General features: G+C 44.5%; 90 protein-coding genes and 1 tRNA gene (1 of these 91 running past the window's edge). 53 read left to right on the forward strand and 38 right to left on the reverse strand.

Annotated elements, in window-relative coordinates:
• Positions 1–116: 116 nt before the first annotated feature.
• The gene (gene arcB, locus JV36_RS0116485; RefSeq protein ID WP_032097375.1) at positions 117–2471 is read right to left on the reverse strand and encodes an aerobic respiration two-component sensor histidine kinase ArcB; all 2355 of its coding nucleotides are present in this window, start codon (positions 2469–2471) and stop codon (positions 117–119) included.
• Positions 2472–2609: 138 nt separating this feature from the next.
• On the reverse strand, positions 2610–3632 hold the full coding sequence (locus tag JV36_RS0116490; protein ID WP_160173376.1) for an N-acetylmuramoyl-L-alanine amidase: 1023 nt from the start codon (positions 3630–3632) through the stop codon (positions 2610–2612).
• Positions 3633–4245: 613 nt separating this feature from the next.
• On the opposite strand from JV36_RS0116490, the gene gltB reads away from it, so the two are divergent.
• From gltB to JV36_RS0116555, 12 genes are all read left to right on the forward strand, one after another.
• A complete protein-coding gene (gene gltB, locus JV36_RS0116495) occupies positions 4246–8712 on the forward strand; it encodes a glutamate synthase large subunit (RefSeq protein WP_032097374.1) in 4467 nt (1488 codons plus the stop codon).
• A gap of 13 nt (positions 8713–8725) precedes the next feature.
• A complete protein-coding gene (locus tag JV36_RS0116500) occupies positions 8726–10141 on the forward strand; it encodes an FAD-dependent oxidoreductase (RefSeq protein ID WP_032097373.1) in 1416 nt (471 codons plus the stop codon).
• A 417-nt stretch (positions 10142–10558) separates the two neighbouring features.
• Positions 10559–11053 (forward strand): hypothetical protein, encoded by a 495-nt coding sequence (locus JV36_RS19310; protein ID WP_052010331.1) that lies wholly within the window; start codon positions 10559–10561, stop codon positions 11051–11053.
• 28 nt (positions 11054–11081) lie between these two features.
• Positions 11082–12479 carry an amidase gene (locus tag JV36_RS0116515; protein ID WP_152561604.1) on the forward strand — a complete coding sequence of 466 codons (1398 nt, stop codon included), beginning with the start codon at positions 11082–11084 and terminating at the stop codon, positions 12477–12479.
• 156 nt (positions 12480–12635) lie between these two features.
• Positions 12636–13223 carry a DUF2726 domain-containing protein gene (locus JV36_RS0116520; RefSeq protein WP_032097370.1) on the forward strand — a complete coding sequence of 196 codons (588 nt, stop codon included), beginning with the start codon at positions 12636–12638 and terminating at the stop codon, positions 13221–13223.
• Between the two features lie 227 nt (positions 13224–13450).
• On the forward strand, positions 13451–14149 hold the full coding sequence (locus JV36_RS0116525; protein ID WP_032097369.1) for a 5'-methylthioadenosine/adenosylhomocysteine nucleosidase: 699 nt from the start codon (positions 13451–13453) through the stop codon (positions 14147–14149).
• A gap of 37 nt (positions 14150–14186) precedes the next feature.
• Positions 14187–15128 carry a cobalamin biosynthesis protein CobD/CbiB gene (locus tag JV36_RS0116530; protein WP_032097368.1) on the forward strand — a complete coding sequence of 314 codons (942 nt, stop codon included), beginning with the start codon at positions 14187–14189 and terminating at the stop codon, positions 15126–15128.
• A 5-nt stretch (positions 15129–15133) separates the two neighbouring features.
• A complete protein-coding gene (locus JV36_RS0116535) occupies positions 15134–16171 on the forward strand; it encodes a cobalamin-binding protein (RefSeq protein ID WP_052010330.1) in 1038 nt (345 codons plus the stop codon).
• Between the two features lie 221 nt (positions 16172–16392).
• Positions 16393–16797: a rhodanese-like domain-containing protein gene (locus JV36_RS0116540; protein ID WP_032097367.1), complete on the forward strand. Its 405-nt coding sequence runs from the start codon at positions 16393–16395 to the stop codon at positions 16795–16797.
• Between the two features lie 348 nt (positions 16798–17145).
• The gene (locus tag JV36_RS0116545) at positions 17146–17529 is read left to right on the forward strand and encodes a DUF2721 domain-containing protein (RefSeq protein WP_032097366.1); all 384 of its coding nucleotides are present in this window, start codon (positions 17146–17148) and stop codon (positions 17527–17529) included.
• Positions 17529–18140 carry a GNAT family N-acetyltransferase gene (locus JV36_RS0116550; protein ID WP_052010329.1) on the forward strand — a complete coding sequence of 204 codons (612 nt, stop codon included), beginning with the start codon at positions 17529–17531 and terminating at the stop codon, positions 18138–18140. The genes JV36_RS0116545 and JV36_RS0116550 overlap by 1 nt, the downstream gene beginning before the upstream one ends.
• Positions 18141–18160: 20 nt before the next feature.
• Positions 18161–19501 (forward strand): FAD-dependent oxidoreductase, encoded by a 1341-nt coding sequence (locus JV36_RS0116555; RefSeq protein ID WP_032097365.1) that lies wholly within the window; start codon positions 18161–18163, stop codon positions 19499–19501.
• A gap of 226 nt (positions 19502–19727) precedes the next feature.
• Here JV36_RS0116555 and tyrS read toward each other — a convergent pair whose 3' ends face one another.
• On the reverse strand, positions 19728–20927 hold the full coding sequence (tyrS, locus tag JV36_RS0116560) for a tyrosine--tRNA ligase (protein ID WP_032097364.1): 1200 nt from the start codon (positions 20925–20927) through the stop codon (positions 19728–19730).
• Between the two features lie 357 nt (positions 20928–21284).
• Between tyrS and JV36_RS0116565 the strand changes: the two genes are divergently transcribed.
• From JV36_RS0116565 to JV36_RS0116575, 3 genes are all read left to right on the forward strand, one after another.
• On the forward strand, positions 21285–22637 hold the full coding sequence (locus JV36_RS0116565) for an OapA family protein (protein WP_052010348.1): 1353 nt from the start codon (positions 21285–21287) through the stop codon (positions 22635–22637).
• A gap of 45 nt (positions 22638–22682) precedes the next feature.
• Positions 22683–23993, forward strand: a complete 1311-nt coding sequence (locus tag JV36_RS0116570) for an anhydro-N-acetylmuramic acid kinase (protein ID WP_032097363.1) — start codon at positions 22683–22685, stop codon at positions 23991–23993.
• 180 nt (positions 23994–24173) lie between these two features.
• The gene (locus JV36_RS0116575; protein WP_032097362.1) at positions 24174–25295 is read left to right on the forward strand and encodes an alkene reductase; all 1122 of its coding nucleotides are present in this window, start codon (positions 24174–24176) and stop codon (positions 25293–25295) included.
• Positions 25296–25456: 161 nt separating this feature from the next.
• Here JV36_RS0116575 and JV36_RS0116580 read toward each other — a convergent pair whose 3' ends face one another.
• Together JV36_RS0116580 and JV36_RS0116585 are read right to left on the reverse strand one after the other, a co-directional pair.
• Positions 25457–25903 (reverse strand): SRPBCC family protein, encoded by a 447-nt coding sequence (locus JV36_RS0116580; protein WP_032097361.1) that lies wholly within the window; start codon positions 25901–25903, stop codon positions 25457–25459.
• A 301-nt stretch (positions 25904–26204) separates the two neighbouring features.
• Positions 26205–28007: a trans-sulfuration enzyme family protein gene (locus tag JV36_RS0116585; RefSeq protein ID WP_032097360.1), complete on the reverse strand. Its 1803-nt coding sequence runs from the start codon at positions 28005–28007 to the stop codon at positions 26205–26207.
• Between the two features lie 164 nt (positions 28008–28171).
• Here JV36_RS0116585 and JV36_RS0116590 point away from each other — a divergent pair, with 164 nt between their 5' ends.
• Positions 28172–29149: a D-2-hydroxyacid dehydrogenase gene (locus tag JV36_RS0116590; RefSeq protein ID WP_032097359.1), complete on the forward strand. Its 978-nt coding sequence runs from the start codon at positions 28172–28174 to the stop codon at positions 29147–29149.
• A gap of 154 nt (positions 29150–29303) precedes the next feature.
• On the opposite strand, the gene erpA is transcribed toward JV36_RS0116590, so the two are convergent.
• The 7 genes from erpA to JV36_RS0116625 all read right to left on the reverse strand — a co-directional run bounded on the left by erpA (position 29304) and on the right by JV36_RS0116625 (position 37900).
• Positions 29304–29648, reverse strand: a complete 345-nt coding sequence (gene erpA / locus JV36_RS0116595) for an iron-sulfur cluster insertion protein ErpA (RefSeq protein ID WP_032097358.1) — start codon at positions 29646–29648, stop codon at positions 29304–29306.
• Between the two features lie 90 nt (positions 29649–29738).
• Entirely contained in the window at positions 29739–31646 is a 1908-nt protein-coding gene (locus tag JV36_RS0116600; RefSeq protein ID WP_032097357.1) for a sensor histidine kinase, read from the reverse strand.
• A gap of 2 nt (positions 31647–31648) precedes the next feature.
• On the reverse strand, positions 31649–33898 hold the full coding sequence (locus tag JV36_RS0116605) for a GGDEF/EAL domain-containing response regulator (RefSeq protein ID WP_160173375.1): 2250 nt from the start codon (positions 33896–33898) through the stop codon (positions 31649–31651).
• Between the two features lie 385 nt (positions 33899–34283).
• The gene (minE, locus tag JV36_RS0116610; RefSeq protein WP_032097356.1) at positions 34284–34535 is read right to left on the reverse strand and encodes a cell division topological specificity factor MinE; all 252 of its coding nucleotides are present in this window, start codon (positions 34533–34535) and stop codon (positions 34284–34286) included.
• On the reverse strand, positions 34535–35344 hold the full coding sequence (gene minD / locus JV36_RS0116615; RefSeq protein ID WP_032097355.1) for a septum site-determining protein MinD: 810 nt from the start codon (positions 35342–35344) through the stop codon (positions 34535–34537). The genes minE and minD overlap by 1 nt, the downstream gene beginning before the upstream one ends.
• 31 nt (positions 35345–35375) lie before the next feature.
• Positions 35376–36146 (reverse strand): septum site-determining protein MinC, encoded by a 771-nt coding sequence (gene minC, locus JV36_RS0116620; RefSeq protein WP_032097354.1) that lies wholly within the window; start codon positions 36144–36146, stop codon positions 35376–35378.
• A 320-nt stretch (positions 36147–36466) separates the two neighbouring features.
• Positions 36467–37900, reverse strand: coding sequence for a class II fumarate hydratase (locus JV36_RS0116625; protein ID WP_032097353.1), 1434 nt, complete (start codon positions 37898–37900; stop codon positions 36467–36469).
• Between the two features lie 322 nt (positions 37901–38222).
• Between JV36_RS0116625 and azu the strand changes: the two genes are divergently transcribed.
• Positions 38223–38699 (forward strand): azurin, encoded by a 477-nt coding sequence (gene azu, locus JV36_RS0116630; RefSeq protein ID WP_032097352.1) that lies wholly within the window; start codon positions 38223–38225, stop codon positions 38697–38699.
• Between the two features lie 89 nt (positions 38700–38788).
• Here the strand turns inward: azu and JV36_RS0116635 are convergent, their stop codons facing one another.
• Positions 38789–39529 carry a DUF6776 family protein gene (locus JV36_RS0116635; protein ID WP_052010327.1) on the reverse strand — a complete coding sequence of 247 codons (741 nt, stop codon included), beginning with the start codon at positions 39527–39529 and terminating at the stop codon, positions 38789–38791.
• 119 nt (positions 39530–39648) lie between these two features.
• Here JV36_RS0116635 and JV36_RS0116640 point away from each other — a divergent pair, with 119 nt between their 5' ends.
• From JV36_RS0116640 to JV36_RS0116650, 3 genes are all read left to right on the forward strand, one after another.
• Positions 39649–41325 (forward strand): chloride channel protein, encoded by a 1677-nt coding sequence (locus tag JV36_RS0116640; protein WP_032097351.1) that lies wholly within the window; start codon positions 39649–39651, stop codon positions 41323–41325.
• Between the two features lies 1 nt (position 41326).
• Positions 41327–41755, forward strand: coding sequence for a CopD family protein (locus JV36_RS0116645; RefSeq protein ID WP_032097350.1), 429 nt, complete (start codon positions 41327–41329; stop codon positions 41753–41755).
• A gap of 264 nt (positions 41756–42019) precedes the next feature.
• Positions 42020–42211, forward strand: a complete 192-nt coding sequence (locus JV36_RS0116650; protein WP_032097349.1) for a hypothetical protein — start codon at positions 42020–42022, stop codon at positions 42209–42211.
• A gap of 22 nt (positions 42212–42233) precedes the next feature.
• On the opposite strand, the gene JV36_RS0116655 is transcribed toward JV36_RS0116650, so the two are convergent.
• A complete protein-coding gene (locus tag JV36_RS0116655) occupies positions 42234–42932 on the reverse strand; it encodes a UPF0149 family protein (protein WP_032097348.1) in 699 nt (232 codons plus the stop codon).
• 221 nt (positions 42933–43153) lie between these two features.
• Here JV36_RS0116655 and JV36_RS0116660 point away from each other — a divergent pair, with 221 nt between their 5' ends.
• Positions 43154–44350 (forward strand): Nramp family divalent metal transporter, encoded by a 1197-nt coding sequence (locus JV36_RS0116660; protein WP_032097347.1) that lies wholly within the window; start codon positions 43154–43156, stop codon positions 44348–44350.
• A gap of 258 nt (positions 44351–44608) precedes the next feature.
• Here the strand turns inward: JV36_RS0116660 and JV36_RS0116665 are convergent, their stop codons facing one another.
• The 3 genes from JV36_RS0116665 to typA all read right to left on the reverse strand — a co-directional run bounded on the left by JV36_RS0116665 (position 44609) and on the right by typA (position 48609).
• The gene (locus JV36_RS0116665) at positions 44609–45760 is read right to left on the reverse strand and encodes a MalY/PatB family protein (RefSeq protein ID WP_032097346.1); all 1152 of its coding nucleotides are present in this window, start codon (positions 45758–45760) and stop codon (positions 44609–44611) included.
• 352 nt (positions 45761–46112) lie between these two features.
• Positions 46113–46490 carry a response regulator gene (locus JV36_RS0116670; protein ID WP_032097345.1) on the reverse strand — a complete coding sequence of 126 codons (378 nt, stop codon included), beginning with the start codon at positions 46488–46490 and terminating at the stop codon, positions 46113–46115.
• 289 nt (positions 46491–46779) lie between these two features.
• Entirely contained in the window at positions 46780–48609 is a 1830-nt protein-coding gene (gene typA / locus JV36_RS0116675; protein WP_032097344.1) for a translational GTPase TypA, read from the reverse strand.
• 453 nt (positions 48610–49062) lie between these two features.
• Here typA and glnA point away from each other — a divergent pair, with 453 nt between their 5' ends.
• The 4 genes from glnA (at position 49063) to glnG (ending at position 53789) form a co-directional block, all read left to right on the forward strand.
• Positions 49063–50472, forward strand: coding sequence for a glutamate--ammonia ligase (gene glnA, locus JV36_RS0116680; protein ID WP_032097343.1), 1410 nt, complete (start codon positions 49063–49065; stop codon positions 50470–50472).
• A 116-nt stretch (positions 50473–50588) separates the two neighbouring features.
• Complete coding sequence (locus tag JV36_RS0116685; protein ID WP_032097342.1) at positions 50589–51179, forward strand: DUF4124 domain-containing protein; 591 nt, start codon at positions 50589–50591, stop codon at positions 51177–51179.
• Between the two features lie 125 nt (positions 51180–51304).
• A complete protein-coding gene (gene glnL, locus JV36_RS0116690; RefSeq protein ID WP_032097341.1) occupies positions 51305–52390 on the forward strand; it encodes a nitrogen regulation protein NR(II) in 1086 nt (361 codons plus the stop codon).
• Entirely contained in the window at positions 52380–53789 is a 1410-nt protein-coding gene (gene glnG, locus JV36_RS0116695; RefSeq protein WP_032097340.1) for a nitrogen regulation protein NR(I), read from the forward strand. Before glnL ends, glnG begins: the two co-directional genes overlap by 11 nt.
• A gap of 52 nt (positions 53790–53841) precedes the next feature.
• On the opposite strand, the gene JV36_RS0116700 is transcribed toward glnG, so the two are convergent.
• The gene (locus tag JV36_RS0116700; RefSeq protein WP_032097339.1) at positions 53842–54984 is read right to left on the reverse strand and encodes an HD domain-containing phosphohydrolase; all 1143 of its coding nucleotides are present in this window, start codon (positions 54982–54984) and stop codon (positions 53842–53844) included.
• A gap of 352 nt (positions 54985–55336) precedes the next feature.
• On the opposite strand from JV36_RS0116700, the gene JV36_RS0116705 reads away from it, so the two are divergent.
• From JV36_RS0116705 to JV36_RS0116725, 5 genes are all read left to right on the forward strand, one after another.
• Complete coding sequence (locus tag JV36_RS0116705) at positions 55337–56062, forward strand: 1-acylglycerol-3-phosphate O-acyltransferase (protein WP_032097338.1); 726 nt, start codon at positions 55337–55339, stop codon at positions 56060–56062.
• A 39-nt stretch (positions 56063–56101) separates the two neighbouring features.
• A complete protein-coding gene (rraB, locus tag JV36_RS0116710) occupies positions 56102–56512 on the forward strand; it encodes a ribonuclease E inhibitor RraB (RefSeq protein ID WP_032097337.1) in 411 nt (136 codons plus the stop codon).
• A gap of 156 nt (positions 56513–56668) precedes the next feature.
• Entirely contained in the window at positions 56669–57700 is a 1032-nt protein-coding gene (locus JV36_RS0116715; RefSeq protein WP_052010326.1) for a choice-of-anchor H family protein, read from the forward strand.
• Positions 57701–57802: 102 nt separating this feature from the next.
• Positions 57803–59086: an ABC transporter substrate-binding protein gene (locus tag JV36_RS0116720; protein ID WP_032097336.1), complete on the forward strand. Its 1284-nt coding sequence runs from the start codon at positions 57803–57805 to the stop codon at positions 59084–59086.
• Between the two features lie 31 nt (positions 59087–59117).
• Entirely contained in the window at positions 59118–61832 is a 2715-nt protein-coding gene (locus JV36_RS0116725) for an ATP-binding protein (protein ID WP_052010325.1), read from the forward strand.
• A 198-nt stretch (positions 61833–62030) separates the two neighbouring features.
• Here the strand turns inward: JV36_RS0116725 and JV36_RS0116730 are convergent, their stop codons facing one another.
• From JV36_RS0116730 to pepA, 3 genes are all read right to left on the reverse strand, one after another.
• Positions 62031–64805: a valine--tRNA ligase gene (locus JV36_RS0116730; protein ID WP_032097335.1), complete on the reverse strand. Its 2775-nt coding sequence runs from the start codon at positions 64803–64805 to the stop codon at positions 62031–62033.
• Between the two features lie 126 nt (positions 64806–64931).
• Positions 64932–65354: a DNA polymerase III subunit chi gene (locus tag JV36_RS0116735; protein WP_032097334.1), complete on the reverse strand. Its 423-nt coding sequence runs from the start codon at positions 65352–65354 to the stop codon at positions 64932–64934.
• A 6-nt stretch (positions 65355–65360) separates the two neighbouring features.
• Positions 65361–66866, reverse strand: a complete 1506-nt coding sequence (pepA, locus tag JV36_RS0116740) for a leucyl aminopeptidase (RefSeq protein ID WP_032097563.1) — start codon at positions 66864–66866, stop codon at positions 65361–65363.
• 260 nt (positions 66867–67126) lie between these two features.
• Between pepA and lptF the strand changes: the two genes are divergently transcribed.
• The gene (lptF, locus tag JV36_RS0116745; protein ID WP_032097333.1) at positions 67127–68227 is read left to right on the forward strand and encodes an LPS export ABC transporter permease LptF; all 1101 of its coding nucleotides are present in this window, start codon (positions 67127–67129) and stop codon (positions 68225–68227) included.
• Positions 68228–69289, forward strand: a complete 1062-nt coding sequence (gene lptG / locus JV36_RS0116750) for an LPS export ABC transporter permease LptG (RefSeq protein ID WP_032097332.1) — start codon at positions 68228–68230, stop codon at positions 69287–69289. It abuts the gene before it with no gap.
• A gap of 126 nt (positions 69290–69415) precedes the next feature.
• Here the strand turns inward: lptG and JV36_RS0116755 are convergent, their stop codons facing one another.
• Entirely contained in the window at positions 69416–69859 is a 444-nt protein-coding gene (locus JV36_RS0116755; protein WP_032097562.1) for an RDD family protein, read from the reverse strand.
• Positions 69860–70456: 597 nt separating this feature from the next.
• Here JV36_RS0116755 and JV36_RS0116760 point away from each other — a divergent pair.
• From JV36_RS0116760 to JV36_RS0116785, 6 genes are all read left to right on the forward strand, one after another.
• The gene (locus tag JV36_RS0116760; RefSeq protein WP_032097331.1) at positions 70457–70990 is read left to right on the forward strand and encodes an RNA polymerase sigma factor; all 534 of its coding nucleotides are present in this window, start codon (positions 70457–70459) and stop codon (positions 70988–70990) included.
• Complete coding sequence (locus JV36_RS0116765; RefSeq protein WP_032097330.1) at positions 70987–71688, forward strand: anti-sigma factor; 702 nt, start codon at positions 70987–70989, stop codon at positions 71686–71688. Before JV36_RS0116760 ends, JV36_RS0116765 begins: the two co-directional genes overlap by 4 nt.
• A 169-nt stretch (positions 71689–71857) precedes the next feature.
• Positions 71858–73450 (forward strand): DUF4331 domain-containing protein, encoded by a 1593-nt coding sequence (locus tag JV36_RS0116770; RefSeq protein ID WP_032097329.1) that lies wholly within the window; start codon positions 71858–71860, stop codon positions 73448–73450.
• A gap of 11 nt (positions 73451–73461) precedes the next feature.
• The gene (locus JV36_RS0116775) at positions 73462–73989 is read left to right on the forward strand and encodes an Ig-like domain-containing protein (RefSeq protein WP_081926660.1); all 528 of its coding nucleotides are present in this window, start codon (positions 73462–73464) and stop codon (positions 73987–73989) included.
• A 166-nt stretch (positions 73990–74155) separates the two neighbouring features.
• Entirely contained in the window at positions 74156–75307 is a 1152-nt protein-coding gene (locus JV36_RS0116780) for a hypothetical protein (protein ID WP_052010324.1), read from the forward strand.
• A gap of 82 nt (positions 75308–75389) precedes the next feature.
• Positions 75390–76523, forward strand: a complete 1134-nt coding sequence (locus JV36_RS0116785) for a HupE/UreJ family protein (protein ID WP_032097328.1) — start codon at positions 75390–75392, stop codon at positions 76521–76523.
• 84 nt (positions 76524–76607) lie between these two features.
• Here the strand turns inward: JV36_RS0116785 and JV36_RS0116790 are convergent, their stop codons facing one another.
• The 3 genes from JV36_RS0116790 to fucP all read right to left on the reverse strand — a co-directional run bounded on the left by JV36_RS0116790 (position 76608) and on the right by fucP (position 82078).
• Entirely contained in the window at positions 76608–79748 is a 3141-nt protein-coding gene (locus JV36_RS0116790; RefSeq protein WP_032097327.1) for a WD40/YVTN/BNR-like repeat-containing protein, read from the reverse strand.
• A 186-nt stretch (positions 79749–79934) separates the two neighbouring features.
• Entirely contained in the window at positions 79935–80783 is an 849-nt protein-coding gene (aroE, locus tag JV36_RS0116795; protein ID WP_032097326.1) for a shikimate dehydrogenase, read from the reverse strand.
• A 20-nt stretch (positions 80784–80803) separates the two neighbouring features.
• Positions 80804–82078 carry an L-fucose:H+ symporter permease gene (gene fucP / locus JV36_RS0116800; protein ID WP_032097325.1) on the reverse strand — a complete coding sequence of 425 codons (1275 nt, stop codon included), beginning with the start codon at positions 82076–82078 and terminating at the stop codon, positions 80804–80806.
• Positions 82079–82261: 183 nt separating this feature from the next.
• Here fucP and JV36_RS0116805 point away from each other — a divergent pair, with 183 nt between their 5' ends.
• The 4 genes from JV36_RS0116805 to JV36_RS0116820 all read left to right on the forward strand — a co-directional run bounded on the left by JV36_RS0116805 (position 82262) and on the right by JV36_RS0116820 (position 88732).
• On the forward strand, positions 82262–83473 hold the full coding sequence (locus JV36_RS0116805) for an ROK family transcriptional regulator (protein ID WP_235207874.1): 1212 nt from the start codon (positions 82262–82264) through the stop codon (positions 83471–83473).
• A gap of 256 nt (positions 83474–83729) precedes the next feature.
• Complete coding sequence (locus JV36_RS0116810) at positions 83730–86327, forward strand: TonB-dependent receptor (protein ID WP_032097324.1); 2598 nt, start codon at positions 83730–83732, stop codon at positions 86325–86327.
• 263 nt (positions 86328–86590) lie between these two features.
• Positions 86591–87568, forward strand: a complete 978-nt coding sequence (locus tag JV36_RS0116815) for a DUF1852 domain-containing protein (RefSeq protein WP_032097558.1) — start codon at positions 86591–86593, stop codon at positions 87566–87568.
• A 135-nt stretch (positions 87569–87703) separates the two neighbouring features.
• The gene (locus tag JV36_RS0116820; protein WP_032097323.1) at positions 87704–88732 is read left to right on the forward strand and encodes a methionine synthase; all 1029 of its coding nucleotides are present in this window, start codon (positions 87704–87706) and stop codon (positions 88730–88732) included.
• Positions 88733–88735: 3 nt separating this feature from the next.
• On the opposite strand, the gene JV36_RS0116825 is transcribed toward JV36_RS0116820, so the two are convergent.
• Complete coding sequence (locus JV36_RS0116825; RefSeq protein ID WP_052010323.1) at positions 88736–90811, reverse strand: GAF domain-containing hybrid sensor histidine kinase/response regulator; 2076 nt, start codon at positions 90809–90811, stop codon at positions 88736–88738.
• Between the two features lie 443 nt (positions 90812–91254).
• Between JV36_RS0116825 and JV36_RS0116830 the strand changes: the two genes are divergently transcribed.
• Positions 91255–91341 (forward strand) — tRNA-Leu (locus JV36_RS0116830).
• A gap of 294 nt (positions 91342–91635) precedes the next feature.
• Here the strand turns inward: JV36_RS0116830 and JV36_RS19315 are convergent.
• Positions 91636–92220, reverse strand: a complete 585-nt coding sequence (locus JV36_RS19315; RefSeq protein WP_052010322.1) for a TetR/AcrR family transcriptional regulator — start codon at positions 92218–92220, stop codon at positions 91636–91638.
• 114 nt (positions 92221–92334) lie between these two features.
• On the opposite strand from JV36_RS19315, the gene JV36_RS0116840 reads away from it, so the two are divergent.
• From JV36_RS0116840 to JV36_RS0116850, 3 genes are read left to right on the forward strand one after another with little or no spacing between them, the layout of a single operon-like run.
• Positions 92335–93489 carry an aromatic ring-hydroxylating oxygenase subunit alpha gene (locus JV36_RS0116840; protein ID WP_032097322.1) on the forward strand — a complete coding sequence of 385 codons (1155 nt, stop codon included), beginning with the start codon at positions 92335–92337 and terminating at the stop codon, positions 93487–93489.
• 32 nt (positions 93490–93521) lie between these two features.
• Positions 93522–94895 carry an FAD-dependent oxidoreductase gene (locus JV36_RS0116845; RefSeq protein ID WP_032097321.1) on the forward strand — a complete coding sequence of 458 codons (1374 nt, stop codon included), beginning with the start codon at positions 93522–93524 and terminating at the stop codon, positions 94893–94895.
• 24 nt (positions 94896–94919) lie between these two features.
• Complete coding sequence (locus JV36_RS0116850) at positions 94920–96575, forward strand: AMP-binding protein (protein ID WP_032097320.1); 1656 nt, start codon at positions 94920–94922, stop codon at positions 96573–96575.
• Between the two features lie 170 nt (positions 96576–96745).
• On the opposite strand, the gene JV36_RS0116855 is transcribed toward JV36_RS0116850, so the two are convergent.
• The gene (locus JV36_RS0116855; protein WP_032097319.1) at positions 96746–98995 is read right to left on the reverse strand and encodes a penicillin acylase family protein; all 2250 of its coding nucleotides are present in this window, start codon (positions 98993–98995) and stop codon (positions 96746–96748) included.
• A gap of 318 nt (positions 98996–99313) precedes the next feature.
• Between JV36_RS0116855 and JV36_RS0116865 the strand changes: the two genes are divergently transcribed.
• Positions 99314–99712, forward strand: coding sequence for a DUF3718 domain-containing protein (locus tag JV36_RS0116865; protein ID WP_032097317.1), 399 nt, complete (start codon positions 99314–99316; stop codon positions 99710–99712).
• A gap of 171 nt (positions 99713–99883) precedes the next feature.
• On the opposite strand, the gene JV36_RS0116870 is transcribed toward JV36_RS0116865, so the two are convergent.
• The 3 genes from JV36_RS0116870 to JV36_RS0116880 are packed head-to-tail and all read right to left on the reverse strand — an operon-like array spanning position 99884 to position 102003.
• On the reverse strand, positions 99884–100327 hold the full coding sequence (locus JV36_RS0116870; protein ID WP_032097316.1) for a TIGR01244 family sulfur transferase: 444 nt from the start codon (positions 100325–100327) through the stop codon (positions 99884–99886).
• A 10-nt stretch (positions 100328–100337) separates the two neighbouring features.
• A complete protein-coding gene (locus JV36_RS0116875; RefSeq protein WP_032097315.1) occupies positions 100338–101192 on the reverse strand; it encodes an MBL fold metallo-hydrolase in 855 nt (284 codons plus the stop codon).
• A 10-nt stretch (positions 101193–101202) separates the two neighbouring features.
• Positions 101203–102003 (reverse strand): sulfite exporter TauE/SafE family protein, encoded by an 801-nt coding sequence (locus JV36_RS0116880; RefSeq protein ID WP_032097314.1) that lies wholly within the window; start codon positions 102001–102003, stop codon positions 101203–101205.
• 133 nt (positions 102004–102136) lie between these two features.
• Here JV36_RS0116880 and JV36_RS0116885 point away from each other — a divergent pair, with 133 nt between their 5' ends.
• Both JV36_RS0116885 and JV36_RS0116890 read left to right on the forward strand, forming a co-directional pair.
• Entirely contained in the window at positions 102137–102589 is a 453-nt protein-coding gene (locus JV36_RS0116885) for an RrF2 family transcriptional regulator (RefSeq protein WP_032097313.1), read from the forward strand.
• Between the two features lie 130 nt (positions 102590–102719).
• Positions 102720–103154 carry a DUF3010 family protein gene (locus JV36_RS0116890; RefSeq protein ID WP_032097312.1) on the forward strand — a complete coding sequence of 145 codons (435 nt, stop codon included), beginning with the start codon at positions 102720–102722 and terminating at the stop codon, positions 103152–103154.
• 40 nt (positions 103155–103194) lie between these two features.
• On the opposite strand, the gene JV36_RS20000 is transcribed toward JV36_RS0116890, so the two are convergent.
• Positions 103195–103323 (reverse strand): hypothetical protein, encoded by a 129-nt coding sequence (locus JV36_RS20000; RefSeq protein ID WP_268746611.1) that lies wholly within the window; start codon positions 103321–103323, stop codon positions 103195–103197.
• A 170-nt stretch (positions 103324–103493) separates the two neighbouring features.
• On the opposite strand from JV36_RS20000, the gene JV36_RS0116895 reads away from it, so the two are divergent.
• Together JV36_RS0116895 and JV36_RS0116900 are read left to right on the forward strand one after the other, a co-directional pair.
• Positions 103494–104057 (forward strand): DUF1439 domain-containing protein, encoded by a 564-nt coding sequence (locus JV36_RS0116895; protein WP_032097311.1) that lies wholly within the window; start codon positions 103494–103496, stop codon positions 104055–104057.
• 80 nt (positions 104058–104137) lie between these two features.
• On the forward strand, positions 104138–105349 hold the full coding sequence (locus JV36_RS0116900; RefSeq protein WP_032097310.1) for a saccharopine dehydrogenase family protein: 1212 nt from the start codon (positions 104138–104140) through the stop codon (positions 105347–105349).
• Between the two features lie 68 nt (positions 105350–105417).
• Here JV36_RS0116900 and JV36_RS0116905 read toward each other — a convergent pair whose 3' ends face one another.
• The 3 genes from JV36_RS0116905 to JV36_RS19320 form a co-directional block, all read right to left on the reverse strand.
• The gene (locus JV36_RS0116905) at positions 105418–106572 is read right to left on the reverse strand and encodes an acyl-CoA dehydrogenase family protein (protein ID WP_032097309.1); all 1155 of its coding nucleotides are present in this window, start codon (positions 106570–106572) and stop codon (positions 105418–105420) included.
• A 171-nt stretch (positions 106573–106743) separates the two neighbouring features.
• A complete protein-coding gene (locus tag JV36_RS0116910) occupies positions 106744–107952 on the reverse strand; it encodes a M24 family metallopeptidase (RefSeq protein ID WP_032097308.1) in 1209 nt (402 codons plus the stop codon).
• Between the two features lie 143 nt (positions 107953–108095).
• A complete protein-coding gene (locus tag JV36_RS19320) occupies positions 108096–108629 on the reverse strand; it encodes a retroviral-like aspartic protease family protein (protein ID WP_052010321.1) in 534 nt (177 codons plus the stop codon).
• A gap of 302 nt (positions 108630–108931) precedes the next feature.
• On the opposite strand from JV36_RS19320, the gene JV36_RS0116920 reads away from it, so the two are divergent.
• Positions 108932–109297, forward strand: a complete 366-nt coding sequence (locus tag JV36_RS0116920) for a hypothetical protein (protein WP_052010320.1) — start codon at positions 108932–108934, stop codon at positions 109295–109297.
• A 32-nt stretch (positions 109298–109329) separates the two neighbouring features.
• Here the strand turns inward: JV36_RS0116920 and JV36_RS19325 are convergent, their stop codons facing one another.
• A complete protein-coding gene (locus tag JV36_RS19325) occupies positions 109330–111801 on the reverse strand; it encodes a winged helix-turn-helix domain-containing protein (RefSeq protein ID WP_052010319.1) in 2472 nt (823 codons plus the stop codon).
• A 239-nt stretch (positions 111802–112040) separates the two neighbouring features.
• Here JV36_RS19325 and JV36_RS0116930 point away from each other — a divergent pair, with 239 nt between their 5' ends.
• Complete coding sequence (locus tag JV36_RS0116930) at positions 112041–112502, forward strand: tetratricopeptide repeat protein (RefSeq protein ID WP_032097307.1); 462 nt, start codon at positions 112041–112043, stop codon at positions 112500–112502.
• Between the two features lie 157 nt (positions 112503–112659).
• On the opposite strand, the gene JV36_RS0116935 is transcribed toward JV36_RS0116930, so the two are convergent.
• A complete protein-coding gene (locus tag JV36_RS0116935; RefSeq protein ID WP_032097306.1) occupies positions 112660–113778 on the reverse strand; it encodes an adenosylhomocysteinase in 1119 nt (372 codons plus the stop codon).
• Positions 113779–113883: 105 nt separating this feature from the next.
• A protein-coding gene (locus JV36_RS0116940) for a diguanylate cyclase (RefSeq protein WP_235207876.1) crosses the window boundary here: on the reverse strand, positions 113884–115343 show its 3' portion. It continues 349 nt past the right edge of the window; only the last 1460 of its 1809 coding nucleotides appear in the window; the start codon falls outside the window, past its right edge; it ends in the stop codon at positions 113884–113886.

Raw genomic sequence — 115343 nt, forward strand, 5'->3', positions numbered from 1 at the left:
AGCCCCCTCTTTATTTCTAGTAGTTACTATTAGTCAGCTACTGTAATCGAACCACTCAGTTAAGCTCACTCAGCTGAGCCCACACAGCTGATATGCTACATAGTCATAGCAATGCACTAGTCGTCAAACTGCTGTTCGTTGAGCCAGCTATTCAGCCCTTTCATATCGTGCTGCACTGCCATTTGTAGCTCTTCAACCCAGTCATGAACGTTCTCCCACCATGTAGGGTGATCGCCCTGCTGAATTTGGTTAGCAATACGCTGCACTCTCGCTAAACCAACCGAGCCCGCAGCGCCTTTTATTTTATGGGCTTGAGAACACACCTCAGACTTTTCATCAGCAGTTAAGCTCAGCTGCAGTATTTCCATGTATTCAGGCATTTTCTCTTGGAAAACTTTCACACTCGCCCGAACCATGTCATCCCCTATGGTATCTACTAACATCTCCAACAAGTCCATATCTAAAATGTTACTTAATGTTTTGTTGGGCTGCACTCGCTCTACCTGCCCCTCTATTTCTAGCGGCGCTGGCGGCGCATGGAATAGGTCATTAAATACTTCAATAACTCGAGATTTTTTGATTGGCTTGGCAATAACATCGTCCATGCCGTTCTCTAAATATTCATCACGCTTTTTAATGACGTTAGCGGTTAATGCAACAATGGGGGTTTGCATCACTAAATCTTCTTCTATAAGTGTGCTGGCCACATCGAACCCCGTCATATCCGGTAGCTGAATATCGAGTAAAATCAGGTCGTATTGCGTCTCTCTGGCTTTATCTAATGCTTCTTGCCCTGTCATTGCAACGTCAACACGCTGACCAAGTTTTTCAAGCAGCGCCTTGGCCACCATCACATTGAGCTCTATATCTTCCACAAGAAGAATATTTAACCCCGTCACTTCAAGCTCAGCCACTTTCATTGGGCTGTTTGAAATTTGTACCGGCAAGATGATTTCAAAGCGAGTACCTTTGCCTACGCTACTGGTCACGTTAATTTCACCGCTCATCAAATCGACCATCTGCTTACAAATTGCCAAGCCAATGCCGGTACCTGTGGCCGACTGGTGATCGGGGTGATCAACTTGATAATACATCGCAAAAATTTTGTTTATTTCGCTTTCTGGAATCCCTACTCCAGTGTCTTCTACAATAAAGGTGACAAAAGCTTTGTCATTCTCTGGCTTGGTAGCCGATACCGACAAGCTCACGTGACCTTTTTGAGTAAACTTCACCGCGTTGAAAAGAATGTTCCAGAGTATCTGGCGCAATCGCGTGCCGTCTATTTCAACTAAGCGGGGCAATGGGTCTTTAATTGCGGTTTTAAACTCAAGCTGTTTATCACCAGCCAATAAGCGAATAATACTGCTAAGTTCTTCCGTAAAATCTTTTAACGATATGGTTTTTAAGCTGAGTTCTAGTTTGTCTCTGCCTAACTTGTCTAAGTCGATAATATCGTTAAATATATTGCCTAATGTGATAGCGCTGGCGTAAATCGTACTCACCCAGCTAAACTGCTCTTCGGAAAGCTCTGTATCGCGAAGCATGCGGCTTAAACCCACGATGCCGTTTAGCGGCGTGCGCAGCTCATGACTAATTGTAGCGATGAAGCGGGTTTTGTCTGTGTTGGCTTTTGCCGCCGCATTTTCCGCTTGTTTACGCTCGGTCATGTCTCGTCCAAACGATAACAAGCCAAGTCGATTACCTTCTTTGTCGAAGAACGGAACTCGCTTCATTTCGAAGTAGCGACGTCGGCCATCGGCAAACTTAAGCCACAACTCTTCGGTAATGCTGGCGTTTGTCTCAAGTACTTCGTTATCACTGGCCACAATTTGTTGTGCCAACTCTTCTTCGTACACATCTTCTGGAGTTAACCCGAGTAGCTCTAACTCAGTCTTCCCAGTCATGAGCTCGGCAATGCGATTACATCCTGCAAACTGCCCTTCTTCATTGCGATAATAGATAAGATCTGGAGAAGCATCGATGATAGAGCGTAATAAGGTAGACAGCCTGCGTGCCTGAGATTCTTGTTCAGACTTATTTTTAATTTCTTGCTCTAAGTCTTTAAACAGCCCTTCGCGTTCTTCTTGAGCAATCTTGCGCTGTTCAATTTCATGATTCAGCTGTCGAATATTGCTTTGCAGCTCACGATTTAAAAACACATCTTCTTCGCGCAGGCTCTCAAGCTGGCTCACCACCTCTTTTAGGTTTGTGCGAGAGTTTTCGAGTTGCTTAATCAGTTCACTAAAAAAGTACAACACCCAAGGTGCCGACAGCATTGTTAAAATTACTGCGCTGATAAAGTCGTCTGGCTGCACCTGGCTGCCTAGGCTTACGCGTATGACATACGAGCCACCAAGGGTAAATACCAGTGAGAATACAACGAATAATATGCTTAATTTTAGTGTGCCAAATCGCTGCACAAATTGGGCAAAGCGGATAGCCCATGAATCGTTTGGAGAGTCTGAATGCATGTACGTCTAGTCTATAACCATTTTGCCCTATCCTATCAGTCTTTCTGGTGTTCTGGAATCCACTAGTAGACGCACACAAAAACGCGCCTCACTTTACTGTTCGAAATTCAAACATATAAACTACGGCTTCGTATATTTTCATCGCTTTTGTTTAACAAAAGTAAGGTACTCATTACTTACCCAGCCTTCTGCGGTGTAAGCAACGCGAGACCATGTATCGTTACGCTCTACTACTTTTACTACCTGTCCAGACGTTAGTTGACTACTCGCCTTCGTAAATTCGGTACCAGGCCCAAACCTCACATTTAAACGTTTCACGCTGACAATGGCAGATGTGTAAGGAAAGTCTTGTGGCGCTGTTATGGACTTTCTCGATACAGATAGCTGTCTCTCATTGGTGTATTGCAGAGAAGGAGGTAGCTCTCTGGACAGTTCATCTACGGTGACATCAGAGGGTTGAGCGTTAAAAGATTGTTGAGTGAGATAGCGGCGAAGTTGACGAAGCGGAAATGCAGGCCCAGGGTCGAACTTTCTTCCGGGTGAAATTTCTTCGTGTCCAAGTACGTAATTAATGTGATAGGTGTTACACAACAACCTACACAGATCAAAAGTACGTTGCAGCTGCACCTCGCTATATCGGTGCCAAAACAAAGAAGGATGTGCGTTTGGGTTTTCTTGCACAACACTGGTATTGTTTGCGCCAAAGCGGCTTTTGAAATTGGAGTGCGAATTTTCAACGAACACGTCGTCAGGGTGGTAACGCTTTCCAAACCAGCTAACAAATTCACCGTTTTCATCTTTATCTAATGGACCGGCATTATCTAATTCTATGCCTATGGCGTAGTTATTAAGTTGTTCTCGGTCAGCAAAACTACTCTGCCCCGCATGCCAAGCAATGACGTTAAATGGGAGTAATTGTGTCACTTCTCCATTTCGTCCTATTACAAGGTGGGCTGATACCTTACTGTCTGGGTTTAGCATATAGTCAACTGACGACGACGCACTACTGCCGCCAGTAAAATGAATAACCAAGGTATCGGGCAAATTGCGAGGGAACTCGCCAGAGGTGTTTGGAGAGGTGACATGTTTAATTTCACTTGCATGTAACCGATTGCTTTCAATGCGAACTGCGTTTAAAGGTGCTGAGTATGTATTTGTCATTACCGTAACCATGTGGTTTATTCTTTGAGCGGCAACTACGAACTCTACCTACTATCTTGATTACCAACCAAAGCGCTGTTCATTTTTCACTCAACCTTTACCTAACATAACAGTTTACTAATATGAGTGGAATAGTTTATTTACAAGTAAATAAAAATACCCAAAACCACCTCTTGACTCAATAAAACAACCATTTCAATGAATATTTATTCAATAAAGATAAACAAATGAGAAGTATTATCATCTTTAGCATGTTTGTTTTCCCCTTGAATATTTTTATAACATTATTGTTACAAATCTAAAATTATCTTTTCAAGCCATTGAATATAAATTACTTTTTAAACATTATACTAATTCATTAGGGATGAGGCTTTTTTTGCGTTTGATTTTAGTTTTCAATGTGGGTATTTTGTACGGCCCGCATCGCATCAATGCATAAAAATGCGGAACGGCTGGAATCCTCTAATAATAATTAACGACAAGAAAGACGCATGCGCTGAGCTAAATGGCCCAAGCGCGAAAAGATGTCTAATTATGTTTCGATACGCAAACCTAGGCGCATCTGCACGCAACGCATACCTTGCCCAGTCAATAAGGTTGAAGGAGTTAATAGATGAGTTTATACAATCCCAACGATTCCCGGGATAATTGTGGGTTTGGCTTAATAGCCCACACTCACGGGGAAGCCAGTCACGAATTGGTATCTACTGCAATTCACGGTTTAGACCGAATGCAACATCGAGGCGGTATCGCCGCCGATGGAAAAACCGGTGATGGCTGTGGTTTATTACTACAAAAGCCAGACGCCTTCTTTCATTTAATTGCCGACGAAAATGGCTGGAAGCTAGGTAAAAAGTACGGCGTAGGGATGATTTTTTTGAATCAGGACCCCGTGCTTGCACAAGCTGCCCGTGAAGTACTCAATGAAGAGTTAGAAAAAGAAACGCTTTCAGTTGTTGGATGGCGAGAAGTGCCTGTTGATAAATCAGTACTTGGCGAGCTTGCCCTTACTGGTGTTCCTCAGATAGAACAGGTATTTGTCAACGCCCCGGCAGGTTGGAGAAAGCGCGACCTTGAACGACGTCTTTATATGATTAGACGCCGTGCTGAAAAACGCCTAGAAGACGACCCAGATTTTTATGTGGCGTGTCTATCAGGTTTGGTCACTATTTATAAAGGCTTGGTAATGCCGAAAGACTTACCAACCTTCTACCTCGACCTTGCTGACGAACGCATGAAAAGCGCTATTTGCGTATTCCACCAGCGTTTCTCAACGAATACATTACCTCGCTGGCCACTTGCGCAGCCGTTTCGCTTTCTTGCTCATAATGGTGAAATTAACACGATTAAAGGCAACCGCGACTGGGCAATGGCAAGAGCGGCAAAATTCTCAACACCGCTTATTCCAGACCTGAAAGATGCAGCACCTTTCGTCAATACCGAAGGTTCTGACTCTTCTTCACTAGATAACATGCTTGAGCTGTTCCTAGCAGGTGGTATGGACTTATTCCGTGCCATGCGTTTACTGGTGCCGCCAGCCTATCAAAACAATAAAACAATGGACGATGACCTTCGTGCATTCTACGAATTTAACTCCATGCACATGGAGCCGTGGGATGGACCTGCGGGTATCGTTTTAACCAACGGTCGCCACGTAGCATGTAACCTTGATAGAAACGGCTTGCGTCCAGCACGCTACGTCATTACCAAAAATGGTTTTATTACTCTAGCCTCTGAAGTAGGCATTTGGGATTACCAAGAAGCCGACGTCATTGAAAAAGGACGTGTGGGTCCAGGCGAAATGCTTGCTGTAGATACGTATACAGGCAAAATCTGGCGTTCTACCGAAATTGATGACGAGCTAAAAGCGAGACACCCTTATAAAGAGTGGCTACAAAAGCACATCCGTCGCCTAACGCCTATTGAAGAGCTAGATGCATCGCTTATCGGCAAACGAGTGTTTGACGACGATGCCATGGCGGTTTATCACAAGCTTCACGCATACAGCTATGAAGAAATTCAGCAAGTCGTGAAAGTATTGGCAAAAGACGGTCAAGAAGCCGTTGGCTCTATGGGTGATGATACGCCGATGGCGGTTATGTCATCTCGTCAGCGCACTATTTATGATTACTTCCGTCAGCAATTTGCACAGGTGACAAACCCACCCATCGATCCATTGCGTGAGAATCACGTGATGTCGTTGGCAACCTGTATTGGTCGAGAGCAGAATGTATTTAGCGAAACGTCCGGTTACGCTGACCGCGTATTGTTCGACTCGCCTATATTGATGTACACAGATCTTAAACAGCTTCGCGAGTTCAAACCAGAATACTATTATTCTGAGGTGATAGAACTTCAGTACCTACCGCAAGAGGGCTTGAAAAAAGCCGTCGAGCGAGTGTGCAACGAAGTTGAAATGCTGGTTAAAAACAAGCGCGCAGCGTTTGTTATCTTGTCAGATCGCAACATTAAGAAAAATCGCTTAGTTATTCCTGCGGCAATGGCAGTAGGCGCAGTTCAAAAACGCTTGGTTGAAAAGTCGCTGCGTTGCGATGCAAACGTTGTGGTAGAAACAGCAAGTGCGCGTGACCCACATCACTTTGCCGTGCTTATCGGTTTAGGTGCAACGGCGGTTTATCCGTTCCTGGCTTACGAAACGATTGAACAGCTGTGCGAAAAAGGCGAACTCGATATTTCGCCCATGCAGGCAACATTGAACTACCGCAAAGGTATCAATAAAGGCTTGTACAAAATAATGTCTAAAATGGGCATTAGCACAGTAGCCAGTTACCGTAGCTCTAAGCTGTTTGAAGCCATTGGTATTAACAATGAAGTCATGCAGCTTTGCTTCAAGGGTGTTACCTCACGTATTCAGGGTGCAGGCTTTGATGATTTTCATCAAGACCACATCAATTTAAACCGTATTGCGTGGCTAAAACGCAAACCTGTTTCTCACGGTGGTTTACTGAAATATGTACACGATGGCGAGTACCACGCGTACAACCCAGACGTGGTTAGCACACTGCAAAAAGCGGTGGTATCGGGTGAATACACCGACTATCAAGAATACGCTAAGCTGGTAAACGAACGTGCGCCATCGCACATTCGCGACCTGCTTGCGCTAAACCCAGAATGCGATCCTATTGATATCAGCGATGTAGAAGGGCCGGAAAATCTTTTCCCTCGCTTCGATACTGCGGCCATGTCAATTGGGGCGTTAAGCCCTGAAGCCCACGAAGCCCTTGCTATTGCGATGAACCGCTTAGGCGGTCAGTCTAACTCGGGTGAAGGTGGTGAACATCCATCTCGCTTCGGTACTGAAAAGAACTCAAAAATTAAACAAGTTGCTTCTGGTCGCTTTGGTGTAACGCCGCATTACTTAGTTAATGCTAACGTTATACAGATAAAAGTTGCCCAGGGCGCGAAGCCTGGTGAAGGTGGTCAGTTACCGGGTGATAAGGTTAACAAGTACATTGCGCAGCTGCGCTTCTCTGTACCGGGTGTAACGCTTATTTCTCCACCACCTCATCACGACATTTACTCTATTGAAGATTTAGCCCAGCTTATTTTCGATTTAAAGCAGGTAAACCCAACAGCGCTAATTTCTGTGAAGCTGGTTTCTGAACCGGGTGTAGGTACTATCGCAACCGGTGTGGCAAAGGCTTATGCAGATCTTATTACCATTTCTGGTTACGACGGTGGAACAGGTGCAAGCCCGTTAACCTCGGTGAAATACGCTGGTAGCCCATTTGAGCTTGGTCTTTCTGAAACACAGCAGGCACTTATTGAAAACGGTTTACGCCATAAAGTGCGCGTACAAACTGACGGCGGTTTAAAAACCGGTTTAGACGTAGTCAAAGCGGGTATTTTAGGTGCTGAGAGCTTTGGTTTTGGTACTGGCCCAATGGTAGCGTTAGGCTGTAAATACCTTCGAATTTGCCACCTAAACAATTGCGCCACCGGTGTTGCAACCCAAGATCAGAAACTTCGTGACGATCACTTTATTGGTCTTCCTGACATGGTAATGAACTACTTTAAGTTTATTGCTCAAGAAGTGCGCGAGATCATGGCGTCTATTGGTGTCAGCAAGTTCGACGATTTAGTAGGCCGTACGGAGCTTCTTAAAGTACTTGATGGTATTACTGCGAAGCAAAACCGTCTTGATTTGTCGCCGCTATTGGCACAGCCTGTGGCTGGTGAACACACCCGTCTATTCTGCTCGCAAACGACGAATGCGCCAATGGATAAGGGCGAGCTTAACGCTAAGATGCTTACCGATGCACAAAGCGCTGTAGTGAATAGCAAATCAATCACGCTGAAGTACCCCATTCGCAACACAGACCGTTCTGTGGGTGCCCTGCTTTCTGGTGAAATTGCTAAGCACCACGGTAATCAAGACTTTGAAGATACACCTATCAAAGTTGAGCTTACCGGCACTGCTGGTCAAAGCTTTGGCGTGTGGAATGCAGGTGGCTTACACATGCACTTAGAAGGCGACGCTAACGATTACGTAGGTAAAGGCATGACCGGCGGTAAGCTAGTTATCCACCCTACGAAAAACATCGAATTTGATGCACACGAAAGCGCAATAATGGGGAATACCTGTTTGTATGGCGCAACGGGCGGTAAGTTATTTGCTGCTGGCCGTGCGGGTGAGCGCTTTGGCGTTCGTAACTCTGGCGCAATAGCCGTTGTTGAAGGTATTGGTGACAACGGTTGTGAATACATGACCGGTGGTATTGTTGCTGTGCTTGGCCCTGTGGGCGTTAACTTTGGCGCAGGTATGACAGGTGGCTTCGCTTACATAATGGACGATGGCGATGACCTTGATAATCGCGTGAATGCTGATTTAGTAGATATTATGCCAATTGGTGACAAAGCCATTCTTATTGAGCATTTACGTGGTCTTATTAATCAGCATTATGAAGAAACAGGCAGCGAGCACTCTTTGTCACTGCTTACGGACTTCAATGCAACGCTAGCACGCTTCAAACTTATTAAGCCTAAAACAAGTGATGTGAAAAACTTGCTTGGTCACATCAGTCGTTCAAGCGCTGAACTGCGCATTCAGGCTCAATAGGAGGATTTACTTAATGGCAAAGAACGTATATCAATTTGTCGATGTTGAACGTATCGATCCGCCTAAAAAGCCGATCATGGTGCGTAAGGAAGAGTTTGCGGAAATTTATCAGCCGCTAAGCCAGTCGCAAACCGAAGGTCAGGCAGATCGCTGCCTGGACTGCGGTAATCCATATTGCGAATGGAAGTGCCCCGTGCACAACTACATTCCTCAATGGTTGGATTTGGCTAACGAAGGCAGAATTATTGAAGCTGCTGAACTTTCACATAAAACCAATAGCTTGCCTGAAGTGTGCGGGCGAGTGTGTCCACAGGACAGACTCTGTGAAGGTGCATGTACGCTAAACGACGATTTTGGCGCTGTTACCATTGGTAGTATTGAGAAATACATTACCGACAAAGCCTTTGAAATGGGCTGGCGCCCAGACATGTCCGATGTTGAGTGGACAGATAAGAAAGTGGCCATTGTTGGAGCCGGACCCGCTGGCCTAGCCTGTGCTGACATTCTTATCAGAAACGGCGTTAAGCCGGTGGTGTACGACAAGTACGAAGAAATTGGCGGGCTACTGACCTTCGGTATTCCGTCATTCAAACTTGAAAAAGACGTGATTAAACTGCGTCGCCAGATCTTTTCAGATATGGGTATTGAGTTTGTACTAAACACTGAAATTGGTAAAGACGTGGAGTTTGACGAGCTGCTCAACAAGTACGATGCCGTATTTTTAGGTATGGGTACGTACAAGTCTATGCAGGGTGGTTTTGACAATGAACACGTACATGGTGTTCACGAGGCACTGCCGTTTTTGATTGCCAACACCAACCGCGTTATGGGGTTAGAAAAAGACCCTGCTGACTTTATCGATATGAAAGACAAACGCGTTGTAGTGCTAGGTGGTGGTGATACCACTATGGACTGCCTGCGTACGTCTATTCGTCAAGGCGCTAAGAGCGTAACCTGTGCCTATCGTCGTGATGAAGAAAGTATGCCTGGTTCACGTCGCGAAGTGGTTAACGCCAAAGAAGAAGGCGTTGAGTTTAGGTTTAACCTTCAGCCACTGGATATTGCCGTAGATGATAACGGCAATGCGGTAGGCGTTAAGCTGGTTAAAACTGAGATGGGTCCGCCAGATTCAAACGGTCGTCGTCGCCCTATTGAAGTAGAAGGCTCAGAACACGTTCTTGAAGCAGACGTGGTTATTATTGCCTTTGGTTTCCAGCCAAGTCCTGCGCCATGGTTTGGCGAGTACGGCATTATGCTTGATGAAAAAGGCCGAGTGCGTGCTCCGCGTGCAGGTAAATTTGCTTATCAAACGTCTAACCCGAAAATATTCGCCGGTGGTGATATGGTTCGAGGTAGTGACTTGGTTGTTACTGCCATCGATGAAGGCCGTAAAGCTGCTGAGGGCATGATGGACTTTATGGGTGTGTAATACACTTAAGTCAATAAAAGGCCTAAATGCATTGTGCATTTAGGCCTTTTTTGTTTTTACTGCGTCAGATATTGTGCTGATTTTTGCTTTCTTTTACTTTCTTTTACTTATGCCTGTTGAACTACGCTGCAGTTAATAACCCTACCTGCATACTCCCCCTATACCTTTTTCCATTTTCCTATACCTGAATACATGCAGGTTAAGTTGAACTTCCTCGTTATTCTTCTTACTATCTTTATAACTTGTTTTTGTAGTAATCTTTTCATTGAGGCTTGCACCTGCTTCTTTTGCATAAATAAGCTGCACAAATGGGTGGTATACGTAAGCCGGCATATACAAGCCTAGAGGTTATTGTTTTGCGAGTGCAGAACAACGGGTAAGCTCCCCTTTTTTAAAATAACGAGAATATGTAATACCATGAAAAACGAAAGCTCAGCACGCCCTATTCTTGCGCACGTCTCATATGCCAAGCGCCGCTTCATCGAGCTTTTTTCAACTACACCTTTATCAGCCCAGCCATTGGTAAACAAGAGCACTCTCGTTCAATACCCAATTATTAGAAACGCCATCCTTTGCGCAGTAGCCTTGTTAGGCAGCGCATCTGTGCATGCTGAAACCCTGGGTAAACCAAACACAACGCCATGCCCTAGCGAGTTTCACTCAGTAGTACTATCCTCAGACGCAACCCAATGTCAGCAATTTGAGAGCGAAACTCCCGCAGCTATGGTGTATCACACCGCGCTTACGCCTTCTCAGGTAGTGAGCTTTTATAAAGAGCGCCTCCCCAAGTTTAAAACGCATCCAGCAATCAATCAGCGCACGTTGATTACATCTAAAGAGCGAAATACAAAAATTGTAGTATCACCCGATAATGCAGGTGCTCAGGTAGATATTTTGGTGGCGGCTAAGTAACAAGCCAAATCAAAGAGAGAATTGTAAATTGCCAGATTTCACTCTCCACGACATGGCCGACGCCACAGCAATTCTCGAGCAGATGCGCACTGGAAAGCTCTCCAGTAAGCAGCTAGTACAAGCCAGCTTAGACAGACTCCACCTGGTAAACCCACATTTAAATGCCGCAACCCAGGTGTTCAATGAGCAAGCATTAGCGGCGGCCGAAAATCCAATTGCCGGGCCTTTATCAGGCCTACCAATCACCTTGAAGGAAACTTATGCACTGGCTGAAGAGCAAGTTACTGTTGGTAGTGTTCGGATGCCGGCTATCCAGTGCAAAGAAGACGCTCCAGTAGTAGAGCTACTCAAATCAGCAGGCGCTATTGTTATCGCGCGGAGCAATATTCCCGAATTTGTGATGACCGCAGAAACAAGTAATTTGCGCTTTGGCCGCAGCAACCATCCAAAAGATCAAACGCGTGTGCCGGGTGGGTCAACAGGAGGCGAAGGAGCACTGGTAGCTAGTGGTGTATCGCCGATAGGATTTGGAACAGATATTTTGGGCTCTATACGAATTCCGGCTGCGTTTTGTGGCTTAGTGGGTTTTAGGCCTCATTCGGCTGCCGTTAATAAAAGCTCTGTGTACCCCGAGTCGGGTCCGTATTTTGAAACATTCAATGGAATAGGCCCAATTACTAGAAGCGTTCGAGATGCCCGCCTAGCGTATTCGGTAATAGCCCATGAACCACCAGCGTTACCCGCAACTATTAGTGGACTAAAGCTCATCGCTCCAAAGAATTACCCCTTCGAAGCAAAAGAGGAATGCATAGATTCGGCCTATCGAGCTGCATTAGAGGGGTTGCAAACGGCGGGAATGGTAAAGCACGAACCTGTGCTTGATGATATCAAAACACTATTTATGAACGTGCCTAAATTGGTAACCGGAGAAATGATCTCTGTATGGAAAGACTGGCTTTCTGTTGAAGGAAAACCATTTTCAATTATCAATGAAACACTGCGTCAAATGACTGGAAGACCCACAGTACAACCTGGCTTTTTTCTTTGGCTATCGCTTATCAATGGTCTATATCGCCCTCGTAAGCAAAGTACTTTGACCGGCATCATTGAAACCTATGAACATGCGCGAAAGAACTATCGAACGTTTTTAGGGCGTGATGCATTGCTATGCTTACCCACAATAGGCATGCTCGCGCCAAAGCACGGTGCTATGAACCGTGCAACCCTAATGAAACCTGGACTCAATAAACAGATCACAGCCCACACACTCGTTAACATGCTCGACCTTTCTGGCATTACGGTGCCGGCTCGTGGTTTTAGCGATCCAAAAACTGGCTTAGTTCCAGGCATAATGCTCGCATCAGCCCCTGGCAATGAGGGAGCGTTATTAGATGCCGCAGCAGCGCTAGAACAAACCCTGCTATAAAAAGTCAGAACACTCTTTATTTACACCCCGTAACTCTTCATTACCCAAACAGAAATTCTTGGCATCTGCTTTGCAATATCTTCCTTACCAAAGGTCTAGCTTGATTACGCGTCACCTTTTTGACGCTAATATTGATTGATATATGTGAGGATAAAGATGGAATTGGCAATTATTTTGATGATGTTACTTATTGTCGTTGCTCTAGGCGCCATAAAATTGTCTGATGGAGGAATGGCATTTCCATTTCGTCGTAAGCCACAGCTGTTTACCCAAGTGGAATACTCATTTTTAACGTTAATTGAACAAGCGGTAGGCCGTGAATTTAGAGTTATGTGCCGAGTTCGTTTGAACGACATGGTGGCCGTTCGTCAATCGACGAAAAAGAAAACGGCATCACAGGCACTCTCACGGGCATCAAGTCGTCAACTTGATTTTGTGCTTGTAGAAAAAGATACCATGAGCCCAGTGTTAGCCATCGATTTAGTACACAATCAGGGTAAAGAGGGCTATAAAACCCAAAAAGATTGGTTTGTTACTGGTGCTTTGGACGCTGCTGGAGTTCCTCATGTTCGCATTAAAGTGAAGTCGGGTTACAGTATTGAAGATATTCGAGAGTGCCTTGAAAACAAACTTGTGCCATATCGTCGTCTACAGCAAAAAATGGCGCAACAGCCTACGCTGAATCCAGAGCCTACAAAACGCCCAACAAGGCCTATTAGATCAAGCCGCCCTGCCGCTGCTTAATCATTTATACCAGTGGGCATAGATAATTCCCCCCTTCCCCCTGCCTTTGTTACAGCTCAAACTTACACAGAGTGACAGTAACAAAGGCATTTTTCTGTCAGTTTCACCACATTCCTTATACAATTAGCAATACAACAGCTTTTATAACTGCTTGCGTAACAGCTTATAATATTGCGGTTAAAGCAGTGCAACAGCACATTTTAAAACGTTAACTTGTCGGTACAATTATGAAACGAATTGGTATTTTAGGTGCAATGGATGAAGAAGTTGCGCTACTTAAAGCGTCACTCGACGACTTGAAAGAAACGAAGTGGAAACATTTAACGTTTTACGAAGGCACACTCAGCGGCATTGAAGTTATCTTAGTGAAGTGCGGCATAGGTAAAGTAGCGGCCGCGATCGCAACTACAGTGCTTATTGAGCAGTACGCTCCTGATGCGGTAGTGAACACTGGCTCGGCGGGTGGTTTTGATAAAAACCTAAACATTGGTGATGTGGTTATAGCCAGCCACGTTATTCATCACGATGCCAATCTTACCCACTTTGGCTACAAACTTGGCCAATGCGCCGGTATGCCAGAAGACTTTCGCTGTGATGAAGCTCTCATTGAAACGGCCAAAAATGCCACATCACACATTGCTGAAATACAATCTACCAGCGGCTTAATTTGCACCGGCGATGCATTTATTGGTAGCGATGAAGCCGTAGCAAAATTAAGAGAAGACTTTCCAGAAATGAAAGCGGTTGAGATGGAAGGGGCCGCAATCGGCCAGGTTTGCTACATGCTGAATACGCCATTTCTTGTTATTCGCTCTTTGTCAGATATTGCCGGGAAAACCTCGTCAGTAAGTTTTAAAGAGTATTTAGAGACCGCCGCAAAGCACTCTGCACAGCTGGTAATGGCAATGGTAAAAAACTTTGCATAACTAATTAATTAAGCGAAAATGAAGACGTACCACACCAATGAATTCACTGATTAGTGGCATTGATTTTCAACCACTACTGATACTTTGGTTGGCCATCGCTATCGACGCCTCTTGGCGATGGCCGCAGCGTACTCACCCACTAACACTTATGCGCTATTTGGTCACTCAGATGGGGCGTAAAGTGTTACCGTCCTCATCGTTTGCACCCAGCCAGCACTACATTTCAGGTACACTGGCAGCCATTGTATTACTTAGCCCTCTCGTTGCCTGCCTCGCCATTTTAGTTTCAATGGCGCAATACCCTGTCTTTTTTGATGCTGTCATTATGGTGGTGCTGCTTGATTACGGCTATCAGCGCCAGCAGTACAAAAAAGTGTTGGCGACTGTGGGCAGAAACAAAAAAACTCTAGCCCAAGAATTAGTGTCGAGCATCACAGCGCGTCAATGCGATACGCTAACTGATATAGGTATTGCGAAAGCGGCAATAGAGTCGCTATGGCTAAAGTTTCTTTATCTCTTCTGTGGCGTTATTTTCTACTATGTCGTCTTTGGGCCCATTGGCGCATTAGTGTATCGACTGCTGCTTTTAACCTCATGGCAGTGGCACTATCGAGACCCCAAAATGGCGCTATTTGCTAAACCCATAAAAAAAGTCGTGAGCGTATTAGTGCTTCCGCCCGCTTTACTAGGCGCGCTCATCACGTTAATAAGCAGCAGACCTATTCGCGGTTTAAAAGCAGTTAAACGCTGTTCTGCTAAGGATAAAACCTCGCTGCTATTGGCAATCCTTGGCGGTATACATAAAATCAAACTGGGCGGGCCTGCCATTTATGCCAATAGAAAAATACGCTATCCACGAGTAGGTGGAGAGCACGAGGTTAAATTTTCAAGCATGGTTTATGTTAAAAGAACAATCACCAGCGCCATGATTGGTGTAACTGCTATAGCCACACTGTTGCTCATTGCTATAGGCATGTAGATATAATGACTTCACTAAAGCACCGTATTCAACGCTCACCTCTTTTTTCTCGGCTTTTTTTTCGCATTGCTTCTCACCTCGTGTCTCGCTTTGCTTGTCGCCCTTCTGCTTTTTGTGGTTTGTTCCTAGCTAAAGGTTTAATAGGTAGTGCTATCTTTAGTTTCTTACTTGTAGCAAACGTAACTGTTGCCGCCAGCTTATTGCCACAAGAGCAAAATAGAGGCTCATCCAATAGCTTCAACACTGAATATCATCAAACAGAAAGCCCTGCACTACACGAGGGGCAACAGGCCCCTAAAAAAGATAGCTTGCGAATAGTTAGCCTGGCCCCACACCTCACCGAATGGGCGTACAGTTTGGGGTTAGGCCCTAACCTTGTGGCAGTAAGTGATTACAGCGATTACCCCGAGGCAGCGAAAGCGCTGCCTCGAGTTGCTGACTACCAAGGCGTAGATATGGCCGCCATTCTCGCTTTTAAGCCCGATTTGGTGTTGGCGTGGAAAGGGGGGAATAAGCCACAAGATATTCAAAAGTTGTCGTCTTTGGGGCTTAACGTGTTTGATAGCGCAATAACGCAAATAGACGATATCCCATCAGAACTCATTCGTTTAGGTACGCTAACGCATACTAGTTTGAAGGCGAAAACCCTGGCGGAAGCATTTAATGAGAAGATAGCGGCGTTAAAAAACGCTTATTCAAGGGAGACGCCCAAAAACGTGTTCTATTACTCATGGTCCACACCCTTGATGACAGTGGGCCCTAAAGCATGGCCAAACAAACTACTGAACGTATGCGGCGCGCAGACGGCATTTTATGACAGCCCCCTCGATTACCCTCAAGTATCCGTTTCAGAAGTGCTAATGCGTCAGGTTGATGTAATTATTGCGGCAAGTAACGAAAGCCAAGCGTCATTGTCATCATTCTGGGAACCTCATTCAGACTTTTTAGATGCGGAAATAGTTACTGTGAACCCCGACATAACCAGCCGATTCTCGCTGCGCCTTGCAGATGAACTAAAACGACTTTGCAGCGGTATTAATTAGGGCGCGTTGAACTTCACTGTACAACTTTGTCCACCTTCGGACAGCGCCTGTACGCTGTTTATACTGCGTTAAATGGTTTCGATTTAGCATGCTAGACCTTCAACCATTTACCTTGTCTAAAAAGCACACAGGCTACTGCAAAAATGCACAGTAAAGATAAACACGCCCTACACTTTTTGTAGTATATTGTTCATTGAATTATCGCAACGGGAAAGGTCATCATGCGATTTGTTGTGACAGGTTTCTTAATTGCTGTGGGCGTTGCATTGTTTTTATCTTTGCAATTTACCGCTAAAGCCACCACTTATCGAAATATTGAAGCGTCACCTTTTCTGCTAGAAAGAGTGGCCAGTAACGATTGGCTGCTAATCGATGTTCGCTCTCCTGAAGAATACGCCGACGGACACATTCCTGGTGCCATCAACATGCCCCATAAAAGCATTGATGAGTACATAAGCGAATTGCAGGAATATAAAGATAAGCCCATCATTCTCTACTGCCGCTCAGGTAGACGAGCAAAACTCGCAATGAAAGTACTGCAAGAACAAGACTTTACCGACGTTATGCATTTGGAAGGCGATATATTGGGCTGGAATGAAGCTGGATACGCTGTGGAAAAAATGTAACAGCTAGGCTGTTCGTGAGCGTCCTTTTCTCACTAGTTCCTCTTTCACTGATTCTCTTTTAACTGACTCTAATTTAACTGGCTCCCTTTTAACTGACGTCCTTTAGATTTAATTCCTTTGAACTGACTTCCTTAAGCCTAAACGCCCTTATTTTCAACCAGGCCGTTATTACCTAGCGGTATCTGAGCTGTGTCCAAGCTATTTACCTAGAGATGGTCTCCCCATGCCCTAGCTACCCCCTATCTAGTTCACAGTTAAACCACAACGTGAGCCGTGCGAAGCTGTACAACTGTGTGGTACACTTTTTTGCACTACACGTTTTCACACACGCAACCTCAAGAAAACCAAATGCAAATAGATATTGCTACTCCCGCTATGTTGTTTCCTGCTATTTCGTTACTGTTACTGGCGTATACGAATAGATTTCTCACCCTTGCGACTATCATTAGGAACTTTGCGAAAGAAGAACGCAACGACAATACGGTTGCGCAAATCACAAACCTGCGACAGCGCATTTCACTGATAAAGCGTATGCAAATAGCTGGCGTAGGCAGCTTCTTTTTATGCGTAGTTTCTATGCTTGCCATTTACCTGACGTATCAAAAAGTCGGTAATTGGATATTTGCAGCAAGCTTGGTGTCATTACTTTATTCACTTTGGATGTCTGTTCGAGAAATCTTGATTTCTGTTGAAGCACTTGACGTTCATTTAGACGGTATGAAGGGTGACTGATGCACAACACTGCCCCCAAAGACGCCGCACGCGAAGGAACAACTCGCCAAGACATACACTATGTACAGCTAGCCCCGCAGTATTTTGAGGGCGTAATTGCACTGGGAAATCACGTTCATGGCGATAACTACTTAACTCCCGAGCTTATGTCTGATTATTACACGCGTAGCTTTCACAATAACGTTAATGCTAGCTGGCTAGCATTGCACAATGACGTAGTCGTAGGATTCAGGCTTACGTTTGCGCATACGCAATGGACGCCGGATAAATGGTGTTCAACAAACCTTTGGACCGTCGACAAAGACAAAGTCTGTTATTTTAAATGCAATACGGTTGTTCCTGACAAACAAGGCTTGGGGATTGGCAGCAAACTGTTGGCCAAGTCGATTGAAAGCGCATCAATACAAGGCGCTCTTGCTGGACTCGCTCATATATGGCTAGCCAGTCCGGGAAATAGTGCGTTTAAATATTTCTCGAAAAATGGCGGTGTACTTATCAAAAAACATCCTAATAAATGGCAGTACGCGTCAATCTACGAAGGTTACGATTGCCCTGTTTGCGACGAGCACTGTTACTGTGAAGGTGCCGAAATGATGCTTTCGTTTTCTTAAAATAAGTCGCAAATCCAACTATGATCTACGACCCCCTCGTTTCTACTTCAGTATCGCCATTACACCCTCAGCCCAACAGCTATTGGCATGCTCATTATCAATGCAAAACACTACCGTCCTCCTCTGTTTACTCATTCACAGAAAAGCAAACCGACTACCTAGTTATTGGAGGAGGTTACACTGGTCTGTCTGCGGCGATAAGCTTATCTGAGGCAGGCAAAAGCGTAACGGTAATAGATGCTCACGGGTTGGGATTTGGCTGTTCGGGCCGAAACGCTGGGTTTGTCTTATCAGGTAGCGGACGCTTGTCCTTACCTGCAATACAGGATAAATGGGGGCCTGAAACCGCTACTGGAATGCAGCAAGAGTTTGATAGCGCCGTTACTTTGTTATTTGAGCGCATTGAGCGATACAACATGCAGGTGGATTTAGTTAAAGGCCCTTACTACAAACTAGCACACACCCAAAAACAGGCCGTACTTTTACATGCATCGGCATATGCTATGAATCGTCAATTTAACGGCAATGCAGAACTGCTTAGTCAAGATGACATTGCATCTCGCTTTTCTATACGTAGCGTGCATGGTGGAGTACAAACACCCGGTGCCTGTGTAAACCCGCTGAAGCTGGTTGATGAATATGCCCGTGTAGCCTTCACAAAAGGAGCGCAACTGCTCTATCAAACGCCAGCACTGCGTATTGAAGACAAGAAATCTTATTTTAATGTAGTTACTGAAAAAGGCCCTATTCGCGCAAAACACATACTGCTGGCGACTAATGCCTATACACCCAAGCAATTTCATTCAAGCATTGATACAAAGCACTTCCCTGTCCAATCCAGCATTTTGGTTACCGCCCCATTGAGCAAAGAGATGCAGCAAGAGACTGGCCTTAATCATGCAGCCAGCTTTATGGATACTCGTACCATGAAATACTATTATCGCGTACTTCCTGATGGCAGGCTTTTGTTCGGAGGACGGGGCGCTGTAACGGGAAAAAATGCGGATAATGAAAAAGAAAAGCAGCGTTTATTTAACGCAATGGCGGCCTCTTTCCCGCCATTACGTCACATTGACGTAGACTACTTTTGGAGTGGCTGGGTAAGCGTATCGATGGATAGCATGCCAAGAATTTTTACTACCGACGAGGGGCGTATTGGCTATGCCATGGGGTATTGCGGCTCTGGTGTGTCCTTTTCTGCATTTGCAGGAATGAGGTTAGCGCAGCGAATGCTGGGTAATAACAGCATAAATCTATCCCTTCCTCTTTATGATACGCCGTTGCCCGCATACCCATTACCTCAACTGCGCCGACTGGCCTTACAAGGACTTTATCAGTGGGCAAAAATATTTGAGCGATAGTGGTAGCGGTCGATAGCGATAGCAGTATTGGTATTGGTAGTGATAGAAAAAATGAAAGCGGTATCTGAGCACATAAAAAAAAGCCTGCCAACGCTATTTACTTAAAAAGCGTTGGCAGGCTTCTGATAATTCGCATCAGGGTTTACGCAACGATTGCACAGCGTTGCCGGTAAAGCGCTTATCTTTCGCCGTAAGCGCCTATAGCTTTACCGTAAAAACCTTCGAATTAAGAAAGAGTGATACGAGCAAATTTACGTTTACCCACTTGGTAAACTTTTTCGCCCTTTTCAACAAGCACAAGGCGCGTATCTTCTACTTTGTCGCCGTTAATTTTAACCGCGCCCTGCTTTATCATTCTCATTGCATCTGAGGTTGAGCCCACAAGCTTTGCTTCTTTTAGCAAGTTACCAATAGCTACGCCATCGGCAGGCAGGGCAATTTCTACCTCAGGCATATCATCTGGAATTGCGTTTTTTTGGAAACGCTGGATAAAGTCTTGATGGGCGCCTTCGGCTGCGGCTTCGTCATGGAAGCGAGCAATTATCTCTTTCGCAAGCAGAATTTTAATGTCGCGAGGGTTTTCACCATCAGCAACACGGGTTTTAAGGCTGGCAATCTCTTCTAACGGCCTGAAGCTAAGTAAGTCGTAGTAGCGCCACATTAAATCATCAGAGATTGACATCACTTTACCGAACATCTCGTTTGGTGCATCGGTAATACCAATATAGTTATTTAGCGACTTCGACATTTTTTGAACGCCATCAAGGCCTTCAAGCAGCGGCACCATTACAATAGACTGCTGGCTTAAGCCCTGCTCTTTTTGAAGCTCACGCCCCATAAGCAGGTTAAAACGTTGGTCGGTTCCGCCAAGCTCTACATCCGATTTCAGTGCAACAGAATCCCAGCCCTGAACCAGTGGGTAAAGAAACTCGTGAATTGCGATAGGCTGACCGCCGTTGTAACGCTTTTTAAAGTCGTCACGCTCTAGCATTCGGGCCACTGTCTGGCTGGCCGCTAACTTGATCATGCCCGCCGCACCGAGGTTATCCATCCACTCAGAGTTAAAACGTATTTCCGTTTTTTCTTTATCTAAAATTTTAAAAACCTGTTCTTGGTAGGTTTTTGCATTTTCCAAAACTTGCTCTTTGCTTAATGGCTTACGCGTGACGTTTTTACCTGTTGGGTCACCAATAAGACCGGTAAAGTCACCAATAAGAAAAACAACCTTATGACCTAGCTGCTGAAAAGTGCGAAGCTTATTGATCAAAACAGTGTGACCAAGGTGAAGATCAGGCGCAGTTGGATCAAACCCAGCTTTAATTGTTAGGGTTTTGCCAGATTTAAGTTTCTCTATTAAATCGTCTTCAGGGAGAATCTCATCAACGCCCCGTTTAATTTCAGCGAGAGCTGTTTGCCAATCATTCATTTGTTATTCACACTCTTTGATAACACTAATTCATTTTGTGCGGCATTTTACGCATACAACGGAACCATTAAAAGGTTTACTCGTCAAAATTGAGTTATAAGCAGTTGCCGTTTTATCAAGTAGGATTCCAACGTTGTGTTTATCTTCTTTTTATCTTGCTTTTAGGAAGCTTTTGAATAAACAACTTGGCCTACTTCACGGTGCTGAACACGCATAAAAAAAGCGGCTTATGCTTCATAAACAGCACGAAAAGTTGCTTTTTTAAGCAACCTATGTGACATAGTATTTGATGAATAGTACTATGTAAGCAGTATTTCTCTAGAAAGCAGTAGAAAGAGAAAAGAAATGAGAAAAGAAATGGCGAAAAAAATAGACACTTCTAAAGCTGTCAATTTGATTAAAAAGTTACCAAAGCAGCACAGAACAAGCCTCGTAATAGCCAGCATGTTCTTAGGTGCGCTTATCCTTCTACCATCAGAGCCCGTAGAAGCGAGTCGCCATCAAGAGGCGTTATCTCTTGATGCGGGTATACGCTACCCTGTTGCACTTCAACTTACTTCGTCTTCAGACGTTATCATTGGTGAAGAAGAATCACCTTGGCAGACGTATAAAGTAAGAAGTGGTGACACACTAGCAAAAATTTTTAAACGCGCAGGCTTTACTGCACGTGATGTCTATAACGTTACCAATGCGGGAGAGTTAGCGAAAACCTTAGTAACGTTACTCCCTGGCGACGAACTGTCGTTTAAAGCTGACCGCGAAGGTCGCTTTGGCGAGTTAAAATACGCCTTATCGGCAACCGAGACGTTGCTTGTACACCGCAATAAACCGCAAAGCGATACAAATGGGCACAGCAGCGTTTATTCAGACGCATTAGTCGCAGAGCTTGAAAAACGTAGCGTCGATATTCGCTACAATTTTGCTCAGGGCGAAATAACGTCTAGCTTTTGGAATGCCGCTCGCGAAGCGGGTATGAGTAGCAACCAAATTATGAACCTTGCGGGGATCTTTGGTTGGGATATCGACTTTGCGTTAGAAATACGCGCTGGAGATACCTTCAACGTGGTATTTGAAGAGCAGTACATCGACGGTGAGTTTGTTGGCTATGGCGATATCGTTGCCGCTGAGTTTACCAACCAAGGCGAGCAGTTTAGCGCTATTTTGCATGAAGATGGCAGATACTATACGCCTGAAGGGCGCAGTATGCGTAAGAGCTTTTTACGTGCACCTATTAACTTTCGATATGTTAGCTCTAACTTTTCCAAAGCCCGCTTTCATCCAGTACAAAAGCGATGGAAGGCTCACAGAGGCACCGACTATGTCGCAAAAGTGGGAACGCCAGTTATGGCAGCAGGCGATGGCAAAGTCGTTAAATCAGCATACGACAAATACAACGGCCACCACGTGTTTATTAAGCACGGTGAGAAGTACACCACAAAATACCTTCACTTTAGAAAGCGTGCGGTAAAAGTTGGCGATACCGTTAAACAGGGACAAACGGTGGGTTATTTAGGCAGCACTGGTCTTGCTTCGGGTCCACACGTTCACTATGAGTTTTTGGTAGATGGCGTGCACCGAAACCCAAGAACGGTTCAGTTACCGAAAGCCCTTCCCATTGCAAAAGAAGAAAAAGCGCGGTTTATGGAAATTGCGTCGGTCAGACAACAGCAACTGGATAATAACAAGCGCATTATGCTTGCTATGCGATAATAATATAATACCAGTCGGTATAAATGGTTATGTGAATATTTACTAATGGCTAAATACATTGGATTGATGTCAGGGACGAGTATGGACGGCGTGGACGCCGTCCTTTGTGATATTTCCGGTGGCATTTACAAAACACTTGCCGCTTATTCACTTCCCTACCCGGATGAATTGCTTAACGCCCTTAACGCACTGTGTGTAGAGACCGCCAATGAGCTTAATACATTAGCGGTGGCCGACAGATTAGTCGCCGAAGTATTTGCCGAGGCTGTGCATGCTCTTTTAGCGCAAGAAAACCTAGCTGCTAGTGATATCACAGCAATCGGATCCCATGGACAAACCATAAGACATCACCCAGACTGCAACGTGCTTTCTCTCAGCTTTAGCAAAAGCAATCTGCGCACGTTTACCTGCCAAATTGGCGATGCCAATACCCTTGCCGTACTCACCGGCATTGACGTGGTTGCCGACTTTAGGAAAAAAGACATTGCCCTTGGAGGTCAAGGTGCTCCCCTTGTACCGGCCTACCATAATGCGGTATTCGCACACCCCTCAAAATATCGGATACTGGTTAATATTGGCGGCATTGCCAACATTACTGTTGTTCCCCCTGCTTATCAGCAACGTCCACCTTTAGGCTTTGACACTGGGCCTGGCAATACGCTTATGGACAATTGGATCCGTCTACATTTAAACGAAGCGTTCGATAGCAACGGCAGCTGGGCAGCCCAAGGACGCGTGAATCAGTCGCTATTAAATCACATGTTAAGTGACACATACTTCTCCTCACCTTTTCCTAAAAGTACCGGCAGAGAGTATTTCAATATTGACTGGCTAAGTAACTATTTATCATCCTTTTTCTCTGAGAGAACGGGGCACATTGATGAAAGCAGTAAAGACAACGCTTTTCGCCCCGTCGATATTCAAGCCACGCTGTTGCAACTTACGGCTAAAACTATTACCAATGCAATACAGCAAGTGGTAAGCACTCAGCATCAAAACCATGCTGAAAGCGCTTTCGAACAAAACGATATTGAAGTAATTGTTTGTGGCGGCGGCACCTTCAATAGCGTATTAATGAATCAGTTAGCTTCCGACTTAGCTTGCAAGGCACCTGCTAACTCTTCTGCTAGCTTAGCTGATAACTTAGCTGCTAGTTCACTCCCTAACTCTTCTAGCCAACCATCAGGCTACACCGTACTCACTTCTGACCATGTGGGTATTCACCCTCAGCATGTTGAAGGGGCCGCATTTGCTTGGCTAGCGTTTGCTTACCTTCATGATATTACAGGCAATGTGCCGCAAGTTACCGGAGCAAGCAGAGCTGCCGTTCTTGGAGCGCTTTACAAAAAGAACTAGCGTGCTGATTTTGCATCAATACGAACATTTCACCGGTTTCCTCAGTTACAAAGCGTGCCTTTAAAGACTCAAAACATCTTTAATATATAATTTCGCACTAATATCGCCTATTGAATCAATCCAAGTTACATCCACTTATGTATTCACTACGACTAAAGTAGAAACCATAAAGGATACTTAATGACAGATTCAGCATTATTCCAACCCATAGAGTGGGCAGGAAAAACATTACAGAACAGAATGGTGCTTGCACCAATGACCCGCGGACGCGCTGGCAACGAAAGCATTCCGAATAAAATCATGGGCGATCAGTACGTACAGCGTGCCGATGCAGGCCTTATTATTTCTGAAGCCACATCAATTTCTCCAGAAGGTGTGGGCTGGGTTAATGCTCCCGGTATCTATAACGATGAAATGGTAGAAGGCTGGCGTTCAGTTATTGATCGCGTGCACCAAGCAGGTGGAAAAATTGTGTTGCAGCTATGGCATACAGGCCGCGCATCGCACAGCGACTTTCACAACGGCGAGCTACCTGTTTCAGCATCGGCTATCAAAATTGAAGGCGACGAAATTCACACGCCTAAAGGTAAGAAGCCTTACGAAGTACCCCGCGCTATGACCGCTGATGACATTCAGCGCACGGTAGAAGATTTTAAAAAAGCGGCAATAAATGCAAAAGCCGCTGGTTTTGACGGAATCGAAGTTCACGCTGCCAATGGTTACCTGCTTAATCAATTTTTAGATAGCCGCAGCAATCAGCGTGACGACAACTATGGCGGCAGTTTAGAAAACCGCTATCGTTTCCTTGCTGAGGTAATGGACGCAGTATTAAGCGTTTGGTCTGCAGAAGATGTTGGCGTGCGTTTATCACCCAACGGCGTGTTTAACGACATGGGTGCCGACGACTATAGAGAAACTTTCACATACGTTGCTGAAAAGCTCAACAAGCTTAAAATTGGCTATTTGCATGTAATGGACGGACTGGCTTTTGGTTTCCACGAACGTGGCGAGCCAATGACTCTTGCAGAGTTTAGAGCGCTGTTCGACGGCATTATTATTGGTAACTGCGGGTATACGAAAGAAGAAGCAGAAAAACGCATTAGCGATGGCGACGGTGACATGATTGCTTTTGGTAGGCCGTGGATAACCAATCCAGACCTTGTGACCCGCTTTAAGCACAACTACCCGCTAACCCCCTTTGATGACCCATCTACATGGTATGGCGGCGACGAAGAAGGCTACACCGACTATGAAACCTATCGCGAATCAAGCGGTAAAGACGCTATGTCGTCGTTAACGTAAAAGGCTTGGCTCAAGCAAAGCCTAAGTACGAATTACGAATTACAAAGCAATAAGCGCAGAATTAAGTAAGCGCTAGTAAAAATAAAAAACGCCTATCGTTTAACAACGATTAGGCGTTTTTTATTAGCGTGTAATTTGATGTAGCCCTGGGGCATGCAACTTTAGCTAAGCGCTTTTTGTTTACTCGCCAACACAGCCAATTTTTCTAAGCATGACATCCATGCATGTTCGTGTTGCTGGCACTCTTCTTTATTTACAAAGCCGCTTTGCTCTAATACAACATTAACGTGGCCTTCCTCAACTTCATTAAAATGAATGTTTACTGAAGTTATTACCGAGTCTTCTAAGTCATCTTCCCAAGCCCAAGAGAATACTAATTGCTCGTTAGCTAACAGGGTAACGTATTCCCCGGTTAGCGACATTTCAACTCCGTTAGGCTCCATCATTTTAATGCGATATCGCCCGCCCTCTTTAAAATCGTTCATCACTTGAGTGACCGAACAATTACCCGGAGCAAACCACTGTGAGAGGTACTCAACTTCATGAAACGATGCATAAATAAAAGGTAGCGACGCGTTGAATGTGACGTCTATGGTGAACTGATGCATAAGATGGCCTTTGTCATTTATTTTTAACCCCCTTAAACATCTGACGTAAGCGTTAGGGGTTCTGCTTTTCTCATACTGACGTTATCGACCAGCATCTTTAAATGCTTAAACCTTTAACCCACACATTCGCCTACCCCATTTCTACTCGTAGTACTGTCTCAATAAACTAGCGCCGCAATTTCTATCAAGCTGTTAACTCTGTGTTGGCGACACTTCGTTATTAACCTTATATTAGCGACGCTAGCCCAGCTCTGTATCTTTAGTATTACAAAATGCATATAACAAATGACACAGGGTAAGCTTACTCCCCCATAAGCGACTGCATACTGGGCTTACTGCCAAAATGCTGTGCGCAGACTCTTTCGCTTACCGCTAAATACAGCGCATCAATTGCCTCATTATCCATAAATTTATGACTAAACCCTGGTGTACTGGCATCAATGAAATGACGACAAGCCAGTATAAAATGTGCGATGAGCTGCTTTACGTTATCGGTACCCATCGCAATGCGCATAGTAGTAAGCTCGATTCCCGCTTTCGACTGCTCGTCTTTGCTTAACTCAGAATGCGAGGTTAACGCAGGGCACAGCACAATCGTGTTGTTCTGACCAATACTCACCTGATGACTAAAAGCAGGCTCTAAGGCATCGAAAAAGCGAGTAAATACGTCTCTCGCTAATCCAGCGGGCGCCATATCGATAGTAAATAGTGTGCACGGCCAGCCATGAGCGTGCTGTTTTTCCCTAAGCCCTGCATTTTCGTGCTCTGGCAGCCCATGGCAATTCACTCTAATGAGCGGATGAGAGCTTAAAAATGTCGTAAACACTTGTGTATTGATAACTTTCGTCATCATTCGCTGTTCTAACGTTTTCATGCCATTTAATACATCAAACGCTTTTTCAGAATCTAAGAAAGCGCCCTTGATGTAATAGACGTCCCAGAACATGGTTTGCGACCAATCTACACCATCTACACTGCTTCCCTTAGGCTGAAACATGCGGTGGCCTTCCCCTATCACCACACCCGCAGTTGTTGCGCCACTGCCACACAAATCCTTGGTATAGCTGTGAACAACATAATCTGGCCGTGCGGCTTTGTTTTTATGCTGCAGTGGCTGATGCAATACTGGCGTAGCGAGGGTTGAATCAAGCATGACCAGCGCACCTTCAGCATGAGCAAGCTCACTGATACCAGGCACATCAAGAACATAGCCATGGGGGTTACACGGAGACTCCATATAAACATGCATTGAAGCGCCATTATTTAAGCGCTCAGCGTGCTGGTGCTTGGTGTGTACCATAAAATCTGCAAAGCTCTCTTTGTCATACCCGTCGAACCAAGCAATTTGAATATCCATCCTATTTTCTCTGGCGAAGAAATCGTGAAGAAGCTGATAAACGCCCCCATACACATTTCTAGATACAATTAACACGTCGCCATGACTTAATACATTCGACAACATGGCATCGATTGCTGCCATTCCAGAATTGAAATTCCAAGCAAGATATTGTGATGCATAGGGCCCGGCCTCCATGTCCACAATGGCATTCGCTAGGGAAATATTGGTTGGGTTGAGTAAGCGAGAATATATTTGGTGTGTAAACTCTTTGCCTTGAAATGCATCGTCTACCCACTCTGTGCAGGCATAAACGTAAGTTGCAGTTCTCACCACCACCGGTGTCGCTGAAAATAGCGCGGTAACGTTATCAAACATTGGGTAATGACCTTGAGAGCCATTGCCGCTAGACAAACTTTGATAAGTCGCGCGAAACGGGTTTTGTAATGTATCTAGCACCTTGGCAATTTGAAAAGACAAAAACTTTTTAGCATTAAAATAGGCCACCCTGTCTTCTTTATCCAAAGTTTGCAGTGTGTTGGTAGTAATATTCCACAGCTCCATTACACTTGATTGTGCACCGTAAAGGTGATGAGCAGTTTGGGCTAGGGCCTTACCGTAATCGCTAGACGCATCGATGCCAAAATGAATTAGCTGTTCGCTAACTAAGTCCTCTGTGGTATTGGCCTCAGTGGTATTGCGTTTAGGTGAAAGTACTTTAGCGTGTTCAACCGAGATAGAATGATTGTGAGTATTATCCGACTGCATGATAGTTCCATTAAAATAGTGAAATTGGATTAGGGCTGTTGGCTAAGCTAAAAAGCAAGCCATTAACTAAAACTTAAAACTATATTTACAATTTGAGAACAAACAGGCGTGCGATAGATGAACATGCACTAGGAAAGAAAAGTTTACTTAAGAGTAAAATCTGAATGAATGAAAGCGCTCAAAAACCATTAAAAGTCGTCATTTTAAGCAACGAGGCAGAGCAGATTGCCGACGCTATTCGTGCAAAAGCGGCAGTATTACCAGATACTTTTCAGAACATTGATATAAGCATCGCCACTGAGAACACCGAAGATATCGACTGCGTTCACACCGAAGTGCTGCTTGCAGATCCCAATCTAGCGGCAATGGTTATTCCGCGCTGCCAGCATTTGAAATGGTGCCAATCTACCTGGGCTGGCAATGCTCCGCTTCTCAACCTTGAAAAAACTGACTATGAATTAACGGGGCTAAAAGGCGTATTTGGAGAATTAATGCGTGAGTATGTGTTTGCCTACTTACTAGAGTTTGCGCGAAACATACCCGCATTTGCCGCGAATCAAAACGCTGTGCCACCGGTGTGGCGCGCCGAGACGCGCTTTCCACTTAACGGGTTAACACTGGGTATTATTGGTTTAGGTAATATTGGTCGTGCGCTTATTCCTGTAGCGCATAGTTTTGGAATGAAAGTGATTGGCGTGTCGAGAAGCGCTAAGCCAGTGAAAGGTGCAGACGCCATGTATATGCCTTCGCAAATTACCCAATTTGCCGAGAATGTCGATCACGTTGTTAATCTTATGCCTGACACCTCGCACACCCAGCAGCTTCTCTCTAAAGGCTTCTTTGATCATTTAAAGCCCCATTCTATTTTGATAAACGCAGGGCGAGGAAGCGCTATAGACGATGACGCATTAATTAATGCGTTAGACGAAAGCCGGCTGGCTCACGCTGTTTTAGATGTTTTTGACCATGAACCATTGCCAGCTACTCACCCATTTTGGCATCACCCAAAAATAACGGTAACTGCGCACACCGCGGCAGAGTCTCAACCTGAAGATGTGGCACAGGTTTTTTTAGACAATGCCGAGCGCTACCTCAACCATCAACCGCTACGCTATAAACTCGACTTTACGAAGGGCTATTAGAGGTGCCAGCGGCTTTACAGTGAAGCTAAGTCTGAGATAAGAAGCGCTAGAGCGAGAAAAAGGGAAAAAATGAAAAGTGATGAGGAAATAAAATAGGCAGATATAAAATGAAAGAAACTATATCTGCCCGTTATTGGGTTTAAGATGGGCGACCTTATACGCTGAAGCTAGCACCGCAACCGCAAGTGGTTGTCGCATTGGGGTTTTGAACTAAAAATCGAGAGCCTTCCAAGCCATCAACATAATCGACAACACCGCCTACTAAATACTGTAAGCTCATTGGGTCAACAACCAATGTTACGCTGTCTTTCTCAATGGTCATATCGCCTTCATTGACTTTCTCATCGAAAGTGAAACCATACTGAAAACCTGAGCAACCGCCACCAGTAACGTAAACACGCAACTTAAGCTCTGTGTTCTCTTCTTCGGTAACCAGCGCTTTCACTTTATGTGCCGCCGCATCAGAAAACTCTATTGGCAACGCCGTTTCGACTGACATATTTACCCCTAACGTTAATTACTTTTCATGCATTTTACTATGCCTTAGTATCTAATACATCAGTATTTACGGCAAATAACGTGAGTTTAATCATGCTTTTTCGTCGTTCACCTCAAGTACAATTGGCATTGTAATAGTAAACGTGGTTTCCCCTTCTCGTGAATCCACGTCTATTTTTCCCTGCAACATGCCTGTTACCCATTGATATATTAAGTGTAAGCCAAGGCCAGTATTTCCCGATGCCCTAGCGGAGGTAACAAATGGGTCGAACATATTAGGCCTTATGTCTTCAGAAATACCTACACCATTGTCTTTGTGCATAATAATGACGTTATCACCTTCGCGATGAAACGCCAACACAATGGTATTGTTTTGTTGATTTTGAAATGCGTGCTCGATGCTATTTACGACAAGGTTTTGCAGTACCTGTGAGAGCACGCCGGAGTAGCTTGTCAGCATTATGTCAGAGTCAGCATCGAGCAAAACCTCTACTTTCTTTCCTTTCAATAAGGGCTTTATAGAAAGGCTGAGGTCAGTAATTAATTTTTCCAGTGAAAACTGCACAATGTCTTCACTTCCTCTGTCTACCGATACCCGCTTAAAGCGTTTAATCAAATCGGCACTGCGATTTAAATTAGAAAGGGCTAATTCACAGGCTTCTTTATTATGCTTTATTAGGCCGTGTAGATTTTCTAACGTCAGCTTATCTGGAATTAAACTTTCCAGCTCATCAACTCGTCGTTGAATACTGCTTACCATCATGAGCGCTCCGCCTATTGGCGTGTTCAATTCGTGAGCCATGCCAGACACCAACATCCCTAGCGATGCCATTTTTTCAGACTCTAGCAGTTCGTCTTGCAGTATCGTTTGCTCTTCCAGCGCTTTTGAAAGTGCCAGCTTCTCTTCTTCTAACCGATGAGCCAGTAATCCGAGCTGCATTTCCCGGAACTTATCTCTTAGCAAAAAGAAAATAGACACACTGGCTGATAGCACAGATAGAAAAATAGCGAGAGCAAGGGAGTTATAAAAGGCTTGCTCATAGAAATCGCGGTTTGTACGAGCAAAAAATATCAAAGACTCGTCTGAAAACTTATCTTTCGTGCCATGAGTTATTCTTCGGGCGCTATATATATCATCATTACTCCCTTTCACAAGGGAAACGGAGAGCTCGTTATCAAGGGCGTCCCAAAGCACCGGAGCGCTATCCATTGCAAGGCTCCCAGTTTCTAGCTCAACTCCCCACTCCATAGATTTATCGGTATGAAGCAGCCAGCTACCACTATCTTTTGAAATTAAAAGGTGGTGCTGAGTTGAGCTTAGCGCTCTAAGCTCTTTTAACATATCTGTTAGCTGAAAATTAACTACAAATAAACCTTCACCGCTGGGATGATCTTTAAAATTAATAATGCTTCTAACAGTAGGAACGTAAGGCACTTCAATTTTCCCACGCTCCACGTTCAGGTCGATATCGGATAAAGAAACAACGTTAGGGGGTGAGTTAAAGGCATCTTTTACAAAATATCGAGCGCTTTTATTTTGCAGTTGATTGCTAGGAACAATGCTTGCGACACCCTCTCTAAAGTTTATTCTCAACGTCTCATCGCCCGTCTTATCAATCCATCTAATTTGAGAAATTGAGGGAAGAGTAAGCCCTATTGTAGCAAGTGCGTTTGCTGCGCTTTCACTATTTGCACGATAAAAAGCACCTTCTTTGTCAACCGGGGCTTCTGTTTCATGAGGAGCTTCTCTTTCAAGAGCGTATTCAAAATAGGAGTTTATAAGTCTGGTGCTGTTTTCTATATCTCCCACACGAGCATTGAAAACTTGATTAGCTTGGCTAAGCAACACATTGTGAGCGGCATTAATCTCAACATATTCTCTATCTTGTATGTAAAGAAATACCGCCACCCCAATAGACATTGAAGCAAAAACAGTCAGCGCAATCGCTACCATTGCGCTAGGTTGCTTTAGAATAAGAGCAAGTGTTTTAAACTGCACGTCTATGCGGTCTTTTTACACAATGCTTCGAAATCTTCAATGGCCATAGGTTTGGCAAACAAGTAGCCTTGGGCAAACTCATAACCGCCCTCAATCAGCTTATCTTTTTGCTCTTCAGTTTCTACGCCTTCTGCAATAATGTTAAAGTTAAATCGCTTAGCTAAACGAAACACCATTTCACAAACGGCAAGGCCTGCCTCAGCACAATTTTCATCTGATAGCTTTGTGACAAAGCTTCTGTCCACCTTAAGTGTAGACACTGCTAAATCAGCAATATGCGCTAAAGAGGAATAGCCAGTACCAAAATCATCCACGCTCACCTTTATTCCCATGGACAATAGCTGTTTGAGTACGGGATTCACTTCTTCATAGTCTTCCATAGCCTGACTTTCTGTAATTTCGACTTCAAGTAAGGAAGGGTCTATTCCAGAGCTGCTTAACAAGCTAACGAGGTTCTCAATAAAATTCGTTGTAGTAATGTCGCTACAAGTTACGTTAAATGAGATGGGGATATTGATACCTTTGTTACAAAGCCGCTTTATAGCCTCTACTGTTTTTTTCATCACAATTGAGTCTATTTTATTCATTACACCCGATGCTTCCGCAATGGGAATGAAAAGCCCAGGCGGCACTACAGTGCCATCTGGCTTTGTCCATCTTAGCAAGGCCTCGGCGCCTACAATATCCCCCGACTGCATATTCACCTTAGGCTGCAATGCAATTTGAAAAGCGTCTTCCGTACGTAATGCGTGATATAAATCTTGCAACATAATATGTCGCTCGGCCACAGTATCGGTAAAACTCGGGGCAAACTGCACTACTGACTTTCCGCATTCTCTGCCATCAACCAGCGCCATTTCGACGATAGTGATCATATCGGAGGCCTCATAACGCATTAGGCTTTGTAGGTCGGCAATACACACTGTTGATATGATTGTGTGGCTAATTTCATCCACAACAACAGACTGTTCTGTGAATGCCTCTAATTCATCAACAGATGGAGTGTTAAGCCTTGAAAATAACACTGCAAGCTGGTTGTGCTCAATTCTACAAATTGCTTTCGCATGTTTGTAGTTTGCCTTAATACTCTGATACAGCGCTCTTATCATCAGCTCTGTATGGCCATAACCCAACATTACCGTTGCTTCCGAAAAGTTGGAAATATTGATAATAACCATATCCATATTGGCAAGCATGAAATCGTTCGCTTGTTTTAATTCTCTGATAAGCCAATTCCTATTCGGTATATTGAGCTCTGAGTCGTAATAAGCGAGCCTTGATAGCTTGTTTAACAGCGCTAAATTCGTAAAACCAGTTTTCACATTTTCACAAAATACCCTTAACAGGGCGATATGCTGTTCATCTAGCGGATTCGTCGACTCCACCAGCATTAAGTAGCTTCGTCTATCTAAATCCTTTGTTGTAAAGTAAAGCACTGACAGCTCGTGGCCAAAAACATGCCGCTTCTCATTTTGCGCTACCCTCACTAGCTCGATGGCTTTACTTGATGGAAGAGGGTGCTTATTGTGAGACAGAACGTCATTGAGTGTTGCTAGACCGTCGAAGAAATAAGACCCAGTTGCCGCCACTATTTCGGTACTTTCTATAGGGTGGTCATCAGATGATATTACACAGGCTAACCCGCCGTTATTTGGCACCCCTGCAATTTTGCCAATCTCCTGTAAAACCGTCTTTGAAAATTCTTCAACATCGAGTTTTGAGGTAATGACGCGTGATGCGTCAACAATCATCTGCAGGCCGCGCTTGGCTTTATTCAGTTCTGACAGCGAATGCCACGTGCGTATGTTACTAATTACTACTGAACGCAGCTTTTCTTCGGTAAGGTCGGTCTTAGTCCAGTAATCATCTATGTCATATTGCTTCATAAGAGACTGACGAGGAGCATTTACACCGGGCTGCCCTGTCACTAAAACTATTCTGACATTATCATCGCCGATAACATTTCGAATAGTGTCGACAACACGCAGGCCTGCGTCGTCACTTTCCATTACCACGTCTAATAAAATTACGCTTATATCGCCGACGGACGATAACACCGCAGCTGCTTCAACCGCAGAGTTAGCTTTTATTACCTCGATGCCTTTTCCATCAACTTCTAACCCGTCTAAGCTAAGCTCGATAGATTTCTGATAATTAATATCATCTTCAACGCTTAATACGGTCCACTTTTCCTGTGATGTGGTGAAAGCGCTACCTTCTACTTCCCCGTCGAAATTTATGATACTTTTCAATGACATCGCCTCTGCAATTCCTTTATTTTGCTTTTTCCTATATACAAAGTAGCTCAGCTTTGAATAAAAACCCACACTCAGAGCCACTTTCTAGCATTAAACTTTAGTATAATTACCTATTAGTAATCCTGATTACACCGCATTGAGTTTTGCTTCTACCATCTTTGGATCGCTTGATGGGTCTAGGATAAAGTAAAAGGATACGGTTCGTCGGCTTACTGTGAAACACAACGCGTGGACCGTTAGAGTGAAAAAGGTAATAACATTTAGGAAAGCAAAGAGCCTCAAAAGAGGCCCTATCAATTAGTATGGGGTCTGCAACGAGCAGTGAGCTTGTAAAAAGAGACTCTGTATAAAGAGGCTCTTTATACAGAGTCTCTTATGACTATTCTGGCAAAGTCACGTTTAGCTCTAACACACTGCAGTCATCGTTGTTATCTAGCTGAACAGACACTTGGTCGTCCGCTATTGCCACGTATTTGCGAATAACTTGGATAATCTCTTGCTGCATCATCGGCAAGTAATCTGGTTCAGTGCGCTTTCTACGCTCATGAGCCACAATAATCTGCAAGCGCTCTTTTGCCACCGCCGCTGTGCTTGGCTTTTGTTTCTTTTTTAGTAAATCGAAAATGCCCATTACTTACCTCCTAGTAGACGCTTGAAGAATCCTTTTTTCTCAGCATCAAGGAAACGGTGTTCAACGGTTTCGCCAAGCAGGCGTTTTACGGCGTCGGTATAGGCTTGCCCTGCATTGGCCTCTTCATCAAGAATAACAGGCTGGCCTTGGTTAGATGCTTTAAGCACAGACTCTGACTCTGGTATTACACCAAGTAGCGGAATAGCTAAGATTTCCTCTACATCTGCAACGCTAAGCATTTCTGCCGTTGCTACTCGAGCTGGGTTATAGCGAGTAAGCAGTAAATGTTCTTTTACTGCTTTGCCTTGCTCTGCGCGCATCGATTTGCTTTGTAAAATACCAAGAATACGGTCTGAGTCTCGTACTGACGACACCTCAGGGTTTGTCACTACAATGGCTTCATCGGCAAAATAGAGCGCCATCTGTGCACCTTGCTCAATACCTGCTGGTGAGTCGCAGATAATAAAATCGAAGCTTTCTTTCAGTTCGTCCAATACCGCTTGCACGCCTTCAATGGTAAGCGCGTCCTTATCTCTGGTTTGCGAGGCAGGCAGTATAAATAGATTGCTGGTGCGCTTATCTTTAATAAGAGCCTGTTTAAGCGACGCCTCTTTGTTGATAACGTTAACGAAGTCATATACAACGCGACGCTCACACCCCATGATAAGGTCGAGGTTTCTCAAGCCTACATCGAAGTCGATAACCACGGTTTTGTGACCTGCCAATGCCAAACCTGTGCTAATTGCTGCACTTGACGTGGTTTTACCCACACCGCCTTTGCCCGATGTTACTACTATAATCTTAGCCATTTACTGTTTTCCTTTGTACGCGCACAAACCGTTAAACCAACGCCTCTATGCGTAATGTATCTTCTTCTAAATATATTTGAGCAGGTTTTTTCCAACACTCACCTTTCACGGTGTCGTGCATAATAAACTGCCCTGCAATTGAAACGAGTTCTGCATCAAGGGACTGGCAAAAAACCCGTGCGCTACTATTTCCTTTTACTCCCGCAAGCGCCCTGCCTCGCAGCGTACCGTAAACGTGAATGTTACCATCGGCCAATAGCTCAGCCCCCTCGCTGACTGACGCGGTCACTACCAAATCGCTGCCTTCGGCATAAACTTGCTGACCTGAGCGCACTGGGCGCATAATGACTTTTGCCGGTTTTAGGGCAGCGGCTACAGGTGTTGGCTCGGGCTCCGGCGCTTGGTAATTAACTTTTGAATGTGAATTCTGCTTTTCGCTGTCTGCTGTCTCTTCCTTTGCGGATTCGCTTTTAGGCGCGTTTACTTCGCTGTCACTAAACTTACTTTGACTAACATCAGCAAGCCCGAGGTCGTTGATGACGGCTTTTAGCGCTCCCACCTCACCTTTCACTGCCATTGGCTGCAACTGTAAGCGTCGGCAAAGTGCAATAAGTAGTTCAAACTCCGTTGCGGAGATTGGCTTCATTAGGTGTATTATCAGCGAGGAACGCGTAAAAAACTGAGGTGCACTGGCGACTTTACTCTCTAATTGCGATGTAAATGCATCTGGATCAAAGTCGATTACTTCCAGTACTATGCTGGTGAGCGTAGTACCCTTCATGCGAAAGCACGTTGCTGTCATTTAATTTTCCCGAAAGACTTATAGGACGCTGGCTGTAAAGGCCGTAAAACGCTGCGTCACACTTGTACGTTAACTGTATCAAAAATCCCCTTTACAGCAACTATAAAGCGAACATCATTCCTATAAACGTCTACTTAATAGCCAATAAATGCAAATAAAAATGAAAGGCTGAGCAATTGTATCGAAAGGCAGGCTTCAATAAATATAATCGATAAGAAAAGCCTTATAGAAAATAGTGATAGAAGCCCCTGCAAAAACAATTACAAAGACCGTATTTTGTTAGGCTGCGAGTAAACCGATTGCTCCATATATCAACTATTTTACTCACGGTTTGACGTTAGCTTTTTGGGGTCGAGCAATGCCGTCAGCTCGTCTTTCGGTATATCCGTCATCGCTTCTGCCACCTCTAAAATAGGCTTATTTTCTTTGTAGGCCACCTTGGCTATTTCGGCCGCTTTGGCATAACCAATCACAGGGTTTAACGCGGTCACTAACACCGGGTTTCGGTAAAGCACTTCTTCTAAAGCCTCTTTGTTAACGGAAAATGTTTTAATTGCCTTTTCGCCAATAAGCGAGACGCTGTTCGTCATTAAAGTGATAGAGGAAAGTAGATTACTCGCTACCATCGGCAGCATAACATTGAGCTCGAAATTGCCAGACTGACCGCCAACGGTTATTGCCCCATCGTTACCAATAACCTGCGCACTGGCCATGGCAACGGCTTCTGGTATAACTGGGTTTACTTTTCCCGGCATAATTGAAGAGCCTGGTTGCAATGCTTCTAGCGCTATTTCCCCTAAACCGGCAAGGGGCCCTGAATTCATCCAGCGTAAATCATTGGAAATTTTCATCATGGTGACGGCAAGGGATTTTACCGCGCCTGACAAACTAACCGCGGTATCTTGAGAGCCAATAACAGCAAAGAAATTTTCTGCCGGGGCAAATTTTAGCTCTGTTAACTCGCTGATGGTATCTGCAAATGTAGCAGCGAAATCTGGGTGGGCGTTGATACCTGTACCTACGGCGGTGCCGCCTTGGGCAAGAGATTGAATTGCAGGCTGATGCGAGGACAGTGTACTTACCTGCTGTTTAAGTTGCGCCGACCATGACAGCAAACTTTGATCCATTCTTATTGGCATGGCATCCATTAAGTGTGTACGACCTGTTTTGCAGTACTGTGATACTGACTCCGCTTTTTCTTCTATTTGCGCGATCAGGGTTTCAACAGCTGGAATGAGACCCTTTGATAACGCTAATGCCGCACTGACGTGAATTGTGGTGGGTATAACATCATTCGAACTTTGACCATAATTGACATGATCATTTGGGTGAATAGTCTCATTTGGGTGAATAGTCTCATTTGGGTGAATAGCCTCGTTTGAGTGAATAGCCTCTTTCAAATAGCGACTCGCCACAGTAGCTATCACTTCGTTGGCGTTCATGTTTGAACTGGTTCCCGAACCCGTTTGAAAGACATCAACCGGGAAATGCGCCATGACATCATCGCTATTAAGTAGCTCATCGCAAGCACTTACAATTGCCTTCCCTCTAGATTCGTCGAGGGCTTCAAGCTTCATATTGGCTTGCGCAGCTGCTTTTTTTACGGTGATGAGTGCGCGGATAAAAGGTTCGGGTAATCGCTGACCGCTAACGGGAAAGTTATTAATAGCACGCTGTGTTTGCGCGCCATACAAAGCATCATGGGGTACGTTTAATTCGCCCATACTATCTTTTTCCACTCGTGTCTTAGTCATAGCATTTATCCTTTTTGCAATTCAAACATCTCGTTAAATGATGGGGGTTAAACAAGTAGGGTTAAATAAGAGAGGCTAAATCTGTGCGTTAAAAAAACGCATTACATCTAGGCATATTTACCCCCATTTTTAACCTTACAAGTTTGTAATGTTATTTGACGGTTTTGATCACTTTATCTTTGAAACAACTCTATAACAAAGCCAACAAGAAATTAATGATAACTATTATCAATAAGATGATCTCTCATTAAGTCACAGCGTAAAAAAGGTAATAAAATTAATAGGCTGGCGTTTGCCGCCTTATGTAGTAAAAAAGGAAAATGTGATGAGAAAATTATTGTTCAGTACAGCACTATCGTTTCCACTGGCTATTGCAGCATTATTGACAGCAACCAACGCGGCGGCTGCCGACGAATGCGCCATAACTGTTGAAAGTAATGATGCAATGAAATTCAACACAGCTAATGTGGTCATTCCTGCAGCCTGTGACGACTTTACCGTCACGTTAAAGCACACGGGACAGTTGCCTAAGCAAGCCATGGGGCACAACTGGGTAATGACGACGAAAGCAGACGGCCAAGCAGTCGCTACTGACGGCATGAGTGCTGGCCTAGCGAATAATTACTTGAAGCCAAATGATGCAAGGGTGATTGGTGCTACAGATGTCATTGGTGGTGGCGAAGAAGCAAAAGCAACTTTCTCAGTAAAGGGGCTAGATGCTAACGAAGAATACATGTTCTTCTGCTCTTTCCCAGGCCATATTGGCATTATGAAAGGTACTGTGACGGTTGAAGCGTAGCGCAGTAAATGTATGAACCCAGCACAGTAAAAGCGATAACCTAGCGCTGGAAAACTTAAAAGCCAGTTCGCCCCAAGCGGCTGGCTTTATTAAAGCGTGCTAACTGGGCTTTGTGAAAGGCCATTCTTGCGAACATCTGTTTCGATGTCGCTCCAAAGCAGCACCCGCTCATAATTACCTTTGTTCGTTTTATACCGATACACAGTGGTGGAGAGCGAAAGAGATTCGGGCTCAAAGGCTTTTGGGAGCGAAAAGTCTACGCTGACTGCTTGGAAGTAGCGGAAGCGAAACGTAATGTCATTGCCAATAAAGTTATCATCGTTTGATTTATACGCCACTGCTTTTCCTCCCAGTTCCCCTTTTATGCTCAGCTTAAGCGAGCCGTTAATGACAGATTTCTGCTGAGTAGGCTGCAGCAATACCATGCGCAATTGATAGTTATTATCGCCAAGTGAAAATAGTTCGATATCGTCGGCAACGAATATGCTGTCGGACTTCTCTGGCGCAACTACCCTCTCGTAAAAAGTCAGTAGCTGCTGCTGCTCTTCAAGCTGCCGCTTAATCTCGACAAGTGTTTTTGTCAAAGACTCATTTTCAAGTTGCGTGAGTTCCATTTCCACATCTAACTGATTCACACGCGTGGTCAGCTTATTGTTGTCAGTGGACAGGATGGCGATAGTTTCTTTTTGCGCTTTCACAATTAACCCATCGCCTTTGTCTATATAACGCGCTAACTGAAAGCCGAAGCCAAGCATTATCAGCATTAGAAACGCGACTAACAAAGCGAATTTGTGGTTGCCAAGAAGTGTTTTGAGTTGGTCTGTTGTCATGGTTGGCTGTATGTAAATCTTGTTTAATGCTGATTACTGCTAAGACTGTATTCTTAACATTATGAAATTTAAGTGGTTGTGGTAAGCTTTATAACACAATTACTTTACTGTACCACATCATGCGCTTTCAGGCTTTACGACAGGAAGTGGCTCACCCACGCACATCGGTTCAATTATGCCTCTTGGGCATTGTTGGCGGAACCCTTGCTGCGCTTATTATTATTCTGTTTCGCCTGTGCGTTGAATGGATACGCGAAAGTGGCGTGGCTACGCTGAAATCCTGGCTGGTTCACGATTGGCTAGTGTTACTACTCATGCCGCTTATCAGTGTAGCGATTATTCTTTTCATTGCCTTTTTAACCGGTTTTAAGCATTACCGGCTTGGTATTCCATTCGTTATTCACCGAGTAAAATATTTTTACGGCAATATTCCTTTTCGCACCACAATAAACCAATTTTTTGGTGGTATGCTCGCGCTGGCCGGCGGCTTTGTAGTTGGCAGAGAAGGTCCTTCTGTTCATATGGGAGCGTCGAGCAGCGGCCTATTGGGACAGTGGCTGCGCTTGCCCTACAACAGCGTGAGGATACTTGCCGGCTGTGGTATCGCGGCGGGTATTTCCGCATCATTTAACACCCCTTTTGCCGCCGTTATTTTCGTCATGGAAGTGGTATTAAGAGAGTACAAAATTCACATCTTTGTACCTATTATGCTTGCGGCGGCCTGCGGCTCCGTGCTTGCGCGTAGCGTGTTTGGTGAGGTCAATGAACTCTCCTTTCTCTCATTCACCGCGTTTAGTCAGTGGATGTACTTGTACCTGGTGGTATTAGGTATACTACTTGGCATGTTAGCGACCTTGTTCAACCGACAGCTAATGCGGGTGATGACGTGGTTCAGACCGGTGTCTATGGTGTGGCGTTTAATTCTTGCCGCTTGTATCACCGGAACCGTAGGCGCACTACTCCCAGAGGCGTTGGGCGCAAACTTTATTGATGTAGAGCACCTGTTTGACAGTGATCCCGGCACACTCTTGTTAGTATCGGTGCTGGTGTTTAAAGTCATTCTTGCGGTTTTTGCCATTGGGCTTGGGATCCCAGGCGGTATTATTGGCCCAGTGATGGTCATTGGCATGCTCGCTGGCGCAGTGCTGCTATTGCCGCTGTCATACTTTATCGATGTGCCCGAATTCACCAATAGTTTTGCTCTTTTAGGGATAGCAGGCATGCTAACCGCTGTATTGCATGCACCGTTAGCTGCACTTTCTGCCGTAATGGAGCTGTCTTATAGCCCTCAAATTATACTTCCTGCAATGCTGGTGATTGTGCCGGCATACGTTACCTCAACCCAATTTTTTAAAAATCGGTCTATTTTCATTCTCCAGCTCGACTATCAAAACTTACCTTACGCCATCTCCTCAATTAGAGAAGCATTAGAGAAAACCGGTGTACTGGCAGCCATGAATACAGACTATAAACTGTTTAACGATGCGCCTGAGAAAGCGCTGACTAATCACTTGGAAAAAGAGCCAACCAAAATAGTGGTTCAGCAGTCTAAATTTGAAATTGATGTTCAGTACAAGCTAGTGCAATACAATGTGAGCTTGGAACACGACGCTACAGCGCTTAGCTATTATCAAATGGAAGGCCTCAGCGCACAGTCGACACTGCATGAAGTGTACGAACATCTTAAAAAATCGCGTTCTGGCGCAGTTTATATTTACGACCAAGACTATAACGATATCATTGGCGTTATTACCTGGAATATTCTCCAAAGCTTTTTACAGAAGGCAAATTACTAATATGCACATTTTATGGTTTAAGGCGCTTCATCTCTTTTTTATGTTGGCGTGGATGGCTGGCCTTTTTTATCTGCCTCGCCTTTTCGTTTATCACGCCACGACGACGTCACAGGTAGTGAAAGACGAATTTAAAGTCATGGAACGACGCCTTTGGTATTTTGTCACCCCCTTTGCACTGCTTACACTGGCATTTGGCATTGCGCTTATCGTAAGTTACGGCGGCGCGTGGTTTAAAGCATCGGGATGGCTACATATAAAAATTCTTCTTTTACTTGCCATTTATGGCTATCACTTCTATTTATTTAAATTAATGAAGCAATTTGCTCGCGATGAAAATACTCACACGCCACGCTTTTATCGCATTTTAAATGAAGCGCCGGTACTAATTATCTTCGCAGTGGTATGCCTTGCTATTTTGAAACCTTTTTAACATCTAACCCTGCATAAGCACCTCACCCTACACAGAGAGCAAGGTAAATGGATAAGACAATAAGCGGCGAGAAAGATGGGATGAAGAAAGTTCGACTTATTGCAGCTTAATGCGTTCAATTACAGTGTCATACTCAAATTCTGGGTCTATGATAAAGATGCTAACAGTACTAGTGCACTTTGCCCTAGTACTGCATCATTTGCAGCAATGCCTTAGGAACACGAACTTCACGTTCGTACGTAACGCTCAAATACAGGGAAGACCATGGACGACAGAAATCAACACTTGAAAGAGTTATTGAAGCAAACCGACATTGCATTTAAAGCCCTTATGCGTGAGCCCAACTCGCTATCACTTAATCAGCAGTATGAAGAGGCGAAAATAGCGCTCGATACCTACACCTCAACACTCAAACAAACACTCAGTGACAAATGCCTTCAACAACGACATCGCTAGCTGTCACTACAAGGGCTGTAATCTAAGACTGATTGTCCGTTGACTTATTCTCCGTTGACTTACTGAAGGTCTCGAACTGATTGGGCAGAGCGCATGCCAAATCACCGGCAAGGTTGGTGTAGTCTTTAAGTAGTGCAGGTAACTGCTGCATAAGTAAAGGCAAGTTCTCACTAAGTTGAGCGACTTGTTCTGCACGTCTTTGTTGATACGCTAACTCTATGTTCGCCAGCGTTGAAAACATCTTCAAACACCGCGCGAGTCGTGCCTCCGGTGGCTCACTTAAGCCTGTTTCAGCATTGCTCTCCTTTTTTTCTGCTTGTTGCCACGCGTTTTGCCATATTGATTCCACGTTTCTGTGAACGAACAATAAACCGGTTAGCCATTGTGATAGGGCATAGCTTGGCTTTTTGGTGTCACCTTTAGACTCAACACCATCCACACAATACGGCGGCAATGCAATACGACCTTGACGCATATAGTCTAAATGAGAACGCAAGCCATTCATCAGTGTATCGGCCAAAATATCCACATCGCTGTCTACTAGTCGACTAGAGCCACTTTGAATAAGCCAGGGCATCCATTGTTCTGGCATTGGAATTTCAGGGCATGCAGCAACGGCAAAGATCATTCCATCCACCTTCTCTACGCAAGGTAACACGCTGCGAAAACTGTCTTGTTCTATTACAGGTTTTATAATTTCTATTGGTAATGACTCATTCACGGCGTCTTCTCATTTTCGTTTGCGTTATGATTTTTGACACGTTAGGCTGCGCGCCTTTTTTTAACATTGATGTCAAATAGCGCAGACTGCTTTTTATGTCTAGGGCCTGTCTACCTATTGTCTGTCTAGCTGTTATCATACTGGGGCGTGTTGAACTTTGCTGCAAAATGCACAGCAAAACTCAACACGCCCTATCAAAACATAACTAAGAGTCGTTGCAAATGGCAAAAGATAAATCAGGATATATCATCGCAGCCGCCTTTATTGGCCCCGGCACTGTTACCACCGCCAGTTTAGCAGGCGCAAACTTTGGTTTTCATCTTGTATGGGCGCTGATTTTTTCTGTTTTCGCAACGATTGTTTTGCAAGATATGGCCGCTCGACTCGGTGTTGCAACCGGTCAAGGCCTTGCCGGTGCTATGAAAGACATGGCCTATAAGCCGTGGCTTAAAACGGTATTTGTTGTGCTTATTGTGAGTGCCATTGGCATAGGAAATGCCGCTTACGAATCTGGAAACTTAACAGGAGCCGCTATTGGTCTTGATGCATTTGTTAGTATTGGTATTGGTCCCTGGGCCAGTATTTTAGGCGCCATTGCCATTATTCTGCTCTACTCTGGTAGCTATCAGTGGATAGAAACCGTGTTGGTCTATTTGGTCTTTATTATGGCCGGGGTATTTTTAATAACCCTACTCGTAGCCAAACCCGACCTTTCGGCTATGTTCAGCCAGTTAACATCACCAAAACTTAATAGCGATGTCATTACTACCGTGCTGGCGTTAATCGGTACAACCATTGTCCCCTACAATTTATTTTTGCACGCTAGTCTAGTCGCTAAATCCTCTAAGGGACAAGATAAGCAACAGGCGGTTGTGGCTTGTCGAAGCCAGTCAGCAAGAGCCATAAGCATGGGCGGCCTTATCACGCTTATTGTAATGGCAACCGCCATGATGGCATTTTTCAATCAAGCCGCCACCATGGATGCTAGTAATATGGGTGAGCAATTAAAGCCTGTTCTTGGCGATAAAGCGCAGTGGTTTTTCGCCTTAGGCTTGTTCTCAGCGGGTTTAACAAGCGCGATTACCGCACCGTTAGCTGCGGCCTATGCCGTAACAGGTGCATTAGGCTTAAGCGATAACATGAAGAGCAAAAGCTTCAAAACGGTGTGGATGGTGATTATTTTGGTTGGAGTAAGTGTGGCCGCTCTTGGTTTTAAACCTTTACCAGCCATATTGTTCGCCCAGGCGACTAATGCGCTATTACTTCCCGTTATCGCTATTTTTCTACTGGTAGTTATGAATAAAAGTCAGGCTTTAGGCACGTTTAAGAACTCTTGGAAGAGCAATGCTGCCGGTATTATTGTGGTGGGCACCGTTGTGGGCTTGGGCTGCTATAAATTGATCAACGTTTTTAGCTAGCTTACTTTTTATAAAAGCGCTTTGACCGTAATAAAAGGTTTAGCTGCATCATGGACACAACGGGCGCAGCGATTTATATCAACGTGATATCTACATGATATCAACGCAATTTCACGCAACTCAGTTTCACCAAAAAAGAAAGCCTTGTCGCGATGACAAGGCTTTCTTCGTTGAACTTATAGCGTAAGGGCTAGTTTAAACGCTCTTTTTAAACACTCTTTTTAAACGCTCTTCTTAAACGCTCTTTTATATAATCTTTCAAGCGCCCAGACGTGCCAATATATCCTCTAGCATGGCACGACTACAGCCAAAGTTTATTCGAAAATGGTCGGCCTTGTGAAAGTCTATGCCCGGAGATGGACCCACGCCTTTTTGTTCTGCCCACGTTTGCACATTGTCAACGCCAAGCCCACTTGCATCGACCCATGCCAAAAAGGTAGCATCCGCTTTGAGCATGCTAAGCCCGTCGATATTATTGATAGCCTCAAACACTCTGTCTCGATTGCCACGAAGGTAGTCGAGTTCTTGCTCGTGCCAGTCGTCACATTGTGTGAAAGCTGCTTCAGTGGCGGCTAAACCCATCACATTGACCCATGGGACAATGCCTGCAGCCGCGTTAGTGAATAACTGTCTAAGAGTTCTATTTGGAATGATGGCAAAAGACGTTCCAAGACCTGCAATGTTGAACGTTTTACTTGCCGCCATAAGGGTAACGCTATTTTCAGCGAGTGACGCTTCGCGACCGGCTGGAATATGTTTCTTCCCTTCCTCTAAAATGAGATCGCAATGAATCTCATCAGAACACAGTTTCACATTGTTCTTGCTGCAAATATCAGCAACTCGATCCATTTCCGCTTGCGTTAACACCGTACCTACAGGGTTCATGGGGTTACACAAAATGAAGAGCGTACATTTTGGGTCGGCAGCTTCGCGTTCAAGGGCATCAAAATCGAGTGTGTGACGGGGACTATCACCATCACTTTCTGTGTCGATAACCGTACCAATATCCACCCGCTCTAACCCGTTAAGCTTAGGAGCAGCTAAAAGCGGTGGGTAGTTAGGGGTTTGAATGAGTACTTTGTCACCCGCACTGCAGTATGCTTTGCACGCTGTGTTAAACGCCGGCACCACGCCTGGCGTCCATACCAACCACTCAGGTTCAATATGCCAATCGTGCTTCTCTTTAAGCCAACGTATTACTGCATTAATAGCACTGGTATGTTGTGCAGGAAGCATGTACCCCATGTTGCCATGTGCAACTTGCGCCGAAATAGCATCGAGTATGGGCTGGGCACAAGAAAATTCAGTATCCGCTACCCAAGCCGGAATAATGTCTTTGCCTTTATATTTCTGCCATTTAAAAGAATGGGTATCTTTACGAGAAGGAGTATTATCAAATAATGCGCTCACACTACATCCTGTTGCCGAGAAAGTTATGACTTGAGTGTAAATTTTTGCATCATGAGAAACTAGGGCAAACAACAACTTTCCCTATAACAATTTGTACTTAATTAGGACTAGCTGGTAAGTGATGAAGCGTATCGAGGTCTACTGTAGGTCTTTTGTAGATATGCACTGAACCTATGTATCTCAGATTTGAGTGTTTGCACGGAGGCTTTTTTAGCGCTCAGATTTTTTTAGCTAATGGTTTTTTAAACGCTCAGGGCTGTTATTTGGCTCAGGGCTGTCTTCTCGCTCAGGGTTGTTTTCTAGCTCAGGGCTGTTACTTGGCTCATGGCTGTTTTCTCGCTGGGGCTGTTGTCTAGTTTAACGCTGAGGTCACTTTGCTAGACGTTGCCACAAGTTCCTCCATTCTAATTGGTTTAGCAAGGAAGCCAGCGACCTTCAGTTTTACAGCCGCTAACACAAGCGCCTTATTTGGATCGGCGCTTATCAGCAGAAAGGGAATATCTAACCCTTTCGCACGGCATACCTTTAACAGGCTTAACCCGTCATAATCAGGCATGACCTGGTCGCTTATAACCAGATTAAGAGAATCGGGGGTTTGCTGTAACAGAAAATCTCTGGCTAATTTGCTTCTGCTAAATGGATAAACCGTCGCATTGAGTTCAGTTTCAAGAGTGACAGTGATTAAATCGAGAGTGATGAGATCATCTTCAACAACAGCGACAGATAGCATTACAAACCTCTCAAAAAATGCTCTTTAGTTAGGCAGTCCATAGCAACAATGACTTAAAGTGTAGGGTCAAATAGCCAAAATGGCTACTCGCCTTTGGTAGAAGTTTGCCAATTATTTCAGCCACTGCGCTTTTAAACATCGTACTGTCAAACGCCGTGCTTTCAAACATCATGGCTTAAAACGTTATGGTTTTAAGCACCGTGCATTCAAATATCAGAGAAGCAAAAACAAAAATGCCAACACTAGGTTGGCATTTTTTAACGTTTAAGCGATGAGATTATCGCGTTAACTATTTTGGAGCTCGTGATGCACGCTTACGTTCGTTTTCTGTAAGCAACTTCTTACGAATACGAATAGATACAGGCGTAACTTCTACCAATTCATCTTCATCGATGAACTCTAAAGCTTGCTCTAGAGACATTTTGATTGGTGGTACAAGTGTTTGCGCTTCATCAGTACCAGAGGCACGAACGTTAGTAAGCTGCTTACCTTTCAACGCGTTTACCGTTAGGTCATTGTCACGGCTGTGAATACCGATAACCATACCTTCGTAAACTTCAACACCATGACCGATGAACAAACGACCACGTTCTTGAAGGTTAAACAATGCGTTAGTTAGTGCTTTACCGTTAGCGTTGGCAATTAGAACACCATTTTTACGCTTACCAATAATGCCGCCTTTGTAAGGACCGTAGTGATCGAATGAATGGTATAGCAAACCAGAACCAGACGTCATTGTCATAAATTCTGTTTGGAAACCGATAAGACCACGACTTGGAATAACGAAGTCGATTCGAACACGACCTTTGCCATCTGGAGACATATCAGTCATTTCTGCTTTACGAAGACCAAGCTGCTCCATAATAGAACCCTGATGCTGTTCTTCACAGTCAACGGTCAGTGTTTCAAACGGCTCAGTTGTTTTGCCGTCTTCTTCTTTCAGAATTACTTCTGGGCGAGAAACGGCAAGCTCGTAGCCTTCACGACGCATATTTTCAATCAGTATGCCTAAGTGAAGTTCACCACGACCTGATACGCGGAATTTATCCGGATCAGCTGTTTCTTCAACACGTAGTGCCACGTTGTGAACTAGCTCATCTTGTAAACGCTCTAGAATATTACGTGAGGTAACGTACTTACCTTCTTTACCTGCAAACGGAGACGTGTTGACTTGGAACGTCATCGTAACCGTTGGCTCATCTACCGATAATGGAGGAAGCGCTTCAACGGCGTTAACGTCACAAATGGTATCAGAAATCTTAAGTTCACCAAGGCCAGAGATAGCGATGATGTCGCCAGCGCTTGCGCTTTCTACTTCGTGACGGTCTAGACCAAGGTAGCCATAGACTAGGCCAACTTTACCGTTGCGAGTTTTGCCATCAGCAGTCACGATAGTGACCTGTTGGTTAGTTTTAACTGAACCGCGGCTGATACGACCTACACCGATTACACCCACATACGAGTTGTAATCTAGCTGTGAAATCTGCATTTGGAAACCACCGTTGGCATCAGCATCTGGTGCAGCAACTTGGTCAACAATAGTTTGGAAAAGCGGAGTCATATCTTCTGACGGTGTGTCAGCATCGTTAGACGCCCAACCGTTTAGTGCAGAAGCATAAACAACTTGGAAATCAAGCTGCTCATCAGTAGCGCCAAGGTTATCAAACAAATCAAATACTTGATCCATTACCCAATCAGGACGAGCGCCTGGCTTGTCGATTTTGTTGATAACAACAATAGGCTTAAGGCCTTGAGCAAACGCTTTTTGAGTAACAAAGCGCGTTTGCGGCATTGGACCTTCTTGGGCGTCAACAAGCAGCAGCACTGAGTCAGCCATTGACATTACACGCTCTACTTCACCACCGAAATCAGCGTGTCCAGGAGTATCAACAATGTTGATACGGTAATCTTGCCAGTTAATTGCAGTATTTTTCGCCAAGATGGTGATACCACGTTCTTTCTCGATGTCATTCGAGTCCATAACGCGCTCTTCTTGTACGCCGCGAGATTCCAACGTTCCAGATTGCTGAAGAAGCTTATCTACCAAGGTAGTTTTACCGTGGTCAACGTGGGCGATGATTGCGATATTACGCAACTTACTTATATCAGTGGTATTCATGCTTATATAGAGCCTGTATAAATCGATACATACCAACACGGTATGCATGAGATTTCGTGCAAAAATGCAGATGGAAATTTTGCGCGGATTGTACAGAAAAAACGCGCCGTTTGCGCATCTTTTTTCACTTTGCAGTGAATGTTTACAGTTATCTTATGGTTTTAAAGGCTTTTAGCCCGATTTACTTCTCACCATAAATCCGCGCGCACTAGAAAAACGGTGGCAAGGGATGAAAAAGTATTCTAGTCTAAATCTCTAGGCGCCTGCACAATGCACCAAAAAGTAGCTATTTAGCACCAAAATAGTGCAGCAGGAATCATAAATTCAATATCTATCCTTTCTCACGTCACAAAATACGGCGGTTGGATAGATGGCATGATTATCGCTTTCACATTTTCACTGTTGGAGCGAGCCTGATCGCTCTGCATTTTTACATTAAACCTGGAGGACACGATGTCAATAGAAAAGGCATTAGAGCTGATTAAAGAAAGCGAAGCGAAGTTTATCGATTTACGTTTTACTGATACTAAAGGTAAAGAACAACACGTATCTATTCCTGCGAGCCAAGTTAATGACGATTTCTTTGAAGAAGGAAAAATGTTCGACGGTTCTTCAATCGCTGGATGGAAAGGTATCAACGAATCTGACATGGTTCTTCTTCCAGACGCAGACAGCTGCGTAGTTGACCCTTTCGCAGAAGAAACACAAGTTAACATTCGTTGCGATATCGTTGAGCCTACTACTATGGAAGGTTACGAGCGCGACCCACGTTCTGTTGCTCGCCGCGCAGAAGAGTACCTTAAATCAACAGGTATCGGTGACACAGTATTCTTTGGCCCAGAGCCAGAGTTTTTCTTGTTTGACGACGTTCGCTTCCACACTGACATGGCGGGTTCGTTCTACAAGATCGATTCATCAGAAGCAAAGTGGAATTCAGGCGAAGAGTTTGAAGGCGGAAACATGGGCCACCGCCCAGGTGTGAAAGGCGGTTACTTCCCAGTACCTCCAGTAGATTCAGCACACGATATCCGCGCTGCAATGTGTATGGTTATGGAAGAGATGGGCCTTGTTATTGAAGCGCATCACCACGAAGTAGCGACTGCTGGTCAAAACGAAATCGCGTGCGAATTTAATACTCTTGTTAAGAAAGCCGACGAAATTCAAGTGTACAAGTATGTAGTTCACAATGTGGCACACGCATACGGCCAAACAGCTACCTTTATGCCTAAGCCACTTGTTGGCGACAACGGTTCTGGTATGCACTGTCACCAGTCTATCTCTAAAGATGGCAAAAACATCTTTGCGGGCGACAAGTATGCTGGTCTGTCTGAAGAAGCGCTGTACTACATTGGCGGTATCATTAAGCACGCTCGTGCAATTAACGCGTTTGCTAATGCATCAACTAACTCGTACAAGCGTCTTGTACCTGGATTCGAAGCACCGGTAATGCTTGCTTACTCTGCACGTAACCGTTCTGCATCTATTCGTATTCCTTATGTAACAAGCGACAAAGCACGCCGTATCGAAGTTCGTTTCCCTGACCCAACAGGTAACCCATACCTTGCATTTACTGCAATGCTTATGGCTGGCCTTGACGGTATCAAAAACAAGATCCACCCTGGCGATGCTATGGATAAAGACTTGTACGACCTACCGGCAGAAGAAGCAGCTGAAATTCCAACAGTGGCGAGTTCACTAGAAATGGCGCTAGACGCACTTGATAGTGACCGTGAGTTCCTTACTGCTGGCGGCGTAATGACAGATGACATGATTGATGCGTATATCGATCTTAAGTCAGAAGAAGTCACAACGCTTAACATGACAACTCACCCTATCGAGTTCGACATGTATTACAGCGTTTAATATCGTATCTACACAGATATTTTATTAGAACAACTATCAAAGCCCGCTTATGCGGGCTTTTTTATTGTCCAAACATTATCTATTATGAAGACACACTACTTTCAGGAATAACTAACATGACTCATCTAACAAAACGCGCTTTGCAGCTTTTATCGTTGTCGTCATGCTGCTTGCTCCTGAGTATGCAAAGCGCACTCGCATGGCAGGATGCTCAAAAAGCACCAGAACAGCCACCCGCTAAAAGCGCCCCACAAATATATAAGGTCGTTAACGAAGACGGCTCAGTGACCTATACCGATACGCCACCACCTAATGCAGATATCGTTGAACTCGATGTAAAGACCCGCAACGTGGTGTCTGCAATGAAAGTACCTAAACCACAAAAAAGTAAAGTGACAAAGAAAAAGCCAGACTACAGCGTCAGTATTACCAGTCCCGCTCCCGAAGCCACAATTAGAAACAATGCGGGAGACTTTGTAATAAAAGCGTCGCAAAACAGTGCATCAAAGGCGCCTTTGTATCGCTTAGTGTTTGATGGCGCCCCAATTCAGCGCAATTCTTCGGGCATATTTAAGCTAGAAGGTATCAATCGTGGGGCACACGATTATAAAGTTGAACTCACCAACAATACGGGCAAGACTCTTGCATCGTCTCCTATACAAACCCTTTACCTGCATCAGGCATCGGTGTTTATTAATAACAACTAGCGTGCAGTCCTTACAAACAAGCGCACCACGGCGGTTCATTCAAAATAATTTTTGAGAGAATCCGAGGCGGTCTTCTTAGCTGTACGCTACAATGCACAAACTTGGTGCAAAGGAGACATGCTCGGATGGTATCTACCGAGTCAGAGACACAGCTGCTATTAAATAGTTTAAACACAGCGCTCGTTACCGTTGATAGTAGCCTGCGCATTGTTTACGCCAACCATGCGGGTGAGGCGCTATTTGAAACAGGCATGAAACAACTTCAAGGGCACTTTCTGCCAGACTTCTTTTTGCCTGATACTATTGAAACCACACGACTTAAAGCGGCTATAAGAAAAGGCGAAGACTTTACTGAAAACGAAATAAAGCTCGCGTTTAAAGATAACCGCTACGTGTCTGTTGATTTAACCGTAACAAATATCACTACGGCAAATGGTCCCGGCCTACTTTTTGAAGTTAAGAAGATTGATCAGCAAAAGCGAATTACCCGTGAAAACCTGCAAAACGCTCAACATTATGCGGCGCGAGAGCTCGTGCGAGGCCTAGCCCATGAAATCAAAAATCCGTTAGGGGGCATCCGCGGCGCAGCCCAGCTTCTAGAAAAAGAGCTACCCGAGCAGCATAAAGAATTCACCCGTATGATTATTGAGCAATCTGATCGCTTGCGCACATTAGTAGACAGATTATTAGGCCCCAACTCCCTACCCCGCTTCGAGATGAGTAACGTTCATCAAGCACTAGAGAAAGTTCGAAGCCTGATGTTGGTAGACTCAGTAAATCCAATATCAATTATTAGGGATTACGATCCGAGCATTCCCGATTTAAGAATCGATCCGGATATGATTCAGCAGGCAGTATTGAACATCGTCAGAAACAGTATTCAGGCGTTAAACGAGCACAATACGCCAAACCCAGAAATTCAATTGATCACGCGTATCGAGCGCCAGATGACCATTCAGTCTGAGCGCCATGCATTAGTGGCTAAAGTAAAAATTATCGATAACGGGCCGGGTATTCCAGCAGATATCAAGGACACGTTATTTTATCCCATGGTAACCAGTAAGCAGAATGGATCAGGCTTAGGGTTATCCATATCGCAAACCCTTATTAACCATCACGGCGGCAAGATAGATGTGGATAGCCACCCGGGTTATACAAAATTCGTGATATACATTCCAATTAACAGCAAGGAGACAGGCGATGACGAATGAATCGGTATGGATTGTCGATGATGACAGTTCTATTCGTTGGGTGCTGCAAAAAGCCTTACAGGCAGCTGATATTAGCTGCTTAAGTTTTGAAAACCCTGAAGACTTGCTGCGTCAAATCCAAAGCGGTCAAGCCCCTGAAGTGATTATATCGGATATACGTATGCCGCAGATGGATGGCATGACGTTATTAAATGAAGTACATAGCTCTCATCCGTTGCTTCCGGTTATTATTATGACTGCGCATTCAGATTTAGACAGCGCGGTGAACGCTTACCAAAAAGGTGCGTTTGAGTATTTACCCAAACCCTTCGATATAGATGAAGCGGTAACACTAACCCAGCGTGCATTAGACCATTCCAGAGAGCAGTCTTCAGCCACTAAGGTACAGCCTGATGAAGTGGTCACTGAAATCATTGGTGAAGCCCCGGCAATGCAGGAAGTCTTTCGCGCTATTGGCCGACTTTCGCGCTCATCAATCAGTGTGCTCATTAACGGACAATCTGGAACAGGTAAGGAACTTGTTGCTCACGCCCTTCACAGACACAGTCCACGCTCAAGCAAGCCGTTTATTGCATTAAACATGGCAGCCATTCCCGCTGACCTCGTAGAGTCTGAATTATTCGGGCACGAAAAAGGGGCATTTACCGGTGCACAAGCAGCTCGCCAAGGAAGATTTGAACAGGCCGATGGTGGAACTCTGTTTCTCGATGAAATTGGCGACATGCCGTTAGACGTGCAAACCCGGCTTTTAAGGGTACTAGCTGATGGCCAGTTTTACCGCGTTGGTGGTCATCAATCGGTGAGCGTTGATGTGCGAATTATTGCAGCAACCCATCAAAATTTAGAAATTAGGGTTGCTGAAGGTAAGTTTCGCGAAGATTTATTCCATCGTCTCAACGTAATTCGTGTGCACCTGCCCTCACTTTCTGAGCGCCGTGAAGATATTCCGCTGCTGACTCGTCACTTTTTGCGTCGCGCAGCAAAAGAGCTCGATGTTGACGCCAAAAGCATTAGCAAAAACGCTGAGCGAGTTATGTCGCAATTACCATGGCCCGGTAACGTTAGGCAATTAGAGAACGTATGTCGCTGGCTTACCGTAATGGCTAGCGGGCAGGAAGTCATACCGAGCGATTTGCCCCCTGAAATCCACAGCGATGGTAGTGTCGAAACCGCTACCGCAACCGTGGGCGACTGGCCCGAGCTTCTTGCTAATTGGACAGACAAACAGCTAAGAGATGGCCGCAATGACATATTAAACGATGCCATGCTGATATTTGAAAAAGTGATGCTGGAACGTGCGCTTCAGCACACCCACGGTCACAAACAAGAGGCGGCCAAGCGATTGGGATGGGGACGCAATACGCTTACTCGTAAATTAAAAGAGCTTGGGATTAACTAGGGCGCATTGCTCAAACGTCTTCTTAAATTCTACTCAAGAGTAACAAAAGGGCTTAATGCCCTTTTGTTAATAAGCCCGTCATGCCCTGATTAAATAAGCGTACCCACTTCATACTGAACTGGCCTTTCGCTTGTTTGTTGATATGAATAACCGCGTCTTTTTTCGACATTACTTTGTCTTCACTGTGCGCTCTGGCATGCGTTAGAGCATCATACGTATCAATAATTGCCAACAGTTTTGCGCCTTCACAGATATCGTCTTCTTTTAAGCCCAGAGGGTATCCTGAACCATCGGTACGCTCATGGTGCTGCATAACAATCTTTCTCGCTAAATCCCATTCGTCTAAATGCTCCAGCAACCGGGCACTTTTATAAACGTGAGAACGCATCAAATTAAATTCATTTTCACTCAAGGTATCGCCCTTGGTGAGCAACTTCATAGGCATAAATGCCATGCCAAAGTCGTGAACATAGCTGGCCACCGCGAGCTGGTCTTCATCAATGATATTATCAGCAACGTCGTTGATATACATGGCCAGTTTAGCGATGCGATCGCCCTTACCCGCCCAGAAGTTTGAACGGCGCTCTACCGTTTGCATTAGCTCTCTAAAAAACAAGACATCTTGCTTCTTTTCACTGCTGATGTCTTTTGGAATACCCGTGGATGCCAGTACTGGGGCTTTTGCTTGGCCTGCGGTAGTCGCAGTGCTGTCATTTTTTGCTACATCGAGAGCCGGATTTAACAGTAATACTGCGTCGGTAAGCAGGCGCTCGTGTTCAGTTGAGTTTTCAGGTGAAACTCGACTTATCGCAAGCACTAGCTGCTCGTGAAGCGTGTTGTCATAGTCAGCTTTACCCCGCTGCATCACTTCTTCAACAAACGCTTTCACCCTGTCCATGGTTAACAGAACAAGGTCGCTCATGGTGCTGGTGTAATCAACCTGGCCTTTGCGAAGAAAGTCGAGTAAGTCTTCTACGTGCTGCAGAAGTGGGATCATAGGAGAAAAGTTAACTAGCCCTAAGTCGCCCTTAATAGTGTGGATTGAGCGAAACAGAGCCCGTTGCAATTCGTTGTCTGCTGGGCGTAGCTCAAGTTCGATTAACGTTTGCTCACTTGACTCATAGAGTTCGTTAATTTCTTCCATGAGATCTGCAAGAATATCTTCTTCTAGTTCGTCAGGGGTAAATGTCAACATACTTATTGGTACCAACTACGGTTAGGCTGCACGTTCTTCTCTATTGTAATGGGCTATCGATAAAAATGCTTCATACTAAAGGTGATAAAACATCGTTTTTACGCAATTCGCTTAGGCCGTGTTTACTTTTGCTGACGGCATGATTTTGAATTTACGCGGTTTGCCACCTTGATTGATTTAAAAACACATTGAAATACACCCATGTTGAGCTAAACCTGTGTAACGCACAAAGTCACAAGGCGCCGCCGTTAAGTGTAGACTAGATTAGAAACTTCACTATAAAAACTCATCGGACAAGTGTACGCTGAAATTTCTTCTATACTGCGCGCACAATTATTCGCTAGGAGTTGTTTTGATAGCATTGTTCCGTATTCCCATTCTTCTTATCGCATTCTTGGTTATTAACCTAGTACTGCTATTCGTTTGTATTTTACGCCCGTTTCACAAAGATAACGTTCAGGCCGCTGGAGCACTGTATTCTCAAATGGCCAAGGTTGTGGGCTTAACAATTATTATTAAACGAGACCCAGCGGTGAAACTGAATGAGCCCTATGTGTTTATCGCGAATCATCAAAATAGTTTCGACATAATGACCATTTGTAAAGCCGCACTCCCCGGGGTTGTTACCATTGGCAAGAAAAGCCTCAAGTGGATCCCCATATTCGGTCAAATATACTGGCTATCAGGCAACATCATGATAGACCGCAAAAATTCTGGCGCAGCCAGAAACACCCTCGATATCGCTGCAAACCGTATTGCCAAAAAGAAAACCTCAGTGTGGCTTTTTCCAGAGGGCACCCGCAGTAATGGACGAGGAATTTTGCCATTCAAACAAGGCGCGTTTCGTTTGGCAAAAACCACCAATGAGCCAGTGGTGATGGTGACGGCGAGTAACCTACACAAGAAGGTTCGCTGGAATAAGTGGAACAACGGTATTGTTCTTATCGACATTAGCGCTCCCCAGCCTTTAACAGAAGAGCACTCTATTAAAGAGTGGATGGGAATATTTAACGAGCAAATGAAAGAAAAGTTCGAACAGTTGAATGAGCAGGTCGATGATTTAGAGAAAAGCAGGTAAACTTGCAGCCAATTTCAACGCATAGGTTAGGCCGAAAAAATGAATCAATTTGACGAAAGAGAAGAGTGGTATGAATTCAATCAAGAAACGATTGATGCACTGCTAGAAGATGGCAGCCAAGCCGATGCCGATTACGCCATTGAACATCATTTTGCGAGTACCGACTTCGATGTGCTAGAAAAAGCAGCAGTAGATGCTTTCAAAGCAGGCTTTGAGGTTTCTGATGCCGAAGAATTAGTGCTAGACGATGGTGAGGAAGTATTTTGCTTCGACGCCGTCGTGGAACGTAAACTCGATATCAGCGTGCTTAACGAAGACATTGATAAGCTATTAAAGATAGCCGACAAGCACGATGTTACCTACGACGGTTGGGGCACCTATTTTGAGCCTCGCGAAGATGGCGTAATGGACGGTGAAGGTGAAGACGAACACCACCACTTAAATGACTAGCACGCACTCTATTTACCCACGGTAACTCGCTAGCGTTTATAGGTAGAGAAAGCGCTAGCTAACCGTAAAACTTTCTATTAAGTTTTGCTTCAGCTTTGGTTCATCTTTTTCCGTCAACAATGACAGTGTCATTATTGATTGGAAAAGGATGTACACATGAAATTATTATCTGTTGTCACCGCACCACCCAAAGCTGCTTCTTATAGAAGTAACCCATGCAGCAACAGCTCTTATAGCAGCGCCATTAATAGTAAAAGCAAGCTAGGCGTTAGCGCTCCCCTTTTAAAAGTATTATCAGCACTTACATTTTTAGCACTGCCTGTGGCATACGTACATGCAGCAAATACTGCGGAAAATACTGAAGAAAGCACCTCTGCTAAAAAAACGGTAACGTCTAAAGAGTACCGCTACAACCAGCCTTATATTGGGGCAGAGCAAGCAGCCGTAAACGACAAAAGTGATCAAGTAAGCGAGCAAGAAAGCGCTAAAGAGGCGCCTCCTGCCCCAAGCCAAGCTAACGCTGAAGCGTTGCCAACTCAGCCTGGCAATTATGAGAGCGACGCTGAAGCTAACGCCGTCTCTACACTGAGTATTTCAAACACCTCACCCATTGGCTCAAAACAAGCTGCCCGTGTTGAGCAGCATGCAAACACAACAAAATCATCAAGTGATATTGTCATTAGCAGTGTGAACGAGTTTTGGATTTACGATAGCTGGTTAAGCCTGCAGCATGATTTAGATTACGACGGCTACTTCTCTACGTTTTCGGTGGAATTTGATGCCGACACAATTTTTGTCGATGCGCCTGTCTATGCAGTACTCTATTTAGGTCAAAACGGCGTTTATGACGCAATCCATGTGTCATCAGAATTTTTTATTTATGGCGAAGACTCAAGCGACAGCTTTGTTATAGAAAGTACCTTAGTATCGGGATTTCAATCTTACGATTACGATATTCTACTGGAATTATACGATGCCCAAACTGAGCAGCTTGTGGCGTTTTCTGACGGCTACGACAACGCTGAGTTTGCTTTTGTACCACTAGAAAGTGAAACGAACGAGTATATTGTAGAAGACACAGTCGTCATTGTTGAAGAACACGGTGGCTCGATGTCGTGGATCGCGCTTTGTTTTATTATTAGCGCAGCAGGGCTGAGAATTTTTAAAGCCGGTGCATTGCGAAAATGACTTGAACACAAGGACATGCCCTAGTTTCAAAACCTGTTGGTAAGTTTACGAAATCAGTGCCACACTACAAAAAGTTAATGCTTTGAAAGTGATAGTAGGGACATGACGCAGAAGAAAAGTAAAAGTACACCATCTGTCTTCACTCGCCGCAGCGTGATCAAAGGAAGCCTCGCGCTTGGCATTACTGCCGGAGTTACTCCATTTGCCATTGGTAAGCCTAAACCCACGCTAAAGGTAATGGGAACCCACGTAACGCTTCAGGAGGCCATAAGACAGCAGGCAATGGAAGATTTGGGTATCAATATTCAGTTTGAGCCCGGCGGCAGTGCAACCGTACTGCAAAAAGCATCGATGGACCCTACTTCTTTCGATTTGTACGAGCAATGGTCTAATAGTATAGGCGTACTGTGGCGCGCAGGTGCTATTCAGCCTATTGAGAAAAAGCGCATCGGGTATTGGGAAGAAATTAACGATCTGTCTAAAACAGGCAAACTCACCGCGAATGCGCGAATGGGAGCAGGAGATGCCCCTCATAAAATTTTAAATATTCAAAATGATGGTACTTTGAGTGCTAACTCTACTGATGAAGTGAGCTTTCTTCCCTACGTACACAACGTCGATTCTTTTGGTTACGATAGAAGACGTTTACCTAAAGATATGCAGGGCGAAGCTGAAAGCTGGGGATGGCTGCTAGATAGCCGTTACTCGGGAAGCGTTGCTATTGTTAACGACCCCACTATTGGACTTTTCGACTTAGCATTAGCCGCCCAAGCTAAAGGCTTTGTAACATTCAACGATGTGGGCGCCATGACCGAGCAAGAACTTGATAACTTGTTCAGCGTGCTAATTGAGCTGATGCAGCTTAACCATTTTAACGGTTTTTGGACTTCCGTGCCGGAATCGGTGCAGTTTATGAAAAGTGGCAGAGTGGCCATTGAAAGTATGTTTTCGCCTGCGGTTTCAGCACTCAATGGGCAAGATATACCAGTGACATTTGCTGCGCCTAAAGAAGGGTATCGCGGATGGCATGGCGTGATGTGCCTCTCCTCTTCCTCCACGGGGCGTAGTAAAGACGTAGCCTATGAATATATGAACTGGTGGTTGTCGGGCTGGCCTGGCGCATTTATCGCCAGACAGGGGTACTATATCTCTAATCCTCAGCGTTCAGCAAAATACCTATCTCGTGCTGAGTGGGATTATTGGTATGAAGGTAAACCCGCATCCTCTAACCTCACCGGGACAGACGGTAAAATAAGTGTTTTAAAAGGAGCCCAACGAACCGGTGGCAGTTACGAAAACCGCTTTAGTAATGTGGCAGTTTGGAATACAGTAATGCCAACCTATGAATATAGCCTACAAAAGTGGTACGAATTTATTACCTCTTAGTCGATAAACAAAAATAAGGCTTTCGCGCTACATGCTATCCTCAATACGAACTCAGCTTGTTATCGTTCTTGCTGCACTTATTGCATTGATACTTGTTCAAAGTTATATCGCCCATGAGAACCAAGTAGTATTAAATCGGGGGGTAGACTCTGCCAGCGCTGCAATTACTGCGGTAGGCACTGTAAAAGAACTAGAACGTGATGTAGTCGACCTACAGCGAAACGTGCTGATTTTTAAAGAAAATGCTAGCTCATCAGCCATTACCCGTTTCACCCGTTTAATGGCTTCGATAGATGTAAAGCTCGACACGCTGGCGCAATCAAACATCGTGTATTCAGAATCCGATGAGAATCATGTACTTACTCGAATGCATGAGCATCTCGATGCGTACAAGGATAACTTTTCTCAAGTTGTTGATGCTCGAGCAAAGCGCGATAACTTAGTCTCTGAGGGCACCCTTGCCAACATTATTGCCTTACAAAACCTCACAACTCGGCTTGTAGAGCAAGGCGAAATAAGCGTTACTACTTTTAACGAGATTAAAAGCCAGCTCATTCTTGCCGAAAACGCCACACTTAAGTATCTGCAAAAACCAGATATCATTTTTGTTAACGCCTTTAACCAGGCACTGCGCCCGTTTGACTCAATTGTGAATAGAGAGAGTGATATCTCAGCTGAGCGTATTACTGCAAGAGTGGATAGACTTAAAGCCGACTTTTTAACCCTGACTCAAATTACTCAAGGAAATTTGTTTTTAGTTAATGTGGTGATGGCTGGCTCGGCGAGAGAGTTTCTGTACTTAAGCGGCGAGTTAGCAAATAACGTATCGGCACAGTCTGATGCTATCACTATGCGAACTTATGAACTTGCAGCAAGAACCCAGAAAAACGGTGAGCTATTTTCGTTAGTTTCAATTTTATTAGCCCTTGTCGCCGCCATTTTTACCATGGTAAGAATACTTGGGCCTATTCAGTCTATTACCCGTGTTTTTAATAAGCTCTCTCAAGATGTGCAGATTGAAAATATTCCCGGTAGCAAACGCACTGATGAAATCGGCAAACTGTCAAGAGCCGCTATGGTGTTTAGCGATAAGAACAGGCAAACCCAAAAGCTTCTAGAAGATGCACAAAATTTAAACGTTGAACAAGAGCGTCTTAATCACGAACTGAGAATATCAAAGCTTAAAGCGGAACAGGCCACCGCATCAAAAAGCATCTTTTTAGCTAACATGAGCCATGAAATCCGTACTCCTATGAATGGCATTATTGGCTTAATAGAACTTGCTCAAAAGCAAACACTCAGCAACACGGTAAGAGACTACCTTGATAAAGCCGCTTATTCCGGTCAAATTTTACTAAGCGTGATTAACGATATTTTAGACTTTTCAAAAATTGAAGCGGGCGAATTAAAAATTGAAGAAGTGAATTTCTCCCTTCATTCACTGTTTGATAACTTAATTGCCGTAATAGCGCTTAGAGCGAAAGAGAAAAACCTTTCAGTTCGCTTTTCAGTCAATCCGTCTCTGTATTCACAAATTGTTGGCGACCCTTTACGCATTGCTCAAATCATCATGAATATAGGTAATAATGCGGTTAAATTCACCGAGCAAGGGCGCATTGAAATAGATTTTGACGGTGCTTTGAGTGATTCTGGTGACGTATTCAATCTGACTATGCGGGTGTCTGATACTGGCATAGGTATGAGCCAAGCCCAGCTCGGCAGAATATTTAAACCCTTTACGCAAGCAGACGGCTCAACAAATAGAACCTATGGCGGGACGGGCTTAGGCTTAGCCATTGTGAGCCAACTTGTGGAACTCATGCACGGCGAACTCCACGCCACATCAGCCTTAGGTAAAGGCAGCGAATTTGTTATCACCCTTCCACTTAAAGTGATTAATCAGCAAAAAGGCGTGTTGCATCAAACCCCAGCGTTACCTGATGACAGTCTATATGTGACTGACTGTGCACTGCTGCCTCAAGCTTATATTCAACATATTCAGCTTTCGTCACAGTCAATTGTGACTATTGAGCAAGGGAAAGATAGGGCTGACCTAGCTGCGCACATCCTTATTGATGTCCCCGACTTTGCTACCTTCAGGCAAAATTTAAGCTGGTTTAAAACGCTGGTTGAAGAAGGTAAATCTGTGGGTCTAGTGATGGAAAGTGCGGGTAGTGCGCTGCAAGCAAAATATGCCTCCCTTTGGGACAATCCGCTTATTATGCATCCGTTTACACCGGTTCAATTTGAGCGGTTTATTAAGCAGGTGATAACAAAAGACACATCTGAGAAATCTCAGGTCGTCAAAGACAAAGAGAATGAAGAGAAAAACGTATTCTTTGAAGGGCATGTTCTTCTTGTAGAGGATAACAATATCAATCAACTTGTGACGGGTGAAATGCTGACCAATGTAGGGCTAACCTTTGATGTGGCTGAAGATGGTAAACAAGCCCTTCGCAAGATTGAAAACTCTTCGGAATACGACCTTATTCTAATGGATGTTCAAATGCCGGTTATGGACGGTTACGAGGCGACCAAAGCACTTAGGGCAAAAGGCTTTACCGACATTGTCATCATTGGCCTCTCTGCTAATGCGATGAAAGAAGATAAACAAAATGCCATTGATGCAGGAATGAATGACTATCTGACTAAGCCTATCAAACAAAAGGCGCTAACCGTGAAACTTGCGCAATTCCTAACGGATAGAGCTCACGACGGGAATAGCAAAAACGACTATCTCATTTAAGCTTTTATATATAAAAACGGGGTCGACTGTATACGTATAGCGTACAGTGACCCCGTTTTTTATGGCTTATTTAGCATACTGACGAACACGAGTACTGAGCCTTCAAGGCAAAGGTAAACGTCGTATAGGCATTAAAAAGGCTTAGCTTTAACAAACGTCGTTTAACTAACCTGAATATTCGTTAGCTGAATCATTCACTTAGAGTGCAGCTATAGTATCGTACTGCTCTTTAAGCTTGGCCAGTGCCTTTTCACCTTCGTCTAATTTTGCGCGCTCTTTTTCAATAACCGCTTCTGGCGCATTGCTAACAAACTTTTCATTACCCAGCTTTCCGCGAGTTCGAGACACGTCTTTTTCTACTTTCTCCATGGCTTTAGTGATACGAGCAAGCTCAGCATCTTTATCAATCAGTCCTGCCATGGGGATAAGAATTTCCATCTCTCCCACTAATGCGGTAGCACTCGCTGGCGCAGTATCGTCTTTGGTTAAAATAGTCACGCTCTCAAGCTTAGACAGTTTGTCTAAGAAGCCTTTAGCAGCGTCTAAACGTAGCGCATCAGAATCACTGACATTCTTCAACAATGCGTTTAGCGGCTTATTCGGTGAAATATCCATTTCGCCTCGAATATTGCGAATACCGACAATAAACTTCTTCACCCATTCAATATCAGCGAGAACAGTATCGTCTTGCTTAGCGGTGTCTACTTCTGGGAACGGTTGCACCATGATGCTAGCGCCGTCTTCTATCTTAAGCGCACTTAAAGGCACTACACGCTGCCAAATAGTGTCAGTGATAAATGGCATAATTGGGTGCATTAAACGCAAAAGGCTTTCTAACACATTGATGAGCGTATGACGGGTTCCGCGCTTTTCAGCTTCGCTACTCGCTTCGTTGCTCAGTACTGGCTTAGTTAATTCTAAATACCAGTCGCAGAACTGATTCCACGTAAACTCGTAAATTGTTTGGGCTGCAATATCAAAACGGTAGTCAGACAATGCCTTTTCAAACTCAACAAGTGTTTGCTGGAACTTCGCCCAAATCCAACGATCTGCCAGACTGAGTACCATCTCGCCGCCGTTAGCGCCGGTATCGTGCTCTTCTGTATTCATTAATACAAAGCGCGATGCGTTCCAAATTTTATTACAGAAGTTGCGATAGCCTTCAACGCGAGACATATCAAAATTGATGTCACGGCTGGTGGATGCCATTGCAGCAAACGTGAAACGAAGTGCATCTGTACCGTAGGCATGAATACCGTCAGGGAACTGTTTGCGGGTGCGCTTCACAATTTTTTCTGCTAGCTGAGGCTGCATCATTCCGGCGGTGCGCTTTTCAACAAGAGATTCAAGGTCGATGCCGTCAATCAGGTCGATAGGGTCAAGTACATTGCCTTTCGACTTCGACATTTTATCACCGCTCTCATCGCGAATAAGACCCGTGATATAAATGTCTTTGAATGGAATTTTACCGGTAAACTTCTTCGTCATCATGATCATTCTGGCTACCCAGAAGAAAATAATGTCAAAGCCAGTTACCAATACTGACGAAGGAACAAACGTTTCTAAATCAGGGGTTTCTTTAGGCCATCCCATTGTTGCAAATGGCCATAGTGCACTTGAGAACCAAGTATCAAGTACATCGTTATCTTGTGAAAGCGTTACATCATTGCCAAGGCTGTGTTTGGCACGCACTTCTTCTTCTGTTCGCCCTACGTATACCTTGCCGCTTTCGTCATACCATGCAGGAATTCGATGTCCCCACCAAAGCTGCCTAGAGATGCACCAGTCTTGGATATTGTTCATCCACTGGAAGTAGGTTTTGTTCCAATTCTCTGGTACAAAACGAATCTCTCCACTTTCAACAGCTTCAATGGCTGGCTTAGCAAGTGACTCTACCGCTACATACCACTGGTCGGTAAGATATGGTTCGATAACCGCGCCGGTGCGATCTCCACGAGGCACTTTAAGTTTATGGGGTTCAATCTTAACCAATACGCCTTGGCTGTCTAGGTCGGCAACAATTTGCTTGCGCGCATCGAAGCGATCTAAACCGCGATACGCCTCTGGCGCCTCATCGTTAATTTTGGCATCGTCGGTTAAGATATTGATCATAAGTAAGTCGTGGCGCTTACCCATGTCATAGTCGTTAAAATCGTGAGCCGGCGTTATTTTTACGCAACCGGTTCCAAATTCCATATCTACATAGTCATCAGCAATAATAGGAATTAAACGGCCCGTAATAGGCAGCTTAATGTCTTTGCCGATAAAATCTTGATAACGCTCATCGTCAGGGTGAACGGCTACTGCGGTATCACCTAACATGGTTTCGGGGCGGGTTGTCGCTACCACAAGCTCACCACTGCCATCGGCAAGAGGATAACGCATGTGCCACATATGGCCGTCTTCTTCTTCGTTTAGCACTTCAAGGTCAGAAACGGCTGTGTGAAGAACAGGGTCCCAATTAACTAAGCGTTTACCGCGATAGATAAGCCCTTCTTCGTGCAGTTTTACAAACACTTCGGTCACTGCTGTTGAAAGGTCATCGTCCATAGTAAAGACTTCGCGAGACCAGTCTGGCGAGGTGCCCAATCGACGCATTTGGCTAGTGATTGTGCCGCCACTGTGTTCTTTCCATTCCCAGATCTTTTTAATAAAGTCTTCTCGACCTAGATCGTGGCGAGTTTTGCCCTGAGCGTTTAGCTGGCGTTCAACCACCATTTGCGTAGCAATACCAGCGTGGTCGGTACCCACCTGCCATAGGGTATTGTCACCCTTCATGCGGTGATAGCGAGTAAGTGCATCCATAATGGTTTGCTGGAAACCATGACCCATGTGCAGGCTACCCGTCACATTCGGTGGAGGAAGAAGAATACAATAGGGGTCGCCGCTACCAGATGCTTTAAATAAACCCGCCTCTTCCCATTTTTGGTAGCATTGCTGCTCAATAGACTGCGGTTCGAAGGTTTTATCCATTACTGACTCTCGTTTAAAAGCTGATGTAAAAAAGTTGACGACTGTAGGCGATTTTTGTTGTTTCGCTCAAATCTAGTCATGCACTGTATAGATTTGCGTTGAATAAGCGGTACCAAGTACGCTAAGTCACACAGACTTAAACTGCATATTACATCCAGCTTGCTGATAGTTTTTGTATCTCACCCGCGCTGCTTGCTTAGCATTTTCATCCACGGGCACAAAATCGATGATTTGGCGGTGCTGGTTAGGCGATGACACCATCCCTGAACCCACGTTGACCACCATTTGTCGTCTGGCAACCTGTTCAGGCTGCCAGCATATTTCCACCGGCGTGCCCGCTTGCGGCCCCTCACCATAGAGGTTGTGAGGAACAAAACGGTTCGCCGGTAGTTGCCACAACAATTCATCAACTTCTTCTGCTTGTGCTTGTGTATCACACAGCACGCTAATTTTTTGTTTATTAGCAAACGCGTTTGCAACGACTTCACTGGCTTTACCCGTTACGCCGTTATCGCTAGCACTGAGTTGATAAAAAATAACCTGTGGCATAGAAGATTAATCCTCTAGCTTAATGTCGGCACGATTCATCAAGAATTGTGACAACATAGGTACTGGGCGTCCGGTGGCGCCCTTGTTCTTGCCACTGCGCCATGCTGTTCCCGCAATATCCAGGTGGGCCCAGTTGTATTTTTTCGTAAAGCGGGACAAGAAGCACCCAGCAGTAATACTGCCTGCAGGTCGTCCACCTAGGTTTGTCATATCAGCAAACGGGCTTTCTAGCTGCTCTTGGTAGTCATCCCATAGCGGTAGTCTCCACGCACGATCTGAACTTTGCTCGGAAGCATTTAACAGTTCGTGTGCAAGTGGGTTGTGCGTACTCATGACCGCCGTAGCATGATGACCTAGCGCAATAATTGCCGCGCCTGTGAGCGTTGCCACATCAATGACTAACTCTGGCTCATAACGCTCTACGTAGGTAAGCGCATCGCACAAAACCAGCCTACCTTCGGCGTCGGTGTTAAGTACTTCAACGGTTTGTCCCGACATAGTAGTCAGTATGTCGCCAGGGCGATAGGCGTTGCCACTGGGCATATTTTCACAGCCAGCCAGCACACCAATAATGTTGATTGGCAAATTCAGCGCAGCAATGGTGTGCATGGTTCCCAATACACCGGCAGCGCCGCCCATGTCGTATTTCATTTCATCCATGGCTTCGCCTGGCTTAATTGAAATACCACCGGAATCAAAAGTAAGGCCTTTACCTACCAGTACAATAGGCGCTTGATCTGCAGGACCGCCGCGATGATGCATAATACTCATCATGCTTTCATTTTCTGAACCGCGACCTACAGCCAAATACGCCTGCATGCCTAGTTCGGCCATTTGCGTTTCATCCACCACTTCAGCTGTAACGCTGTCATAACGACTCGCGAGCTCTTGGGCTTGTTTCCACAAATAGTCTGGATTACAGATATTTGGCGGCATATTAGCCACGTCTTTGGTCACCTTAGCACCGCGAGAGATAGCTAGACCATGATCGACGGCGCGCTCACCTACTGTCAATTCACGACGCGTAGGCACATTGAACACGATTTTACGCAGTGGGCGGCGAGGCTCGCCTTTCTTGGTTTTTAACTGTAGAAAAGTGTAAAGAGAGTCTTCAGTAGCTTCTACTGCTTGACGCACTTTCCAGTAGGTATCACGACCTTTTACATGAAGCTCGGTTAAGAAGCACACCGCTTCCATTGAACCCGTTTCATTCAGTGTTTGAATTGTTTTAGCGATAATATTTTTGTACTGCCGCTCGTCTAGCTCTCGCTCTTTGCCACAACCGACAAGAAGCACACGCTCGCTTAATACGTTTGGTACGTTATGCAGTAGCAACATTTGCCCGGCTTTACCTTCAAGGTCGCCGCGGCGCAACAGGTTGCTAATGTAGCCATTGCTAATTTCGTCAAGCTGCTCTGCTACTGCCGTTAATCGGCGTGGTTCAAAGACACCTACAACGATACAGGCACTACGTTGTTTTTCGGGGCTGCCACTTTTTACACTAAACTCCACGATATTACCTCGCTTTTCGTCGTTTATAGTTTGCACGATGACTAAAATCACGTAACGTTTCGCGCTGCTTTATGTTTTAATACGCAGCATAACTTTTTAGTTCACTGCAATTAACGCGTTTGCCAATAAACATAGGTCAATTTTGCGTCAAAACATCATGCAAACGGTTTATGATTGCAGGCAAAACTTGTAAAAACGGTAAGTTTAAACAAAATTGTGCTTTCTTTCACTAAAATTCCTAATTATCCGGGCAGACTGAGATGCTGATATTCCGCTATTTACTTAAGGAAACGCTTAAATCTCAGCTAGCGATTTTCTTTATCTTAATGGCCATTTTTGTCACTTTACGCTTTGTTCGCGTTTTAGGTGACGCTTCTGATGGCGATATCCCAGCCGGGCTCGTTTTAGGCTTTCTAGCGCTTTATGCCCCCATACTATCATCTCTTGTTCTTCCGATAAGCGCTTATCTTGGAATAATGCTGGCTCACGGTCGTTTATACGTCGATAGTGAAATGACCGTCATGCGCGCCTGTGGTATCAGCGAATGGTACATTACCAGAGTGATGCTGTTCTTATCGGTGCTGATCATGATAGTGACTGGTGCAATCACCCTATACTTTTCGCCCCTAGCAGCAGAAAACGAATACCAGCTAAGAGAAAAAGCGCGCAATGAAGCAGGCATTTCCGCCCTAATGCCCGGCCGTTTTCAACAAACCGGGAACGAAAAGGCGGTTATTTTTGCCCACGACGTAGATGAAAACGATAAGCTTCAGCGAGTATTTTTATCGCAAAACCAGAGCGACGATAGCAAAGAGCAAGTTCGTGTGGTTTACGCGCAAAGCGGTGACGTGGCAACCAATGCCGACGGCACCCGAAACCTTATTCTCAAGCAAGGCGTGCAGTATGAAGGCGCTCAATCGGGTAAGGCCTATCGAAAAGTAGAATTTGACGAATATCAGATTCAAATTGCAGATAAGCCCGCTGAAGAGCCTCGCAAAAAAGTAAGCGTTTTGCCCACGGTAGAGTTATGGAACGACAGCAGTATTGAAGCACGAGCAGAATTGCAGTGGCGCATTGCTATTCCACTGTCCATCCCGTTTTTAGTACTCATTGCTGTGCCGTTAAGTGCCGTTGACCCCAGACAAGGTCGCTTTGGAAAAATGTTCCCTGCCATTCTTCTTTATCTGGGCTACTTCTTATTATTGCTGGCTAGCCGCCGCGTATTAGAAGATGGAAAAATGCCTCCCCAGCTGGGCTTATGGTGGGTTCATGCTGTCATGTTGGTTATTGGGTTTGTGTTAATTGTGCGCGATAGGAAAACCGGCACGCAGCTGCGCGCTTGGGTACTGGGGAAAAAATAAATGTTCAAAATCCTCGACTTATATGTCGCTCGCACATTACTTGGCACGGTAACCGTAACCTTAAGCGTGTTAATTGGCCTAAGCGCTCTCATCAAATTTGTAGAGCAGCTACGAAAAATTGGCGAGGGCGACTATGACATGCTCGTTGCCTTTCTCTACGTGATACTGAGCTTACCTCGTGACCTAGAGCAGTTTTTTCCTATGGCTACCCTACTCGGTGGTTTAATAGGCATGGGTGTACTTGCCAGCAACAGCGAACTGGTAGTGATGCAGGCTGCAGGATTAAGCCGGTGGAATATCATTAACTCTGCCATGAAATCCACCCTCGTGATGATCCTTGTGGTAATGGCAGTAGGCGAATGGGTAACCCCCGTGAGCGAAACAAAAGCCAAACAAATTCGCACCGAAGCTATTTCTGGGGGAAGCTTGTTTTCGTCTGATAAGCTGGTATGGGCGAAAGATGGAGAACGTTTTGTCAGCATTGGCCAGGTAGTGAGCCAAGACGCATTAAAAGACATTCGCATTTATACCTTCAACCCAGACCTCTCCTTACAAAGCATCAGCTATGCAAATTCAGGGACATTTGATGATGACGGGTGGTGGCTAAATAATGTCGATGTCACGTCGTTTACCGAGCAACAAATTACCAGCGAAAGTTTTGAAAGAAAGCGTTGGAATTCAACACTTACACCAGACAAATTGGGCATTGTGGCTGTAAAACCAGAGGCGTTATCGATTACCGGGCTTGTTGATTACGTCAATTACTTAAAAAGTAACGATCAAGACCCTGCTCGCTACGAACTGGCCCTTTGGCGCAAAATACTCCAACCGGTATCTGTGGGTGTTATGTTGCTCATGGCGCTGTCTTTTATCTTTGGTCCACTGAGAAGCGTGACCATGGGTGCTCGAGTTATTATGGGCGTGCTGACAGGCTTTGGATTCTTTATTTTAAATGAAGTGTTCGGCCCGGTGAGTTTAGTCTATCAACTGCCGCCCTTCTTAGGCGCCATTTTACCGAGCCTTTTGTTCGCTGCCATTGCGGGAATAATGCTCAGGCGCTAGAGCATAACGATTTACTCAAATTTGGTTCTATCTATTTAGCGCTAGGCCGTTTTGGGGCTAATCGGTTTGAAGCGAAGGCAGCCTGACTGCCCTCCCTTAGTTTCCGTTATTCTTTCTTCGAATCAACTACCAGCTTTTGTGATCATTAGCTTCTTTAGACAGCTTTAACACCTCTGTTTTTGCTAGCCTATCTTGAAGTGACTGCTTTTCTTTAAAATCAAATAGAACCAATAACGTACCTAGTCCGAAAAGCGAGCCGACCAAGCGCGTTATCAGGCGGGTCATTGTTACCGGCTCTTCTACCGTGCTAAATATGCGTAAACGCCATGCTCGCATGCCCAACGTTTGGCCACCGCGCTTCCAAAACCACAAGAAGAAACCCGCTACCCAAAGCCCTACCCAGCTTTGAATTAATAGCTTATACCCCGTAGAAGCTTGAATGAGGTCTGCTGGCTCAGCAAAGCCCTGCATATCGAGCCCGCCATTTTTAAGCATGACGATTAGCGTCACTATCATCACCATTGCTGCACACATACCTACCGCAACCGCGACGAGCACGTCATATATCATGGCAGCAAGGCGTCTAAAAAAACCTGCCCTCTCACCAAAATCATTGGCAGGCTGGGCCGTATCCGACTCAGCGCTCGCACTTTTTTCGCTTTTCTCACTTTTATTGCGAACTCGTTGTTGAGATCTCGTTTTGTTTTTGGCCACGGTATTCTCTTTTCACTACTCAGGAGCTGACATTATCACGGTGTAGTGTGACACAAGCTTGAGTTTGCATAAACACACACACCGCTCAATTACGTGCTTTTCATATTTATTGGGCTTTAAAGCTACGCGATTTATCAAAAAAAGGGCTAACCCTAAAAGCACTTAGAGCGTTTTAAATACACAATGAATAAGAAGCGAATAGAAGAGACAGGCACGACACACATGCACGACACACAAAATATGTGCTAGCAATTCTCAGGAAGCAATGACAATTGCACAAAGCATGCTATTGTCATTCTTACTGGTTTTTGCATCTTTTAGTGCATCTAGATGCGCGCGACGATCGTTATATATTAAAAACGTGTAAGTCTTATTATGGCTAACATGGCTAACAACAATAAATAAACGTGCGGCAACGGGCCTAGCCCACATAGCTGTACTCAAGGAGCCAAAATGGAGCACGAAATTCTGTTTCCGCTGTTATGTAAAACTGCTGAAGGCAATAAAACCGCCTTTGCCGAGCTTTATAAAACAACCAGTTCACAACTATACGCTGTAGCACTTAAAATGCTTAAGCGGCCAGAACTTGCGGATGAAGCAACGCAAGATGCCTACATAAAAATTTGGCACAATGCAGGGAGCTATCAACGAACTAAAGGTACCGTATTAACGTGGATGGTGAGCATTGTGCGCTATCGAGCACTCGATTTGATGCGCTACCACAATGTTCGCAATGAAGTTGAACTAACTGAAGATGCTACCGCTATTCCAGACACTCCACAGGCTTTTAAGTTAGGCGGCGAGCAGGAGAAACTCGCCGCTTGCCTAGATGAACTCGACGGACCACAACGACAAGCGATCCACCTGGCTTACATTAATGGCTTTTCTCATCAGGAGGTGGTGAATTATTTATCGTCGCCGCTAGGCACAATAAAAAGCTGGATTCGAAGAGGATTACAAAGCCTTCAAAGGTGCTTATCGCTATGAATTATTTAAAAGAAGAAACGCTTAACGCGCTTGCAGCGGAATATGTGGTGGGGACACTACGAGGAAAGGCCCGCGTTCGTTATCAAAAATTGATGATGCAGTATCAAGCGGTGAGCGACGCCACTGCGCAATGGGAACAGTATTTAGCGGGTTTCAACGATGCGGTTACCCCCATTCAACCGCCAGAACGAGTATGGGAAGTGATTCAACAGCGTTTGGGGCATTCAGATTCTAAAGACACATCAGCGCAAATTGTTGATTTTGAGCGTGCGAAACGCAATCGCTGGAGAGGCTTGTCTGCACTGTCTACCGCTGCTGCATTAGTACTTGCTGTGTTGCTTGTGGTCATGCAACCTTCTCCTGTTGATGAAGTGTCGCATATTGCTGTGGTGAATAACGCGGATAACACCCCACTGTGGGTGATTGAAGTATCACCAAGCACGTTAGACGTTAAAGTGACTGATGCCTTCACTGCACTTGCTGATAAAGACTACGAACTATGGATGGTTCCTGCAAATGGTGAAGCGCCAATATCACTTGGATTGATGCCTGAACTGGGCGGCGATAGTAGAAATACGCCAGACATATTACTTGATAGCAGCATAGCAGCCCTTGCGATCAGTTTAGAAGAGCCAGGCGGCTCTAAAACTGGTTCGCCAACCGAAGTACTTTATATCGCGCCAATCTTGTCGGTATAAAATATTTTTCAACTGCTCTAAAGGCCGCATTTTTACTGACAAAAAATGCGGCCTTTTCTTTTTATTTACCTTTTTTAACTAATTATTTTCATTCTTTTTGCTTTTTTTGCATCTAATAGCGCATCTCACTCGTTTAACTCTATGAACTCATCAAACAGAGAGATACACAATGACAATCTTAAAACGCAAAACACTATCGGTTGCAATAGCTCTCACTTGCGCTGCCGTTACTGCTGGTGCCTTCGCATCAAGTCACAGAGAAGCGCCAAACATTACACGCGCACCTGCTGTAGACAGCACAGATTTTTACGCTTTTAACAGTTATGAAGAAGGCCGCGACGGCTACGTAACCTTTATCGCCAACTATATTCCACTGCAAGATGCTTACGGTGGTCCAAATTATTTTGCTATGGATCCAAACGCGCACTATGCCATTCACATCGATAGCGATGGTGATGCCGTTGAAGACGTAAGCTTTGTATTTAATTTCACAAATATGCTTGCGGCCGATAACGAAGGCATTGCCCTTCCGATTGGTCCAGAAGGCAACCAAAAAATGGTGAAAGTACCGCTTAAAAACATTGGTGGTATTAGCGCTGATGATTCAAGCGCGGCAAACTTCTCTGAAATGTACTCGCTTACGATGGTTTCTGGCGACATGCAGAGCGGCGAGCGCACTACATTAACGCCAGCTATGGGCGATATGTTTAAAAAGCCGCTTGATTATATTGGTAATAAAACCTTCACCAGTGAAGCTGAATATGCTCGATATGCAGAAAGCTTTATCTACTCGTTTGCTATTCCTGGCTGTGATGACATGGCTCGCGTATTCGTAGGTCAGCGTAAAGACCCCTTTGTAGTTAACCTTGGTAAAACATTCGACTTGGTAAATTATGTACCTGTTGAAGGTGATAGTGCACCGGGTGCTGGCGATGGAGAAGGTTTCCCAGGTGGTATTACACAAAGTGAAAACAATGATGACTTACTAGATAAAAACGTAACGTCACTATCTGTTGAAGTGCCTGCTGCGTGCGTAACCGGTGATGGCAACGGCGTAATAGGTAGCTGGACTACAGCAAGCTTGCCACAAGCAACAATCCTAAACCCGGATGCAACCTTCGCAAAACCATCAGTAAGTGGTGGTGCAATGACACAGGTATCTCGTTTAGGCAGCCCGCTAGTGAATGAATTAGTTATCGGTATTGGTGACAAAGATACGTTCTCAAGTGCGCACCCAAGTGATGACGGTCAGTTCGCTGATTACGTTACTCACCCATCGCTACCAGAGCTACTCAACATCTTATTTAAAGACGCGGTTAACACCACGCTAGGAACGGATATTGAGACACTAGCGCCAACAAATTTCCCGAGAACCGACTTGGTAACAGCGTTCCTTACTGGGTTCCCTGGTGTTAACCAGCAAGCAACGGTAACACCGTCTGAAATGCTTCGTTTAAACACGGGTATTCCAGCCACACCAGCAGCGTCACAATCGGCATTTGGTGTAGCAGGCGATGATTTAGCTGGCTTCCCTAACGGTCGTCGTCCAGGTGATGATGTTGTGGATATTGCGCTTCGCGTAGTGATGGGTCGTCTGTGCTACCCAATTCCAGTAGCAGGTGAAGATACAGACCTAGGTTTGTGTGCACCTGAAGATGCAAGCGTAGGTACAGTGCCATTTACCGACGGTGCACCTGTAGATGCAAGCATGATTGATTCATCATTCCCATACCTAAGAACGCCTATTGCTGGCTCTGAGTAAGGAGCACAACTATGAATAAACCTATTGAGAAAAAATCAAATAGAAGCATTCATCGAATTTGGATCGCTACATCGTTGGCACTAGCTCTATCGGGTTGTTTTGATAGTGATGATGACAACAAAGCGCCTGAAATCAATGAAGCACCTGTTGCAGTAGATGACATGCTGACAACGCAGGCAGACATTGCATTTGAAGGGACGCTTAGCGCGTCTGACCCTGAAAACGATCCACTTTCGTTTGCATTAGAAGAAGATGGTTCGTTAGGTTCAGCCGCTGTAAACGCAGACGGTAGTTTCACCTACACGCCTAACGCTCAGGTAACAGGCTCAGACAGCTTTACCTTTAGTGTTAGCGATAGCTTTAATCAGAAGGTGACTGGAACCGTCACTGTGACAATTGAAGCTCAGCAACTATCAGTAACAAGCTACACCAGAGCGGCATTTAATCAAGCCCCAACTGATGAGCCTCTTCCAGTCAATGGACGGGAGTTTACTCAGGATGCTGATGATGCAGCGTTTGACGATCTATTAATCGATTAGACTGTCTTTTATAAATTAGGCTGTCTTTTATTAATTAGACTGTCTTTTATCAACTAGATTAAACAACAATCTTTTTGACAGCACGGAATAAAAGACTGATTAGTAAATCGTTGTAAAAGAGCATAACCGCAAGGCCAAGGATGGCCTTTTTTTTTAGGGAATTTTCATGTTCAAACCTCTATCTTCATGTGTCACTTTCTGTTCTTTTGTAATCACGGCAAGCGCTTCATTTCTGCTTTCAATACCAACAATAGTTAATGCAGAACCTTTAAGTAACAACGCTACACAAGAAGTATCTAAAGACACCATCATTGCCACTTGGCAACCTACTACCACAACACTTTCTACTATTTCTGATGCAGAGAAACTTTTGACCGCAAGTCGTTTCTTATCAGCATCGGGAAATGAACGCCAGCAAGTTATCCAGTTCGTGAATAGACTTCGTTCATCAAAGGCAGAACTTAGCTACGAGCAGCGACAGCGCCTGGTAATACTCGAAGCCAGGTTGATGCAAGGCGTACATAAATTCGATGACGCTCTTCAACATCTGAATACCATTGATACCGCGCACTCTGGGGCTGCGCAGTTACTACTGGCAGATATCAACATTCAGCGAGGTCAAGGCGACAAGGCGAAACAACACTGCGAACAGCTAATGGGCAAAACCAGCTTTCTTCTTGCTTTTGGTTGTGTGCTAAATGCCGATTTCTCCATAGCGCCTTCAGAAGATGTATATAACAAACTGCAAAAGTTTGAGCGTTACTCATCACTTACGAATGCTGAATCGATTAATGAAGCTGAATATCTATGGTATAGAGAAACCCTAGCAAGCATGGCGCTAGCACTTGAGAAGCCTAATCTTGCCGTTCAGCAGCTATCAGAATTTACTTTATCAACGCTGCCAGTAAGTGCTTTGATAACATGGGCCGATGCCCATTACGCCACGGGGCAATATGACACTATAACGACAGTGCTTGGCCAAGAAGTCAGTGATATATCCCGCTTAGACGATGCACTGTTGTTAAGATGGGTGAAAGCACAAAAGGCCCTAAACTTAGATGACACAAAAGAGATGCGCCTTTTAAGTAAGCGCATGCAAATAAGAGCATGGCGAGAGGACACATCACATGCTGCCCAAGTAGCAAGCTATTACCTAGATGTAGATTATCAGCCACAGCTAGCGATAAAGTTTGCTCGCCTAAACTGGGAATATGCCCAAACCAAACACGATGAACATTTATTGAAACGAGCAGAACATGCCCTGAGCACGAAGGACGCAGAAGCTGCTCAAGCAACACATGTCTCTGAGGCTTCTTAGAGCTTTCAGGTTTCTCAGACATCTCAAATCACTGAGAGCTAGGGCGTTTTTACAGTTAAGCTAACGGAGTTAGAGCTAGGTTATGCAACGAGCAGTATTATTTTTCTTCATTTTTTTTAGCACACAGTGCGTGTCTCATGAGTTGAGCAGTGGCTATCTTACACTGAACCAGCAGGAAGCTGGCGTGTTTCAGGGCGAGTTATTACTCAAGCCAGAAGACATCGGCCAAGCCGCTAATTTAGACACCAATAATGACGGCAAGCTATTGTGGAGTGAAGTGTTAGCGAATCAACAACAGGCTGCCGCCTATATTGCCAACGCGCTACAGATAAAGCAGGGAAGCGGCAAGTGCCGTGTTTCTGCTGCCTCTCCCACTACGCGTTCTATCTCCGCCGAATCTCTTGTCGTTTATCCTTTGTCGGTTAACTGCCAAGCGCGTAGCAATGGAGACGGCAGTGAAGAGAGCAGTAAAGACAGCAGAGTAATCAGCATTAGCTACGAGGGTATTTTTGACATATCGCCAACCCATAAGCTTCTTACTACGGTAAATGTGCAAGATGAAACCCTGACATCGGTGATTGCCGAAGACAAACGCATACTTACCCTGACGCCTAAAGCACTGTCTACCGCGTCGCAATTTTTTGAAATGGTATACCAAGGCATTTGGCATATTTTTATTGGTCTGGACCATATTCTTTTTCTCGTGGCGACCTTGCTTACTGTGAACCTAGCACGACATCAACGCTCATGGAAAAAAGAGGACAAGAAGCGCGATATTGTTAAAAACACGGTAATTTTAGTGAGTGCCTTCACCCTAGCTCATTCTATTACGCTTACCGCTACCGCCCTTGATATCATTACGCTAGACAGCAGGTGGGTAGAGCTGGGCATTGCAATTTCCGTTATGCTAACAGCACTGAACAATATATTTCCGGTGGTATTTAGGCTCGGCTTTTTAACCTTCGGCTTCGGCCTTCTTCACGGCATGGGCTTTGCCAGCGTATTTGCTGAATTAAACGCACAATCAAACAGCCTAGTACTGAGCGTGGCCGCATTTAATATTGGCGTTGAAGTTGGGCAGCTAGCCATCGTATCCCTACTGCTGCCCCTACTGGTATTAATGCGAAACTGGCACGTGTATGCCAAAACCATCATGCCTATCGCCTCATCAGTCATCGCGATTATTGCATTAAACTGGACTTTACAGCGCTGGTAACCTCAAAAGAAAACGCCCCTGTTTGATATCTATTTCAAACGGGGGCGTTTCATTATTTGTCGCTTTGTTCAACCTATGCCGATTTTACAAACTCTCTAAATCGTACACGCCTTGCTTAGAAAGCTTTTCATTTAACGGCGCAATTCGCTCGTTAAATAAGGTTTGCAGCTTCAACTTATATTGCTGCCATTTTGTTTCAAGGTCATCTAACCGCTTAAGCGCGCCGGCTTGCGCTGGTGCACCCGTACTATCAAAGTTATCCATTAAAAAGCGTACTTGTCTGTCGAGCATATTTGGCCAGTTAATATCATCTTCGAAGGTTTGATGTTCAGGCTGAATAACTAACGATTCCCATTTATCTATTTCACTCACAATGCTATCGATGGAAGTTGACACATCGTTCGCTAGCATGACGTTAGACGCTGCCACATGCTTAAGCCGGTCACGGACATCACGGGCTTTTTGAAGGTGGGCGAATAATTCATTGAGCACATCTTCACTCGCCTGAATACTTTGCTCTACTTTTTGTAATTCCGCAGGCTGAGCATTTTCTCTTGGGTCGGGCAACACGTTAAAGGGGCGCGTTTGCGACACCTCGCCTACCGTGATTGTTGCCTTGTATTCCCCCGGCATCACTCTCGCGGCATTCCAGCCACCGAATAATTTTACGTTATCAATACAATTAAGGGGCTGACGACGTAAATCCCACTCAAAAGCGTTAAATCCAGCATCGGTAGGTGGATGCGTAAACTTCAACGGACTGCGAATGTCTTCATTTCCTTTCGCGCATTTTTCAAACGCACTTGCTGAAGAAGATAACGCCCGCACCAATTGGTTGTTGGTATCAAATATATCTATTCGAAGGGTTTCGTCTTCATCTAACGCCTCATTTAAGAAGTAGCGAAATGTAGCTCCTCTCGCAGGGTTTTCTGCTTCTAATTGACCACTTATATTGCCTCCAGCTAGAAGGCGTACCCCATCAACTGGGCTAAACTGGAACAACGCTTCATCAACCAAGGTATTGTTAGCCTCGCGAAGTGGCGCTATGTCGTCCAATATCCAAAAGCCCCGCCCTTGAGTAGCAACCACCAAGTCATCGCCTTTCACCTTGAGGTCGGTTATTGCCACCGGCGGTAAGTTGAGCGAAAGCTTTTGCCAATTTTTACCATCATCAAAGCTGATGAACATTCCGCTTTCTGTGCCGGCAAACAACATGCCTTCTTGCTGACTATCTTCACGAACCACTCTTACAAAAGCGTCTTCCGGTAAGCCTTTATCGATGCGAGTCCAGCGTTTACCGTAATTCGTCGTTTTATAAATATACGGACTGTAGTCGTTAAGCTTGTAACCAGTAACCGCTACATAGGCTTTTCCTTCGGCGTGAGGGCTTAGCTCTATGGCATTTACCTGCGCTTCTTTTTTATGGGGCGTAATATCTGTCCAGTTTTCGCCTTCATCTTTAGTGAGATGCAGCTTACCATCATCGGCGCCAACCCAGAGTTCACCAGCATTAACAGGCGATTCAGCAATATAGAAAACCGTATTGTAATATTCAGCGCCCGCCTGCTCGTTAGTAATAGGACCGCCATTTAGCCCCTGCTTTTCAGCATCGTTACGGGTAAGGTCGGGGCTAATTTCTTGCCAATTTACGCCTCTGCCAGTGGTTTTTAGTATCATCTGTGTTCCGTAATACACCGTATCAGGGTCGTGTTTTGATACTAAAACTGGCGCATTCCAATTAGTGCGATACTTTTGGTCTTTTGCATTACGTCCAAACACGTATTCAGGGTAAGGCATGATAGGACGGGTTAACCCACTGCTTCTATCAAATTCAGTAAGCGTACCGTTAATGGTAGTCGCGTATATAAGCGTGGGATCATCGGCATTAAACGCAATATGAGCGCTCTCACCACCGCCAACGGCAAACTGTTCCTCTATGCCTATGCCGCTATCGAAGGTAGCAGATGGCGTCGCCATGGTGGTATTGTCTTGCTGGCCACCATATACATAGTAGGGTTTAAGGTTATCTGTGGTCACACGGTAAAACTGTGCGGTAGGTTGATTATAAATGCTCGACCACGACTCTCCACCATCAAAGGTGATGGTTGCGCCGCCATCGTTAGCGTTGATCATGTTTAGGCTATCTTCTGGATTAATCCACATGTCATGGGTATCACCGTGGGGCAACGACTTTATTTCAAAGGTTTTGCCACCGTCGATGGATTTGTGTAGCTGAACATTCATCACATAAAGCGTGTTGTCGTCGTTAGGGTCTACTTTGATATGATTGTAGTACCACGCCCTGGCTTTCAGAATGTTGTCGTCATTCAGTAATGTCCACGTTGCACCCGCATCGTCACTGCGATACAAGCCGCCCTCATCGGCCTCAATAATGGCGTACAAACGCTTAGGATTAGAGGGTGATACATCAATACCGACTTTGCCAATGAGCGTAGGCAAGCCTTTTTCAAGTTGCTCCCATGTTTCTCCGCTATCGGTAGACTTGTAAATACCACCGCCTTCACCACCAGATTTTATAAACCAAGGGGTTCTGCCGTGATGCCACATACTGGCGTAGAGTACTCTGGGGTTAGACGGATCTAAGGCTAAATCCGCGGCCCCTGTATCGCCATTCACTTTTAAAACGTGTTGCCACGTTTTGCCGCCGTCAGTGGTTTTAAAAATACCCCGCTGCTCATTAGCCGACCAAATATTGCCCTGAACTGCAGCCCAAGCAATATCTGGATTAGTGGGGTGAATACGTATTTTTGGAATTTGACCGCGATGTTCTAAACCAACGAGTTCCCACGTTTCACCGGCATCACTAGACTTATAAATACCCTTACCGTGGCTTGTGGTTACACCTCGAATAGGACCTTCGCCAGTGCCAACATAAATAACGTTATTGTCTGAGGGCGCAACGGCAATAGCACCAATGCTCCCTACAGCGAAATGTTCATCCGAAATTGGCTTCCACGACAATCCCGCATTAGTGGTTTTCCACACCCCTCCACCTGCTGTGCCCATGTAATAAAGCTGAGGTTTTCCATCAACTCCGGCAACGGCGACAGAGCGACCGCCGCGATATGGACCTATAAATCGGTACTCCATGTTGTCGAAAAGCTCTGCGCTGACGGTTTCTTCTAATGCACTGGTTGAAAATGATGTACTTAGCAGTGTGGTGATAGACACAACTAAAGCTGCTAATGGTCGCAGTGATTTCATCTTTGAACGCCTTTTTTGTTTTCAATAAAAACTGACACGGACCGTTTTTATCAATATTTATTTTTGGTGGGACTCTATACTGCAATGGAGTCAAGCCAAAGGCAAAGGCTTTAGGGCCGATTAACGCAAGGTAAGGGGTTTTGAAAGAATCATTGTGTATACCGAGTGTCGGCGTGAAAACAAAAGCTAGGTGAATATAGTGTCGAGCGTGGCTTTCATAACGTCTGTATTTGCTTCAAGACCAGTCCAATATTTGATACTCAAACGCCCTTGGTTTACCAGCATCTCCAACCCATTAATGGTTTGGCACCCCCTATTTTTCGCAGTTTTGAGTAGATTTGTCTCTGGAGGATTTGGGATAACATCTGCAACAACAGTGTGCGAATCCATGAGCGATAGATTAATATTAACGTGCTGGCTCGTGTGTGGATATAACCCGATAGTTGTGCAGTTCACTAGAATATCGATGTTTTGTTCTACGGCAACGGTGTGGTCCCACTCAATAAAATACGCCTTCGCTGACGTATTTTGATTGATCAAACTCACTAAATCTCGGCCACGGTCAGTATTTCTATTAACAATGCCAATATTTTCTACTCCGGCTAACGCCAACTCAACGGAAATTGCTCTTGCAGCACCACCCGCGCCTAAAATTAACACCCGTTTGTCCTTGATATCTAAGATATCGGTGAGTCCTATCAAGAATCCTTTGCCGTCAGTATTCTCGCCTATATACAGGCCGTCTCTTTCTACCACTGTGTTAACCGCGCCTATTAGCTTCGCAGAATCGCCCAAACCATCGAGATGCTCGATAATCGAGACTTTATGCGGAACTGAGCAGTTAAACCCTTTCCAACCCATTGCTTTTGCGCCTTTTACTGCATCGTTTAGATTAGACGGAGAGACTTCACAGTTTATGTACCGCCAATCTATCCCCAAATCTTTATAGGCTTCTTCTATCATGGCAACCGTTGGATTTTCAGATGCGCCCTGAGAAAAGGAGCCTGTTATGCTTGATAAAAAGTGCAATGACATATTTTCCTCCTGCTAAGGCGTTAAGTTCTCTGTTTTGCTTTGAGGTCAAAAATAGCGTAAGACGCTACAATTAAAAAACACCCTGCCGGCACAATATAGGAAAACGCAGCACTATAGTTGTCGATAAATGAAGCCTGTAGTAGTGGTATTAATGCCCCACCAAGGATAGCCATTACAAGACCTGCTGCACCAAATTTTGCGTCATCTTTTAAACCATGTAGCGCTACCGCATAAATGGTGGGAAACATCAAAGACAGGCAAGCTGATATTCCAATTAACGCCCATATTCCATATTCATTCGGCATGGCTACCATACAGACGCAAAACGCAGAGGCCGTCATTGCCATTATTGTAAGAAGCAATGCGGGTCTAATAAAACCCATTATCCATGTCATCACAAAACGGGATACGAGAAAAACCAACATACTGTATTGAAGAACTTTGCCTCCAGATATTTCATCTCCCCCTTGCACCTCCATCACGTATTGAATGGTGAAAGTCCAAACACAAGTTTGAGCCGCAACGTTGAAAAACTGAGCCACAACACCAAAGCGATAATGGCGATTTTTAAACAGCCTTTTGACCGTTGCCCTAAAATCTACTTTCGAACTAGATTCCTGCGCCTGACAGACTGTAGGCGTTTTCGTCATCGCAATTGCCAACCAAATAACGACAAGCACACAGGCAAACCCTACATAGGGCACCATTACTGCTTCTAATTCCGCACTCATCACCGCAATGATTTGCTCTGCGCTCATACTACTTCGCTCGTCAGCCGTTGCTTGGTTTAGTTGAGGCAGAATTAGCGTTGCCGCTAAAAATACACCTAAGTTAGTACCAACGGGATTGAATGATTGAGCAAAGTTTAAACGGCGCGTTGCCGTGACTTCGCTTCCCATACGCATAACGTAAGGGTTTGCTGAGGTCTCTAAAATCGATAACCCACCCGCTAAAATAAAAAGCGCAGCGAGAAAAAAGCCATACGTCATCATCTGGCTTGCAGGGTAAAACATAAACGCACCAACGATGGCACACCCCAAGCCCGTCAGAACCCCTGTTTTATAGGAAAACCGCTTGTTAATGAATGCAGCAGGGATCGCCAAACAAAAGTAAGCACCATAATAAGAAAATTGAACGAGAGCCGATTGAAGTGACGACATAGTAAAAATTTTACTGAACACTTTAACCAACGGGTCGGTCATATTTGCCGCAGTACCCCACGCTGCAAAACACACCGTAAGGAGAATAAAAGGCAGTAACATATCGCGGGAAACTAAGGGGGCTTTTTGTTGCATGGGTTACGGTCGCATGTTAATTTTTGGTTAACGCATTTAAACAACAAAAAAATACCGTGTCAATAAATCAACTTTATTTATTTAATTGATTAACTCCGGATTAACCTAATGAGCCTATTTTCATAGAGCAGCATTTACCTTGTGTGTGGTATTTTCAATCTCCCTACCGTTGAAGTAAGCATAATGACCTATAAAATAAAATCCCAGCAATCGTCTCGCAACAGCCGAGGCCAATCCGGTCTCAGGGTGCAAAATGAGCGCAAAATCATGTCTCTCATTCGTCAACATAATGCATTGCCAAAAGCCGAAATCGCCAATAAAACTGGACTTTCTGCACAAGCAGTCACGGTTATAATTAAGCGCTTAGAAGAAGAAGAGCTTTTAGTTCGAAAAACTCCACAGCGGGGCCGGGTAGGTCAACCTCTAGTGCCCTTTTCGCTGAATTCAGAGGGTGCCTTTGGTATTGGACTAAAGGTAGGAAGACGAAGCTTCGACCTGACATTAATTGACTTAAATGGCAATGTTCGCGCCACGCTTCATGAAAACTTCCAATATCCCAGCGTTACAAAATTATTATCGTTTTTAGAAAAGGGCATTGAAGCCTTAACACTAGGTTTAAGCGACAAGCTACGAGAGAGAATAATGGGCGTAGGTGTGGCAACCCCCTATGAAATATGGAGTTGGGCTGAAGAGGCTGGCGCACCTTCTAACATTCTTGATGAATGGCGAGATTTTGATTTCACAAAAGGAATCAAGAGTATTATCAACTTGCCAGTGTATGTATGCAACGATGATACCGCAGCCTGCTCTGCAGAGTTGAGTTTCGGCAACCCCGGTCATTTTAATGATTTCATGTACGTTTTTATTGGCACCTTCATTGGCGGAGGAGTGGTTATTAACGGCTCTCTCCTCACAGGTAAAAGGGGTAACGCTGGTGCGATTGGTTCGTTGCCCCAGCCAATACTAAACAAACAAGGGCAACTCTCCTCACAGCAACTTATCATGCAATCATCGTTGTATATTCTTGAAAAGATGTTAGTCGATGCCGGCTACGATGGAAAAGCACTTTGGCAATCCAGTGAATATTGGGGAGAGTTAGGCCCAACCCTTGATGACTGGATAGACAAAGTGGCTGATGGCCTCGCTTATGCGGCGCTGTGCTCGATGGCTATTTTTGATTTTGAAGCTATTGTTATTGATGGCGCGATCCCGGCCCCAGTTCGAGAAAAGATAATTAGGGCTACAGCCGAGAAGATCAGTTTAGCCGATACTAGAGGCCTATCTCCTTGCCAAATAGTGAATGGTACGATCGGCGGTAAAGCTCAGTCCATCGGATGCGCTAACCTACCGTTATTAGTCAACTTTTCTCAAGACAGCCAAAACTTATTTAACTAAGCCTTTACCCTCTCTTATTGACTACCGGCAAGCCGCATAACGCGGCTTGTTTTCTTTGCATTTTCCACCGATGTCAAAACTGTTGCGATAACGGTCAATAATTCAGTTCAAAAAATATTAAATAATATTAGTTGATTTATTAATTTCATTAATCTACATTTCGTTAACAATCTTGTTACCACTGTTAACACAAAGGCATATTTTCAATTAACAGGATTTACTTACACTAAGAAATTAATCATAAGAGGGACACACTATGAAATGCTCAACCAAAATTACACTTATCGCGGCCGCCGTCACTGCGTCTATTTCACAATCATCCATAGCACAAACCGCCGAGGAAGAAGCCAGTAAACCTAGCAGCTTAGATTTTGAGCAAATCATTGTTACCGGTACGTCTCGACCAAAAGAGAAAATTGAATCTACTAACGCTATGACAACGTTCGGTGAAGAAAAACTAGAGCGTTTGGCCCCTTATAGTGTGGGTGAGTTGGTACGAAGTATTCCAGGATTTCATGCAGAAGACACGGGGGGTGAAACAGGTAACAACGTGGCTCCTCGTGGTTTTCCTCTTTCAACGCAAACTGAATTTACCGCTCTACTTCGCGATGGCATGACGGTTTTTTATAACCAAGATGTTTTATTTTCACAAAACGACCGCTTTACTCGCCTTTCTAATTTTATAGGTAATGTTGAAGCCATTAGAGGCGGTGCATCCTCTATTTTCGTAGGTAGTGCACCAGCCGGATTCATCAACTTTTTATCACGTGAAGGCGGTGATGATACTGAGGGAGATGTATTTTTTGAAACTAACAGCAACAATCGTTTGGGGGCCCAAGCGTGGGTGAGCGGCTCGATTAACGAGCAAACTGTGTATGCCATTGGCGGGTGGTATCGAAAAGGCGATTCTGCTCGCGACCCGGGCTATACCGCCAACCAAGGTGGAGAGCTAAACGCTAATGTAAAATACTTTTTCGAAGACGCGAGCGGCTTTACTCGGTTCGAGTTTAATAAACAAAACGATAAGTCGTTTTTCTTTATTCCCCAACCTCTTACAGGCTCTACAACTGACGCTCAAACGATCCCTGGAGGTATGGATATTCGTGACGGCACAACAGGCAACTCTGCAGGTGCGCGCCTGCTGCGTTTGGCAAACACGCCTAGTGGCGACATAGACTTAGATGTTACCGACGGTAACTTCGCCGACGTTACTTACTTCGGTAATACGACGGAAGTAGAGCTTAATGATGCTTGGACGTTTTCAAACCAAGTTCGCTACACGGATATGCTGACAACCTTTACAGGCATAATTAATGTTGGCAATGCTGAATCACTTTCTGGCAAAGCACAGGCTATTTTCGATAGCAACGAGCAGGCACTTGCCGACGCGGTATTTGGTGGTGAATTAAATTATCGTGTCGTCGACGCTGGTACCGGATTTGAGTTAGCGAACAACAGTAATGTTGATAGCTTTAACACCAATGGTTTTGGTATTAATGCTGGATTCTGGCATCGCCGTTTTGAAGGGGACAACTTACAAAACGAAACAAAAATGCGCCATATTTATGAGGGTTTTGATGAGGGTACATTCTATTCTACTTTCGGTTTGTTCGTATCGAATATAAATGGACATGTAACTGACTATCGCATTAACACACTGCAATCTGTTGAGCCGTTGCCACAACGCCTCGATATCGCCTTCATAGATGCCGAAGGAAATGATATTGCAAGTGGAACCTATAAAGGCATACAAGCCGGTTCTCATGGTTTTGCTAACATTGTTTACAATGAGTCAACCATTGCGCCTTATGCCGACTTTGAATATGAGATTGATGATTTAACCTTAAACCTTGGTGCGCGATATGAAACATTGAGAGCCAATGGTGAAGCGGAAAATCCGGGGAATTATGAAATTAGCAGCTTTACAACCGACTCGGATCCGGTGAATGGCAATATCATTCTTCCCTTTGGTGCAGGGACATACAGAAATTTTGATGTTGAATACAACGAATTAGCGTGGACAGTCGCCGCAAACTACATAGTCAATGAGGATTTTGCTGTATTTACGCGATATGCAGATGGCTTCCGTATGCCAGATGTAGACAAATACATGGCGATTACAGACCTGTCGAGTCAAGAGGAGATAGACGAGTTTAATCGCTCTGAACGTCGAGAAACACAGCCTGCATCTACAGTAATGGCCGAACTGGGCTTTAAATATAACTCAGGCGACGTTGCAGCGTTCTTAACAGGTTATTATGCTGCGGCAGACGATTTATTCTTTAACGTTCCTACGGTGGTAGATAATCAGGTAGTACAACGCCAAGCATTCCGCAATACCGAAACGTTGGGTCTTGAGGCCGAATTCAATCTGCAAGTAACAGAAGGATGGAGCGTTGGCTTGTCTGCCACGTATCAAGATCCAGAATTTGTTAATACCCCTGCAGCCGAATTTATTAATAGCGATGGTAATGTTGATACAGTAGATATTAATGGCAATATGCCAGTGCGAGTACCCAAGCATTTTGGACAGCTTACTACTAGCTATGAATTCGAAGATTTTGCTTGGGGCGTAGCAAGTATCAATGCGACTTACTCATGGAGTGGTAAACGCTATGCGGACGACGCGAATACTGCAGAACTGCCATTTTACGGAATGCTAAACTTAGGCTTCGCTATTGAAAATGAAGATGGCTACTACGTTCGGGCTGATGTGAAAAATATTAATAATTCTGAAGGCTTATCCGAAGGTGATCCTCGAGCAGGTGAAACAGTTGCAGGCCAAAGTACAACATTTAACGCACGAGTAGTGCTACCTCGTACCTTTACAGTGAGCGTGGGTAAGCGTTTTTAAAGTAAGTTTCGCAAAAAGAGTAGCCTGCCTGTTAGGCAGGCTACTCATCTTTAAATTCCCGTTAATATTCCTTCTTAATATTCCTTCTTAATATCAATATCCCCCTCTTATTATCGCCCTTGTGGCCATCGCTACTTTCCAAAAAACCATAAAACAATGAATTCAACTCATATAAAAATGAAATTAAGTCATTTTTATTCATGGTTTTAATTGCGTATAACATGGTTATTGTTTTCAGCACCAAACATAGAGCCAACACAGCGATGACTAACGAATTTGAATTTACTATCACTCGTACTCGTTTTGATGAAGACTATCAGCCTTCTGAGCATACTCGGGTAACCACAAACTTCGCTAATTTAGCGAGGGGTAAGCAGCGAAAAGTTAACCTGCGCAATGCACTGCAAATGATAGACAATCGATTTAACGCACTTGCTACTTGGGATAATGCTGCTGCAGATAGATACACTGTTGAGCTTGATATCATATCGGTTGATGTGGATGTCGAAGGCAACGGAGAGAGCTTTCCAACCATTGAAATTCTTCAAACCAATATTGTTGACACAAAAACGGGCAAACGCTCGCAAGGTATTGTTGGCAATAACTTCTCATCGTATATACGCGATTACGACTTCAGTGTAGTGCTGTCTAATCACAACAAAGGACAGTCGCATTTCAGTGTGCCTGATGACTTTGGCGAGCTGCACGGAAAACTATTCCAGCACTTCGTACACTCTGAGGCCTACAAAGCGCAGTTTACGAAGTCGCCGGTAATATGCATCAGCGTGTCAGACAACAAGGTGTATCAGAGAACAGAAAATGAACACCCCGTTTTAGGCGTAGAATACACCCCTAACGAAACCTCATTAACCGAAAGCTATTTTAAAAAGATGGGACTGAACGTGCGCTATTTTATGCCGCCTAATAGCGTCGCCCCCTTTGCCTTTTATTTCTTTGGCGACCTGCTAAACGACTACACCAATTTAGAGCTTATTAGCACCATTAGCACAATGGAAACGTTTCAAAAGATTTATCGGCCTGAAATTTATAACGCAAATGCTATTGCGGGTAAACACTATCAACCGAACCTCAAACACCAAGATCATTCCATTACCCGAATTGTTTACGACCGAGATGAACGTTCTCAATTAGCGGTTGAACAAGGCAAGTTTGTTGAGGAAAAGTTTATTACACCCTATCAGACAGTGCTGACCCAATGGTCACGACAGTGCGCTTGGTAAAGGCCAAGCTGCCTTGTACCAGCTAGCTCGCTGTCGATTTTCTCATTTTCACTATTTCTGTAGCCCCTTTGGTCTTCTAAAGGTTTTAGTTTTCTATGGGAATAGCTCAACTAGGTTATTATTCAAAAATACATTATGAAAACACTATTACCCACTTCCACCTCAGGCAGTCTTCCTAAACCAGCATGGCTGGCGCAGCCTGAACAGCTTTGGTCACCGTGGAAACTAGCGCAAGATATTTTGCCTGAGGGCAAGCACGATGCGTTAAAGCTGTCACTTCACGAACAGCAGTGCGCCGGCATTGATATCGTGTGTGACGGAGAGCAAACTCGTCAGCACTTTGTTACCACCTTTATCGAACACTTAAGCGGTGTGGATTTTGAGAATCGAGAAACGGTGACAATTCGAAATCGCTATGAAGCCAGCGTACCAAGGGTAATTGGTGCCGTTAAGCGCACCCGCACCGTGTTTGTGGAAGATGCCAAGTTTCTTAGAAGCCAAACCTCCCAACCCATTAAATGGGCCCTACCCGGCCCAATGACTATGATTGATACGTTATATGACGCTCACTATAAAAGCCGGGAAAAGCTGGCCTGGGAGTTCGCTAAAATTCTGAACCAAGAGGCCAAAGAATTGGAAGCCGCTGGCGTCGATATCATTCAATTTGATGAACCTGCTTTCAATGTGTTTTTCGATGACGTTAACGAATGGGGCGTGGCTGCTTTAGAGCGCGCGATTGAAGGGCTTAAGTGCGAGACGGCCGTGCACATATGCTACGGCTATGGCATAAAAGCGAATACAGATTGGAAAAAAACCTTGGGAGAAGAATGGCGTCAGTACGAGACCATTTTTCCAAAGCTTCAAAAATCAAACATCGATATCATTTCACTTGAGTGCCACAACTCTAAAGTTCCGCTGGAGCTGATGGAGCTTATCCGCGGTAAAAAAGTGATGGTCGGCGCAATAGATGTAGCCAACCATGATATTGAAACCCCTGAGGAAGTAGCCACTACGTTAAGAAAGGCACTGAAATTTGTGGATGCAGACAAATTGTATCCCTGCACCAATTGTGGAATGGCCCCGTTACCTCGTCATATAGCTCGCGCAAAGTTAAGCGCACTGGCAGCAGGTGCCGAACTCGTGCGACAAGAACTAGTGAAATAGCAGCTAAGCGGTCAGTACGCTGCGAAGTAAATCGTACAAAACCGTGAGTTTTACAGGCTTAGCCAAATGCGCATTAAACCCGACCTTGGCGTAGTGCTCTATGTCCGTGGTCATTACATTTGCAGTAAGTGCTATAACGGGAACACTCTGATTTAGCTTTTGTATTTCAGCAAATGCCTGAAGTCCGTCCATTTCAGGCATTTGGATATCCATTAACACTAGATCGGGTGTATTTTTGGAAAACTGCTCAAGTGCCTCAACCCCATTTTTAGCAAAATGTAAGTATGCCTGGGTCGGTGCTAACATAGATTCGATAACAAGGGTGTTTATATCGTTGTCTTCGGCAATAAGAATTGTCTTGCCTGAAAGGTTAGGAACATCGTCCGTTTGGGAAGCAGTTTTTTTGCCTTCTAAGTTTGCGTGCTCAAGGGGTAAGGTTACCGTAATTGTTGTTCCCTGATTAGGAACGCTATCAACTTCAATGTTGCCACCCATCATTTGAACCAGACTAACCGTGATTGACATACCCAATCCTGTGCCACCAAATTTACGAGTTGTAGATGAGTCAGCCTGAGTAAAACGTTCAAATATCCGTGCCTGCGCTTCTTCAGACATGCCAATACCCGTATCCTTTACGGTGAAACGTAAAGCGTCTGAAGAATAAGAACTGTCGTTCATCAATGCTATGCTAACTTGCCCCGATTTGGTGAATTTAACGGCATTGGCGCACAGGTTAAGAAGAATTTGCCTCACCCTCACTACATCGCCTTTCCACCCATCAACAAAATCTTTGCTTATACTGGATTTTAACGCTATTTGTTTTTCAGTGGCTTCTAGGCTTAATTCTGAGTGCACATGCTCCATCACATCACACATTGAAAAAGGCTGCTTTTCTAACGTCAGCTGGTTAGCTTCAATCTTCGAATAATCCAGAATATCGTTGATGATTGTAAGCAAACTCGTCGCGGAGAAGCTCGCTTTTGATATAAGCTTCTGTGATTTTGAATCTAAGTTTGAGCGTTCTAATAACTGCAGCGTACCAAGTACGCCATTCATTGGGGTTCTTATTTCATGACTCATATTAGCTAAAAAGTCACTTTTAGCTTTAGTGGCTTGCTCGGCTTTATACTTTGCTGATTGCAGTTTTTTTGATGCTTCTACGTTATTGGTAACGTCCTGAAACGTGCCAAACAATCTTGTACATTTATCTTCGAAGAACTCTGCCTCGCCCTTCGTGACTACCCAACGACGCTGTCCCTTCATCGTTGTTATTTGTGCTTTGAGATCCCACGGCTTACCGTGACGAATAGCCAAATCCACTGCTTTCATTAATTCGTTTCGGTGTTCGCCAGCGGTATAGAAGTTAAACGCCTCTTCAAATGTTGGTTGGTAATGCTCGGGAGCTTCGTGAATTTGCCGAGTCTGGTCGCTCCATTCCACATTGTTACGGTTAAGGTCGACTTTCTCCAAAATACTATTTTTAATTTTAGTCTTTTTTGTTTCTAAACTTTCGACGTTGATAGACCAAGAGCCTATCTTCCCTACGTTCTCTAGTTTTGCGAGGGTAGATGCTTTTGATTTTAACTGTTCAAGCACTTCTCTTCTTGAGATTTCTGAACCTAACCACTGAGCAAATAACTCGATAAACTCATAGCTTTCTGACTCAAACCGGTCGACAGGTTTAGCAGCAGAGAAATTAATGGTGCCAAATACCGTGTTATCAGTAATTATTGGGGCAGCGAGATACGCCTCAAGCTTTTGTGCTTCGTAGCAGGGGTGGCTAGCAATTTCTGAAAAGCCTACGTGGTTAAACCCAACCACTTTGTTTCTATTAATTGTGTAATGACAATAGGTTAAGCCAAGGTCGAAATGCATTCCGGCATCAAGACCATCAACATTATTAACAGTTCTAAATACCGTATAATCATCATCCACGATTTGACTCACAATACCAACTTCCAAGCCAAACAGGTCGAGACCAAAGCGCAGTAGTGCATCCACTTTCTCATCAAAATCTAACGACTGATTAGATACGATATTGTGGAAGCTTCTTAGTGGGTTCACTTTTTCCGCTTTCATAGAGGGCCTTCCATTGAATTGAACTTCACGCGGGGAAAATACTGTTTTAAGTGTGTGCTTTTCAGACTGAGAAATGTTCATCGTTGATACTAGCTACCGTGCGATACATCGTAAATAAAAGTTCCAGTGGCCTTGACAGACCTACTAGCGTTTTAAACGAGCTGATTGGATCAGACAGCAATCTTGATGTACCAGCACTGGTGTAGTGTTTAAAATGTGAGCATAACACCTGCCTACCAGCTTCCCTATTCCCAATAAGTATAGATATGGCCTTTAATGTCACTCATAAGACCACATTGTGAGACCTTTGTTTAAGCGTGATGTTATTTGCACTCAATGTATAAACTTTCAACACTTGAAGATAATTCACGAAAAAAAGTGTTGTATGCGCGCGCTGCATCGCTATAATGCATCGCATTGGCGCTTAGCCATTACAATGTGATGCCAGAGTGATGAAATTGGTAGACATGACGGATTCAAAATCCGTTGCTAGAAATAGCGTGCCGGTTCAAGTCCGGCCTCTGGTACCATCTCTAAACCAACTTTTTAGTTGGTTTTTTTGTATCTGCGGTTTGATTAATCGGTACGCTGGCGTACCGTCCGAGTGTCGGCCCATCGCTTGGCGACCAATCATAAGTCCGGCCTCTGGTACCATTCTCTTTAAATAGAGAGCAAGCCGACTTTAAGTCGGTTTTTTTGTGCCTGCGGTTTGGGTAAACGGCACGCTAGCGCACCGTCCGAGTGTCGGTCCATCGCGTGGCGACCGACCAAAAGCCCAATTTGAACGCTAAATAAAAGGAGTGACTTAAATAAACGCCTTCCGCTCATGTGTGTTCAACAATGTTAACTAATAATGCCATATGCGCCTTTTTTTGACTCTCAAATGCTTCTTCACCATAAAGTTGCTTAAGTGTCGGCTGTGAAATAAGGAAGTACTGAACAGCCCCTAGAAGATGGTAAAGAAATGCCATAGGGTCGTACTGTTCATAATGCCCATCACGTTGAGCTTGCTCGACTATTCCAACTAACGCATCTAACCACGGACCTAAAAACCATTTGCTGACTTTATCTGCACGTTCCTGATTATCAAGCAGCTCTCTGAGTAACAAAATAATCACTCTTAGCTGTTTATCATTAGGCTGTGATATCTCGAGTATAAATTCGCTTAACTGCTTTTTAGCTTTGTTGTGACTTTGTTTTATGGAATCAAGTTGTTGTAACAAGTAATTTGCAGCCTCTTCCAATACAGCAGCATAAAGCTTTTCTTTTGTCGTAAAGTGATGGAGTAGCGCCTGTTTGCTTACCCCAAGTTTTTTCGCTACATCATTAATACTGGTGCCATAAAACCCGTTTCTAGAAAACAGTATCTCTGCTTCATCTATAAGCCTGGACTTAGTGTCTTTCTTCACTTCGTGTTAACCAAACGTTAAAAATAGTGTTGACAACTTACCATGCGGTAAGTATTTTGTAAACGAACTTACCGAACGGTAAGCAGATTCTAGTCACCAAATGAGGCGAATAAAATGAGCTCTGATGAAAAGGCACTAATTGCGGATGCAAAAAGTAAAATCCTTAACAAAACTACTTCACTAAAAGGTGATGAGCGCAAAGTAGATTTAGACAGGTATGTATCTACAGAAACGCTCAAGCAAGAGATTTCATCGCTGTATCATCGTGTACCAACTGTACTAATTCATTCGTCAGAGGTGTCAGAGCCAAATAGCTATCAGGCTGTTCAAACTACGCTTGGCTCATTGATTGTGAGTCGGGATGCTTCTGGTAAAGTTCACGTTCTAAGAAATGCATGTCGTCATCGAGGTGCAAAGTTAGTCGATGGCAAAGGTTGTAGTAAACGAATTATTTGCCCATACCACGCTTGGTCATATAGTACAGATGGTGAATTGAGCAATGTACCAGGCCACAGTCACTGCTTCCCTTCTTTAGACAAATCCGAAAACAACTTAATTGAAATCCCTTCAGTGGAAATGTATGGATTTGTTTGGATGTGCCCGAATACAGCTGGAGATTCTGATCTTAAGACAATTTTAAGCGAGCACTTAGGTGACATGGAAGAGGAGTTATTGGGACTAAACACTAATGACTTTAAGGTATATAAACGCACGAAAAAGACTTGGAAAGGAAATTGGAAGCTATTTGCTGAAGGGGGATTTGAAACCTACCATTTTACCTTTGCGCATAAGAATACAATTGCACCTTACTTTCACAACAATACGGCCGTGATAGATCAAATTGGTAATCATTTCAGGGTTTTTATGCCCACAAAGGTACTGACTACTGAAGATTCCCCTGAACAACACGCTCTCTCCATGCATGACTGTAGCCATACGCTTTATTACTTCACACCTAACATGGGGTTGTTAGTACAAAAAGAACATATCGACCTTATTCAAATGCGTCCTATTTCTGTTGACGAAACAGAAATTTCAATCAGCACGCTAATTCCTGAGTCTGCAGATTTACAAGACCCTCAACAAATTAGTCACTGGCAAAAAAATAACGAAATCACAAACCGTACTCTTGATGAGGACTGGGCACTGGGCGCTTCAATCCAAGAATCAATTAACGACAATGCTGTTCCCTATTTGCATTACGGAAAAAACGAATGGGCACTCCATGCTTTCAACCAGGTTTTAAATCACTTGATAGCTAAAAATTAAGCCACTTAAGTGAACTAATTCAGGAGGTAGTGATGTCGACATTCAGAGTGTGGGAATGCCAGATTTGTAATTGGATTTACGACGAAGAAAAAGGGTGTCCCGAGGAAAGTATCGAGCCGGGTACGCGTTGGCAAGACATTCCTGACGACTGGACTTGCCCAGAATGCGGGGTTGGAAAAGACGATTTTGAAATGATTGAAGTAGCCCCACCTTCAGTAGAAAAACATTCACAGAATAAAACTAGTATCAACGGCACCGAGCCACCAATAATTATTATAGGGACTGGTTATGCAGGGTATCACTTATTAAGGTCACTACGAAAGGAGGGCAATATTGGCAAGGTTGTGATGTACACCACTGATGATGGTGCGTTTTACTCAAAGCCAAAATTGTCGGCGAGTTTCTCTGAACACAAGCAAGCATCACAACTTATATCTTCTAGTGCGGAAGATATGGCTAATCAATATCAGGCTGAAATTAATATCTTCACCCAAATAGAAAATATTGACGTGAACAATAAATGCGTCGTATTGGCCGGAGGTGTCTCTCGTTCCTACTCAAAATTGGTCTTAGCTACAGGTGCTACTCCTAAACAACTGCCACTCGAAGGGAATGGTTTAGACAAGGTGTTAAGCGTTAATAATCTTTTTGATTATGCAAAATTCACTACGTTACTTCCTAAGAAGGCGGGAAAAGTTGCCATTATAGGCGCAGGCCTTATCGGTTGTGAATTTGCCGATGATATCTCTCGTGCAGGTCACCATGTAAGCATCATTGATCCTATGGGCGAGCCCCTCACTATGCTCGCCCCCGAAATAGTTGGTCAGAAACTCGCTAAGTGCTTCATCCAACAAGGTATCAACATGTATATGGAACAATTTGTAACACGTATCGACCAAAGTGATAGCGGCGTTTTGTTATCGTTAAGCAGTGGTCAAACATTAAGTGCCAATCTGGTGCTGTCGGCAATCGGAATTACACCCAATATCAAACTTGCAAAGAGTAGTGGCCTGAATACTGATGTAGGAGTAGTCGTCGATAAAACACTTCAAACGTCAGTAAAGGATATTTTCGCTGTTGGAGATTGCGCACAAGTAGATAATCTTCATCTGCCTTACATCGCTCCCATTAATGCCCAAATTACTGCACTAGTAAACAACTTGCTAGGTAAGACATCTGCGATCAATTACCCACCAATGCCAGTTATTGTAAAAACCAAACTGTGCCCTATTACTGTCATGCCACAACTCGGACGGCAGGGTATATGGACTGTAGATAGCCAAGACAAAGAGGGGGTGACCGCTAGATGTATAAATGCAAACAACGAACTACTGGGATTTGCACTGACAGGTACAAAGGTCAGTTCAGCTTCAACGCTTACTACACAGTGTAAAGAACTGCTTTAAATTAAATCTGTCATAGGAATGTATATGAACTGTATCTTGCCATCTGAAAAACTGCTCGAGAATTTTTTAACTTATCCAGATATGGTTGCATTTCACCAACCTGAGAATCGCATTTGGAAAACTTACACATGGAGTGAAGTGCAGCATGCTGTCAATCAAATTATTGTCCACTTGCGAAGGCTGGGTTTGCAAAAGGGCGACTGCGTTGCTATTTACTCTAAAAACACAGCGGAGTGGATCATTACAGACTGGGCAATAATGCTTGCTGGAATGATTTCTGTTCCTGTATACCCAACAGCAAATGTCGACACAGTTAAATACATTCTGGATAGAACCAAAACAAAAGCGATTTTTATTGGCAAATTGGATGCACCCGAAGTTGCTGAAAAGGCAATAGGTAGAGACACTCCTAGCATCGCATTACCTGCAGGTAATTCCGCGGCAACTTATGATTGGTCAGACTGGATAAGTCAACCAGAGCAGTTTGTAGATTATCACCACCCCGGTAGAAATGAAGTTATGAGTATTATGTATACGTCAGGATCTACAGGGAACCCTAAAGGTGTAGAGCTAACGCAACTTGCTTACGCTACTGCCTGTACTGATTCTTGTAACATGCTTAATGTAAGAGAAGGCGACCGCTTATTTTCGTATCTCCCACTTGCTCATATTGCAGAACGTGTAGTGACAGAAGGGCTGCTATTATATTCTAAAGGTGTAAGTGCCTATTTCTCAGAATCGCTTGAGACTTTCACCCCTGATCTTCAGTATGCAAAACCAACTATTTTCTTTTCTGTACCTCGACTGTGGGACAAGTTTTTATCGAATGTTTATCAGGTACTGCCGCAGAGAAAGATCAACATTTTACTTACCTTGCCTCTCATCAGTAGAGCGATTAAGCGCAAAATCAAACGTAAACTTGGTTTTGAACACACTCGTGCTTGGATAACCGCCGCAGCACCAATTTCCGAAACGACACTTCATGCCTTTGCCAAATTGGGGATCAACATTTCCGAAGCTTGGGGAATGACTGAAACCACAGGCGGAGGGTGCATAAATTATCCTTTCCGGACAGAATTAATTGGCACTATAGGCTTTCCGTACACTCATGCAGCGGTAAGACTGTCTGAAGAGGGTGAACTTCAAGTCAAAGGCGAAAACGTTTATAGACAATACCACCTAAACCCAGAAGCTACCGCAAAGAGTTTTACCGAAGATGGTTGGTTCAGAACTGGCGATAGAGGGATGATGAATAAAAATGGAGCATTTAAAATAGTTGGCCGTCTAAAAGAGGAGTTCAAGACTAGTAGTGGTAAATATATAATTCCAGTCCCCATAGAAACTAAACTGACGCAATCCTCATTAGTAGAGATGGCATGCGTAACAGGTTCACATTGTGCTCATCCATACGCAATTATTGTCCTCGCAGAATCTGCACCAACCAATAAGAAGGACATAGAATCTGCACTATTGCAGCTATTGAGTAGTGTGAATAATACATTGGAAAGTCACCAGAAATTATCCCATATGCTGATTGCAGCAACACCTTGGACGATAGACAATAATCTTCTGACGCCTACAATGAAAATTAAGCGTTACCAGTTAGAAAAGCGATACCAAACTAAGCATTCTGATCAAAGCAAATTATCCGGCGTGGTGTGGGAGTCTAATTCAAACTGATTAAGAAACAGCGTACTGTCCGAGTGTCGGTCTATTGCGTAGCGACTAATCAGATCCCCGGCCTTTGGCACCATTCTCGTTAAGCAAAGAGTAAACCGACTTTAAGTCGGTTTTTTTGTGCCTGCAGTTTGATTAATCGGCACGCTAGCGCACCGTTCTTTTACAGTTCTCTAGTTTATTCGGCGCTGCCCAGGCCGATACGTTTCCTCGGCGTTTGCTGAAATATCTTCATCGTAAAAATAAACGTCTCGCAGTTTGCCTGATGCGTATACAGCAGCTTGGTCATTGTAATGTGGAGAACTCGGATCGTTACTTAAGCCACCAGCGGTAATTGCCTTAGCTTTTAACTTTTCACCAAACTCGACCGCTGCCACAAAACTGTTTCCCCGCGTGCCGTAAATACGTTTTGTCTCGCCTTGGCCGTAGTTTTGCCCAAAGGCCGCCAATGCTCCCCAACGACCTGATGCGAAACCAACGGGTAAGCTGGGGGCATCGTCGTCAAAGTGCTGACGAATGTTTGGGCTTATTCGCTGGAAGCGGTTTATCTCGCCCCATGGGGTTTGCCACGAGCCGAAATCGGCCTTAAGTTTATTTACTGCCGCACTTAAAGACATCAATCGCTCTTCATGTGATGCCGCACTTTCCATATAGGTATACACACTGAGTCCCGCGCTTCGCGCTTTATTGCGCACCGACTTCATAAAGTCCGTAGCCCAATAAACGGCAACGGAAGTAGGCACGCTCTCAACGCTACTGCGATTATCCCATGCTTGTAATGCTGCTATAGGCGCTGCCAATGCTTTCTTTCGTGGGTCGGAACTTGGCAGTGAATTAAAGGCCTCGAACAAGGGTGGTAGCAACACATCAAAGCCAGTTAGATGGCTATCGTAAGCGGCATTAATAAGACTATCGACGTCAAAATCAGTCGTATTTTTGAGTAAATTAATGGCGTGAATACCGCGATAGTTTTCAGTGGTACCGGAATAATACGCAGGATAATCCGCCTTTTTAGGGCTGAACTCTGCCGCCGCGCTGTAAGGCCAGTTATTGGTATTTTGAATCCAGCCATTACCCGGGTTTTTAATATGAATATGCTCTTCTAATGGATGAATACCTTGCCAATCTGTCGCGGGGTTACTTCCATCTACTGGTTGAGTAAAATCAAAAGCCGTATCTCGACGAGGTACAAAATTACCGTGAAAGTAAGCAATAGTGCCATCGGCGTCTGCATACACAGTGTTGTTAGACGAGTTTGTTAAGCCTTTCATTGCTGCATAAAACTCATCGTAATTTTGCGCTTTTGTGCGCGAATAAGACTGTATCAAGGCTTTAACTGGCTCTTCCATCAAGCGCACCGACACCCACTTGCCGTTATGAGAACGCACAATTGGCCCACGATGGGTAAAGTAAGCGGTCACTTGCTTTTGCTTCATGCTGCCATCTTTGGCTTTAAAGGGAAGTTCAATGAGTCGTGTTTCGAGTTTGCGCTGCTCATTTCCGTATTGATAATACAGGCCGTCATTTCTCTCGATGACTGTTTCAGCGTATTCGTCTATTACGTCTACGTAGGTTGATGTATGCATCCACCCCACTCGCTCGTTAAAGCCCTGGTAGATAAAGAATTGCCCCCACGTAGATGCCCCATAGGCATTTAACCCTTCCTCTGATTGCACATGCGCCTCGTGCCTAAAATAAAAGCTGGTATGTGGGTTTACTAAAAGAAGTGCGTTGCCGTTTTTGGTACGACTCGGTGCAATGGCAAAGCCGTTTGAGCCGCCGGGCTCGGCGTTTAATTGATTGGCTGTATTTAATAGGTCAATATCAAAGGAAACATTTGCCATATCATCACCGTAAAATTCGGCCAATCGAGCCATGTTTACGCCCCGCTCAATATCTCCACCAATACTGCCCTCACTAAAGGTGAGCGCCATCCACGGTTCAAAACGTGTTATTACTTTGGGTTTTACCTCGGGATGCGTGTAAAGGTAATAATTTAGGCCATCGGCAAACGCGACCATTAATTTTTTAAGCCACTCAGGGCTTTCTTCATACTGCTTTTTAATTTGCTTAGGCTGAATAAACAGCTTCATTCGAAGGTCTCGGTATAGTTCATCCTCGCCGAGATCTTCAGCTAAACGGCCCATGGCATTAATGTAATTGCGCTCTATTCGATTAAAGTCGTCTTCGGCCTGGGCATAAAGCATTCCAAACACTGCATCTGCATCAGTTTTCCCTTTAATATGGGGAATGCCCCAGTTATCGCGGGTAATAGTCACGTTCTTTGCCGTTGCTTCCCAGCGCAAGACGTCCCTTGATTGATTATCAATTTCCTGATCAACTGCGGGCGTCTTATTATCCGACGAGCACGCGGAAATAAGCATAGTCACAAATACAGCAAAACAAACCGACAGGCACTTCATGTGCTTTTCCTTATTTTTAGTTGTAAACAAAACCTACTACTCATTAATTCAACTGTAAAGAAAGCCCCCAGTATTGATGTGTAAAGTGCCCTCAATGTCGATTAAAGCGCCCGCGGCGCGAATTAAAAAGCCCGCGGCGCTGATTTTTTATGACCATTATTGGCTTTGCTGCAAAGGGCTTAGCCTAAAGTATAGTTTTGAATACCTATATATCGCCCAACATGTTTTTGTTTTTGTGAAGGTGGCGTTTAATACAACTCAAGCAGCGACGAGTGAGTTGCAAAAAACATTAAACAATTAACCACAGGAACTTTAACCATGTTGAAAATAGTTAAAACCTCTATCATCATCGCAGCATCTACACTTGCTTTTTCTAACGCAGCACAAGCAGACGGTATCAGCGATGCACTCGCTAACATCTGTACTATCGTACAGGCTGACGACAAAGGTGAGCTTCGTAAAAAAATGCGTAGCGTTCAGTCAGATTTTCGTTTAAAACTTCGCGATTATTACTCTGGTATCTCATGTGACGGTCAAAGTCTTATTCGCACGGCAGTAGCCAACAATGCGATTGAAGTGGGCACGTTACTAGTGAAGAAAATGCCTAGTAAAGACCTTCAGGCACCAGAAGCAGACGGCAAAACACTACAAGCGTGGATTGCTGAGCAGGGTCTACAAGACTCACCCATTTCTGCAGAGCTTAACGGAAGAATTTAATTCCAACCGAACCAAATACATCACACCATGTGAGTAACAGTTTCAACATGGTAGCGGCTCCGGGCCGCACTAGAGGCCCCTTTATTGGGGCCTCGCCTTTTTTTTTGAACGTTTTAGGTTTTGCTAACTGTTCTCGCCCCTCAAACATGCCTACCTCAATAAAGTCAGGGATTAATCAGCTTGAACAGTGGGCGTTTCACAACTGTTTTGAAGGCGCAGCACCATACCACTTAGGTCATAACCTGCCTTTTGCGATTGGCTAAGTATCTCTTCAAATGACAGGATTTTTGCCGCTGTCATCGCCCACAATGTGATGGAGCGAGTCCCCGTTCTGCAATACGCAAAAACAGGGGCTTTCAATTTTTGTAGGTTTTCTTCGAATTTTATGGCATCTTCCGTTGTTACCTTCCCACTCACCACGGGTTGATAAACGCAGGGAATGCCCACAGAGGTTGCTTTCGCTTCTATCTCAGAAAATGTAGGCTGATCTGCGCCTTCACCGTTTGGCCTATTGCAAACAATTGACTTAAACCCGGCAGCTTTAATTGCCTCTATATCTTCAACTAAAATTTGGGGTGAAACTGAAAGCTGTTGTGTAACATTAGCGTATTGCATATTCCACCTCCTAAATAGCGTTTACAGGAATTTTGATGAATTGTTTACCGCTCTTTGAAGGTGCTCCAAATTGTCCATTTCTCAGGTTCGTCTGGATAGCGGGTAGCAGTAGTTTTGGCACAGCGAGGGTTGCATCTCTCGCTTCACGCTTTTCAACGTATTCTGCTAAAGGCACATCAGGGCGGATTTGCTTATTGGTTTCTTTTGCTTCTTTGATGGATAGGGTAGAGAGTGGCTCGTTACCTTCTTTCGGGTAGTCGTGCCCAAGAAAGACAACGGTCTCTTCGGGCAGAGTAAAAAAACGTTGAATGGTGTTATAAAGTTGCTCTGCACTACCGCCCGGGAAATCGCATCTTGCGGTACCTAAGTCTGGCGCGAACATGGTATCTCCGACAAAAATCTTGCCATCGACTAAAAAACTCGCACAGGCTGGTGTGTGACCCGGCGTATGCCATACCGTCACTTCATATTTACCGATGTTAAACGTATCGCCTTCTTCAAATAAAACATCAAACTGACTGCCATCATTTGGCGTGTCATTGGAGGTTTCAAAAACGTCTAACCACATATCGAGAACTTTTTTGATTCCAGAGCCAATACCAATTTTGCCGCCCACTTTCGACTTCACATAATGCGCTGCTGTTATATGATCTGCGTGTACGTGGGTCTCTAAAATCCATTGATTAATAAGCTGGTTGTCATTAATAAATGTAATAACTTTGTCGGCGCTGTCCATAGCCACTCGACCAGAATAAATGTCGTAGTCGGTAACCGAATCTATAACAGCACATTTTTTCGAACTAGGATCGAAAAGCACGTACGTAAATGTTGCAGTCTTATCGTCGTAGAAAGTTTCAACGTTCATGGTATTCCCCTTAAAGAAGCTCTTTTGACATAATAAAAACGGCGATAACTAGAGTGAAAAAGGCAAAGAACTTTTGTAAAGCTGCACCATCTAGTTTCCCCGCTACTTTTGTGGAGATTGCCATTCCAATAAACGTCGCCACCAACATGAGTGGCAGCAAAGGCATCTCCAATTGAATTCCGGTTTGTAAATCGCCAACAAAGCCAAGTAGTGACTTAAGTGCGATTATGAATAGAGAAGCACCCACGGCATTTTTCATGGGCATTCCTAAAATTAGAACGAGTGCTGGAATGATAAGAAAACCGCCACCGGCACCAAGTATTCCAGTTATTACACCTACCACAGCGCCTTCTATGACAATAAGGGCAATGTTTGGAGAGGTATTTTTGATCGCTACATCAGCAGGGGCCGCTTTGCTATATGCCTTCTTCAACATCATTGCCGCAGAGGCCAGCATCAAAGAGGCAAACAACACCATGATGCCCAAATTTTTATCTATCGATATTGATTGAAACTCGATGGTCTCTGGTATTGCGGGCATAAGGTAAGCACGAGATAGGTAGACCGCTATAATGGAGGGAATGGCGAACAATATGGAAGATTTCACATCGACCAAGCCTTCTTTGAAATAGCGCACTGCACCATAGGCTGCTGTTGCACCAACAATGAGTAGTGAATATCCAGTAGCTACATCTGGAGTAACTCCCATTAAGTAGACCAATATGGGAACGGTAAGTATTGAGCCACCACCGCCTATTACGCCTAGCACCAACCCCATGAGTACAGCTGCAATGTAACCAAGAATCATCATTATCACGCCACCTTATTACATAAAAATATATCTTAGAACAAAATATACAATAAAGTATATTCTAAATATATATTTATATTTATCCATTACGGTAAAATTTAGAAATCACAGCAATCGGATTTTTAAATGACATATGAAAATAAACACGTTTACTAACTTGGCATTTCGAGTTCTTATTTATTTAGCTTTACGAAAAAATAGAACGGTGAAAACCAGTGAGATTGCTGATGCATACTTTGTTTCATACAACCATTTGAAAAAAGTTATCTCTTTACTCATAGAGCACGGATATATCTTGGGCACTAAAGGGCGTGGTGGCGGCATCAGGCTCGCCTTAGAGCCGAAAGATATTAATATTGGGAAAGTGTTCAGACTTACGGTGGAAGATATTGCATTGGCTGAATGCTTTGCTTCACCAACCAACCAGTGCGTCATCTCCCCAACCTGCAGATTGAGAACGATTCTTGAGGACGCAACAGCTAAATTCATTGCAGAATTAGACCAATACTCTCTTTACGATCTTGTTGAGGGAAGAGAGGGGGCCTTGGCGATGCACCTTGCAATAGATTTTATTGAGCTAGAATAGCCCCTTTCTTTTCTCGACCCTCACCCACTTTTATCTGCACCTTGCGGTTGATGGATGAAAATTTTAGACATAGCTCTTCAAGTATACTGAAACAGGCTATAATGGTGTGCTGATATCAATAGGAAATAGTATGAAAGTTTGTGGTGTAGATTTAAAAGGTAATGAAGCGACGGTATGTCTTTTGTCATTAATAGACGGCTTGTTTCATGTACCTGACTGCCGAACCCGCCGTTTAACGCTGGCCGATACCAGTGCGAAAGGTCTTAAAAGTTTTCAAAGTACGTTTGAAAAATTAATGGCCGACTACAAAATTGATGCTGTCGTTATTCGTCAGCGCCAGAGTAAAGGCAAATTTGCTGGCAGCGCCATTGGATTTAAGCTTGAAGCGGCTATTGAATTAATTGATGGGTTAGAGGTTGTTGTATTTGGCCCCACTGAAATTAAAGAATCGTTGCGCAGAAATCCGGTTGCAGTGCCATTTTCAGATACAGGGTTAAAACAATTTCAAGAGCCGGCTTTCACCACGGCCTATGCCTGGTTAATGAAACGTGCTCACCAAGAATAACAACATTAAGCGCCTGCAGTTATTACAGGCGCTTTGCTAATTAATTGACGACTATTGCCCAGTTGGCATCATCTTCTGACGCCGACCAATAAAGGTTCATAGGCCCCGCTCCTTCTTCAACAACCCACACTTGAGCCACTAAATTTTCAACATCACCACCTATTGTCAACTGGTACTCAGCAGAGCCAGACGGCAAGGTGGTGCGAAGTTGGCAGATTTTGAATCACAGCTGAAACTATTAGCTAATAGGTAAACGCCTTATGACGTTAAAAGGTAGACCTCACACAGCCTTTAATGTCTACTATGTGCCAACATGAATGTAAGAAGAGAGTAGATGTAATGAAGTATTTATCCCTATTGGCCGTCATTGTATTTTTGAATGGGTGCGCAGCACTGTCTCAGCTATCTGTGTATACGGTTTCAAATGCAGATGTTGAGCAGGTATTAGGTAGTCAGCTAGATAAACTTCAGCAAAAAGCGTCGCTTGCTGGTATTCCTTTACTGTTAGAGGTAAACGACATATCGGTAAACATTGGCCCCGAAGGAAGAAACGTTGTTCAATTAGGCACCGACGCCACAGCCAGCATAAACGCGTTTGGATTTAGCTATCCCGCCAAAATACGCTTGTCTTTAGAAGGCACACCTTATTATGACAGTGAGAAAAAAGCGATTTTTGTTCACTCATTGTCGTTGCTTGATAGCACTGTGGATGCGGCGGGATATAAAGGCAACCTCGCACCTTTGAGCAAAGAAGTGATGCAGCTTATCAATGGCTACTTAGTGTCTAACCCCGTGTATAAATTAGACACAACAAATAAAACGGTTAACCTTCTCTCTAGTATTCCCATCACATTATCTGTTGAGCAAGGAAAGCTGGCTCTTCGCCCTCAGCAGGGCAAGTAGAGTAGATAGAAAAGTAGAGAAGTTGACCTAGCTTAGATATTTGTACCTAGATTTTACAACCACATCATTATAAGAAGAGTATGAACACGACTACGCCCTCAAAAGAATTCGACATACTGTTATATGGCGCCACCTCCTTCGTTGGCAAAATCATGATTTCCTATCTTGCTAAGTACGCTGAAGAAACCTTTTCTTGGGCTATTGCAGGAAGAGATGAGCAAAAGCTTCTCGCATTAAAAAAAGAGCATGGCTTAACATCAGTCCCTCACTTTGTTGCTGATGCCAGCGACGAAACCGCGCTTACCGCGTTGTGCGAGAAAACCAAGGTTATTATCTCCACTGTGGGGCCTTATGCGCTATACGGTGAGACTCTAGTAAAAGTATGTGCAAACACCGGCACAGATTACTGCGACTTAACCGGTGAGCCTCAATGGATAAAAGCGATGCTCGATAAATATGAACCTCAGGCACAAGCCTCAGGAGCTCGTATTATTAATTGTTCAGGATTCGACTCAATCCCATCAGATTTAGGGGTTTATTTTTCCCAGCGAAGCGCTATCGAAAAAACGGGAAGCCCTGCCACGCAAATAAAGATGCGGGTATATAAGATTAAAGGCGCAGCATCTGGGGGCACTATCGCCAGCATGTTAAACGTACTTAAAGAGGCCAGTGACAACCCAAGTCTTAGAAAGCTTTTGGTAAACCCTTATATGCTTTGTAATGCTGGACATCCTTTTCATTTACGCCAAAAAAATCATAAAAAAGCAGAATACGATAACGACCTTAGCATTTGGACAATGCCCTTTGTTATGGCAGCCATTAATGAGCGTATTGTTCATCGCAGTAATCAACTGCTTGGCACTCTGTATGGCAAAGACTTCAAATACGATGAAGCTATGTCGAGCAAAACCGCGAGCACGGCATGGATAACTACCCTTGGTTTAGGTGCATTTGTAGGGGCGGCCAGTTTTGCGCCAATAAGGAATTTACTCGCAAATCACATTTTACCAAAACCTGGTGAAGGCCCATCGGTTGAAGATCAAGAAAACGGCATGTTCGACATGCGCTTTTATGCTGAATTAAACAATGGCAAGAGGCAGGTGGTACAAGTTATCGGTGACAAAGACCCAGGGTATGGCAGTACTGCAAAAATGCTTTCGCAAGCTGCGCTTTGCTTGGCAAAAGATATCCCCGATGTGAAAGGTGGCTTTTGGACCCCTGCCTCAGTTCTCGGTGATGCTTTGATACATCGTTTGGGCAAGCATGCTGGCGTCGTTATTAAAGAATTATAAAAGAACCATAAAAAAATCGTAAAAGAAATGAAGCCCGCAAAATAAGCGGGCTCATTAAATAACACAATTTAACGCCCTAGCATTCCACGGGCAATGACTTCTTTCATAATTTCGGAGCTGCCTGCATAAATGGTTTGTACCCGTGCATCTCGATAAAAACGTGAAATAGGATATTCATCGGTGTAGCCATAGCCGCCGAATAATTGCAGACATTCATTCACCATTTTTAACTGCATCTCGGTGGCTGCCAATTTAAGCATCGCTGCATCGGTTACCGTCATTTCGTCACGACTAAACTTGTCCATGTGTTTTTCTAATAGCGCTTTACACATTTCAAGTTCAGTCTGACATTCGGCTAATTTAAACCGCGTATTTTGAAATTGCCCTACTGTTTGACCAAACGCCTTGCGTTGGGTTACGTAATCAATGGTAAGGTCGAGTGCACCTTGTGCATGACCAATAGCTTGCACTGCACAACCCAAGCGCTCTCTAGGTAGCTCTTGCATTAAATAGGCAAACCCACGTCCCTCTTCGCCTAATAGTGCGTTAGCTGGAATCTTCATATTTTCAAAAAAGAGTTCTCCAGTATCGCTGCTGTGCTGACCTATTTTGTGAATGGGTTTTCCGGTAGAAAACCCAGGAAGACTGGTGTCGACCAAAAACAATGACACCCCTTTAGCACCTGCTTTTGGGTCGGTCTTGGCGCAAACAATGATCATATCGGCCTGGTTGCCATTGGTGATAAACACCTTTGAGCCGTTGAGAATGTAGCTATCATCCTCTTTTACAGCGTTAGTTTTCATGCCTGCCACATCGCTGCCTGCATTGGGCTCTGTCATTGCTAGTGCGGTAAGCACTTCCCCTGTGGCCATTTTAGGCAACCAGTAGTCTTTTTGTTCTTCGGTTCCAATGTTTAACAGATAGGGCGCTACAATATTGGCGTGAATATTATAGCCCGTTGCTAAACTGTGCAGACCAAGACGACACATTTCTTCTTGAATCATCTGACAAACATCAAAACTAGCATCAGCTGCCCCATACTTTTCAGGCATATCAACAAGCAACATTCCCGCTCGTCCCATGGTATGCCACACTTCCCGAGGCATGTGATGGTCGTCTTCCCATTTTGAATAATGGGGAAGTATTTCTTGGTCCATAAAACGCAATACCATGTCTTTGAACATCGTAAGCTCTTCATTGATTGCAGCATTATTGTCAGACATCACTTTACCTCATGAGACTTAGTCGGGCGGCAATTCGCCCTTTATAATTTACAACTTTTTTACATTACAATGAGTGTAGAGGATCCCTCTGAAGGGTTCGAATGATGTTTATCTAGTATGCGTAATCACTACTATTTATTGACCGGTATGAGATAGGGTTTTAAAAGCCGCTTAGTCATTAAACGGCTCAGTGATTGATTTACTTGGCTCGGTAAACCATACAGGGCCGGTGTCAGTGACATAAAAATGATCTTCTAAACGAATGCCAAACTCACCGGGCACAACAATCATAGGCTCGTTGCTAAAACACATACCGGGCGCTAGTTGATGAGGGTTGTCTTTAACTAAATAAGGCCATTCATGGATGTCCATCCCAATACCATGACCCGTCCGGTGAGGCAATCCAGGCAGCGTATAATCTGGCCCTAAGCCTTCAGCTTCTAAGCTGTGCCTTGCGGCTGCATCTACGTCGCCGCATGTGCTTCCCAACGTTGCCGCATTAAACGCCGCTATTTGCGCCTGTTTCTCACTATTCCACAGCAGCCTTTGCTTTGCACTTGGCTCGCCAAAACAGTAGGTTCGTGTAATATCTGATAGGTATCCATGCAGCTTGCAGCCAGTATCGATTAAAACAAGATCGTTGGCTTTTAAAACCTGAGGATCTTTCACCCCGTGTGGAAACGAGGTGGCCTTGCCAAACAAAACGATACAGAAATAACTTCCGCTTGCACCCACTTTCCTGTGGGCTTCGTTGATGAAGGCCTCTACTTCCGTAGTTGTCATTCCTTCTTTGAGCATACTTGCGGTTGCCTTATGAACCGCTAACGTCATATCCATGGCTCGCTGAATAAGTGCTAGCTCATGAGGCGATTTGTGCATACGGCAATGGGCAGTCACTTCGCTACCATTGATTATTTCAATGGTATTAGGCAAGATTTTACTGAATCCATCCACAATGAAAAACTGTGTTGATTCATCGACTGCAACCTTGCTGCCATTCGCGGTATCAATGTCGCTCAGTAGCTTGGCGAATAAGGCGTAAGGGCTCTCGTGCTCTTGCCAACCTTCTATGTGTCCAGCAATAAGCTTACGCTCTTCTAAGGAATCAATCTCAAAGGTCGGGGCAATATAAACAACGTCTCCACGAGCTGGCAATATGGCGCCAACTAAGCGCTCGCTGGCGTACCACTGCATTCCCGTAAAATAGGCTAAATTAGTACCTGCATTGAGATAAAGGGCGGCTATATTATTAGCCTGCATGTAGCGCTGCGCTTTTTCTATTCTGCTTGTGTGCTCTGAAACAGAAGGTTGTTCCATATCTGTTGTCATGTCGCGCAGTGTTGCTAGTGCTTCTTGCTGAGTTTTTCCGCCGATTTGCATGAAATGTTTGCCTCGTTACGTCAAATGCAGTGTGGCTAATCTACATGATTGGTAACGGTGCCGATAGGAAAACGCTATAGAGGACAGAATGAAAAAGATAGAACAATGGAAACTGGTTTTTACAAGACTGGTTATAAAAGCGGTTATAAAACGGGTTTTGCAGGGCCTTTTGCGAGTAATTCTGAGCTTACATCATCGTCGCATTGGTGCAGCGTTAATGTGGGTGGCGACATTTGAATACCAAACGGTGCTGCTCTGCCCAACACTTCCATTCCGAGGATATTGTGCTGATTGTCCATTACAGCCACCTTTACATTATCAAAATGACAGTCTGCACTTAACGCCAATGTAGGTATGGTGTAAAGCTTCACCTTGTGCTTTTTACCGTTCGCTAGTTTAGCAATCACCACGCCTTCTTCAGTCACATTTTGCTGAGCTGCAAAAACCTTAAAGGTGGCTTTATTCAAAATAGTTAGGGAAGAGCCAGTATCAATGAGGTAGTTGAATTCGCGCTTGTCCGCATCAAAACTTTGTAAGTACAAGGTTCCGCCACTGCTGCTTGTTAACGAAAACGAATTGGCGTTAGCCACACTACTGCTCAATATATTGCCTGTGAATACTGCAATAAAGATCGTCAACAATGTGCTTATTGAAAGGCGCTTAGTGTGTATTTTCATATATCGTAATTAGCTTCATTCGCAGCAATGAATGGTATGAAGATAAACACAGCAATAACGAAGCCAAATAATAAGCCTATGATTTTGCGATAGTTACTTTATTTTTCAGCAGCACTTCGCACCAACAGCGTGCAAAGGAGCACATAAAACGTGCATTTCCCCTGTTTGTTGATAAAGCCTTTTTGCCATTACCTTCTTAACTGATAGCTTTTACCTATCGCGAGATAGGGTTATTTTTTTGTCATCAAAAGTTAGACTTTAGACGTACAAATCAGTGATTATTCGCAAAATGAGGGTTTACCATGAAGAAACTTGTACTACCTCTTTTATTGCTATCTTCGATAGCCGCTGTACCGTTCGCTACTGCTGTTGCCAACGAAGGCGCAGACAATACGAGCATAACGAAAATGATTATTGTGGATCGTACTGGCAAGCCGCCTTTTAAGCGCAAACTTGTTGAAGTACAGGAGCACGATGTGGCTCAGTTTGAGCTGCTAGGCGCTGCCACTGAATGTGAAAATAGAATGAGCGTGGACATGCGTGGTAAGCCGCCATTTAAACGCTCAGTTGAATGCATTCCAGTTATTGACGTTGCTCAATTTGAAACTATTGAAGGGAACAGCAGCTCAACCAACTTTAGCGGTCATCCTCCATTCAAACGCCGTTAATAGCCTATCGGTTATGTTAATTTGAAGCGGTGTCAATCTGACACCGCTTTTTCAAATCTGTCTTTAAATCCAGTCTGCTTTGCCCATACTGGGTAAGCATGAATAAATGCAGTCAGCGCTTTGCTAATATTAGGCACTGATTGAGAAGAAAGCTGAAGTAGTGCTAACGCAGCCTCTGCGTTGTGGCTATTTACCATTGGGTTAACTGTGTTTAGCGATGGGAAATGGGCGCGAATGACATCAAAGCCAACACTTTCTTGCTGTGTCGCTATGTATCCCTCGGTAAGCATTGGAATAACACTGAATGCTTGCGTCTGCTTTTGGAGAAGCGGCTCCATAAGCGCGATATCTGTATTGCTAATCGCCTCCCTCTCTAGCCTGTCTCCATGGGTTTTCCAGAACCTGGCCGTAGTGGTATCGCCTAACAATGACGCGGTATGGGTAAACCACTGGTTCGCTTTATTTGCATTGCCCTGCACTGAATAAAGCGTGCCAAGGTATGCGGCGTTAATCGTTGAAAATGGATCGATGGTCAAACAGGCTTCCATCACATCGATGGCGTCATTATTGTTGCCCTGTAACGCTAGCACCCTAGCCTTCCACACATAAGCCCATGTGTAAGCACTATCTAACTCCAATGCGTTATCAAGCGCGGCCAGCGCTTGCGTCGTTTCACCTCGCCAATAATGGACAATAGCAAGGTTAACATTCACCCATGGCGATAGAGGCTCTATCTCACGAGCTTGTTGTGCAAACGACAGTGCTCTATCGGGTGATAGCTGCGCTAGCGCTAACTCTGAATGTAAGTAAAGACTCGTTGCATTGTCTGCATCCTCGCTAAGCACACGATTTAGTGATGCTGCTGCTTTTTTAAAGTCAAAACTTAAGGTTGCCAAAATAGCTGTGGCATTATGTGCATTAGCGTCGTTTGGGTTTAAACGCAATGCATTATCAATAGCAGCCCTTGCCTTAGGCAACGCCTGCTCTTGGGGTATATATAAATCATAAAAATTATACCGCGCATAAATGTACGCAAGACTGCCATAAGCAGCAGAAAACGCAGGGTCGTAATTAACGGCGTCTAAAAACGCGGCTTCGGCTTTGCTAAACCACTCGCTGGTAGTGCCATTCATCCACCAATAGGTGCCTTTTAGATACGCTTGGTAAGCAGCAGCATCGTCGGTGATCCCTGCCTTTATTGGCGCCTTAGATGAAGAGTGGCTGCTGGAAACCTGCGCAATAATTGCATTAGAAATTTCAAGCTGCACTTTTAGTAAGTCATTGTTGGTGACATCGTACTGAGCGGTCCATAAGGCTTTGTCTTCAAACGGAGCAATCAGTCGAACGGATATTCTAAAGCTTTGGTTAATACGCCTGACGCTTCCCTCAAGGGCATAATTGACATTTAAAGTCGTGGCAATGTCGGCAAGAGAAAGTCCCTGTTTGGTCAGCGCCAAAGTAGAGTATCGCGAAGGCACGTTAAAGCCAGGAGTCGTAGACAAGCTCGAAATTATTTCCTCGGTAAGCCCAAGTGAAATATACGACGAGTCGGTATCATCTGAAATCTGACTAAAAGGCAGTATTGCAATAGAATTGCTCTCAAGCGACGATTGCTTGGTGCTGTCTAACAACGGGTTATCACTCCCTGTGAATAACCATATGATAGCGGTTGCGATAACAGCAACCACCAGCACACCAGCTAGCAACCAAAACCTCTGATTCTTTTTCAATGTACTCTTCTGTATAGAATGATGAGCGCTTTGGCGAGTGCTTTGACGAGGGCTTTTTCCGCTTTTCACAGAAGACTCTTCGGCCTTCTCACTGTTGGGCGCCGACTCAATATTCGCAGCGCTCTCTGGTTTTTGTATACTTTCCGTTGAGCCTGCTGCTGATCCTGTGCTTGGGTCTGTGCTCAAGCCAATGTTGGAGTCTCTGCTTGAGACTTTATTTGCATCTTCATTTATAAGTGACGCGCTGCCTTCGATAGGTGTAGTTGCAGACTTTTGGTTTTGGTTTCTGTTTAGGGCTGGGTTTTGATCCAGGCTTTGGTTCAGGCATTGGTCGGCGGTGTTGCCACTGGTTTCAGCATTCATGTTAACTGCTGCTTGCGTCGTTGGGGTACTTAAAGAGGACTTATTCGCAGACGGCGTATTTGAAAGCTGATTATTTGAAGAGCTCATAGCGGCTGATAGCTCAAAAGGCGTTACCGTAAGCTTATAGCCTAGTTTGGGAATGGTTTTGATCAGCCGCTTCGATTTATTATCGTTTAGCGCATGACGCAACTGAGAAATAACGCGTGACAGAGCTTCATCAACAACAATTCGTTCTCCCCACACCACCTTGTGCATGTGCTCTCTACTCACTGCCTCAGGTGCATGTTCTGCCAAAACTTTTAACACTTTTATACATTTCGGCTCAATTTTCACAGTGCTATCGTCGCTGGAGATCGTATTCTCCGCGGTATTAACAATATAATTTTCAATACTAAATAGCGTAGACGGCACCAAGCGACCTCATTTGAAAAAACATAAATAATTGAATTATTTGAACTAAAACAGAAAAATAATGAACATTAGGTTTTCATTAGAAAGAAATTTGTTCGTTATTATCTTTTCATCATGTAATTAAATCGAATTTCACTATTCTCCACTCATCGTTTAACAAAACGTTAACCAGCGTCTGACTCACGGCAACGCGATTAGACTAAAAGCAATTCAACTAGCGCGACAAGTGGAAAATTATCATGACTAAACTTTTAACCCTAGCAGCCACACTTCTTTTTGCGACTACTGCGTTAGCGCAAAATAACAATAACGTTTATAAGCTTCGTACTACCGTGGAAAATGTGTACGGCGTTCAGGAAGTAGAGAACGGCAATTATACAGATGGCATTCGTAAATTAAATGCGCAACTAGCGCGCACTACGGTAATGACCAAGCAGGCTCCTCTGCACACAAACCTATGTGTGGCACACATCGCAACAGGCAATTTAGAAGCAGCCCAAACCCATTGTGCAAAGGCCGTTGACCAGTCAGGTAATAAAAGTATCGCCCTAAACAACCTAGCAGTATTGAATTGCTTAGAAAACAAAGCCACGTTGTGTGTTGAGAATTTCGAGCGTTCGGTTGCAGCTAATAAGCTCAACCGCTTCTCATCAAATAACCTAACGCTTGCGAATACTCGCCTTCAAATTTCTAAAAACTAACACAAGGTTTTGCTCTTGACTTGAGTAAGCCTATTTAGAACAAAGTGTAAAGCAACAGCATAAGGCAATGGCGTAAGTCATTGCCTTTTTTGTACTAGCCATGCGTTAAAATACCAACTTAACATACACTTTTAAAATGCAGCATTAAAGCACGGGCCTATAGTGCGGACTTCCAGGCTTTCTCAGGCAGCAAATAAAGCCCGCTTTGATGTGTCGAGCCCTCGCCCACAATATGCCCTATGCCTGACGCCATCACAGCCAGCGTGACATCAAACGCATTTAGGCTGTCGCCGTAACCTGCCGTTAAGTTAAACATAGAGCCATCTGCTAATAAGAAGATGGTTTTGTCTTTGAGCTTATACGCATTGACATAAGGCATGGGCTCGCTGTGACTGCTATTGTCTTTTAGATAGGCAACGTCAATCTCTTTAGCCACATGACCCACATTTAGGATAAACGCGTTATCTTTCATGGTATCTAAATGCCCAGCGCCAATAACCCCTTCAGCGCCTGTTGCCGTGGCAATGATGTCAGCGTCTTTAACCGCTTCTTGTAAATTTACCACCGGCCAGCCGTCATATTTTGCCTGCAGCGCTCGAGCTTGATCCAACTCTGCAACCTGAACTTGTGCTCCAAATGCTTTGGCTGACGCCGCCACACCTTGGCCAACTAAGCCGTAACCGACGACTACCACTACTTTTTCGTGCAGCGTTAGATGTGTAGTTTGAAAAAAGGTTTGCCAGGCGCTAAGCCCTACCATGTGCCGATTATGTAGCCCCTCTTTCACGGGTAAGTCGTCCCAGTTAAATATAGGGTAGCGTGGTGCCATACCGTTTAAACGACTAATGCCAGAGCCTGTGGCTTCCAAACCCGCTTTTATAGTGGGCGTAGACTCTCCTTTGTCGGCATTGTCATGTAAGCGAGTGGTGAGATCTGCGCCCATCTCGCATAAATGTGTGGGCTGCCAGTTCAAGGCTTTATCGAAGGACGCCGACCACTCAGCCTCGCTCATATCACGCCATGCATGTGCTTTTGCACCCTTTTTAACTAAGTAATTTACCACGTCGTCTTGAACGGTGGTGGGATTACAGGTTGTTAAAAATATCTCGCACCCTTGCGATAGCAGCCCTTCAACTAAAGGAGCCATTTTTAAGTCAAGATGCATATTACAGGCTAGTTTTACATTGCTTAAATCGGGTAATGAAGAGACAGCTCGCTTGGTACGAGGCATGTGAAGGCTTGCCCAGTCTAGCTCGGCTTGAAAATTTTGATACATGGATGATGGCCACCGAAAGAAAAGAGAAAGCATACGCTAGAACGCCAATGCTCAACAATGAGCAAACATATAAAAAGCGCTAAAACTTTGCACTACAAGCGTTTATCAGCCTACTACCACGCAATTTCTTCCTTTCTGCTTTGCTACATAGAGCGCTTCATCGGCTACTTTAATGAGCCTTTCAATTTTAGTATCACCCGATTCTTGAGCGCTAAACGCCGCAACACCAATACTGGTAGTCACTGTAGTAATGGATTCACTTGTTACCTCTTTTACGCTCGAACGCAGGGTTTCTGCGAGTGCTTTGGCATCACTCACACTGGTGTCTGGCAAAAATAATAGAAACTCTTCTCCCCCCCATCGAAAAACCAAATCAGAGCTGCGTACTCTCGCCTTGATAGTTTTGGCAACTAACTCTAGAACACCGTCACCTGCGTCATGTCCAAATTCGTCGTTAATTTGTTTAAACCAATCTAAGTCGATTAATACAATCGACATACGCTGCTTTTTACGAACGCCCAGCTCCCAGATGGGATACACCAATTGAGTAAATGCTCTGCGGTTATACAGGTTAGTGAGTGGATCGATTCTAGACGTAAACTCTGCGCTTAATCGAGCTTTATATACTTCTTTAAAATTAAACCCTAAGGAAACTGACAGTAGCGACATTTCCAGCAGCATACCAAGCTCTATACCTCTAAATGCCCACTGTGAGTAGGGCACAACGCCCCATGTTGCCAAGCTCGATACCGTCGCACCGCCAGTGCCAAGTAAAATTGCCGGCACAAAAAACGCCGCTAACACGTTACCGTTTTTGTAACACATTACGCCAATAAGAAGCATCCACAACGACAGCGTGGTTAAAATAACCAGCTGCGCCATAATGGCAAATTGCTGACTGCCATAGGCCAGCATAACCACGGCTAAGGCTAACAGCCCTGCGTATATGAATTTGCGTTTAGCAAATAATGAAGGTAAGTACTTCTTAACATTTAAGAACTCAATAGTGAAAGTTACGCCAGCGGTTATGTAACACAGCATAAGAGTGGGCATGAGCCATTGCTGCACCGATGGCATTTCACCCCAAAGCCACCAGTAACCATGACCTGTATAGGTAAAATTAAAGGCAGTAAAAGCGAGTAAGTAGCAGGAATAAAGTAAGTATCTACGCTCTCTGAGGTAGGTGTAAAGCACCAAGTTATACACCAACAAAATAAGCAGTGCGCCGTACAAAAAGCCATAAAAATAGGCATTTTCAAGCATGACACTTTGCTTCGATTTTTCACTACAGAGGTAGATTGGAATTGTCATTGGATCTTGAGAGATGAAGCGAAACAACACATACGTGTTGCCTGGTGCAAAGACATGACTTACCGAGGGCATTCTAGCGTTGTATGTACGCCCGCTTATCGCCTCAGTGTCGCCTAACGACTCCTGCCTCACTATTTCATTACCGGAAATAAAAAAGATATCGACAACATCTAGCCACGCATTGTCAATTTCGATAACGCTAGATAACCCGCCATCCGTGGTTGTGTCCGCTTGAATAGGTAATACAGCCCACA

The sequence above is a fragment of the Alteromonas sp. LOR genome (assembly GCF_000753865.1).
GTDB lineage: Bacteria > Pseudomonadota > Gammaproteobacteria > Enterobacterales > Alteromonadaceae > Alteromonas.

Coding starts and splice junctions, on each gene's coding strand:
- glnL (WP_032097341.1), top strand. CDS start 51,305: ATGGTATCTACCGAGTCAGAGACACAGCTGCTATTAAATAGTTTAAAC.
- JV36_RS0116930 (WP_032097307.1), top strand. CDS start 112,041: ATGACTAAACTTTTAACCCTAGCAGCCACACTTCTTTTTGCGACTACT.
- JV36_RS0116760 (WP_032097331.1), top strand. CDS start 70,457: ATGGAGCACGAAATTCTGTTTCCGCTGTTATGTAAAACTGCTGAAGGC.
- JV36_RS0116810 (WP_032097324.1), top strand. CDS start 83,730: ATGAAATGCTCAACCAAAATTACACTTATCGCGGCCGCCGTCACTGCG.
- rraB (WP_032097337.1), top strand. CDS start 56,102: ATGAATCAATTTGACGAAAGAGAAGAGTGGTATGAATTCAATCAAGAA.
- JV36_RS0116500 (WP_032097373.1), top strand. CDS start 8,726: ATGGCAAAGAACGTATATCAATTTGTCGATGTTGAACGTATCGATCCG.
- JV36_RS0116825 (WP_052010323.1), bottom strand. CDS start 90,811: ATGAAAGCGGAAAAAGTGAACCCACTAAGAAGCTTCCACAATATCGTA.
- JV36_RS0116525 (WP_032097369.1), top strand. CDS start 13,451: ATGAAACGAATTGGTATTTTAGGTGCAATGGATGAAGAAGTTGCGCTA.
- JV36_RS0116780 (WP_052010324.1), top strand. CDS start 74,156: ATGTTCAAACCTCTATCTTCATGTGTCACTTTCTGTTCTTTTGTAATC.
- JV36_RS0116670 (WP_032097345.1), bottom strand. CDS start 46,490: ATGCTATCTGTCGCTGTTGTTGAAGATGATCTCATCACTCTCGATTTA.
- JV36_RS0116735 (WP_032097334.1), bottom strand. CDS start 65,354: ATGCCACAGGTTATTTTTTATCAACTCAGTGCTAGCGATAACGGCGTA.
- JV36_RS19320 (WP_052010321.1), bottom strand. CDS start 108,629: ATGAAAATACACACTAAGCGCCTTTCAATAAGCACATTGTTGACGATC.
- JV36_RS0116725 (WP_052010325.1), top strand. CDS start 59,118: ATGCTATCCTCAATACGAACTCAGCTTGTTATCGTTCTTGCTGCACTT.
- JV36_RS0116520 (WP_032097370.1), top strand. CDS start 12,636: ATGGAATTGGCAATTATTTTGATGATGTTACTTATTGTCGTTGCTCTA.
- JV36_RS0116900 (WP_032097310.1), top strand. CDS start 104,138: ATGAACACGACTACGCCCTCAAAAGAATTCGACATACTGTTATATGGC.
- JV36_RS0116755 (WP_032097562.1), bottom strand. CDS start 69,859: ATGATATATGACGTGCTCGTCGCGGTTGCGGTAGGTATGTGTGCAGCA.
- JV36_RS0116650 (WP_032097349.1), top strand. CDS start 42,020: ATGGACGACAGAAATCAACACTTGAAAGAGTTATTGAAGCAAACCGAC.
- JV36_RS0116700 (WP_032097339.1), bottom strand. CDS start 54,984: ATGTTGACATTTACCCCTGACGAACTAGAAGAAGATATTCTTGCAGAT.
- JV36_RS0116545 (WP_032097366.1), top strand. CDS start 17,146: ATGCAAATAGATATTGCTACTCCCGCTATGTTGTTTCCTGCTATTTCG.
- tyrS (WP_032097364.1), bottom strand. CDS start 20,927: ATGAATGATTGGCAAACAGCTCTCGCTGAAATTAAACGGGGCGTTGAT.
- JV36_RS0116490 (WP_160173376.1), bottom strand. CDS start 3,632: ATGACAAATACATACTCAGCACCTTTAAACGCAGTTCGCATTGAAAGC.
- minD (WP_032097355.1), bottom strand. CDS start 35,344: ATGGCTAAGATTATAGTAGTAACATCGGGCAAAGGCGGTGTGGGTAAA.
- JV36_RS0116715 (WP_052010326.1), top strand. CDS start 56,669: ATGAAATTATTATCTGTTGTCACCGCACCACCCAAAGCTGCTTCTTAT.
- JV36_RS0116815 (WP_032097558.1), top strand. CDS start 86,591: ATGACTAACGAATTTGAATTTACTATCACTCGTACTCGTTTTGATGAA.
- JV36_RS0116805 (WP_235207874.1), top strand. CDS start 82,262: ATGACCTATAAAATAAAATCCCAGCAATCGTCTCGCAACAGCCGAGGC.
- erpA (WP_032097358.1), bottom strand. CDS start 29,648: ATGTCAGTCGAAACGGCGTTGCCAATAGAGTTTTCTGATGCGGCGGCA.
- JV36_RS0116920 (WP_052010320.1), top strand. CDS start 108,932: ATGAAGAAACTTGTACTACCTCTTTTATTGCTATCTTCGATAGCCGCT.
- JV36_RS0116865 (WP_032097317.1), top strand. CDS start 99,314: ATGTTGAAAATAGTTAAAACCTCTATCATCATCGCAGCATCTACACTT.
- JV36_RS0116775 (WP_081926660.1), top strand. CDS start 73,462: ATGAATAAACCTATTGAGAAAAAATCAAATAGAAGCATTCATCGAATT.
- JV36_RS0116535 (WP_052010330.1), top strand. CDS start 15,134: ATGACTTCACTAAAGCACCGTATTCAACGCTCACCTCTTTTTTCTCGG.
- JV36_RS0116820 (WP_032097323.1), top strand. CDS start 87,704: ATGAAAACACTATTACCCACTTCCACCTCAGGCAGTCTTCCTAAACCA.
- JV36_RS0116590 (WP_032097359.1), top strand. CDS start 28,172: ATGAATGAAAGCGCTCAAAAACCATTAAAAGTCGTCATTTTAAGCAAC.
- JV36_RS0116660 (WP_032097347.1), top strand. CDS start 43,154: ATGGCAAAAGATAAATCAGGATATATCATCGCAGCCGCCTTTATTGGC.
- JV36_RS0116870 (WP_032097316.1), bottom strand. CDS start 100,327: ATGCAATACGCTAATGTTACACAACAGCTTTCAGTTTCACCCCAAATT.
- JV36_RS0116790 (WP_032097327.1), bottom strand. CDS start 79,748: ATGAAATCACTGCGACCATTAGCAGCTTTAGTTGTGTCTATCACCACA.
- JV36_RS0116905 (WP_032097309.1), bottom strand. CDS start 106,572: ATGTCTGACAATAATGCTGCAATCAATGAAGAGCTTACGATGTTCAAA.
- JV36_RS0116730 (WP_032097335.1), bottom strand. CDS start 64,805: ATGGATAAAACCTTCGAACCGCAGTCTATTGAGCAGCAATGCTACCAA.
- JV36_RS0116910 (WP_032097308.1), bottom strand. CDS start 107,952: ATGCAAATCGGCGGAAAAACTCAGCAAGAAGCACTAGCAACACTGCGC.
- JV36_RS0116540 (WP_032097367.1), top strand. CDS start 16,393: ATGCGATTTGTTGTGACAGGTTTCTTAATTGCTGTGGGCGTTGCATTG.
- JV36_RS0116850 (WP_032097320.1), top strand. CDS start 94,920: ATGAACTGTATCTTGCCATCTGAAAAACTGCTCGAGAATTTTTTAACT.
- JV36_RS0116875 (WP_032097315.1), bottom strand. CDS start 101,192: ATGAACGTTGAAACTTTCTACGACGATAAGACTGCAACATTTACGTAC.
- minE (WP_032097356.1), bottom strand. CDS start 34,535: ATGGGCATTTTCGATTTACTAAAAAAGAAACAAAAGCCAAGCACAGCG.
- glnG (WP_032097340.1), top strand. CDS start 52,380: ATGACGAATGAATCGGTATGGATTGTCGATGATGACAGTTCTATTCGT.
- minC (WP_032097354.1), bottom strand. CDS start 36,146: ATGACAGCAACGTGCTTTCGCATGAAGGGTACTACGCTCACCAGCATA.
- JV36_RS0116625 (WP_032097353.1), bottom strand. CDS start 37,900: ATGACTAAGACACGAGTGGAAAAAGATAGTATGGGCGAATTAAACGTA.
- gltB (WP_032097374.1), top strand. CDS start 4,246: ATGAGTTTATACAATCCCAACGATTCCCGGGATAATTGTGGGTTTGGC.
- JV36_RS0116785 (WP_032097328.1), top strand. CDS start 75,390: ATGCAACGAGCAGTATTATTTTTCTTCATTTTTTTTAGCACACAGTGC.
- JV36_RS0116685 (WP_032097342.1), top strand. CDS start 50,589: ATGACTCATCTAACAAAACGCGCTTTGCAGCTTTTATCGTTGTCGTCA.
- JV36_RS0116720 (WP_032097336.1), top strand. CDS start 57,803: ATGACGCAGAAGAAAAGTAAAAGTACACCATCTGTCTTCACTCGCCGC.
- JV36_RS0116530 (WP_032097368.1), top strand. CDS start 14,187: ATGAATTCACTGATTAGTGGCATTGATTTTCAACCACTACTGATACTT.
- glnA (WP_032097343.1), top strand. CDS start 49,063: ATGTCAATAGAAAAGGCATTAGAGCTGATTAAAGAAAGCGAAGCGAAG.
- lptG (WP_032097332.1), top strand. CDS start 68,228: ATGTTCAAAATCCTCGACTTATATGTCGCTCGCACATTACTTGGCACG.
- JV36_RS0116635 (WP_052010327.1), bottom strand. CDS start 39,529: ATGACAACAGACCAACTCAAAACACTTCTTGGCAACCACAAATTCGCT.
- JV36_RS0116555 (WP_032097365.1), top strand. CDS start 18,161: ATGATCTACGACCCCCTCGTTTCTACTTCAGTATCGCCATTACACCCT.
- JV36_RS0116580 (WP_032097361.1), bottom strand. CDS start 25,903: ATGCATCAGTTCACCATAGACGTCACATTCAACGCGTCGCTACCTTTT.
- JV36_RS0116895 (WP_032097311.1), top strand. CDS start 103,494: ATGAAGTATTTATCCCTATTGGCCGTCATTGTATTTTTGAATGGGTGC.
- JV36_RS0116845 (WP_032097321.1), top strand. CDS start 93,522: ATGTCGACATTCAGAGTGTGGGAATGCCAGATTTGTAATTGGATTTAC.
- JV36_RS0116765 (WP_032097330.1), top strand. CDS start 70,987: ATGAATTATTTAAAAGAAGAAACGCTTAACGCGCTTGCAGCGGAATAT.
- JV36_RS0116640 (WP_032097351.1), top strand. CDS start 39,649: ATGCGCTTTCAGGCTTTACGACAGGAAGTGGCTCACCCACGCACATCG.
- aroE (WP_032097326.1), bottom strand. CDS start 80,783: ATGTCATTGCACTTTTTATCAAGCATAACAGGCTCCTTTTCTCAGGGC.
- JV36_RS0116575 (WP_032097362.1), top strand. CDS start 24,174: ATGACAGATTCAGCATTATTCCAACCCATAGAGTGGGCAGGAAAAACA.
- JV36_RS19310 (WP_052010331.1), top strand. CDS start 10,559: ATGAAAAACGAAAGCTCAGCACGCCCTATTCTTGCGCACGTCTCATAT.
- JV36_RS0116890 (WP_032097312.1), top strand. CDS start 102,720: ATGAAAGTTTGTGGTGTAGATTTAAAAGGTAATGAAGCGACGGTATGT.
- JV36_RS0116885 (WP_032097313.1), top strand. CDS start 102,137: ATGAAAATAAACACGTTTACTAACTTGGCATTTCGAGTTCTTATTTAT.
- JV36_RS0116935 (WP_032097306.1), bottom strand. CDS start 113,778: ATGTATCAAAATTTTCAAGCCGAGCTAGACTGGGCAAGCCTTCACATG.
- JV36_RS0116840 (WP_032097322.1), top strand. CDS start 92,335: ATGAGCTCTGATGAAAAGGCACTAATTGCGGATGCAAAAAGTAAAATC.
- typA (WP_032097344.1), bottom strand. CDS start 48,609: ATGAATACCACTGATATAAGTAAGTTGCGTAATATCGCAATCATCGCC.
- JV36_RS0116855 (WP_032097319.1), bottom strand. CDS start 98,995: ATGAAGTGCCTGTCGGTTTGTTTTGCTGTATTTGTGACTATGCTTATT.
- JV36_RS0116585 (WP_032097360.1), bottom strand. CDS start 28,007: ATGCAGTCGGATAATACTCACAATCATTCTATCTCGGTTGAACACGCT.
- JV36_RS0116770 (WP_032097329.1), top strand. CDS start 71,858: ATGACAATCTTAAAACGCAAAACACTATCGGTTGCAATAGCTCTCACT.
- JV36_RS0116550 (WP_052010329.1), top strand. CDS start 17,529: ATGCACAACACTGCCCCCAAAGACGCCGCACGCGAAGGAACAACTCGC.
- JV36_RS0116570 (WP_032097363.1), top strand. CDS start 22,683: ATGGCTAAATACATTGGATTGATGTCAGGGACGAGTATGGACGGCGTG.
- JV36_RS0116565 (WP_052010348.1), top strand. CDS start 21,285: ATGGCGAAAAAAATAGACACTTCTAAAGCTGTCAATTTGATTAAAAAG.
- JV36_RS0116880 (WP_032097314.1), bottom strand. CDS start 102,003: ATGATGATTCTTGGTTACATTGCAGCTGTACTCATGGGGTTGGTGCTA.
- fucP (WP_032097325.1), bottom strand. CDS start 82,078: ATGCAACAAAAAGCCCCCTTAGTTTCCCGCGATATGTTACTGCCTTTT.
- arcB (WP_032097375.1), bottom strand. CDS start 2,471: ATGCATTCAGACTCTCCAAACGATTCATGGGCTATCCGCTTTGCCCAA.
- lptF (WP_032097333.1), top strand. CDS start 67,127: ATGCTGATATTCCGCTATTTACTTAAGGAAACGCTTAAATCTCAGCTA.
- JV36_RS0116645 (WP_032097350.1), top strand. CDS start 41,327: ATGCACATTTTATGGTTTAAGGCGCTTCATCTCTTTTTTATGTTGGCG.